Origin of the sequence: Hymenobacter jeollabukensis, assembly GCF_005771675.1 — a bacterium.
GTDB lineage: Bacteria > Bacteroidota > Bacteroidia > Cytophagales > Hymenobacteraceae > Solirubrum > Solirubrum jeollabukense.
In genome coordinates, this window is sequence record NZ_VAJM01000005.1 from 57,672 (window position 1) to 172,067 (window position 114,396).

The 114,396-nt window shown below is 64.7% G+C and carries 93 protein-coding genes and 1 tRNA gene (2 of these 94 running past the window's edge); 46 read left to right on the forward strand and 48 right to left on the reverse strand.

The genetic code is table 11. From position 1 onward, the window contains the following. The 3 genes from FDY95_RS12430 to FDY95_RS12440 all read left to right on the forward strand — a co-directional run. On the forward strand, positions 1–3,181 hold the end of the coding sequence (locus FDY95_RS12430; RefSeq protein ID WP_138078098.1) for an alpha-2-macroglobulin family protein. The gene continues 3,224 nt to the left of window position 1, outside the view; only the last 3,181 of its 6,405 coding nucleotides appear in the window; the start codon falls outside the window, past its left edge; the stop codon is at positions 3,179–3,181. A gap of 108 nt (positions 3,182–3,289) precedes the next feature. Further along, entirely contained in the window at positions 3,290–3,766 is a 477-nt protein-coding gene (locus FDY95_RS12435) for a hypothetical protein (protein ID WP_138078099.1), read from the forward strand. A gap of 245 nt (positions 3,767–4,011) precedes the next feature. Continuing rightward, positions 4,012–4,482: a hypothetical protein gene (locus FDY95_RS12440; RefSeq protein ID WP_138078100.1), complete on the forward strand. Its 471-nt coding sequence runs from the start codon at positions 4,012–4,014 to the stop codon at positions 4,480–4,482. A 181-nt stretch (positions 4,483–4,663) separates the two neighbouring features. Here FDY95_RS12440 and FDY95_RS12445 read toward each other — a convergent pair whose 3' ends face one another. The 3 genes from FDY95_RS12445 to FDY95_RS12455 all read right to left on the reverse strand — a co-directional run bounded on the left by FDY95_RS12445 (position 4,664) and on the right by FDY95_RS12455 (position 7,446). Continuing rightward, positions 4,664–4,990 carry a 2Fe-2S iron-sulfur cluster-binding protein gene (locus FDY95_RS12445; RefSeq protein ID WP_111478403.1) on the reverse strand — a complete coding sequence of 109 codons (327 nt, stop codon included), beginning with the start codon at positions 4,988–4,990 and terminating at the stop codon, positions 4,664–4,666. Positions 4,991–5,080: 90 nt separating this feature from the next. Then, positions 5,081–6,097, reverse strand: coding sequence for an NAD(P)/FAD-dependent oxidoreductase (locus FDY95_RS12450; RefSeq protein ID WP_138078101.1), 1,017 nt, complete (start codon positions 6,095–6,097; stop codon positions 5,081–5,083). Positions 6,098–6,459: 362 nt separating this feature from the next. Further along, a complete protein-coding gene (locus FDY95_RS12455; RefSeq protein ID WP_138078102.1) occupies positions 6,460–7,446 on the reverse strand; it encodes a hypothetical protein in 987 nt (328 codons plus the stop codon). Positions 7,447–7,634: 188 nt separating this feature from the next. Between FDY95_RS12455 and FDY95_RS12460 the strand changes: the two genes are divergently transcribed. Continuing rightward, positions 7,635–7,907 carry a hypothetical protein gene (locus tag FDY95_RS12460; protein ID WP_138078103.1) on the forward strand — a complete coding sequence of 91 codons (273 nt, stop codon included), beginning with the start codon at positions 7,635–7,637 and terminating at the stop codon, positions 7,905–7,907. A 98-nt stretch (positions 7,908–8,005) separates the two neighbouring features. Here FDY95_RS12460 and FDY95_RS12465 read toward each other — a convergent pair whose 3' ends face one another. Continuing rightward, the gene (locus FDY95_RS12465; RefSeq protein ID WP_138078104.1) at positions 8,006–8,689 is read right to left on the reverse strand and encodes a response regulator transcription factor; all 684 of its coding nucleotides are present in this window, start codon (positions 8,687–8,689) and stop codon (positions 8,006–8,008) included. Between the two features lie 277 nt (positions 8,690–8,966). Between FDY95_RS12465 and dinB the strand changes: the two genes are divergently transcribed. Next, positions 8,967–10,061: a DNA polymerase IV gene (gene dinB, locus FDY95_RS12470; RefSeq protein WP_138078105.1), complete on the forward strand. Its 1,095-nt coding sequence runs from the start codon at positions 8,967–8,969 to the stop codon at positions 10,059–10,061. Positions 10,062–10,103: 42 nt separating this feature from the next. Here the strand turns inward: dinB and FDY95_RS12475 are convergent, their stop codons facing one another. Next, on the reverse strand, positions 10,104–10,760 hold the full coding sequence (locus FDY95_RS12475; protein ID WP_138078106.1) for a sce7726 family protein: 657 nt from the start codon (positions 10,758–10,760) through the stop codon (positions 10,104–10,106). 104 nt (positions 10,761–10,864) lie between these two features. Beyond that, positions 10,865–11,407: a GNAT family N-acetyltransferase gene (locus FDY95_RS12480; RefSeq protein WP_138078107.1), complete on the reverse strand. Its 543-nt coding sequence runs from the start codon at positions 11,405–11,407 to the stop codon at positions 10,865–10,867. 228 nt (positions 11,408–11,635) lie between these two features. On the opposite strand from FDY95_RS12480, the gene FDY95_RS12485 reads away from it, so the two are divergent. Continuing rightward, positions 11,636–12,664: a LacI family DNA-binding transcriptional regulator gene (locus FDY95_RS12485; protein WP_138078108.1), complete on the forward strand. Its 1,029-nt coding sequence runs from the start codon at positions 11,636–11,638 to the stop codon at positions 12,662–12,664. A gap of 157 nt (positions 12,665–12,821) precedes the next feature. Here the strand turns inward: FDY95_RS12485 and FDY95_RS12490 are convergent, their stop codons facing one another. The 6 genes from FDY95_RS12490 to FDY95_RS26780 form a co-directional block, all read right to left on the reverse strand. After that, a complete protein-coding gene (locus tag FDY95_RS12490; protein ID WP_138078109.1) occupies positions 12,822–14,519 on the reverse strand; it encodes a sodium/sugar symporter in 1,698 nt (565 codons plus the stop codon). A 113-nt stretch (positions 14,520–14,632) separates the two neighbouring features. After that, entirely contained in the window at positions 14,633–15,961 is a 1,329-nt protein-coding gene (xylA, locus tag FDY95_RS12495) for a xylose isomerase (protein WP_138078110.1), read from the reverse strand. A 190-nt stretch (positions 15,962–16,151) separates the two neighbouring features. Beyond that, positions 16,152–17,660 (reverse strand): xylulokinase, encoded by a 1,509-nt coding sequence (locus FDY95_RS12500; protein ID WP_138078111.1) that lies wholly within the window; start codon positions 17,658–17,660, stop codon positions 16,152–16,154. Between the two features lie 92 nt (positions 17,661–17,752). Then, a complete protein-coding gene (locus FDY95_RS12505) occupies positions 17,753–19,396 on the reverse strand; it encodes a glycoside hydrolase family 43 protein (RefSeq protein WP_246074017.1) in 1,644 nt (547 codons plus the stop codon). A 432-nt stretch (positions 19,397–19,828) separates the two neighbouring features. Further along, positions 19,829–20,227, reverse strand: a complete 399-nt coding sequence (locus tag FDY95_RS12510) for a group III truncated hemoglobin (RefSeq protein ID WP_138078113.1) — start codon at positions 20,225–20,227, stop codon at positions 19,829–19,831. 34 nt (positions 20,228–20,261) lie between these two features. Then, positions 20,262–20,753, reverse strand: coding sequence for a hypothetical protein (locus FDY95_RS26780; protein ID WP_246074018.1), 492 nt, complete (start codon positions 20,751–20,753; stop codon positions 20,262–20,264). A 201-nt stretch (positions 20,754–20,954) separates the two neighbouring features. Between FDY95_RS26780 and FDY95_RS12520 the strand changes: the two genes are divergently transcribed. The 10 genes from FDY95_RS12520 (at position 20,955) to FDY95_RS12565 (ending at position 32,401) form a co-directional block, all read left to right on the forward strand. Next, on the forward strand, positions 20,955–23,477 hold the full coding sequence (locus tag FDY95_RS12520) for a heavy metal translocating P-type ATPase (protein WP_138078114.1): 2,523 nt from the start codon (positions 20,955–20,957) through the stop codon (positions 23,475–23,477). A 6-nt stretch (positions 23,478–23,483) separates the two neighbouring features. Further along, positions 23,484–23,645, forward strand: a complete 162-nt coding sequence (ccoS, locus tag FDY95_RS12525) for a cbb3-type cytochrome oxidase assembly protein CcoS (RefSeq protein ID WP_111478417.1) — start codon at positions 23,484–23,486, stop codon at positions 23,643–23,645. A 131-nt stretch (positions 23,646–23,776) separates the two neighbouring features. Further along, the gene (locus tag FDY95_RS12530) at positions 23,777–24,211 is read left to right on the forward strand and encodes a DoxX family protein (protein ID WP_138078115.1); all 435 of its coding nucleotides are present in this window, start codon (positions 23,777–23,779) and stop codon (positions 24,209–24,211) included. Between the two features lie 326 nt (positions 24,212–24,537). Further along, on the forward strand, positions 24,538–26,730 hold the full coding sequence (gene ccoN, locus FDY95_RS12535; RefSeq protein ID WP_138078116.1) for a cytochrome-c oxidase, cbb3-type subunit I: 2,193 nt from the start codon (positions 24,538–24,540) through the stop codon (positions 26,728–26,730). Positions 26,731–26,832: 102 nt separating this feature from the next. Next, entirely contained in the window at positions 26,833–27,036 is a 204-nt protein-coding gene (locus tag FDY95_RS12540) for a hypothetical protein (protein WP_138078117.1), read from the forward strand. Continuing rightward, positions 27,030–27,944: a cbb3-type cytochrome c oxidase N-terminal domain-containing protein gene (locus FDY95_RS12545; protein WP_246074019.1), complete on the forward strand. Its 915-nt coding sequence runs from the start codon at positions 27,030–27,032 to the stop codon at positions 27,942–27,944. The genes FDY95_RS12540 and FDY95_RS12545 overlap by 7 nt, the downstream gene beginning before the upstream one ends. A 392-nt stretch (positions 27,945–28,336) precedes the next feature. Next, on the forward strand, positions 28,337–29,752 hold the full coding sequence (ccoG, locus tag FDY95_RS12550; protein ID WP_138078118.1) for a cytochrome c oxidase accessory protein CcoG: 1,416 nt from the start codon (positions 28,337–28,339) through the stop codon (positions 29,750–29,752). A gap of 292 nt (positions 29,753–30,044) precedes the next feature. Then, positions 30,045–30,533: a FixH family protein gene (locus tag FDY95_RS12555; protein ID WP_138078119.1), complete on the forward strand. Its 489-nt coding sequence runs from the start codon at positions 30,045–30,047 to the stop codon at positions 30,531–30,533. A 139-nt stretch (positions 30,534–30,672) separates the two neighbouring features. After that, on the forward strand, positions 30,673–31,401 hold the full coding sequence (locus FDY95_RS12560; RefSeq protein ID WP_138078120.1) for a sulfite exporter TauE/SafE family protein: 729 nt from the start codon (positions 30,673–30,675) through the stop codon (positions 31,399–31,401). Between the two features lie 121 nt (positions 31,402–31,522). Beyond that, positions 31,523–32,401, forward strand: coding sequence for a universal stress protein (locus tag FDY95_RS12565; RefSeq protein WP_138078121.1), 879 nt, complete (start codon positions 31,523–31,525; stop codon positions 32,399–32,401). 429 nt (positions 32,402–32,830) lie between these two features. On the opposite strand, the gene FDY95_RS12570 is transcribed toward FDY95_RS12565, so the two are convergent. Together FDY95_RS12570 and FDY95_RS12575 are read right to left on the reverse strand one after the other, a co-directional pair. Then, positions 32,831–33,880: a response regulator gene (locus tag FDY95_RS12570; protein WP_138078122.1), complete on the reverse strand. Its 1,050-nt coding sequence runs from the start codon at positions 33,878–33,880 to the stop codon at positions 32,831–32,833. Beyond that, positions 33,858–35,474, reverse strand: coding sequence for a sensor histidine kinase (locus FDY95_RS12575; protein WP_138078123.1), 1,617 nt, complete (start codon positions 35,472–35,474; stop codon positions 33,858–33,860). Before FDY95_RS12575 ends, FDY95_RS12570 begins: the two co-directional genes overlap by 23 nt. Before the next feature lie 158 nt (positions 35,475–35,632). On the opposite strand from FDY95_RS12575, the gene FDY95_RS12580 reads away from it, so the two are divergent. Further along, complete coding sequence (locus FDY95_RS12580) at positions 35,633–35,968, forward strand: thioredoxin (RefSeq protein ID WP_138078124.1); 336 nt, start codon at positions 35,633–35,635, stop codon at positions 35,966–35,968. Between the two features lie 176 nt (positions 35,969–36,144). Here the strand turns inward: FDY95_RS12580 and FDY95_RS12585 are convergent, their stop codons facing one another. Continuing rightward, positions 36,145–37,002: an AraC family transcriptional regulator gene (locus FDY95_RS12585; RefSeq protein WP_138078125.1), complete on the reverse strand. Its 858-nt coding sequence runs from the start codon at positions 37,000–37,002 to the stop codon at positions 36,145–36,147. A gap of 217 nt (positions 37,003–37,219) precedes the next feature. On the opposite strand from FDY95_RS12585, the gene FDY95_RS12590 reads away from it, so the two are divergent. Together FDY95_RS12590 and FDY95_RS12595 are read left to right on the forward strand one after the other, a co-directional pair. After that, complete coding sequence (locus FDY95_RS12590; RefSeq protein WP_138078126.1) at positions 37,220–37,594, forward strand: SemiSWEET family sugar transporter; 375 nt, start codon at positions 37,220–37,222, stop codon at positions 37,592–37,594. 55 nt (positions 37,595–37,649) lie between these two features. Continuing rightward, positions 37,650–38,360: an HAD family hydrolase gene (locus FDY95_RS12595; protein ID WP_138078127.1), complete on the forward strand. Its 711-nt coding sequence runs from the start codon at positions 37,650–37,652 to the stop codon at positions 38,358–38,360. 233 nt (positions 38,361–38,593) lie between these two features. Here FDY95_RS12595 and FDY95_RS12600 read toward each other — a convergent pair whose 3' ends face one another. From FDY95_RS12600 to FDY95_RS12630, 7 genes are all read right to left on the reverse strand, one after another. Beyond that, the gene (locus tag FDY95_RS12600) at positions 38,594–40,234 is read right to left on the reverse strand and encodes a glycoside hydrolase family 32 protein (protein ID WP_138078128.1); all 1,641 of its coding nucleotides are present in this window, start codon (positions 40,232–40,234) and stop codon (positions 38,594–38,596) included. Between the two features lie 222 nt (positions 40,235–40,456). Then, positions 40,457–41,989: a glycoside hydrolase family 32 protein gene (locus FDY95_RS12605; RefSeq protein WP_138078129.1), complete on the reverse strand. Its 1,533-nt coding sequence runs from the start codon at positions 41,987–41,989 to the stop codon at positions 40,457–40,459. Positions 41,990–42,152: 163 nt separating this feature from the next. Beyond that, entirely contained in the window at positions 42,153–43,064 is a 912-nt protein-coding gene (locus FDY95_RS12610) for a carbohydrate kinase family protein (protein ID WP_171025663.1), read from the reverse strand. Between the two features lie 147 nt (positions 43,065–43,211). Further along, positions 43,212–44,546 (reverse strand): sugar porter family MFS transporter, encoded by a 1,335-nt coding sequence (locus tag FDY95_RS12615; RefSeq protein ID WP_138078130.1) that lies wholly within the window; start codon positions 44,544–44,546, stop codon positions 43,212–43,214. A 356-nt stretch (positions 44,547–44,902) separates the two neighbouring features. Continuing rightward, positions 44,903–46,630 carry a RagB/SusD family nutrient uptake outer membrane protein gene (locus FDY95_RS12620; RefSeq protein ID WP_138078131.1) on the reverse strand — a complete coding sequence of 576 codons (1,728 nt, stop codon included), beginning with the start codon at positions 46,628–46,630 and terminating at the stop codon, positions 44,903–44,905. A 256-nt stretch (positions 46,631–46,886) separates the two neighbouring features. Continuing rightward, positions 46,887–50,057, reverse strand: a complete 3,171-nt coding sequence (locus tag FDY95_RS12625) for a SusC/RagA family TonB-linked outer membrane protein (RefSeq protein WP_138078132.1) — start codon at positions 50,055–50,057, stop codon at positions 46,887–46,889. Positions 50,058–50,783: 726 nt separating this feature from the next. Further along, entirely contained in the window at positions 50,784–53,597 is a 2,814-nt protein-coding gene (locus FDY95_RS12630) for a substrate-binding domain-containing protein (RefSeq protein WP_171025664.1), read from the reverse strand. Between the two features lie 298 nt (positions 53,598–53,895). Here FDY95_RS12630 and FDY95_RS12635 point away from each other — a divergent pair, with 298 nt between their 5' ends. Further along, positions 53,896–54,192, forward strand: coding sequence for a hypothetical protein (locus FDY95_RS12635; RefSeq protein ID WP_138078134.1), 297 nt, complete (start codon positions 53,896–53,898; stop codon positions 54,190–54,192). A 20-nt stretch (positions 54,193–54,212) separates the two neighbouring features. Here the strand turns inward: FDY95_RS12635 and FDY95_RS12640 are convergent, their stop codons facing one another. Genes FDY95_RS12640 through FDY95_RS12650 form a run of 3 tightly spaced genes read right to left on the reverse strand, consistent with a single transcriptional unit; the run spans position 54,213 to position 55,285 of the window. Then, positions 54,213–54,608 (reverse strand): cupin domain-containing protein, encoded by a 396-nt coding sequence (locus tag FDY95_RS12640; RefSeq protein ID WP_138078135.1) that lies wholly within the window; start codon positions 54,606–54,608, stop codon positions 54,213–54,215. Positions 54,609–54,654: 46 nt separating this feature from the next. Continuing rightward, positions 54,655–55,053, reverse strand: coding sequence for a GNAT family N-acetyltransferase (locus tag FDY95_RS12645; protein WP_138078136.1), 399 nt, complete (start codon positions 55,051–55,053; stop codon positions 54,655–54,657). A 43-nt stretch (positions 55,054–55,096) separates the two neighbouring features. Next, the gene (locus tag FDY95_RS12650) at positions 55,097–55,285 is read right to left on the reverse strand and encodes a hypothetical protein (protein ID WP_138078137.1); all 189 of its coding nucleotides are present in this window, start codon (positions 55,283–55,285) and stop codon (positions 55,097–55,099) included. Between the two features lie 252 nt (positions 55,286–55,537). On the opposite strand from FDY95_RS12650, the gene pdxR reads away from it, so the two are divergent. Beyond that, the gene (gene pdxR, locus FDY95_RS12655) at positions 55,538–57,013 is read left to right on the forward strand and encodes a MocR-like pyridoxine biosynthesis transcription factor PdxR (protein WP_171025665.1); all 1,476 of its coding nucleotides are present in this window, start codon (positions 55,538–55,540) and stop codon (positions 57,011–57,013) included. 156 nt (positions 57,014–57,169) lie between these two features. On the opposite strand, the gene FDY95_RS12660 is transcribed toward pdxR, so the two are convergent. Together FDY95_RS12660 and FDY95_RS12665 are read right to left on the reverse strand one after the other, a co-directional pair. Beyond that, positions 57,170–57,243, reverse strand: a tRNA-Arg gene (locus FDY95_RS12660). A 124-nt stretch (positions 57,244–57,367) separates the two neighbouring features. Next, positions 57,368–58,066, reverse strand: coding sequence for a TVP38/TMEM64 family protein (locus FDY95_RS12665; RefSeq protein WP_138078139.1), 699 nt, complete (start codon positions 58,064–58,066; stop codon positions 57,368–57,370). 235 nt (positions 58,067–58,301) lie between these two features. Between FDY95_RS12665 and FDY95_RS12670 the strand changes: the two genes are divergently transcribed. The 4 genes from FDY95_RS12670 (at position 58,302) to FDY95_RS12685 (ending at position 62,849) form a co-directional block, all read left to right on the forward strand. Continuing rightward, positions 58,302–59,441: a cystathionine gamma-synthase gene (locus FDY95_RS12670; RefSeq protein ID WP_138078140.1), complete on the forward strand. Its 1,140-nt coding sequence runs from the start codon at positions 58,302–58,304 to the stop codon at positions 59,439–59,441. A gap of 78 nt (positions 59,442–59,519) precedes the next feature. Beyond that, positions 59,520–60,254 (forward strand): SIMPL domain-containing protein, encoded by a 735-nt coding sequence (locus FDY95_RS12675; protein ID WP_138078141.1) that lies wholly within the window; start codon positions 59,520–59,522, stop codon positions 60,252–60,254. Between the two features lie 6 nt (positions 60,255–60,260). Further along, positions 60,261–61,550 carry a glycosyltransferase 87 family protein gene (locus FDY95_RS12680; RefSeq protein ID WP_138078142.1) on the forward strand — a complete coding sequence of 430 codons (1,290 nt, stop codon included), beginning with the start codon at positions 60,261–60,263 and terminating at the stop codon, positions 61,548–61,550. A 9-nt stretch (positions 61,551–61,559) separates the two neighbouring features. Then, entirely contained in the window at positions 61,560–62,849 is a 1,290-nt protein-coding gene (locus tag FDY95_RS12685) for a hypothetical protein (protein WP_138078143.1), read from the forward strand. A 23-nt stretch (positions 62,850–62,872) separates the two neighbouring features. On the opposite strand, the gene FDY95_RS12690 is transcribed toward FDY95_RS12685, so the two are convergent. Next, positions 62,873–64,414 (reverse strand): T9SS type A sorting domain-containing protein, encoded by a 1,542-nt coding sequence (locus FDY95_RS12690; RefSeq protein WP_138078144.1) that lies wholly within the window; start codon positions 64,412–64,414, stop codon positions 62,873–62,875. A gap of 58 nt (positions 64,415–64,472) precedes the next feature. Next, positions 64,473–65,483, reverse strand: a complete 1,011-nt coding sequence (locus FDY95_RS12695; RefSeq protein WP_246074020.1) for an OmpA/MotB family protein — start codon at positions 65,481–65,483, stop codon at positions 64,473–64,475. 219 nt (positions 65,484–65,702) lie between these two features. Here FDY95_RS12695 and FDY95_RS12700 point away from each other — a divergent pair, with 219 nt between their 5' ends. The 9 genes from FDY95_RS12700 to FDY95_RS26590 all read left to right on the forward strand — a co-directional run bounded on the left by FDY95_RS12700 (position 65,703) and on the right by FDY95_RS26590 (position 74,084). Further along, positions 65,703–66,752 (forward strand): class I fructose-bisphosphate aldolase, encoded by a 1,050-nt coding sequence (locus tag FDY95_RS12700; protein ID WP_138078145.1) that lies wholly within the window; start codon positions 65,703–65,705, stop codon positions 66,750–66,752. A gap of 321 nt (positions 66,753–67,073) precedes the next feature. Then, positions 67,074–67,949: an acetyl-CoA carboxylase, carboxyltransferase subunit beta gene (accD, locus tag FDY95_RS12705; protein WP_138078146.1), complete on the forward strand. Its 876-nt coding sequence runs from the start codon at positions 67,074–67,076 to the stop codon at positions 67,947–67,949. A 202-nt stretch (positions 67,950–68,151) separates the two neighbouring features. After that, positions 68,152–68,892 (forward strand): OmpA family protein, encoded by a 741-nt coding sequence (locus FDY95_RS12710; RefSeq protein WP_212744897.1) that lies wholly within the window; start codon positions 68,152–68,154, stop codon positions 68,890–68,892. Positions 68,893–69,076: 184 nt separating this feature from the next. Beyond that, positions 69,077–69,364 (forward strand): YMGG-like glycine zipper-containing protein, encoded by a 288-nt coding sequence (locus tag FDY95_RS12715; RefSeq protein WP_138078147.1) that lies wholly within the window; start codon positions 69,077–69,079, stop codon positions 69,362–69,364. 403 nt (positions 69,365–69,767) lie between these two features. Next, positions 69,768–70,481 (forward strand): OmpA family protein, encoded by a 714-nt coding sequence (locus FDY95_RS12720; RefSeq protein WP_138078148.1) that lies wholly within the window; start codon positions 69,768–69,770, stop codon positions 70,479–70,481. 142 nt (positions 70,482–70,623) lie between these two features. Further along, a complete protein-coding gene (locus FDY95_RS12725; RefSeq protein ID WP_138078149.1) occupies positions 70,624–71,388 on the forward strand; it encodes an endonuclease III domain-containing protein in 765 nt (254 codons plus the stop codon). Between the two features lie 280 nt (positions 71,389–71,668). After that, entirely contained in the window at positions 71,669–72,652 is a 984-nt protein-coding gene (locus FDY95_RS12730) for a radical SAM protein (protein ID WP_138078150.1), read from the forward strand. Positions 72,653–72,833: 181 nt separating this feature from the next. After that, entirely contained in the window at positions 72,834–73,358 is a 525-nt protein-coding gene (locus FDY95_RS12735) for a gamma carbonic anhydrase family protein (RefSeq protein WP_138078151.1), read from the forward strand. 69 nt (positions 73,359–73,427) lie between these two features. After that, positions 73,428–74,084 carry a TM2 domain-containing protein gene (locus FDY95_RS26590; RefSeq protein ID WP_212744898.1) on the forward strand — a complete coding sequence of 219 codons (657 nt, stop codon included), beginning with the start codon at positions 73,428–73,430 and terminating at the stop codon, positions 74,082–74,084. Between the two features lie 72 nt (positions 74,085–74,156). Here the strand turns inward: FDY95_RS26590 and FDY95_RS12745 are convergent, their stop codons facing one another. Continuing rightward, the gene (locus FDY95_RS12745; protein ID WP_246074021.1) at positions 74,157–75,464 is read right to left on the reverse strand and encodes a hemolysin family protein; all 1,308 of its coding nucleotides are present in this window, start codon (positions 75,462–75,464) and stop codon (positions 74,157–74,159) included. 174 nt (positions 75,465–75,638) lie between these two features. Here FDY95_RS12745 and FDY95_RS12750 point away from each other — a divergent pair, with 174 nt between their 5' ends. The 6 genes from FDY95_RS12750 (at position 75,639) to FDY95_RS12775 (ending at position 84,395) form a co-directional block, all read left to right on the forward strand. Continuing rightward, positions 75,639–77,855: a protein-disulfide reductase DsbD family protein gene (locus FDY95_RS12750; RefSeq protein WP_138078153.1), complete on the forward strand. Its 2,217-nt coding sequence runs from the start codon at positions 75,639–75,641 to the stop codon at positions 77,853–77,855. 93 nt (positions 77,856–77,948) lie between these two features. Then, positions 77,949–79,049, forward strand: a complete 1,101-nt coding sequence (locus FDY95_RS12755) for an isoaspartyl peptidase/L-asparaginase family protein (protein WP_138078154.1) — start codon at positions 77,949–77,951, stop codon at positions 79,047–79,049. A gap of 128 nt (positions 79,050–79,177) precedes the next feature. After that, a complete protein-coding gene (locus tag FDY95_RS12760; RefSeq protein WP_138078155.1) occupies positions 79,178–79,474 on the forward strand; it encodes a hypothetical protein in 297 nt (98 codons plus the stop codon). Positions 79,475–79,648: 174 nt separating this feature from the next. Continuing rightward, a complete protein-coding gene (locus FDY95_RS12765) occupies positions 79,649–80,113 on the forward strand; it encodes an Lrp/AsnC ligand binding domain-containing protein (protein WP_111478459.1) in 465 nt (154 codons plus the stop codon). A 252-nt stretch (positions 80,114–80,365) separates the two neighbouring features. Next, positions 80,366–83,326, forward strand: a complete 2,961-nt coding sequence (locus tag FDY95_RS12770; RefSeq protein WP_138078156.1) for a T9SS type A sorting domain-containing protein — start codon at positions 80,366–80,368, stop codon at positions 83,324–83,326. A gap of 127 nt (positions 83,327–83,453) precedes the next feature. Continuing rightward, the gene (locus FDY95_RS12775) at positions 83,454–84,395 is read left to right on the forward strand and encodes an energy transducer TonB (RefSeq protein ID WP_138078157.1); all 942 of its coding nucleotides are present in this window, start codon (positions 83,454–83,456) and stop codon (positions 84,393–84,395) included. A gap of 74 nt (positions 84,396–84,469) precedes the next feature. Here the strand turns inward: FDY95_RS12775 and trxA are convergent, their stop codons facing one another. The 3 genes from trxA to dnaE all read right to left on the reverse strand — a co-directional run bounded on the left by trxA (position 84,470) and on the right by dnaE (position 89,215). Continuing rightward, the gene (trxA, locus tag FDY95_RS12780) at positions 84,470–84,799 is read right to left on the reverse strand and encodes a thioredoxin (RefSeq protein ID WP_111478462.1); all 330 of its coding nucleotides are present in this window, start codon (positions 84,797–84,799) and stop codon (positions 84,470–84,472) included. Between the two features lie 192 nt (positions 84,800–84,991). After that, positions 84,992–85,402, reverse strand: coding sequence for a hypothetical protein (locus FDY95_RS12785; protein WP_138078158.1), 411 nt, complete (start codon positions 85,400–85,402; stop codon positions 84,992–84,994). Positions 85,403–85,498: 96 nt separating this feature from the next. After that, entirely contained in the window at positions 85,499–89,215 is a 3,717-nt protein-coding gene (gene dnaE / locus FDY95_RS12790; protein ID WP_138078159.1) for a DNA polymerase III subunit alpha, read from the reverse strand. Between the two features lie 303 nt (positions 89,216–89,518). On the opposite strand from dnaE, the gene FDY95_RS12795 reads away from it, so the two are divergent. After that, complete coding sequence (locus FDY95_RS12795) at positions 89,519–90,268, forward strand: DUF6683 family protein (protein WP_138078160.1); 750 nt, start codon at positions 89,519–89,521, stop codon at positions 90,266–90,268. A 13-nt stretch (positions 90,269–90,281) separates the two neighbouring features. On the opposite strand, the gene FDY95_RS12800 is transcribed toward FDY95_RS12795, so the two are convergent. Continuing rightward, positions 90,282–90,704 (reverse strand): hypothetical protein, encoded by a 423-nt coding sequence (locus FDY95_RS12800; RefSeq protein ID WP_138078161.1) that lies wholly within the window; start codon positions 90,702–90,704, stop codon positions 90,282–90,284. Positions 90,705–90,992: 288 nt separating this feature from the next. On the opposite strand from FDY95_RS12800, the gene FDY95_RS12805 reads away from it, so the two are divergent. Continuing rightward, entirely contained in the window at positions 90,993–92,060 is a 1,068-nt protein-coding gene (locus tag FDY95_RS12805; RefSeq protein ID WP_138078162.1) for a fatty acid desaturase family protein, read from the forward strand. Positions 92,061–92,143: 83 nt separating this feature from the next. Here the strand turns inward: FDY95_RS12805 and FDY95_RS12810 are convergent, their stop codons facing one another. Together FDY95_RS12810 and FDY95_RS26960 are read right to left on the reverse strand one after the other, a co-directional pair. Continuing rightward, positions 92,144–93,361, reverse strand: a complete 1,218-nt coding sequence (locus tag FDY95_RS12810; RefSeq protein WP_138078163.1) for an NAD(P)/FAD-dependent oxidoreductase — start codon at positions 93,359–93,361, stop codon at positions 92,144–92,146. Between the two features lie 145 nt (positions 93,362–93,506). Further along, entirely contained in the window at positions 93,507–95,882 is a 2,376-nt protein-coding gene (locus FDY95_RS26960; protein WP_138078164.1) for a LysM peptidoglycan-binding domain-containing protein, read from the reverse strand. Positions 95,883–96,202: 320 nt separating this feature from the next. On the opposite strand from FDY95_RS26960, the gene FDY95_RS12820 reads away from it, so the two are divergent. Beyond that, on the forward strand, positions 96,203–97,375 hold the full coding sequence (locus FDY95_RS12820) for an MFS transporter (protein WP_246074022.1): 1,173 nt from the start codon (positions 96,203–96,205) through the stop codon (positions 97,373–97,375). 207 nt (positions 97,376–97,582) lie between these two features. On the opposite strand, the gene FDY95_RS12825 is transcribed toward FDY95_RS12820, so the two are convergent. The 7 genes from FDY95_RS12825 to FDY95_RS12855 all read right to left on the reverse strand — a co-directional run bounded on the left by FDY95_RS12825 (position 97,583) and on the right by FDY95_RS12855 (position 105,812). Continuing rightward, positions 97,583–100,609: a TonB-dependent receptor gene (locus tag FDY95_RS12825; protein WP_138078165.1), complete on the reverse strand. Its 3,027-nt coding sequence runs from the start codon at positions 100,607–100,609 to the stop codon at positions 97,583–97,585. 115 nt (positions 100,610–100,724) lie between these two features. Next, complete coding sequence (locus FDY95_RS12830; protein WP_138078166.1) at positions 100,725–101,375, reverse strand: O-methyltransferase; 651 nt, start codon at positions 101,373–101,375, stop codon at positions 100,725–100,727. 154 nt (positions 101,376–101,529) lie between these two features. Next, the gene (locus tag FDY95_RS12835; protein WP_138078167.1) at positions 101,530–101,994 is read right to left on the reverse strand and encodes a YDG/SRA domain-containing protein; all 465 of its coding nucleotides are present in this window, start codon (positions 101,992–101,994) and stop codon (positions 101,530–101,532) included. 5 nt (positions 101,995–101,999) lie between these two features. Further along, complete coding sequence (locus FDY95_RS12840; RefSeq protein WP_138078168.1) at positions 102,000–103,247, reverse strand: M16 family metallopeptidase; 1,248 nt, start codon at positions 103,245–103,247, stop codon at positions 102,000–102,002. A gap of 474 nt (positions 103,248–103,721) precedes the next feature. After that, positions 103,722–104,774, reverse strand: a complete 1,053-nt coding sequence (locus FDY95_RS12845; protein ID WP_138078169.1) for a glycosyltransferase family 9 protein — start codon at positions 104,772–104,774, stop codon at positions 103,722–103,724. Between the two features lie 70 nt (positions 104,775–104,844). After that, the gene (locus FDY95_RS12850; RefSeq protein WP_138078170.1) at positions 104,845–105,246 is read right to left on the reverse strand and encodes a hypothetical protein; all 402 of its coding nucleotides are present in this window, start codon (positions 105,244–105,246) and stop codon (positions 104,845–104,847) included. 122 nt (positions 105,247–105,368) lie between these two features. Beyond that, positions 105,369–105,812 (reverse strand): hypothetical protein, encoded by a 444-nt coding sequence (locus tag FDY95_RS12855; protein WP_138078171.1) that lies wholly within the window; start codon positions 105,810–105,812, stop codon positions 105,369–105,371. Positions 105,813–105,945: 133 nt separating this feature from the next. Here FDY95_RS12855 and FDY95_RS12860 point away from each other — a divergent pair, with 133 nt between their 5' ends. Together FDY95_RS12860 and FDY95_RS27080 are read left to right on the forward strand one after the other, a co-directional pair. Next, positions 105,946–107,238 carry an aminopeptidase P N-terminal domain-containing protein gene (locus FDY95_RS12860; RefSeq protein ID WP_138078172.1) on the forward strand — a complete coding sequence of 431 codons (1,293 nt, stop codon included), beginning with the start codon at positions 105,946–105,948 and terminating at the stop codon, positions 107,236–107,238. Positions 107,239–107,499: 261 nt separating this feature from the next. After that, positions 107,500–108,969, forward strand: a complete 1,470-nt coding sequence (locus tag FDY95_RS27080; RefSeq protein ID WP_138078173.1) for an OmpA family protein — start codon at positions 107,500–107,502, stop codon at positions 108,967–108,969. A 374-nt stretch (positions 108,970–109,343) separates the two neighbouring features. Here FDY95_RS27080 and FDY95_RS12870 read toward each other — a convergent pair whose 3' ends face one another. The 5 genes from FDY95_RS12870 to FDY95_RS12890 all read right to left on the reverse strand — a co-directional run bounded on the left by FDY95_RS12870 (position 109,344) and on the right by FDY95_RS12890 (position 113,453). Then, the gene (locus FDY95_RS12870; protein ID WP_138078174.1) at positions 109,344–109,904 is read right to left on the reverse strand and encodes a DUF4252 domain-containing protein; all 561 of its coding nucleotides are present in this window, start codon (positions 109,902–109,904) and stop codon (positions 109,344–109,346) included. A 68-nt stretch (positions 109,905–109,972) separates the two neighbouring features. Further along, positions 109,973–111,499 carry a hypothetical protein gene (locus FDY95_RS12875; RefSeq protein WP_138078175.1) on the reverse strand — a complete coding sequence of 509 codons (1,527 nt, stop codon included), beginning with the start codon at positions 111,497–111,499 and terminating at the stop codon, positions 109,973–109,975. A 255-nt stretch (positions 111,500–111,754) separates the two neighbouring features. Next, positions 111,755–112,162 (reverse strand): EVE domain-containing protein, encoded by a 408-nt coding sequence (locus FDY95_RS12880; RefSeq protein WP_138078176.1) that lies wholly within the window; start codon positions 112,160–112,162, stop codon positions 111,755–111,757. A 138-nt stretch (positions 112,163–112,300) separates the two neighbouring features. After that, positions 112,301–112,735, reverse strand: coding sequence for a hypothetical protein (locus FDY95_RS12885; protein ID WP_138078177.1), 435 nt, complete (start codon positions 112,733–112,735; stop codon positions 112,301–112,303). A gap of 331 nt (positions 112,736–113,066) precedes the next feature. After that, the gene (locus FDY95_RS12890) at positions 113,067–113,453 is read right to left on the reverse strand and encodes a hypothetical protein (protein ID WP_246074023.1); all 387 of its coding nucleotides are present in this window, start codon (positions 113,451–113,453) and stop codon (positions 113,067–113,069) included. Between the two features lie 126 nt (positions 113,454–113,579). On the opposite strand from FDY95_RS12890, the gene polX reads away from it, so the two are divergent. Beyond that, a protein-coding gene (gene polX, locus FDY95_RS12895) for a DNA polymerase/3'-5' exonuclease PolX (protein ID WP_138078179.1) crosses the window boundary here: on the forward strand, positions 113,580–114,396 show its 5' end (the start). 953 nt of this gene lie beyond the right edge of the window; the window shows 817 of its 1,770 coding nt (coding positions 1–817); it begins with the start codon at positions 113,580–113,582; its stop codon lies beyond the right edge, outside the window.

A 114,396-nucleotide genomic window follows, 5' to 3' on the forward strand; every position in this document is an offset into this window, starting at 1 on the left:
CCTGCCCACCTTGGCCGGCCAGACGGGCCCGCTGTACGTGCGCCTGATGCTGGTGCACGACGGCCGCTTCTACCAGCAAGAAGCCACCATCCAGGTGGCCGAGCCGCCCCGCCCGCTGGCTCTCGACATCAGCACCTTCCGCGACAAGCTGCAGCCCGGCGAAAAGGAAACCTGGCGCGTGACCATCCGCAACAGCCAGGGCAAGCCCGCCGAGGCCGAGCTGCTGGCCACGCTCTACGACCAGTCGCTGGACTACTTCCGCCCGCACGCCTTCCAGCGGCCCGAGCTGACGCCGCCCTACTTCGGGGAGCGGTTCGGCTGGAGCGGCCGCTTCGGCGCGGCGCAGTGGGAAACGCTGTTTGCGGAGTTTGCGGGTAAGCCCGTTGGCGCGGACTCTTATACCTACCCCGAGCTGCGGTTGGATTACTGGGAATGGCGGGAGTTGGAGAAAAACATCCGACGTCTGCCAACAAAAGTTGTAGCGGACGAAAAAGCAGTTGTAGGATACGGCCGTGCCAACACCGTTTTACGAGGCCGCGCTGCCGGCGTCCAAATGGAAATGGCCGCTGCACCCGCACCAATGATGGCGAAGTCCATGTCCGCCAACCAGAAGGCCGCGGGGCTGATGGATGTGACCAATGCTGCCCTGAACGAGGTCGTCACCGTCGGCTACGGCACGCCCAAGCCGGCGGCCGACCTCAGCGCCGTGCCCGTTCGCTCCGACTTCCGCGAAACGGCTTTCTGGCAGCCCGCCGTGCGCACCAATGCCCAGGGCGAAGTGGTGCTGGAATTCCAGATGCCCGAAGCCGTGACGCGCTGGCAGCTGCTGGCCCTGGCCCACACGCCCGACCTGCAAACCGGCCTGCTGGCCCGGCAGCTCGTCACCCAGAAGCAGCTGATGGTGACGCCCAACGCCCCGCGCTTCTTCCGCGAGGGTGACCAGCTGCGCCTGACCGCCAAAATCAGCAGCCTCGCCGCCCAGGCCCTCAGCGGCACCGCCCAGCTGCAGCTCCTCGACGCGCGCACCAACCAGCCCCTCGATGCGCAGCTGCTGAAAAGCCCCGCGCAGGTAACCTTTAGCGTGGCCGCCAGCCAGAGCACCACCGTGGGCTGGGACGTGGCCATTCCGGCCGACCAGGCCGTGCCGCTCGAAGCCGTGACCTACCGCGTGGTGGCTTCGGCTCAGGTGCCGGTTGACGGTAAGGAGTTGTCAGGCAAGGAGAAAAAGGCCCGTCGCAAGGCTAAAAAGTCGACAACTGCCAACCGGCAACTGACAACTCTTTCCGACGGCGAGGAAAACACGCTGCCGGTGCTGCCCAACCGCCTGCTCGTCACCGAAGCCCTGCCGCTGACGGTGCGCGGGGCCGGCACCCGCACCTTTGAGCTGAAGAAGCTCACCAGCACGACCTCGGCCACCCGCCGCAACCAGAGCCTGACGCTGGAGCTGACCAGCAACCCCGCCTGGTACGCCGTGCAGGCCCTGCCCTACCTGATGGAGTACCCCTACGAGTGCTCGGAGCAGACCTTCTCGCGCCTCTACGCCAACCTGCTGGCCGCCCGCATCCTGCAGGCAAACCCGCTGATTCGCCCGGTGCTGGCGGAGTGGAAAAAGGCCGCCGCCTCGGGCGACAAAACGGCCTTCCGCTCCAAGCTGGAGCAGAACCAGGAGCTGAAAAACCTGCTGCTGCAGGAAACGCCCTGGGTGCGCGACGGGCAAACCGATACCGAGCGCATGCGCCGCCTCGCCGACCTCTTCGACGACGCCCGCCTGCAGGCCGAAACCCAGCGCGCCGTGCAGAAGCTGCTGGAAATGCAAAGCCCCAGCGGCGCCTTCCCGTGGTTCAAGCAGATGCCCGACAACCGCTACATCACCCAGCTCATCGTGGCCGGCTTCGGCAAGCTGCGCCAGCTCGGCGCCTTCGATGCCACGCAGGACGAGCGCACCCGCGACCTGCTGCAGCGCGCCACCGCCTACCTCGACCGGGAGCTGCAGCAGGACTACGACCGGCTGCGCAAAACCAAGGGCGTGAAGCTCACCGACGACCACCTCGGCGACGACGCGCTGCACGCCCTCTACGCCCGCACTTACTGGCTGAATGAGCTGCCGGTGGCCAAGGCGGCCCAAGCGGCCCACGCCTACTACCGCGGCCAGGCCGCGCAGTACTGGCCCAAGCGCAGCCGCTACCTGCAGGGCATGGCTGCCCTGACGCTGCACCGCTTCCAGGGCGGGCAGTCCGACAAAAACGTGCCCGCGCTCATCATCGAAGCCCTGCGCCAGAACGCGGTGCGCTCCGAGGAGCTGGGCCTGTACTGGAAGGACGTGCGCGCCGGCTACTACTGGCAACAGGCGCCCGTCGAAACCCAGAGCCTGCTCATCGAAGCCTTCCACGAAGTCGTGGGCGATGAGCAGTCGGTGGAGGAAATGAAGCTGTGGCTGCTGAGCCACAAGCGCACCCACAACTGGGAAAGCACCCGCGCCACCGCCGACGCCTGCTACGCCCTGCTGCTGCAAGGCTCCCGCAACTGGCTGGAACCGGCCAAGCCGCTGCAAGTCAGCCTGGGCTCGACGAAAATTAACACCACCGAGGGCGCCGAAGCCGGTTCGGGCTACGTGAAGCGCAGCTTCCCCGCCGCCGAGGTACGCGCCGACATGGGCCAGGTGACGGTGCAGAAAACCGACGCCGGCGTAGCCTGGGGCGGGCTGTACTGGCAGTACTTCGAGCAGCTCGACAAGATTACCGCCGCCGACAACGCTCCGCTCACCCTCACCCGCCAGCTTTTCCGCGAAACGCCCGGCGCCAGCGGCCCCGTCCTCACGCCCCTCACGGCCGGCGCGCCGCTGCGGGTCGGGGAGGTGCTGGTGGTGCGCCTCACGCTCAAGACCGACCGGGAGCTGGAGTACGTGCACCTAAAGGATGCCCGCGCCGCCGGCCTGGAGCTCATCGGCCAGACCTCGGGCTACCGCTACCAGCAGGGCCTGGGCTACTACGAAAGCCCCCGCGACGCGGCCACCAACTTCTTCCTCGACCAACTGCCCCGCGGCAGCCACGTGTTCGAGTACCGCCTGCGCGCTTCCCTGGCCGGCGACTATAGCTCCGGCATCAGCCAGGTGCAGTGCATGTACGCCCCCGAATTCACTAGCCACTCCGCCGGGCAGCGCCTGCGCATCGGGGCGCAATAACCCAAACGGTCGTGGCGGGCGGAGCGAAACCTCGGGGCTGGTCCGTTGCTCCGGGTGTCTCGCTCCGCCCGACATGATAAACCGGGTGCCCATCCATCTTCGTTTTCCATGACCATCCACTATCTGCACCAGATGGCCGCGCACCCGAAGCTGCGCCGCTGGACCAACGAGGGGCTGACGCTGCCCGCCATTGAGGCTCTGGAGGTCGAGTACAACCAGGGCCGGCCATTTCCGCAGGCTTACTGCGAGTTTCTGTACCTGGGCGGCGGCCACTGCAACCTCGAAGACCTTGACATAGGCCTGGGCTACGCGTGGCTGCAGACTAGGGCCCGGGCCCGCCTGCGGGAATACGGGCAGCAAATCGAGCGGCCGTTCTGGGTGACGGACCAGCTGGACGGCTGCGAGCAGTTCGGCTTCATTTACCTCGACGAAGACCAGCCCGACCCGACGCCTTACTACTGCATGCCCGCCTACGTGGCCGAGGGCGAGCCGCTGATTCAACCCTTGCCCCAGCAGCCCTTCAGCCGCTTCATCGACGAGTGCGTGGCGCGCTCCGTCATTACCGACGAGCACCTGCGCCGCTGAACGCGGCCGGGGAAGGCGCCGTTGGCCGGGCAAGGGCTTAGCCGGGTGAGGACCGCGTTTCGGTGACTCCTCGCGCCATGATGAAACTCCGCAAACAAAAAAACAGGAAGCGGCTGAGGGCTATTTAGTTGGCTGAGGCCCGCTGAACCCATGTTGGGACAGGTATTGCATGATTCCGGGGTTGAATTTCCCGGCCGGGGCTGGTACTTTCGCAGTTCGGTTGATTATTCCCTGGAGGATTGCTGATGTTACGAACCGCTTTTTGCACGGCCGCGCTGGCCGTAATTGCGCTAACTGCCCAGGCTCAAAAGGGCCTTAAATCCACCGTTCAGGCCGGTAAGGCCGTGGACACTTCCGGTAAAGCCGTCATTCCGGTAGGCCCCGTGCTGGCCGGCGAAGAAAAGCTGAGCGCCCAGGAGCGCGCCGAGCGCACCTTCCTGATGCCGCCGCGCAAGAAAATGCCCTCAGTGCAGCCCGCCCCGCCGCACCCCGACCCCACGAGCGGCGCCGTCGCCATCGGCCCGCCCACGGTGGCGGAAATGGCCGCCGAAGAAGCCGCCAAAGCCGAGGCTGCCAAGCCGGCCACTACCACGCACCGCTCGTCGGCACGGCGCCACCGCTCCTCGGCCTCGCACCGCAGCAGCCGGAAGAAAACGGTGACCAAGAAAAAGACCTCCAGCTCGAAAAAGAAGTCTTCGGCGCGCCGCCGCCGCTAAGCTTCAGCGCCAGCTGCCATATAAAAAAGCGACGTCCCGGCCCGGGGCGTCGCTTTTTTATAGTGGATACTGACAGGCGGCCCGCTCACTACTGCAGGGCCATGCCATAAAAAAAGCGCAGCCCCGGAAGGAGCTGCGCCGCAAAGCAACAGGAGTAAAGCCCAGGCCGGCAGGAAGCGCGCTACGCGTTCTGCGGCATCAGGCGCACCACCAGCCCGTCGAGGCGCTCGGTGATGCGGATCTGGCAGGAGAGACGGCTGCCCTGCGACATGATGGGCAGGGATTCCAGCATGGCCATTTCGTCGTCGGAGGGCTCGGGCAGCTCGGGGCCGGCCAGCACCTCCACGTGGCAGGTGCCGCACAGGGCCATGCCCCCGCAGGTGGCCTGGATGTCGTAGCCCGAGGCCTTCATCACTTCCATCAGGCTCAGGCCCATATCGGTGGGGGCGACCAGCTCGGTGCGCTGGCCCGGCGCGTCCTCCACGTACACGCGTACTTCGTCGGTCATAGTTGTTGAGTTGTCGGTTGTCCGTTGCGAGTTGTCAGGCTAGGCATCAGCACAAACGGACAACTGACAACCCGCAACGGACAACTCAAATTACAGCGTCGGTACTCCGTTGACGGTGGTGTACTTCAGCACGTATTTTTTGTCGGGGTAGATGTGCTTGTAGGCGCCCTGGGCCATCAGCGCAGCCTCGTGGAAGCCGCAGAGGATGAGCTTGAGCTTGCCCGGGTAGGTGTTGATGTCGCCGATGGCGTACACGCCGGGCACCGAGGTCGAGTAGTCCAGCGTATTCACCTTCACCGCGTCGTCTTCCAACTCCAGGCCCCACTCGCCGATGGGCCCCAGCTTGGGCGTGAGGCCGAACAGCGGAATGAACGACTCCACGGCCAGGGTGCGGGCGGTGCTGTCGTTGGCGGTGATGGTCACGGCTTCCAGCGCGTCGGGGCCGTGCACGTGGGTCACGTTCGAGCTGAGCACCAGGTTTACCTTGCCCGCGTCGTGCAGGGTTTTCACCTTCTCGGCCGAGTCGGCGGCGCCGCGGAAAGTGGTGCCGCGGTGCACCAGCGTCACCTCCTTGGCCACGTTGGCTAGGAAGATGGTCCAGTCCAGGGCCGAGTCGCCGCCGCCGGCAATGACGATGCGCTGGTCGCGGAAGGTTTCCGGGTCTCGCACCATGTAGTACACGCCCTTGCCGCCCTCGTAGTTTTCCAGGCTTTCGATGGCGGGCTTGCGCGGCTCAAACGAGCCCAGGCCGCCGGCAATGCAAATGGCCTTGCAGTGAATCACGGTGCCGTCCACGGTGGTCAGGTGGAAGGTGCCGTCCTCCAGCTTCTCGAACTTCTCCACCCGCTCGCCCAGCGTGAAGGTGGGGTGGAAGGGCTCGATCTGGCGCATCAGGTTCTGAATCAGGTCGCCGGCCAGCACCTCGGGGTAGCCCGGAATGTCGTAGATGGGCTTCTTCGGGTAGATTTCGGAGAGCTGGCCGCCCACCTGGGGCAGCGCGTCGACGACGTGGCAGCGGAGCTTGAGCAGGCCGGCTTCGAACACGGCAAACAGCCCCACGGGGCCGGCGCCGATGATGCAGATGTCAGTGGAAATGGTAGGGTGCATTACGGGGGTAAAACGGTCAGCGGAGCGCGGCTGCGGGAAAGCGGCGCCGTCAGAATCAGGCTGATAACCACCGCCGGGGGCAAGAGGTTGCCGACAGCCTGCAAACGGTGGGCAAAGGTACGCCAGCCGGCCCAAACGCACACGAAGCGGCCTGCTGAAAGGCTAACGCTGGTTTCTGCAAGCAATCAGACTTTCTATATTGCGCCTCAGAAGAATACGAAAAGCAGATGAAATATTGTAAACACGTTTATCTTGTTCAATGTAAACTTGTTTACGAAAGAATTGAGACTGAAATTCAACAGACACCAAAAAGCCGGCGCGGGAAACTCCCGCGCCGGCTTTTCAATTAACGAGCCTGGCTGCTAGTAGCGGCCGCGGCGGTCATTGTCGCGGCGGCTGCGGTCGTTGTGGTCGTCTTCGTCGTTCCAGCCGCGGCCGTATTGGCTGCTGCGGTCTGAGTTGGTGCGGTTGCCGTAGCCCCGGTCCATGTCGGTGTCGTAGTCGCTGTGGCGGCCGTAGGTCGCCGAATCGTAGGAGCCGTAGGACGAGCCGTACGAGGAATTATCGCGGCCCGACATACCCGAATTCATGCCCGACATGCCGCGGCTGCCGCGGTCCGTGTCCATGTCGTCGTTGCGGCCGCGGCGGCCCGAGCCGCGGCCCTGGTAGTCGTCGGTGTTGTCGTAGCTGTTGCGGCCGTAGGAGTTCGATGAGCCGTAGGACGAGCTGCCCCGGCCGTACGAGGCCGAACGGTCGTCGCGCTCGGAGGAGTCACTGCCGTAGCCGTTGCCCATGCCGCCGCGCCGCGACGAGGAGTAGTTCGTGCTGCCGTAGCCGTCGTAGTCCATGTCGGCGTTGCTGCGGCTCATGCCCGCGTTCATGCCGCGCGACGAATCCCGGTCGTACGACGAGGAGCCGCCGCGGTACTCGTCGCGGTCCATGCCCGACGACATCGAGCTGCCGCGGCCCGAGGAGCCGTAGCCGTAATCCGTCGAATAGCTGCCGCGCCGGTCGTTATCCATGCCGCTGCGGCCGTAGTCGGAGCGGCCCATGTTGTTTTGCATGCCCCGGCCGCTGCGGTAGTCCTCGCGGTCCAGGCCCGAGTTCATGCCCGACATGCCCATGCCGGACATGCCCGAGCCCGTACGGCGGCCGGCCGAATAGTCGCGGTCCGCGTAGTCGTCATAAGATGCCGACATGCCCGAGCGGGAGCCTCGGTCCTGGGCGTCGTAAGGCGCCGAATTCCGACCGGCGCGGTCCTCGTCGCCCGAGCGGTTGCTCCAGTTCTGCTGATTGCGGCCGCGGTTGTCGTAGCGGTCCTCGTCGCGGTGCTGATTGTAATTTGCCATGGATGGGAATGGGTTTTGGTTTGGGCAATTATGTACTAGCCGGATTTTCGAAAAGTTATTGTCGAGCTGAAGAATCGGGCCGGGGCGGCTGGCGCGGGCGAAGTCCTATTGAGGCCGGGAAAGTCACCATAACATCCACGGAGTAATTTTGCGTATAAGAAGCTTGTCCGTCAACTGATTCACAGTCAATGTCCAGTAAATATTTTCACGACATTCCTGCGGACCTGCCCGAAGCGGAGCAGGCCGCCCGGCACAAACGGCAGAACCACGCCGAGTGGGGTATTGCCGTGGCTGCCCTGGGCGGCACCCGACCAAGTGCCGCCATCCTCACCGAACTCCAGCGCTACATCGACGGCGAATTGACTATCGAAGAACTGGCCGGCCTGGGCCACCCGCCCCGGCCCGAAACCAAGGCCTTCGAAGCCGTGGTGCAGCGCGAACGACTAAGCCGAGCCGCCTGACCAGCCGGCTTCGCCCTCACATACAAAAAAGCCCGCCGAAGCTTCGGCGGGCTTTTTTATGGTTTGAAGCCTCGACAGGCACAGCCGGCGGCGCGGGGCTACAACCGGATGAGCTTGTGCTTGAGCGCGTACTGAATCAGGCCGATGATGGACTTGCTCTTGGTCTTGGTGAAGATGTTGCGGCGGTGCGTTTCCACGGTCCGCTCGCTGATGAACAGTTTTTCGGCAATGGCGGCGTTGGAATACTCGCCCGCAATGAGCTGCAGGATTTCCCGCTCGCGGGCGGTAAGCGAAGCCGGCTGCTCGGCCGCGTCGCGGGCGGCGGGCACGTCCAGGTTTTCGAGCAGGGTGGCGCCCACTTCGGCGTTGAAGTAGGTGCGCCCGGCGGCCACCCGGCGCACGGCGTCCGTCAGCTCGTGGGCGGTGGTGTTCTTGAGCAGGTAGCCCGCGCCGCCGGCGGCCAGCACTTCCTGCACCGAGGTGTGGTCGTGAAACATGCTGAGCACGATGATGCGCACGGCCGGGTGGGCCGCCCGGATGGCCTGCGTGAGCTGCACGCCCGACATCTGCGGCATGTTCAGGTCGACCACGGCCACGCGTACTTCGGGGTGGGCCGCCAGCTGCCGCAGGGCCTCCACGCCCGAGCTGGCCGTGGCCGCAATGCGCAGATCGGGCTCGTTCTGCAGCAGCACCCGCACGCCTTCAAGCACCAGCTGGTGGTCGTCGACGAGCAACACCGGGATGGTGTCGGGGGGAGGAGAGGTGGCGGGGGCGGAGGACATGGGGCGCGGCGGAGAAAGAGGTTGGCTATACTAATAAACGGCATCCGCATTCGTTCGGCAAAATAAAATCTGGATATACCACTATTTTAATCAATCGAGGGCGTCGATTTGCGGGCCGCCGGTATAATTCAGCACGGCTTGCTGAACGGCTTTAGATTGATTGATAGCGGCTTGCTGGACATCGGGGCCCGGCGCCTACCGTACCTGCCAGCCGCGGCATCGGAAGCTGCTAACGTGGCAAGGTGGCGGGCCTTATCTTTGCCAAGCGAATTAGCAAATGGAGCCGGAAGTGGAGCCACAGGTACCTCAGCGCAAGATCATTCACCTGGATATGGACGCGTTCTACGCCTCGGTGGAGCAGCGCGACCAGCCGGAGCTGCGCGGCCGGCCCGTGGCGGTGGGCGGGGCGCGGCAGCGCGGGGTGGTGGCGGCAGCCAGCTACGAGGCCCGACAGTTCGGGGTGCGCTCGGCCATGCCTTCGGTCACGGCCCAGCGCCTGTGCCCGGAGCTGGTGTTCGTGAAGCCGCGCTTCGAAGTATACAAGGCCGTGTCGCGGCAGATCCGGGCCATTTTCGCCGAGTACACCCCGCTCATCGAGCCGCTGTCGTTGGACGAGGCCTACCTCGACGTGACCGAGAACCTGCCGGGCATCCAGTCGGCCACGCAGATAGCGCGGGAAATCCGGGCCAAAATCTGGGAGCAGACGCAGCTGACGGCCTCGGCGGGCATCAGCTACAATAAGTTTCTGGCCAAGCTCGCCTCCGACTTCCGCAAGCCCAACGGGCAGTTCGTCATCCGGCCCGAGCAGGGCCCGGATTTCGTGGCCGGGCTGGAAGTGGGGCAGTTTCACGGCATCGGGCCGGCCACCGCACGGCGGCTCAACGACCTGGGCATCTTCACCGGGCTGGATTTGCGCAACCAAGAGGAGGCATTTCTGCGGCAGCACTTCGGCAAGGCCGGCGGCTACTACTACGCCATTGCGCGGGCCAAAGACCACCGCCCCGTGGTGCCCGACCGGGTGCGCAAGTCGGTGGGCTCCGAAACCACGTTCGCGCAGGACATGACCACCATCGAAGAGCTTATCGACGGCCTGCAGCCCTGCCTGGACGAGGTGTGGGAGTACTGCCAGCGGGCCGAAATCCTGGGCCGCACGGTGACGGTGAAGGTGAAGTACGCGGACTTTCAGCTCATCACGCGCAGCCGCACGGTGCTCACGCCGATTGCCTCGGCCGCCATGCTCACGCAGCTCGGCCACGAGCTGCTGCGCGGGCTGCTGCCGCTGCCCAAGGGCGTGCGCCTGCTCGGCGCCTCGCTCTCGACGCTGGAGCCGGCGGGCGAGGTAGTAGGGCGGCAGCTCTCGTTCGGGTTCTGAGAACCGCTGCTGGCAGTGCGGTTAACCGGCCGCAACTCCCGCTCAGGCCGCCCGCTTTTTCGGCGCGGGCACGTGCACCGGCTTGCCTTTGGCCCCGCCGGTGGGCTTGCGGCCCCGGGCCTTGAGGCGCTTTTTGGTGGACCGCTCGGCCTTGCGCACTTCGCGGTTTTCGAGGCGCTGGGGCATGCGCGCTATCAGCCGCTCGCGCACGAATTGGCAGAGGTGGGAGAGCAGGATGACCTGGGTGCCGTTAAGCAACTTGATAACGTCGCGGCGGCGCAGCAGGCTCACGTGGTGCAGGCCGTGGTCCATCAGGTACTGCTTCACCTCCGAGAGGCGCAGCAGGCCAGCCACCGCGCCGCGCTCCACGGTGGCGTTGTAGCGGGCGGCTCGGTGCTCGCGCAGTCCCTCGGCCGAGGCCACCAGCACCCCCACCCACTCCGGCACCGCGTCGAGCAGCTTGGTCAGGTGCTTTTCGGTGACGACGAAGGTTACGAAGTCGTAGGCGCGGGCGTAGCAGGGTAGCTGGGCTTTCACCCGTAGCAGCGTGTCACCGTCGCTTTTCAGCTCGTAGCCGTGCATGAACTGCGCGGTGATGTGCACCACGTCGGCGCGGGTGGTGCCGGTGGGCAGCTCATCGACGTACACGCCGCCCTGGAGCAGCGGGTAGAGCAGGGCGCGGATTTCCGGGTCGTTCATGGAATCCCGAAGATAACCACGGCCAGTGGCTGATGCACCATCCCCGGAGCTGAATTTGCGCGGCGCGACGGCTTGGCATGAGCGGTAACGGCTGCCGGAAGGCGCTATTCGGCGTCGAAAACCGACTTTTCCAGCACCAGCAACGTCAGCGGCTGCTGGGCCTGGCCGTGGCGGCCTTCGGCGGGCAGCTGCTCGGTGCGGCCGGTGGGCCGGTAGCCGCGGCGGGCGTACCAGGCCAGCAGCTCGGGGCGGGCTTCGAGCACCGTCATGCGCACCACCGGGCGGCGGTGCTGGCGGGCGTAGGCTTCGGCGGCCGAGAGCAGCAGCTGGCCGAGGCCCGTGCCCTGCCGGTCGGGCGCGACGGTGAGCAGGCCCAGGTACAGGGCCTCGGGCTGGGGGTGGAGGAACACGCAGCCGATGAGCTGGCCCGTGGCGGCGTGGGCGAGGAGCAGGGCGGCGTGGTCGGTGGCGTGCTGGCTGAGCAGCTCGCGCAGGGCAGCCTCGTCGGTGCGGGGGCCGCCGAGCAGGTGGCCCTCGGCCGTCCAGCCCACCGGGCCGCCTTCGCCGCGGTAGGCCCAGTTGGCCAGGGCGGCCACCGCGGGTAGATCGGCCGGGGTAGCGGGGCGCAGGTGCAAATCAGGAATCATGCGGCAAAAGTACCGGGCCTGGGGCGTAAAAAGTGGTCTGGCGGCGCGAAAAGCGGCTTGCGGGCCTAGGCGGGCGGGGCAAAGTTGAGTAGCTTGCAGCAAGGGGCGGAGCCACCCGCCGCGCACGGCGGCCCGCCTCTGAATACCTGCCGATTCGGCCACCCGGGGCCCGCTGCGGCCCCGCCCTCTATCCGCATTCCGCCGCCGAGCTTACCTCGCACTTCTGGCATGGCCAAAGCCAACAAACGCCTTTCCATTGCCGACCTGGCCGCCGAGCTGGGACTGTCGATTTCGACCATTTCGCGGGCCTTCAACAACGCCCCGGACGTGAGCGAGGCGACCAAGGCGCAGGTGTGGGCCCTGGCCGACAAGCTCGGCTACCGCCCCAACAGCCTCGCCGCCGCCCTGCGCCGTGGCCGCAGCAACATGCTGGGCGTTATCGTGCCGCACATCAACGGGGCGTTTTTTCCGGCCGTGGTGCACGGCATCGAGGAAGTGGCCAGTCAGGCCGGCTTCAACGTGCTCATCTGCCAGTCGAACGAGGACGAGGCCCAGGAGCGCAAGCACGTGGAGGCCCTGCTCAAGGCCCAGGTCGACGGGGTGCTGGTGTCGATGTCGAACACGACCAGCCACTTCGAGCACTTCGAGAAGGTGCGGAATCAGGCCACGCCGCTGGTGTTTTTCGACCGGATGCCCACCGGGCTGCCCAACGCCTGCGGCGTGGTGGTCGACGACTACCGCGGGGCCTACCAAGTGGTGGAGCACCTGATCCGACAGGGCTGCCAGCGCATTGCGCACTTCGCCGGGCCGAGCACCGTGAATACCACCGCCGACCGCCACCGCGCCTACCGCGACGCCCTGCAGGCCCACGGCCTGCGCTACGACGAGCGGCTGGTGGTGCGCCTGCGCAACTCCACCACCGAAGCCGGCGCCGAAGCCATGCAGCAGCTGCTCGACGGCCCGGTGCGCCCCGACGCGGTGTTTTCGGCCTACGACTTTCCGGCCGGCGGGGCCTTGCAGCTGCTGGAGGCGCGGGGCCTGCGCGTGCCCCAGGACGTGGCCCTGGCCGGCTTCAGCAACGAGCCCTTCACCACGATGGTGAAGCCCCAACTGACCTCCGTAGACCAGCGCGGCGAGCTGATGGGCAAGGCCGCCGTGCAGCTGTTCCTGCAGATTCTCAAGCGCACGGAGTTTTTCACCGGCCAGCGCATCGTGCTCAAGCCCCAGCTCATCGTGCGGGATTCGTCGCTGCGGTAGGGCTCCTCACCCCCCCGACCCCCTCTCCGAAGAGGAGAGGGGGAGCCGGACGATTTTCGCCGGAACGGCCTTTTTAGGCACAAAAAACGGCGCCGGCCCGCTCCGTTTAGGAGACGAACCGGCGCCGTAAGCTTTGGCGCCGAAATGGCCTGATGGCCTACCAGTACACCGTGTAGAGCACCGTCAGCAGGGCAATGACTACGGCCGAGCCGATGGCGAAGCTGCGGTGGGGGCGGAACATCGAGGAGTCGACTTCCAGGCCCTTGGGCTGCACGCCGCGGCTGGTTTCGATGAGGCTGATGATGACCATGGCCAGCACGCAGAACACGAACACGATGCCCATGCGGTCGAGGAAGGGAATCACGTACATGCCGTTTTCCTTGGGGTCGGTGCTGGGGGCCGCGAAGCCGATGGGCGCCAGGAAGGAGAGGTCCAGGAAGCGGGGCAGGAACTTCAGGAACACCGAGCCGGCGAAGCCGCCGATGGTGGCGAACAGGGCCGCCGAGGAGGTCGTTTTCTTCCAGAAGAAGCCCAGGATGAACATGGCGAAGATGCCCGGCGACACGAAGCCGGTGTACTCCTGAATGAACTGGAAGCCGCCCTTCTTGTCGATGCCCAGGAACGGGGCGATGAGCACGCCCAGCACCATGGCCACCACCACCGCAATTTTGCCCACCGACACGAGCTTCTTCTCCGAGGCTTCGGTGTTGATGACCTTCTTGTAGATGTCAAGGGTGAAGATGGTGGCAATGGAGTTGGCCTTGCCGGCCAGCGAGGCTACCACGGCGGCCGTGAGGGCGGCAAAGCTCAGACCTTTCAGACCCACCGGCAGAATGTTGAGCAGTACCGGGTAGGCGCGGTCGGGGTTCAGCTCGCCGTCCTGCATGAACTCGGCCGGGCCGAACACGCCTTCCTTGTAGAGCACGTAGGCGGCAATGCCGGGCAGCACCACGATGACGGGCATCAACAGCTTCAGGAAGGCGGCGAACAGGATGCCGTTGCGGGCCGTGGGCAGGTCGGCGCCCAGGGCGCGCTGGGTGATGTACTGGTTGCAGCCCCAGTAGTTCAGGTTCACAATCCACATGCCGCCGAGCAGCACCGTCAGGCCGGGCAGGTCGAGGTAGTGCGCGTCGTCGCGCTTCAGGATCATGTGGAAGTGGTCGTTGGCCAGCTTGGTCATTTGCGAAAAGCCCGCCAGCACGCCCGACTGCCCGTAGTGCTCGGCCACCATGTTCATGGCCAGGTAGGTAGTGGCCAGGCCGCCCAGAATCAGGAAGAACACCTGAATCACGTCGGTGAAGCCGATAACCTTCATGCCGCCCAGGGTGATGATGACCGCGAAAACGGCCAGGGCAATCATGCACAGCTGCAGGTTCAGGCCCGAGATGCTGCTCACGGCAATGGCGCCGAGGTAGAGAATCGAGGTCAGGTTCACCACCACGTACAGCGCCAGCCAGAAAATGGCCATGATCATGGCCACGGTGCCGTTGTAGCGCTGGCTCAAAAACTGCGGCATCGTGAAGATGTGGTTCTTCAAATACACCGGGATGAAGAACGTGGCCACGATGACCAGCGTGAGGGCCGCCATCCACTCGTAGGTGGAAATGGCCAGGCCGATGCCGAAGCCCGAGCCCGACATGCCCACAAACTGCTCGGCCGAGATGTTGGAGGCAATCAGCGAGGAGCCGATGGCCCACCACGTGAGCGAGCCTTCCGCCAGAAAGTAGTCCTTGGAGTCGCCTTCGGCGGTGCCGTCGTGGCCGGTCTTGCGGCGGTACACCCAGATGCCGTACCCGGCGACAATCAGGAAGTAGATGAAGAAAACGACGTAGTCGAGGGTGGAAAGTTGGTGCACTGGCAGAAGATTGGAAGTAGGCAATGGCGGTAAAAATGAGCAATGAAGCCGAGAGTACCATCCTGTAAGCGGGGGTATTCTCGGCTCCGGCGCCAATTATTTCCGGGCGTTTCCTAGATGTAGCGGTTGATCAGGTTCTCCAGGTATTCCTGCCGGCCGCTGATGATTTGCGGCTCGCCGTGTTCGGCGGCGTAGTCGCGCAGCTGCTCCAGGGTCAGCTGCCCGTCGCGGAAGGCCTTGCCGGCGCCCGCGTCGAAGGAGGCGTAGCGCTGCTGGCGGATTTGCCGGTAGTCCGATTTCTGCAGGATGTTGTCGGCCGTGATGAGGGCGCGGGCGAAGATGTCCATGCCGCCGATGTGGGCGTGGAACAAATCCTGCACGTCAGTCGAGTTGCGGCGAATTTTGGCGTCGAAGTTGATGCCGCCGCCCTGCAGCCCGCCGGCTTCCAGAATGACCAGCATGGCTTCGGTCAGCTCGTAGATGTCGTTGGGGAACTGGTCGGTGTCCCAGCCGTTCTGGTAGTCGCCGCGGTTGGCGTCGATGCTGCCGAGCAGGCCCGCGTCGGCGGCCACCTGCAGCTCGTGCTGGAAGGTGTGCCCGGCCAGGGTGGCGTGGTTGACTTCCAGGTTCAGCTTGAAGTCGTCGAGCAAGTCGTACTGGCGCAGGAAGCCGATGACGGTGGCCGCGTCGTAGTCGTACTGGTGCTTGGTGGGCTCCATCGGCTTGGGCTCGATGAAGAACGAGCCCGTGAAGCCGTTGCGGCGGGCGTAGTCCTTGCAGGTATGCAGGAAGCGGGCGAAGTTTTCCTGCTCGCGCTGCATGTTGGTGTTCAGCAGGGTCATGTAGCCTTCGCGGCCGCCCCAGAACACGTAGTTCTCACCGCCCAGCGCGATGGTCGCGTCGATGGCCGCTTTCACCTGGGCCGCGCCGTGGGCCAGCACGTGGAAGTCGGGGTTGGTGGCGGCGCCGTTCATGTAGCGGCGGTGCGAGAACAGGTTCGCGGTGCCCCAGAGCAGCTTCAAGCCGGTTTCCTGCTGCTTCTGCCGGGCGTATTCCACCATGGTCTGCAGGCGCCGCTCGTTGTCGGCCACGTCGTTGGTGTAGTCCACCACGTCCACGTCGTGGAAGCAGTAGTAGGGCAGGCCCAGCTTGGTCAGAAACTCAAAGGCGGCGTCCATCTTAGCCTTGGCCCGGCCGATGGCGTCGCCCTCCTGGTCCCAGGGAAACAGGTGGGTCGGTTCGCCGAAGGGGTCGGCGCCGGAGCCGTTGAAAGAGTGCCAGTAGGCGCCGGCGAAGCGCAGCCACTCTTTCATGGGCTTGCCCGCCACCACGCGGCTTTCGTCGTACCAGCGGAAGGCCAGCGGGTTGTCGGATTCCAGGCCTTCGTACTGAATGGTCGGGATGGTGCTGAATAGCGTCTTTTGGTCGAGGACCGTGCTCATATGCGTAGGAAGTGAGTTGAAGTTTTGTGGTCGTGGGGAAGGCTTTGGTGCCGTCAGGTTGTCATGTCGAGCGAAGTCGAGACATCTCGCCGGATAGTAATTCCCCTTTATCAGGTTAATTACTAGTAGCCATCAGCACGCGAGATGTCTCGACAAGCTCGACATGACGTTCCGGAGCTTCGTCCGGCCCTTAGCTTTTCGTCAGGGCCGCTTCGGGTTGGGGCAGGCGGGCCAGCAGCTCGGCTTTCCAGCGCTGGTAGGTCTGCTCGTACACCGCCGCCTCGTCGTTGGGCTCGATAAGCTGCAGGCGCTGGACTTGGCTGAACGCCTCGTCGGGCGTGGCGAAGGTGCCCGCGCCGATGCCCGCGCCCAGGGCCGCGCCCACGGCGCCGTCGGTGGGGTACAGCTCCACCGCGAGGCCGGTGGCGTTGACGAAGGCCTGGGCGAAGACCTCGCTGAGGAACATATTGGTCTTGCCGGCCTTGACGACGGTGGGGTGCAAGCCGTTTTCGCGCATCAGGTCGAGGCCGTAGCGGAAGGCAAAGGCCACGCCTTCCTGGGCAGCGCGCAGCAGGTGGCTGCTGGTGTGCACGTTCAGGTCGAGGTGCAGGAAGTGGGCGCCCACCGGCTCGTTGGCCAGCATCCGCTCCACGCCGTTGCCGAAGGGCAGACACAGCAGCCCTTCCGAGCCGGCCGGCACCTGGGCGGCGCGCTGGTTGACTTCGGGGTAGCTCAGCTCCCGGCCCACCGCCTGCTTCACCCAGCGGTTCATGCTGCCCGCCCCGTTGATGCACAGCAGCACGCCCAGGCGCATCTCGTCGGCCGAGTGGTTGACATGAGCGAAGGGATTGACGCGGGAGAGGTGGTCGACGAACAGCTGGTCCGTGACGGCGTAAATCACGCCCGAAGTACCGGCCGTGGCCGCCACTTCACCGGGCCGCAGCACGTTCAGCGAAAGGGCGTTGTTGGGCTGGTCGCCGGCTTTGTAAGTGACGGGGATGCCCGCCGGCAAGTCCAGCTCCTCGGCCACCGATTCGCGCAGGCGGCCGTGCTCGGCAAACACCGGCTGCACCGGCGGAATCAGCGCCTCGTCGAAGCCGAAGAAGCGGAACACGTCCTCGGAAAGCTGGTGCGCGGCGAAGTCCCAGAAAATGCCCTCCGACAGGGCCGAAATGCTGGTGGTGGCTTCGCCGGTGAGCTGCAGGGCCAGAAAGTCACCGGGCAGCATCACCTTGGCTATGCGCTGGTACACCTCGGGCTCGTGCTCCTTCACCCAGGCGAGCTTGGCGGCGGTGAAGTTGCCGGGCGAGTTCAGCAGGTGAGTGCGGCAGCGCTCCGGCCCGATGGCCTCGAAGGCCGCCTCGCCGTAGGGCACGGCCCGCGAGTCGCACCAGATGATGGCGTCGCGCAGCACGTGGTGGTGCTCGTCCACCAGCACCAGGCCGTGCATCTGGTAGGCAATGCCGATGGCGCCGATGTCCTGCGGATTGTAGCGCTGCGTGGCGTGGGCCAGCAGAATGGCCTGCTTGGCGTCCTGCCACCACTGCAGGGGCTGCTGCTCGGCCCAGCCCGGCTGCCGGGTCAGGATTTCGCGCTCCGTGTCGGGGTAGCTCACCGCGGCCAGGCACTGCTGGGTGTCGGCGTCCACCACCGCCACTTTCACCGACGAGGTGCCAATGTCAATTCCTAGGAGAAGCATGGGAATGAGAGAGTTGTCAGTTGCGGGTTGTTAGTTGTCAGTGCGTGCTGACAGCTGCCCCTGACAACTGACAACCCGCAACTGACAACTCATTACTCGATTCTAAACCAGTCGATGTCGGCGTTGCCGCTGTCGTTGAACTTGCCGGGGCGGGTGCAGAACAGGCCGACTTTGGCCCCGATCCACTTGCCTTCCCGGGCCTGAAACTCCGACCCGAGCGGCTGGAACGCCTGCCCGTCGAAGCTGTAGCTGAACTGGCATTTTGCGCCCGCCTTCACCGTCACGCGCAAGTACACCGGCTGCTGGGCCTGGGCCACGGGCACGGCGGGAGTGGTAGTCTCGGCCGGGCCCTTGTCGGCGTCTTTGCACGTGCTCTGGCTGAGCTGCAGCTTGCCGCCTTGGTTGGTCAGGCTGATATAGCCGTAATCCAGCCCCATCATTACCAAACCCACCTTTTCGCCCTCCAGGCGGGAGTCGAAGCGCAGCTTGGTGGTGACGGTGAAGACGTCGGCGGGCAGCTTCTGCAGGAGCAGGTTGGGCTGCTGCCAGAGGTTCTTGTAGCCCTCGGCCAGGGGCATGGCGTAGAGGCGCAGGTAGCCCTGCGGCCCGTTCAGGTAGACCCAGTAATCCTGCGGGTTGGCGTGCCACTGCCACTGCCGGCCTAGTTGGTTTGCGCTGAAATCGTCGGAGGTCGGCGGGGTAGCCAGCGGCTGCGGCTTGCCCTTGATGTTGGGCTTGTGGTAGGTCAGCACGGGCTGGCCTTTGCCGTCCCCGTCGGGGTCTTCGCCGATGACGGGCCAGTCGTTTTTCCACTGCATGGGCTGCAAATGCACGACCCGGCCGTACGGGCCCTGGTCCTGGAAGTGCAGAAACCAGTCCTCGCCCGCGTCGGTATCCACCCAGGCACCCTGGTGCGGACCGTTAATTGGCGTCTTGCCCTGGTCCATCACGATGCGCTCCTCGTAGGGGCCGTACACATTCTTCGAGCGCAGCACCAGCTGCCAGCCCGTGGGCACGCCGCCGGCCGGGGCGAAGATGTAGTAGTAGTCGTTGCGCTTGTAGAACTTGGGTCCTTCCAGCGTGGGGTGGCCCTGGTGCCCGTCGAACACCAGCGCGTCGGGGCCGGTCAGGCTCAGCCCGTCCGGGGCCATCGGCGACACGGCCAGGATGGTTTTGATGCCCGCCCGCGAGCCGGCAAACCCGTGCACGAGGTAGGCCCGGCCGTCCGCGTCCCAGAGCGGGCAGGGGTCAATCCAGCCCTTCGCTTCCTTGATGCACACCGGCGCCGACCACGGTCCGGCCGGGTTTTTCGCCTTGGTCACGAAAATCCCCAGGTCGGGGTCGGGGTAGTAGATGTAGAATTCCTTGTTGTGGTAGCGCAGGGCCGGGGCCCACACGCCGTTGCCGTGCTGCGGCACCGCGTAGCGCGCCAGCGGCGGCTGCTCGTTGAATACTGCCCCAATCAACGACCAGTTGACCAGGTCCTTGGAATGCAGAATTTGCAGGCCCGGCACGCAGTTGAAGCTCGACGAAGTCAGGTAAAAGTCGCTGCCCACGCGAATGGCGTCGGGGTCGGAGTAGTCGGCGTAGAGCACCGGGTTCTTGTAGCGCCCGTCGCCCAAATCGGGCACCCACACCTTCGACACCGGGCTTTGCGCCTGCGCGGCGCAGGGCAGCGCGCCGATGATGGTCGTCAGCAGCGCCAGCCAGCAGAAACTGGCTAGCAAGGCTGGCACCGGGCAGAAAGCACGAAGCCGGGAAGCAAAGCACATGGGGTGGGAACGGGTAGGCGGTAACTGAGCAGCGAAGCTCCGGAAAGGTAAGAGGAAATTCTGAATTAGTGCTATTCGGAAACGATACCGAAAACGAGGATGTAGCATGAGCTTGATGGTTTCTTTTTGCTGTTTTTGGGCTTTTTACTGGTTTTTAGCCTCTGTTAATAGTGTGGGAAATAGTACCGGTATCGTTTCCGTAAATCGGAAAATAAAAAGAGAAATCAGGCGTGATAGTTCTATGGATGGGCTATAATTCATGGGTGAGTATGGTTGAATGCACGGCTGAAAGGTAGGTGTCGGACGCCGACTGGGGCCACAAAACAGAGCCGCCGGGCCCGTTCCAGCGCAGTGGCTGGTTCGGACCCGGCGGCTTAGGCCGGCAGGCGGTATTCCTCAGAGAATCGACAGCGAAGATTTGGGCCGCATGCGGTACTCAAACATGGTGGTAATGTTCAGCGCCTTCACCCTGGCTTCTTCGGCCTTGGGCCCGGCAAAATTTTCCTGCACGGTCTGGTAAAAGAGCTCCAGCCAGCGCTGAAAATGCGGTTTCTCAATCGGCAGCACCAGGTGTTTGGGGAAGGGGCGGCCCTTGTAGCGGGCGGTGCCCAGCAGGATGCTGCTCCAGAAATCGTACATGGTGGGCAGGTGGGCGGGCCAGTGCACGGCGGCTACCTCGTTGAACACGGGGCCGAGCAGCGCGTCCTGGTTGACCTTGTCGTAGAACCGGTCGACCAGGGCCTGAATGTCGGTTTCGGTGCTGATATCGGGCAAGGTGGGGGAGGGAGTAGGCATGGGAAGCGGGGAAATCAAGTGGGCAAACAGCGGCTCAGGCGCTTTGGTGCCGCTGCCCGTAGCGGTGCGACTCGCGGCGCCGGGCCATGCGCAGGGACCAGCGGAACGTCAGCACCCCGGCGGTGAGCAGCGTGGCAAATTTCGTGATTTCCAGCACGATGTAGGTCACGTGCTGGGAGTTGGGCGGCTGGGGCTGACCAGCCAGCAAGGCTTCGGCGCGCACGTCGAGGGCGGGCAGCAGCCAGAGCGTCTGGGCCAGCAGCACCAGCACCGCCACCAGCAGCACCTGCCAGATGCGCGCCGGCACGCCCAGCAGCCCGGCGCAGAGCAGGGCTGCCACGCTCAGGGCCAGCTCCACCTTGTTGAGGGCGTGAAACACGATGCGCCCGATGCCCACGCCCAGCGGCACGGTGATGTGCGGGGCGGTGAACTTCAGCGGGGCTTCGAGAAAGGAAATGCCGGCCATCAGTCCCGCCCAAAGGAACAGGACCAGCACCAGCAGCAGGGAAAGGGAAGAGGAACGCATAACGGCAGCGAAACTAACGGGCCCGACCGGGAGCAGCGCCGGCCGGGCCCCGGAACAACGGCCCAAAGGTGGGGCCGGGTTCAGGGCACCGCCGCTGACGAGGATCAGCCCGGGCGGCTGACGTTCGTCAGCTTTTGCCGGGGCCGGGGCGGGGAACTTTGCCGGACTACCAGCGTCGACCCTGGCAGTCAACTCCTTCGCGTGAACACCACCGCCGCACCCACCCGTACCGCCACCGCCTGCGCCCACTGCGGCGACGACTGCCCCGACGAGCCCATCCGGCTATCGGCCAAGCCCGGGCTGAGCTTCTGCTGCCAGGGCTGCAAGGCCGTGTACGAGCTGCTCGACGCCAACAACCTCTGCCAGTACTACGCCTTCGGAGAGGAGCGCCCCGGCCAGAAAATCAAGCCCGTGGAGCTGCCTGGCCGCTTCGATTACCTCGACGCCGACTCGGTGCAGGCCCAGCTGCTGAGCTTCCGCTCCCCGGAGCTGGCCCGCCTCACCCTGCACCTGCCGCAGATGCACTGCGCCTCGTGCATCTACCTGCTGGAGCACCTCTACCAGCTCGACGCGGGCGTGACGGAGGCGCGGGTGAACTTCCTGCGCAAGGAAATCAGCCTGGGCTACCGGCCCGCCGAAACCTCGCTCAAGGCCGTGGTGACGCTGCTGGCCAGCCTCGGCTACGAGCCGCAGATTACGCTGGCCGAGCTGGGTGCCCAGCCCCACCGCGGCAGCCGCCGCCTCTACTACCAGCTGGGGCTGGCGGGCTTCTGCTTCGGCAACGTGATGCTGCTGGCCTTTCCCGACTACCTGAGCTTCACCGACGAGCTGGCCCACGAGTTCGGGCGTTTTTTCGGCTATCTGAGCCTGCTACTGGCCCTGCCGGTGCTGCTCTACGCCGCCCAGGGTTTCTACCGCTCGGCCTGGGCCGGGCTGCGCCAGCGCTACATCAACCTCGATTTTCCCATCAGCCTGGGCCTGACCTCGCTGTTCGCCGTGAGCAGCTACGAGGTGCTCACGCAGCACGGCCCCGGCTACTTCGACTCGTTTACCGGGCTGGTGTTTTTCATGCTCATCGGCCAGTGGGTGCAGCAGCGCACCTACGACGCTCTGCGCTTCGACCGGGACTTCACCTCCTACTTCCCGGTGGCCGTGACCTTGCTGACCGCGGACGGCGAGAAGTCGGTGTCGGTGAAGGAGCTGCGGGTGGGCCAGCGCATCCGGGTGCGCAACCAGGAAGTCATTCCGGCCGACGCCATGCTCATGCGCGGCAGCGGGCAGATCGACTATTCCTTCGTGACCGGCGAATCGGTGCCGGTGGCCAAGGTGGCGGGCGAGGTGGTGTACGCCGGCGGCCGGCAGGTGGGGGAGGCGGTGGAGCTGGAGGTGGTGCGTGAGGTGTCGCAGGGCTACCTCACCCAGCTCTGGAACAACCCCGCCTTCCACAAAGCCGAGAAGCAGACCCTGGAAACCTACGCCAACAAAGTAGGCCGCTATTTCGTGGCCGCCACCCTGCTGATTGCGGCCGGCGCCATCCTGTACTGGTACCCGCGCGATGAGCAGATGATGTGGCGGGCCTTCACCTCGGTGCTCGTCATTGCCTGCCCCTGCGCCCTCTCGCTGGCCACGCCCTTCGCCCTGGGCAGCGCCCTCACGGTGTTTGGCCGGCACCGCTTCTTCCTGAAAAACGCCGCCGTAGCCGAAACCCTGGGCCGCGCCACCACCATCGTGTTCGATAAAACCGGCACCCTCACCGACGTGCGGCGCTCGGCCGTGGAATACTGCGGCCCGGTGCTCACTGAACGGGAGCAGCAGGCCGTGGCCGCCGTGGTGGCCCAAAGCACGCACCCGCTCAGCCTACGACTACTGCAGGAGCTGCCCGCCAGCACGCTATCCGTCACCGATTTCGTGGAAGTGCCCGGTCAGGGCCTGCGCGGCGTGGTCGGCGGCGTACTGGTGAAGGTCGGCTCGGCGGCTTTCGTGGGGGCAGATGCAGATTTAGTTACTGCTGAAACGTCAGCCGCACCAGCTCAGGGGCTAAACCTCGGGCAATCGATAGAGCAATCAGCAGGCGAACCGGAAACCAATGCCACTGCCGCCGACACCACCGACAATCTGCAGTCGCGCGTGTACCTGAGTCTGGCGGGCGACCTGCACGGCTGCTACTTCTTCCGCAACGTGTACCGCCAGGAGCTGGGCCCGGTGCTGGCCGACCTTGGCCGCCGCTACCGCCTGGCCGTGCTCAGCGGCGACAACGACTCCGAACAGGACCGCCTGCGCGAGCTGTTCGGCCCCGAGGCCGAGCTGCGCTTCCGCCAGACGCCCCAGCAGAAGCTCGACTACGTGGCCGCCCTCAAAGCCCGGGGCGAAACCGTGGTGATGGTCGGCGACGGGCTCAACGACGCGGGTGCCCTGCAGCAGGCCGACGCCGGCATTGCCCTCACCGACACGCTCACCAACTTCTCGCCCGCCTGCGACGCCATTCTCGACGCCGGCAGCTTCGGGCGGCTTGGCAGCTTCCTGCGCTTCACCCAGGACTGCCTGCAGGTGGTACTGGCCACCTTCGTGCTGTCCTTCGTCTACAACGGCCTCGGCCTGGGCCTGGCGGTGCAGGGCCGGTTTACGCCCATCGTGTCAGCCATTCTGATGCCCATCAGCTCCCTGAGCGTGATGGTATTTGCCACCCTGCTGGTGCGCTACGCGGCTTACCGGCGCCAACTCTAACTCCGCATGGAAATCATCTTCGCCCTCATTACCATCTCGCTCTGCGTGGCGGTGCTTTTCCTGTTGGCCTTCGTGTGGGCCGTGCGCAGCAACCAGTACGACGACACCTACACGCCCGCCGTACGCATGCTCTTCGACGACCCGCAGGAGGAAAAACCCGCGCCGTAGCGGGCGTGTAGGCGTTGCCGTTATCTATAGCCCAGGGTTTAAACCCTGGACCAGATAGGATCCGGCGTCACCCTTTTGCCGGGCTGGTCGTACGCAAAGGGCAGCGGGGCCAATGCCCGCGCCCGACCCTTATGCAACACCAGACCAAAACCACCATGCTGCAGAACCTGGCCCGCCTTACGCTGGGCACCTTTATGATAACGGCCGGCACGGGCCACCTCACCTTCGCCCGGCGCGAGTTTCAGGCCCAGGTACCCGACTTCGTGCCGCTCGACAAGGATACCACCGTGCTGCTCTCGGGCGTGGCCGAAATCGGGCTGGGCCTGGCGCTGCTGCTCTGGAAGCGGGAGCGGGCCCTGCTGGGCCTGGGGCTGGGCGCGTTCTACGTGGCCGTCTTTCCCGGCAATGTGCACCAGTACACTCACCGCATCGACGCTTTCGGCCTCGATTCGGATGAAAAGCGCCTGGCGCGGCTGTTTTTCCAGCCGGTGCTGGTGGCCTGGGCCTTGTGGAGCACCGGGGCGCTGAAGGCGCTGTGGCAGAGCCGGAAGCAGAAGGTGAATTAGAACGTCATCCTGAGCGCAGCGAAGGACCTTCCTCGCACCCTGCACCAACTAATAAGCGCAGCCATCAACGCCCAATTGTCCGGGCTGAGGTGGCTGCGCTTTTATCGTTCTAGTTAAATGGCGTTGGCACTTCGTAGGTGCCGACGGTGCGGGGCTCGAGGAAGGTCCTTCGCTGCGCTCAGGATGACGTTGTTTTTCGACGCTAGCTAACCGTTTCACCAGCCCCGCGCCTGACATCAATCAGTCCGGCGGCCTGACGTTCGTCATCTTTTGCCGGCGGCCCGATTCGGAGTTTTGTCCTACTTCAAAACAACCCGTTTCGCGCTATGGCTGTGCTGGCTCCAGCGAAATTGCCCGGGGAGGAAAAACCTCTGTCCAGGGCCGTTCTCGCATCGTTTTACGACAACAAAATCGTCCGGGACTTCGGCGTTGCCACCGTGTTCTGGGGCATTGCTGGCATGCTCATCGGCGTTATTGCCGCGTTTCAGCTGGCCCGGCCCGAGCTGAACATGGGCACGCCCTACACCACCTTCGGCCGCATCCGCCCGCTGCACACCAACGCCGTCATCTTCGCCTTCGTCGGCAACGGCATCTTCACCGGGGTGTACTACTCCCTGCAGCGCCTGTGCAAGACGCGCATGTTTTCGGACGTGCTCAGTAAAATCCACTTCTGGGGCTGGCAGCTCATCATCGTGTCGGCCGTGGCCACCCTGCCGCTGGGCTTCACTACCTCTAAGGAGTACGCCGAGCTGGAATGGCCCATCGACATTGCCATTACGCTGATCTGGGTGGTGTTCGGCTGGAACATGTTCGGCACCATTGCCCGCCGCAAGGAAAAGCACCTGTACGTGGGCATCTGGTTCTACATTGCCACCTTTCTGACGGTGGCGGTGCTGCACATCGTCAACTCGATGGAAATTCCGGTGTCGTTCCTCAAGAGCTACTCCGTGTACGCCGGGGTGCAGGACGCGCTGGTGCAGTGGTGGTACGGCCACAACGCGGTGGCCTTCTTCCTCACCACGCCCTACCTGGGTTTGATGTACTACTTCCTGCCCAAGGCGGCGGAACGGCCGGTATACTCCTACCGGCTGAGTATCATCCACTTCTGGTCCCTGATTTTCATCTACATCTGGGCCGGGCCGCACCACTTGCTCTACACCGCCCTGCCCGACTGGGCGCAGAGCCTCGGTGTAGTCTTCTCCGTGATGCTGATTGCCCCGAGCTGGGGCGGCATGATCAACGGCCTACTGACCCTGCGCGGCGCCTGGGACAAGGTGCGCCAGGAGCCCATCCTGAAGTTTATGGTGGTGGCAATTACGGCCTACGGCATGGCCACCTTCGAGGGGCCTATGCTGAGTTTGAAGAACGTCAACGCCATTGCCCACTTCACCGACTGGATTGTGGCCCACGTGCACGTCGGCGCCCTGGGCTGGAACGGCTTCCTGACCTTCGCCGTGCTCTACTGGCTGTGGCCGCGCCTCTACCAGACCCCGATTCACTCGCGCAAGCTGATGAACGTGCACTTCTGGCTAGGCACCCTGGGCATCCTGTTCTACGCCCTGCCCATGTACTGGGCCGGCTTCACGCAGGGCCTGATGTGGAAGCAGTTCAACGAGGAGGGCATGCTGCAGTACGCCAACTTCCTCGAGACGGTGATGCAGATTGTGCCGATGTACTACCTGCGCGGCATCGGCGGGGTGCTCTACCTCAGCGGGGTGTTCCTGATGGTGTACAACCTCTACCAGACCGCCAAAGCCGGCACGCTGCTGGCCAACGAGAAATTCCACGCCCCGGTGGTCATCGACCACGAGCACAGCCACGAGGGCGGGCACTGGCACCGCTGGATTGAGCGCCGCCCCGTGCAGCTGAGCATCGGCGCCACCATTGCCATCCTCATCGGCGGCGCGGTCGAGATGATTCCGACCTTTATGATCAAGTCGAACGTGCCCACCATTGCCTCGGTGAAGCCCTACACCTCGCTGGAGCTGGAAGGCCGCGACCTGTACATCCGCGAGGGCTGCGTGAACTGCCACACCCAGATGGTGCGCCCCTTCCGCTCTGAGACGGAACGCTACGGCGAGTACTCCAAAGCCGGCGAGTTCGTGTACGACCGGCCCTTCCTCTGGGGCTCCAAGCGCACCGGCCCGGACCTGCACCGCGTGGGCCAGAAATACCCGCACTCCTGGCACTACAACCACATGATGGACCCCACGAGCATGTCGCCCGGCTCCATCATGCCGCCTTACCCCTGGCTGTTCGAAAACGACCTCGACTACGCCGATACGCCCGCCAAAATCAGCGCCCTGCGCAAGCTCGGCACGCCTTACCCGGCCGGCTTTGAGCAAGTAGCCGTGCAGGAAGCCCGCAAGCAGGCCGCCGGCATCGCGGCCGACCTCGCGAAAGAGGACATCCAGGTGAAGTCGGACAAGGAAATCGTGGCCCTGATTGCCTACCTGCAGCGCCTCGGCACCGACATCAAAGTGAAGGACGAGCAGGCCGCCGCCGTAGCCGCCGAGTAACGCGCCGCTCGCCAAAGCCGCCGACTTACCCATCAGCAACCCTTAACAAATCCTTCGTCAGGCTCCCCTCGCTTTCGGAGCGGGGGCCGGGGGGTGAGGCGTATGTACAAGAACGTTCTGGAGAGCATTGCGGGCATCGAAATCTACCCGCTCATCTCCTTCGTCATTTTCTTTCTCTTCTTCCTGGCCCTGCTGGTGTACGTGTGCATCGTCAGCCGCCAGCACATCCAGGCCATGAAGCAACTGCCGCTGCAGGGCGACGAGCACGCCGCCCCGGCCCAAACGGAAGGAGGTGCGCTGTGCTAACGCGTAAGCTACCCTACGCCGCGCTGCTAGCCCTGAGCGCCCTGCTGAGCGGCACCGCCGCCCGGGCCCAGGACGCGGACCCCGCCGCCGCCCCGGCCGCTGATGCCGCCCAAAAAGCCGCCGAAGCCGGCGCCGACCTCACGGCCATGCTCTGGCTGATGGGTGGGCTCACCGGGCTCATCATCTTCGTGCTGCTGATGCTCTTCGCCCTGCTCTGGCAGATGCGGCCGCTGCTGCGCGAGGTCTACGCCCTGCCCACCATCCGCGAATCGTGGTACGGCCGGGCCCTGGGCCTGTTCCTGGGCGACCCGGTGGGCCTGACCGGCAAGTACAAGGAGGACGTCATGGCCGGCCACGACTACGACGGCATCACCGAGTACGACAACGACCTGCCGCCGTGGTGGAAGTACGGCTTCTACCTCACCATCGTGTTCGGCGTGGCCTATTTCATTCACTTCCACGTGACCCGGGACGGGGAGCTGAGCGCGGCCGAGTACCAGCACGAAATGGCCGAAGCGGCCCTGCTCTCGGCTCAGCTCGGCGCCAACGACGACCCCAACAAGCCCACCGACTACCAGTCCCTGACCGCCGCCGCGGATATCGACGCGGGCAAAACCATCTTCGCCCAGAACTGCGCCGCCTGCCACGGCCAGAGCGCCGAGGGCAAAGTGGGCCCGAACCTGACCGACGAATACTGGCTGCACGGCGGCGAAGTCAACAAAGTGTACCACACGGTGAAATACGGCGTGCAGGGCAAGGGCATGGTGGCCTGGAAGGGCAAGCTGTCCTCGAAGCAGATGCTGCAGGTGGCTTCCTACATCCTCACCCTGCAGGGCTCGAAGCCGGCCAACGCCAAGGCGCCGCAGGGCGAGAAGGAAGCCGTCGGCAAGCCCGTAGCACGGCTGTAAACCACTAATGCCAGCACGTCATGTCGAGCTTGTCGAGACATCTCGCGTGCTTCGTTGAACTGCTCACTAGCCCAGGGTTTAAACCCTGGGCAATCGAGCGGGCGGCCTAAGGGCTGCTTCCAACGAGCGGTAGAGATGCTTCGGCGGGGCTCAGCATGACAAACCAAGACATAGCCCGCGGCGGGGCTTCCTCCTTTCCCGCCGTGCGCCCGAACGCTGCTATCAGCACAGCCCACGTTCGGGCGAGCCGCCGGCCCACCTGCCGGCGGCGGGCTCTTTGGGCTTTTTGGGGTGGCAGCCGCGCCGCCCGCCAGAAGCCTAGTGCAGTAGACACCCCCTAACGTCCCCATCATCCGGCGCCCTTTCCGAGAAAGGCGGCCTGGGGAGCCCTCATGAACAGCGTCGCCAACCAACCCGCCCCCGCCGAGTCCTTCCGCGACTCTATCGCCACGATAGACAGCAAGGGCAAGCGCGTGTGGCTGTACCCGAAGAAGCCCAAGGGTCCGCTGTACAGGGCCCGCAAGTGGGTGAGCTACGCGCTGCTCACGCTGCTGTTTGCCGGTCCCTGGCTGCGCATCCACGAGCTGCCGGTGCTGATGCTCAACGTGGTGGAGCGGAAATTCATCATCTTCGGGCAGATCTTCTGGCCCCAGGACTTCTTCATCCTGCTGCTGGGCACGCTGGCCTTCGTGCTCTTCATCATTCTCTTTACGGTGGTCTACGGGCGGATTTTCTGCGGCTGGGTGTGCCCGCAGACCATCTTCCTGGAAATGGTGTTCCGCCGCGTGGAGTACCTGTTCGAAGGCGACGCCCCGCAGCAGAAAGCTCTCGACAAAGCCGCCTGGACCTGGAACAAAATCGGCCGCAAGACGGGCAAGCACGCGGTGTTTGTCGTCATCTCGTTTCTGATTGCCAACACCTTCCTGGCCTACATCATCGGCTCCGATGCGCTGACGCGCATCGTGACGGACCCGCTCCGGCAGCACCTGGGCGGCCTGACGGCCATGGTGCTGTTCACCGGCGTGTTCTACGCCGTGTTTGCCCGCTTCCGCGAGCAGGTGTGCATCATTGCCTGCCCTTACGGCCGCCTGCAGGGCGTGATGCTCGACAAGAACACCATCACCGTAGCCTACGACTACGGCCGCGGGGAGCCGCGTCAGAAGCTGCGCAAAAACCAGGAGCGCACCGCTGGCGACTGTATCGACTGCCGCCAGTGCGTGCAGGTATGCCCCACCGGCATCGACATCCGCAACGGCGCCCAGCAGATGGAATGCATCAACTGCACCGCCTGCATCGACGTGTGCAACTCCATCATGGACCTGATCAACAAGCCCCAGGGCCTGATCCGCTACGACTCGGAGGCGCACATCGAAGCCGGCACCCGCTTCCGCGTCACCGGGCGCGTGAAGGCTTATTCGGCGGTGCTGCTGGTGCTGCTCGGCGTCATGGTGAGCCTGCTGGTGACGCGGGCCAACGTGGAAGCCACGGTGCTGCGCACACCCGGGCAGCTCTACCAGAAAACCGCCTGCGGCACAGTCACCAACCTCTACAACGTGTCCGTCATCAACAAAACCAACCGGGCCATGCCCCTGGAGCTGCGGGTGCTGGAGCCGGCCGGCGGCACGGTGCAGCTGGTGGGCCAGGCGGGCCTACGGCTGCCTGCCCAGGGCATCGTGGAGGGCGTGTTCTTCGCCGAGCTGCCCCGCGCTGCCCTGCCGAAAACGAGCAACAAGATTCGGGTAGGCGTGTACAGCGGCGGCCGGCTGATAACGGAAGCCAACACCAAGTTCCTGGCCCCGCCGCAGTAGGAGAGGAGCAGCCCGGCCAGCGCCGAACAGCAAACCAGACCGTCATCTTGAGCCTTAGCGAACCGCAGGTCGACGGAGTCAAGGACCTTCCTCGAACCCTGTACCGCCGCCACCTACAAAGTGCAGACGCTTTTCCTGCATAAGCGCAGCCACCGGCGCCTTTGCCAAAACGTCAGCCACCAGGACTTAACCGCTGGTGCAGGGCTAGAGGAATGTCCTTGACTCCGTCGACCTGCGGTTCGCTAAGGCTCAAGATGACCGTTCTGATAGCGCGCACAGACAACAATTCCCCATGACCACCCTCGCCGTGAATACCCCCGCCCAACCCCGCCGCAGCCTCTGGCCCTACGCCATCATGGCGGCCTTCGTGCTCTTCGCCGGCTTTATCGGCTACATGGTGCGGCAGGCCATGCGCAGCAGCGTCGACCTGGTGAGCAAGGACTACTACGAGCAGGAACTGCGCCACCAACAGCGCATGAACGCCGTGGCCCGCACCGCCGCCCTGGCCGAGCAGGTGACGGTGCGCTACCAGCCCGCCGCCCGCACCCTGGCGCTGCAGCTGCCCGCCGCCCTGACCAGCCAGGGTGCCACCGGCCAGGTGCAGTTCTTCCGACCCGCCGATCAGACTCTGGACTTCACCGTGCCCCTGCAGCCCGATGCCGCCGGCCGCCAGCAGCTGAGCACGGCCCGGCTGCGGCCCGGCTACTGGCGCGTGCGCCTCGATTTCGAGGCCGGCGGGCAGCCGTATTTCGTGGAGCAGAGCATCGTGGTCAGCAACTGATTTTCGTCATAGCATCCGGCGGCGGCGCCGACGAAATTGCCCTTCGTCGGCGCCGCCGCCGCGTTTCAACCGGTGTCAGCGGCCCTAGCCAAACATTGGCACATCAGCACATTCCACCACATTAACACATTCAAGACCAATGCTCTGGGCCGGGTTTCTCTTCGGACTGCTGGGCAGCTTCCACTGCGTGGGCATGTGCGGCGCCATTGCGCTGGCCCTGCCGGGCGCGGGGGCACGCCGCTGGCAGTTCGTGGCGGGCCGCACGCTCTACAACCTGGGCCGGGTGACGACCTACACCGCCCTGGGCGCCGGGGCCGGGCTGTTGGGCCAGTCATTGCGGCTGGCCGGGCTGCAGCAGGGTCTGTCGGTGGCCTCGGGCGTGCTGATTCTGCTGCTGGTGGCGGTGCCGGAGCGCCACACCGGCCGCGCCGCCGCCGGGCTGGGCCTCGACCGGGTGCTGGCCCGGCTGAAGCAGGCGCTGGCGTATTGGTTTCAACAGTCCTCGCTAAAGGCGCTGTACCTGAGCGGGGTGCTGAACGGTCTGCTGCCCTGTGGGCTGGTGTACCTGGCATTGGCGGGGGCGTTGAGTGCGCCGGGCGGCCTGGGTGGCGCCGCGGCGTACATGGCCCTGTTTGGGTTGGGTACCCTTCCGCTGATGCTGGCCCTGTCGCTCACGGGGCAGCTCGTGCCGCTGCACTGGCGCGCCCGGCTGCGGCAGGCCGTGCCGGTGGCAGCCACGGCGCTGGCCGTGCTCTTCATCGTGCGCGGCCTGGGCCTGGGCATTCCCTACCTGAGTCCGCAGCTCAGCAAGGCTGCCCCGGCCGCCAGCAGCCGCCACCGCCCCGCCGCCATTACCATGTGCCACTGACGTTTCCGCGCCGGCCGCGTGGCGGGTGCTGCAGTTGCTTTCATCTCTCACTCCTAACCCACATACCCTCGTCAGGCTCGCCCGCTCCCCTTGGAGAGGGGGCCGGGGGGTGAGGCTCCTCATGAAGACCATCCTCGTTCCCCTCGACCTGACGGCCGCCGCCGAGCCCACCGTGGTCTACGCCAACAAACTGGCCGTGCGCCTCGGGGCCGAAGTCGTGCTGCTGTACTGCCACCACGGCGCCCTCAGCCACGAAGACACGGCCGCCTACCAGCAGCGCCTGCTGGTGCTGGCCGAGCGTCTGCGCTACGTGCAGCTCGTGCGCCAGGACGGCCGCCGCATCCGCTACCGCGTGGCCGTGCGCGCCGGCTGTCTGCACGACCACGTGCAGAACGTTATCGACGAGTACGGGGCCGGGCTGCTGGTCATGGGCCTGGAGCACGTCGACTGCGGGGAGGCGGCCATCGGCGGCAACCACGCGGCCCGCATTGCGGGGTTGGCCCGCTGCCCGGTGCTGGTGGTGCCGCCCGGCGCCCGCACCCTGCCGCAGCGCGCCGCCTTCCTGGCTGATTTCGGTCACCTCGACGCCGCCACCCTGGCCCCGCTCGCCCCGCTGCTGCGGGAGCTGAAGCCCCAGCTGCAGCTGGTCCACTTCTACCAGCAGCTCGATCTGTCCGAGCTCATCCGCGTCAAGCGCGGCATGCAGCTGATTCAGCGCGCGCTGACGGACATTCCGCTGCGCACCCGCCTCGTGCTCGACGACGACCCGCTGGAGGGCATCGGCGAGTTCTGCGAGGCCATGCACGCGCAGCTGCTCATCTTCGCGCCCACCGACGCGGTGCTGCTCGACCGGTTTTTCGACGTGTGCTACACCAAGACCCAGGCCTACCACACCCGCATTCCGCTGCTGGTGCTGCCCCAGCCCGCCCCCGCCGGGGGCGTGTGCTGTGAGCACTGCGCGCAGCAGCTGACGGCTACGCCCGCCCAAGCGGTAGTGTAAGAAGCTGTTTTAAGGGGCAGAACGTCTGTGCCTGATCAACCGGCCAACAGCCCGCGCGAGTACTCACGACGGTCTTCCGCATCTGCCAAAAGCCGTCGTGAGTACTCATGAGGCATTGCGCCAGATACGTGCGCCCATCCCGCCTACTCACGGAGCATATCGGCAAGCGTTGAAGCCCTTCGTGAGTAAACGCGAGGCATTCCGGCAACTGACAAAGCCCCTCATGAGTACTCGTGAGGCGTTACTGCATAGTAACAAAGGCCTTCGCGAGTACTCGCGAAGGCCTTTGTCGTCTGGCGGTTAGCGACCTGAGCCGGAGGGGGTGGCGGTCCGGCATAGGCAGGCCTCCTTGCAGAAAAAGGCCGTCATGCTTCATCTGGCGTCCGCCTGTCGAAGCATGACGTTCTAAACCTCCCAGCCAGGGGCCGCCTACCAGTGCGCCCGGCGCAGCTTCTCGGGCTGCAGCACGCGGATATCCTTGCCGGCCAGCTCGATCAGGCCGTCCTGCTTGAACTCGCTCAGGGTGCGAATCAGCGACTCGGGGGCGGTGCCGACGAGGGCGGCCATGTCGTCGCGGGAGAGCTGGAAGGCCGAGGCGTCGGCGGCGTGCTGCTCGTGCAGGCGCAGCAGCGTGTCGGCCACGCGGCGGCGGATGGAATTGTAGGCCATGCCCACCAGCTGCTGCTCCCGCTCGCTCACCCGGCCCGCCAGCAGGCGGATGAACTGCTGGCTGACCTCGGGGTTGCGCAGCACCAGCTGGGTGAAGTCGTCCTTCGGGATGTAAACCAGCTCCGAGTCGTCGACGGCCACGGCCGAGTCGCCGTGCCGGGTGTGCTCCAGCAGGGCCATGTAGCCGAAAAACTCGCCCGGGCCGTAGAGGCCCGTTATCAGCTCTTTGCCGGCGGCGGTGGTCTTGATGGTTTTCACCCGGCCCGATTGCACGAAGTAGAGCCGCGTGGGCTCGTCGCCTTCGCGGTAGATGTTCTGCTTTTTGGGCACCGCGTGCAGCTTGCGGTCCACCGTGAGGCCTTCCAGATTGCCCACGGCGCGGGCGTCGGCCAGGAACTCCTGCAGGCCGCCGCGCTGCAGGTCGTAGTCGGCGCGCAGCTGGCGGAAGCGGTTCAGCCGCCCGCTGATGGCGCTCAGCAGCTCGCTTTCCTCGAAGGGCTTGGTCAGGTAGTCGTCGGCGCCCAGCTCCATGCCCCGGCGCATGTCCACACGCTCGGTTTTGGCGGTGAGGAAGATGAACGGAATGCCGGCCAGGTCCGCATCCTGGCTGAAAATCTGCAGCACGCCGTAGCCATCGAGCACCGGCATCATGATGTCGCAGATGACCAGGTCGGGGCGGATGCTGCGGGCCTGCTCCACGCCCACTTTGCCGTTTTCGGCGGTGAGCACACGGTAGCCGGCCAGCTCCAGAATTTCGGCCGTCGACTCGCGGATCAGCTCGTTGTCCTCAATCAGCAGAATGGTTTTCATAGGGAATGGTGACGGTGACGGTGGTGCCGCGGTTCAGTTCGCTGTGCAGGCTGATGCGCCCGCCCATCAGCTCCAGGTAGCGCCCCACGATGTAGAGCCCCAGCCCGGTGCCGGGAATGTTGGTGACGTTGCGGGCGCGGAAAAACCGCTCGAACAGGTGCTCCTGGTCCTCGGCCGAAATGCCCACGCCCTGGTCCAGCACCGCCAGCGTGAGCAGCCCCTGGGCGCAGCTGGCGCGCAGCGTCACTTCGGAGTGTTCGGCCGAGTACTTGATGGCGTTGCTGAGCAGGTTGACGAGGATTTTGCGCAGCAGCGAAGGGTCGAGCACTACCGGCGCGGGGCAGTCCACGTGCTGGCTGATGCGCTGCCCGGCTTTGAGCAGGCCCTGCACGTCGGTTACCACCTCGCTGAGCAGGGCGGGCAGGGCCAGCTCCACCGGCCGCGCCTCCACCTTGCCCTCCTCGATGCGGCCCACGGACAGGAATTCCTCCAGGATGTCGTTCAGGTGCTTCACCGAGCTGCGGATGCGCTGCAGGTGCTTCACGCGCTTGTCCTGCTGCTCGCTCTCGGGGTACTTTTCGATGAGCGTGGCCGAGTTCATCACCGCCGTGAGCGGGGTACGAAACTCGTGCGAGGCCATGCTCACGAAGCGCGACTTCAGCTCGCCCAACTCCTGCTCGGCCGCCAGGGCCTTGGCCAGCTCCTCGGTGCGCTGCTCCAGCTGCTCCAGGGTGCTGAGCAGGGCGTGGGTGCGGTCGGCCACCTTCTGCTCCAGCTCGGCGTTGAGCTTTTCCACGCGCTGGCGCTGGGCAATCAGCTCCCGCTCGGCTTCCTTCTTGTAAGTGATGTCGAGGATGTAGGAAACCACGTACAGCTCCTCGTCGAGGTGGAAGTAGCTCAGGCTGACCTCCACCGGAAACACCGAGCCGTCCTTGCGCTGGCCCTGCAGGTCGCCGCGGTGGGCGCCCATGGCCCGCACCGAGGGCGCGGCGTTGAATGACTCGCGCAGCTGCTCGTGGTGGCGGCCCACCGCCCGGGGCACCAGCACCTCGATGCGCTGGCCTAGCAGCTCGGCCGGCCGGTAGCCGAACAGCTGCTCGGAAAGGTGGTTGGCCGACACAATCTGCCCGTGCCGGTCGCACATGATGATGCCGATGGTGGCATTGGCCACCACCGCCTCGAAGCGGCTCACGCTCTGGGCCAGCTCCCGCTCGGCCAGCAGCAGGCGGTCGGGGCCGCTCAGGCGCACCAGGTACAGGGTGCGGCCCTCGTGGCCGAAGGGCGTCAGCTCGATGCTGACGCGGGTGGCGTCGCCGCTGGCGCGGGTCGCGTCGGCGGCCACCAGGGCGTGGCCGCTCTGCCGGGCCGAGTGCAGGGCGGCGGCCCAGCTGTGGCCGGGCGCGGGCTGCACCGGCAGGGCGTCGTCGGCCACCTGGGCCTGCAGGAAGGCGGCCTCGGAAGGGTAGCCCAGCAGCTGCGCGCCCATGGGATTGACGCGGATGAAGCGGTGGGCATCCTCGTCGTACACGCCGATGAATTCCTGGGCCTGCGTGAACAGCAGCGAAGCGAGGGCGTGGGCGTAAGTGGAAGGCATGAGCGGAGCGGCGCCAGGGCGGGATGAAGCGGGCCCGGCGGCCAAATTTGGGCATAATCGGGCGAGGATGATAGATGTTAAGCCCCGAAGCTGACGAATATCATGGAATACGGCGGCGCCAGCGCCCAATTTTACCCGGCAATTCAACCGAACTCCGTATGAGCGCCTTGTCCTCCACTTCCTTGCCGCCCGCCGCCGATGCCGCCGTGCTGCTGGTGCTGCTGCCGGTGAGCCGCCCCGACGGAGCCGTGCCGCCTTTTTCCACCGCGGCCCTGGAGCGGCTGCAGCGCCGCCTGGGCCCGGCCATCCGGGTGCTGCGCATCGACGAGGCCAGCCACCCCACGGTGGTGCGCAGCTTTCACGCCCAGCAGCTGCCGGCCTGCGTGCTGGTGCGCCAGGGCGTGGAGCTGTGGCGCCAGCCCGGCCTGCCCGACGACGAAGCCGGCGCCACCGAGCTGCTGGGCCGGCTGACGGCCCCGGCCGGCGTGAGTTAGGTAAGGTAGCGCGACTAAGAAACTCGGCAGTTTAAAAAGCTATTTTGACGATACATTGAACGTCCTGCTGAGCCCCGCGAAGCATCTCTCCCGCTTCGTTGTTCGGTAGAGATGCTTCGCGGGGCTCAGCAGGACGTTCTTGTTGCTCCACAGAATCCGGTTGAAACCATCAGGCCTCACTCGGCCAGGGCGGCCTGCTGCTGGCGGTATGCGGAGGGGCTCAGGCCGGTGAGCTTGCGGAAGGTTTTGTTGAAGTGCGAGAGGTTGTTGAAGCCGCTGGCGAAGCTAACCTCGGTGATGGGCCGGTCTTCCAGCAGCAGCAAGCAGGCGTGGTTGACGCGGTATTCCTGCACGAAGTCGGTGAGGGTAAGCCCCGTCATGCGCTTGAAGTAGCGGCAGAAGGCGGGCACCGTCAGGTGGGTCAGCTCGGCCAGGGCCGCTACCTCTACCGGCTGCCGGAAATGCTCCTGCAGGTAGCCGTACACCCGGCTCAGCCGCTCCGATTCCTGCCGCGGGGCCTGGCCGCGGCCCGCGTCGGCGTGCAGGCTGGTGGCGTCGGGAGTGGCGGCCAGCGTGTGCAGCACCTGCAGCAGCGTAAGTAGCCGCTCGAAGGGCGGCTGGGTGAGCATCTGCGCCAGCTGCGGGCCCACCTGCCGCCGCACCGCCGCCCCGAAGGTGAGGCCCTGCCGGGCGCGGGCGAAGAGTTGCTGCACCGCCCGCAGCTCGGGGCGCTGCAGGAAGTCGGCGCCCAGAAAATCGGGCCGTAGCTGCACCACAATCTGCTCGAAGTCGGTCTGGCGGCCGTAGCTGAAGCTCAGGTGCGGCAGATCGGGGCCGATGAACACCAGCTCGCCGCCCGCGTAGCGCGAGAGGTGCCGCCCGATGTGGCGCCGGCCCCGGCCGCGCGGCAGGTACACCAGCTCGTACTCGGGGTGGTAGTGCCAGCGCACGTCGATGGCGGCCGGATCGGTGTGGTGCAGCAGGGTGAAGGAGCTGTCGGACGACGGCTGGATGGGCTCGAACTGCAGTTTCATGGGCGGTGCTAACGCTGGGTTGGCTGCTTATACGCGCTAAAGGGGCTGCTAGGGTTAATGCAGCACCAGTATTGGCCAACGCGGTGGTAGTGAGCCGCCGGGGGCGCCGGTACCTTTGCGCTGACCAATCGTTGCCGCGCAAGGCCCCGCGCCGTGGTGGCAACCCGGGCCCGGGCTTCGGTGCCCGCCCGGCCATCCGTTCACGAAACCCCACTGCATGATTACGTCCATCGAAGCCCTGGGCCTGGTGGCCGCCACGCTGTCGGCCATCATGTTCCTGCCGCAAGTCCTCAAAACCTGGCGCAGCCGCTCGGCCACCGGCCTGGCCGCGGGCACGCTCATCACCTCCACCACCTGCGTCACGCTGTGGCTGGTGTACGGCGCCTGCGTGCAGGACGTGCCGCTTATTATCGGCAACGCCGTCAACCTGGCCTGCACGCTCACGCTGGTCGTCTTCAAGATTCGGTTTGCCGAGCCCCGGCCCAAGTCTGAGCCCGTGGCCGCTCCGCCCCGCGGGCGGATAATGTCGCGCCGGACGCTGGTAGCCGTGCGCACGGCCCCGCTGGGGGCGCCGTTCTGGTACGAAGCCTGAGCCGGCGGCCACTTCGCGTCCTTCTTTATTCATTCGACATCAACCTGACACCACTATGCTACACGACCTGCCCAACCCGCTGGAAAACCTGCCGCTCAAGGCGCTGATTTTCGACATGGATGGCACCCTGATTCACAACATGCACTTCCACCGCCGCGCCTGGGTCGACTTTCTGGGCCAGCACGGCATCCGGCTGACGGAGGAAGAATTTGAGCACTACAACCACGGTACGGGCCTGGAAATCATCCGACGCCTGTTCGGGGCCGAGCTGCCCGCCGCCGACGTGCAGCGCCTGGTGCAGGAAAAAGAGGCGCTGTACCGCCAGCAGTACGGCCCGCACCTGCGCGCCCTGCCCGGCCTGCGCGAGTTCCTGACGGTGGCCCGCGCCCAGGGCCTGCGCCTGGCCCTGGCCACCGCCGGCGACGCGCCCAACATCGATTTCGTGCTCGACGGCCTGCAGCTGCGCCCCTACTTCGACGCCATCATCGGGGCCGAGCAGGTGCAGCGCGGCAAGCCCGACCCGGAAGTATTTCTGCTGGCCGCCGCCGCGCTGGGCGTGGCCCCGGCGGAGTGCCTGGTGTTCGAGGATTCGATGACCGGCATCGAAGCCGCCCGGCGCGCCGGCATGGCCGCCGTGGGCCTGGCCACCACCCACCCGGCCGCGGAGCTGCAGGGCCTGGGCCTGGCGCAGATTGCCGCCGACTACACCCACCTGCACCTGCCCGAACGCCGCGCCGAGGTGCTGCGCTGGCTGCAGCCGCAGTAGCTACGAAAGCCACGAAGTAGCCCGTCATGTCGAATGAAGTCGAGACATCTCGCGTGCTGACGCCTGAACGATAACCCCAGACCGTCATTCTGAGCAACGCGAAGAATCTCGCGTGCTGATGTCCGGGTAGTAACTCTCAATAAAGAATTACTACCCGGACATCAGCACGCGAGATGTCTCGACTGCGCTCGACATGACGTTCTTTTTACTTACCCTTTAGCCGCTGGGCCGCGTCAGGGCTGGGTCACGGTGATATTCTTGAACGTGGCCGTGCTGTTGTCGACGAAGATGCCCCAGCTGGTGCCGGGGGCGCGGTAGATGCGCGAGGTGAGGGCTGCCACGTTGTTGAGGTACACCACGACCACCGAGTTTTCAAACACGATGGTCACGTCGTACTCCACGCCGGGGCTGAGGGCGAAGGGCACGTCGTTGGTAGCCACGGTGGTGCTGGTGAGCAGGCTGCGCCGGGTGCGGTCGAAGCTGAAGCGCTGCTGGCCGGGCACGAAGCGCAGGCTATACACGTCGTCGTACCCGTCGCAGGCGCCGATGAGGAAGCCGAAGTCCTTGGCCGCGCTGCTGTACGACACGGTGCAGTGCAGCTTGTAGCGCGCGGGGCTGATAGGCTGGTAGAGCACGTTGGCTACGTCCTTGTCGGCCGGGCTGCTGAGGGTGTACGACTCGGTGCCGGGCGTGATGTTGGCGACGTTGCCCCACTGGCTGTCCTTGCGCAGCGGCACCGGGCTGGTTTCGGCCTGGGCCTTGAGCGTGTGCGGGATGGTCACGGCCAGATCCTGGTTGGGCAGCTGGTAGAGCTTGTGCGTCACCAGGTTGCCGCCCCATTGCCAGGCGCCGGCGTCGGTGCTGCCGGCCAGGCGGTTGGTCCAGCCGAAAATGTACCGGTCGCCGTACTGGTCTACGATGGTTTTGGCCGCGTACATGCCCTGGCCCTCGAAGCGGGCGGCGCCGCTGGGTGCGCTCCACGGGCCGGTCAACGCGGCGCTTTTGCGGTAGTAGAGGTTTTTGGAGTTGATGTCGGAGAAGAGCAGGTAGTAGGTCGAGCCCTGCTTGAACAGCTCCGGCGTTTCGAGCATGAAAAAGTTGTCGGGCCCGCCGTCGTAGAGTACGCCCTGGTAGGTCCAGGTCAGCAGGTTCGACGACGTATACCGGGCAATGACGCCGCGCCAGGTGCCGCTCACGTTTTTGCGGGCCGCCACAATCATATGGTATGTATTGGCGGCCGAGTCGAAGTACACGAACGGGTCGCGGAAGTTGTCGTTGTCGTCGAAGCCCTGCCCGGCGGGGGCGTAGATGGTGGCGAAGCCGGTGTTCTTGGTGAAGCTCTGGTTCAGCCCCGAGGCCGTGGCCAGCATGATGCCTTCCTTGCGCGTCACGCAGCCGGAGGGGTAATTGGGGTTGTGGCCGGTGTAGAAGGCGTAGTAAGTACTGCCCTTCTGCACGATGTGGCCGGTGCCTAGGGCGAAGTCCTGCTTGCAGCCGTCGGTGTTGCAGGCCAGTATCTGCCCGCCCGAGAGGCCGGTGTAAGTGGCGAAGTCGTCGGTCTGCAGGCCGTACCAGGGGTGGCGCTGGTTGGTGGCGTCGTTCCACACGTCCTTGAGGTAGAAGATTTTGTACTTGCCGGTGGTGGCCGTGGCGTCGTAGTAGGGCATCACGTCGCCTACCGGGGCCAGGCCGTTGCCGAGCGGATAGAAGCGGTAGTCGGTGCTTTCGGGGCGGGGCGTGCAGGTCAGCGCGTTGCTGCCGCTGGTGGTGCCGGGGGCCGTGGTGGTTGGCACGGCTTCTTTCTGGCAGCTGCCCAGGCACAGGGCTGCCGCTACGCTGCCGATGAGCGGCAGCGCGGAGTACAAACGGTTCATAAGGAGTTGGTTGGGAATGGCAAAGCCCCACCGCCGCGCTTCCGGCTCAGGAAGCGGAAATCAGCAGCCGTGGGGCTTCGGGGGTAAGCAGGGGAAGGGCCAGCCGGCGAGACGCCTAATTGCGTCTTGCCATCCGCGCCGTGCAGGCGTCAATCGTTAGCTGCGCTGACCTACGGTTCAACGACAAGCCGCAAGGGTGAGGCTCTACATCGTCGGCCGCAGCTAGTTCGCGTCGGGGGCCAGCTTGGCGTAGTCGAACTCGCTGATAACGAGGCCGGCGGTGGAGCGGAGCTTGAGCGTGGTGTAGGGCGCCGAGGGAAAGAACAACTCGGTCATGGTGGTCAGGCCGCCGTCGGCAAACAGCTCCACGGAAGTAGCATCGAACAGGAGCGTGAGGTCGGCAGCGGCGGCGGTGGCGCGGCGCGGCGCGGGGTGGCGGCCGGCGAAGTCCTTGCTGAAGCCGCTGGGGCCGGCTTTCGAGCGGTCCACGAAGTACTGGTTGGCTTTCTTATCGTAGCCGATGACCAGCTCTTCGCCCTGCTGGTTGCCGAGCACCAGGGTGAAATCGGTGAGCTGGGTGGTGCTCAGCTCCAGGCGCATTTTGTCGCTGAGCGGCTGGGGCAGGCGCGTGGTCAGGTCCAGCTCGGTCTTGACGGGCAGGCCGGTGAGGTGCACGGCGCCGGGCTGCATCAGCTGGCCCACTTCCAGCGCCGGCTGAGAGGTGAGGTAGATGTCGTTGCCGACGCGTTTCAGCGCCAGCTCACGGGGCACCGTCATGGCGTTGCGCCAGGGCGAGGTGGGCACCTGGTTGGCGTACTGCCAGTTGCTCATCCAGCCCAGGAAGAGGCGCCGGCCGTTGGGGGCGTTGTTCCAGGTCACGCCGGCGTAGTTGTCCTTGCCGTAGTCCACCCACTTGGTGGGCGGGGTGGCCTGGTCGGGCGTGAATTTCTTGCCGTCGAACTGCCCAAGGAAGTACTGCGTAGCCGAGCCGCCGTTGGGCCCGCCGGGGTTGATGCTCACCAGCAGCACCCACTTGGTTTTGCCGTCTACGGTCAGCGGAAATAAATCGGGGCACTCCCACACGCCGCCGTGGGCGCCCAGCTTGGCCCCGAACTCGCTTTCCTTGGTCCACTTCTTCAGGTTGGGCGAGGAAAAGAACGTGATGCGGTCCTTGGTGGCCAGGGTCATGATCCACTTCTTGGCCGCGGCATTCCAGCTCACTTTCGGGTCGCGGAAGTCCTGAATGCCGGGGTTGGGCAGCACCGGGTTGCCGGCGTACTTGGTCCAGGTCTGGCCGCCGTCGAGGCTGTAGGCCAGGCTCTGGTACTGGTGCTTGTTGGTTTTTTTCTTTTCCTCCGGGTCGTTGTGGTGGGTGAAGATGGCCACCAGGGCATTCTTGCCGAAGCCCGCGGTGTTGTCCTTGTCCACCACGGCCGAGCCGGAGAAAATCCAGCCCAGCTTATCCGGATACAGGGCAATGGGCTGATCCTGCCAATGCACGAGGTCGGTGCTGGTGGCGTGGCCCCAGTGCATCGGCCCCCACACCATGGCGTCGGGGTAGTGCTGGAAAAACAGGTGGTAGGTGCCATTCACGTACACCATGCCGTTGGGGTCGTTCATCCACATCTTGGCCGGCGAGAAGTGGTAGCTCGGCCGGTACTGCGGCGTGGCGGGCGGAATGGGGGCAGCCGGGGTCTGGGCCTGGCTGGTAGCGGCGGCCGTCAGCAGGGAAAGGGCCAGCAGAAGTCGTTTCATGGGGTGGGAAAGAATCGAAGGAAACAGGAGCGGAAGAGGCCGTCATGTCGAGCGAAGTCGAGACATCTCGCGTGCTGATGCCGGATAGTAACCTTTGTTCAACGAGGAAATTACTACACGAGCGAGATGTCTCGACTTCGCTCGACATGACGTACCAGAAGGATTAAAGAATAGCCTGTTCGGCCAGCAGCTCGCGCACCTCGGCCTCCGTGAAAGCCGGCGTGGCGCCGTAGTGGGTGGCCACCAGCGCGCCGGTGGCGCAGGCAAAGCGCAGACACTCGCCCGGCTCCTGCCCGGCCAGCCAGCCTTTCAGCAGCGCGGCCAGAAAGGAGTCGCCGCTGCCGATGGTGTCCTTCACCTCCACGCGCACGCCGGGGGCGCGGTAGAGGCGGCCCCGGGTCCAGAGCAGGGCCCCGTCGGCGCCGCAGGTGACGCACACGGCCTGCAGGTCGAAGCGCGTGGCCAGCCACTGCATGGCGGCGGGGCGGTCGGCCGCGGCGCCGGATTCCTGCCCGAACCAGCCCATGATTTCGGCCAGCTCGTGGTGGTTCATCTTCACCAGGTCGGCCTTCTGCAGCAGGTACTTCACCACTTCCTTGGTGTAGTGCGGCGGGCGCATATTGACGTCGAACACGTTGAAGCGCGCGTGCTCGATGAGCCGGTACAGCGTTTCGCGGGTGGCGGCGCTGCGGGCCGAGAGGCTGCCGAACACGAACATATCGGCCTGCTCCACCAGCGCGTCGAGCCGGGCTTCGTGCTGAATGTAGTCCCAGGCCACCGGCTGCACGATTTTGTAGGTCACTTCCTGCGCGTCGTCCACGTTGGCCTTCACCACGCCGGTGAGGTGGGTGCGGCCGAGCTGCACGTAATCGGTGCTCAGCCCTTTCGAGGCCACAAAATCGAGCAGCTCGGTGCCCAGGTCGTCGTCGCCGACGCGGCTGATAAGCTGGGTGGGCACGCCGAGCTGGTGCAGGTGCACGGCCACGTTGAAGGGCGCGCCGCCGGGCTGCTTGCCCGAGGGCAGCACGTCCCAGAGAATTTCGCCGAAGCAGACAACTTGGGTGGGATTAATCATGGGATGTTGATTTAGAACGTCATGTCGAGCTTGTCGAGACATCTCGCGTGCTGATGCCGGATAGTAACATCATCGTTCAACGAGAAAATTACTATCGAGCGAGATGTCTCGGCTTCGCTCGACATGACGTTCTTTTTACGTTCTGGACTAGTGCAACACCAGCGTCTTTTCCAGCTGTTCCAGCGAGGTGCCCTTGGTTTCGGGCATCAGGCGCCACACGAAGAGCAGCTGCAGCACCATCATGGCGCAGAAAAAGGCGAAGGTATTACCGCCGCCGAGCCGCTCGGCCAGGGGCGGGAAAGCAAAGGCAATGACGGCCGCCATGACCCAGTGGGTGCTCGAGCCCAGGGCCTGGCCTTTGGCGCGCACCCCGTTGGGGAAGATTTCGGAGATGAACACCCAGATGACGGCGCCCTGCGAGAAGGCGAAGAAAGCAATGTAGACGAACAACAGCCCCGGCACCAGCATGCCGCCGAAAGCCGTGAAGTTTTCTGAGTAGAACGCCCAGGCCACCAGCGCCAGCGTGGCAATCAGCCCGAACGAGCCGATGAGCATGAGCTTGCGGCGGCCAAACTGGTCGATAACCTGGCGGGCCAGCAGGGTGAAGACGAAGTTGACCAGCCCCAGCCCGGCCGAGGAGAGCAGGGCCGAGCTTTTGCCCAGGCCAGTCATTTCGAAGATGCGCGGGGCGTAGTAGATGATGGCGTTGATGCCCGAAACCTGGTTGAACAGGGCGAAAAGCACCGCCAGCATCACCGGCGTGCGGTACTGCGCGGCCAGCAAGGAGGCGCCGCCGGCCGCAGCGTCCGCGGCGTTGGTGGTCAGAATATCGGTGGTGAGCTGGTCGGCGGTGCTGGCATCCACGCGGCGTAGCACGGCGCGGCCTTCCTCCACCCGGCCCTGCCCGATCAGCCAGCGCGGGCTTTCGGGCACGCGGAACAGCAAGAGGAAAAACGCCAGCGCCGGCGCGGCCTGCACGCCCAGCATCCAGCGCCAGTCGTTTTCGCCCAGGCCGGTGAGTAGGTAATTGCTCAGGTACGCGGCCAGGATGCCGAACACAATGTTGAACTGGAACATGGCGACCATCTGCCCGCGCTTGGCGGCCGGGGCCACCTCCGAAATGTAGAGCGGGGCCGTCACCGACGAGGCGCCCACGCCCAGCCCGCCCAGGAAGCGGAACAGCATGAAAGCGTACCAGTTCGAGGTCAGCGCCGCGCCCAGGGCCGACACGAGGTAGAGCACCGCAATCCAGACCAGCGTCTGCCGCCGCCCCAGCCGGTCCGACGGGATGCCGCCGAAGATGGCCCCGAACACCGTGCCGATCAGCGCCACGGCAATGGTGAAGCCGTGCTCGACGGAGCTAAGCCCCCAGAGCTGCTGAATGGCCTTTTCGGCCCCGGAAATGACGGCCGTATCGAAGCCGAACAGGAAGCCCCCAAGCGCCACGACCAGGGACCAGAAAAAAACGTTGCTGTTGTTCACGGCGGAAAGGGTTGTAGAAGCGCCCGCGGGGAAAAGCAGCGGCTTCCGGATGGGTGGTTATGGATTGTATTCGAGGGCGTTATCGAAAAGAAAATGGCCGTGCCAGGCGCGCCGGGGCATCCATGTGCCGCCGCCGTCAAGCCCGTTCACTCATCAGGCTCCCTATCCCCAGGAGCGGCGGCGGATGCTGGCTCGCGCCATTCCCACAACCCGGCGCCCCCGGCACGGCTTTTTCTCAGGTGGTGAGATGGTGAGGTGGTGAGATTGTGAGTTTTGAGGTTCTAGCCGCGCAGGTCTGCGCATTTCGCACCGCACGCACATCAACTCACCATCTCACTATTTCACCATCTCGCCGCTTACCAACCCGGGTTCTGCTGGTAGAGGCCTTTGCTGAAGTTGATTTGGTTGAGCGGGATGGGCAGGTACTCGTCGCGGCCGCGGGTGAAATTGGCGTTCTGCAGGTACGAGCGGCGGGTTTTCTCCACCCGGAAGTACTCGTTCAGGTAGTCGGCGGCAATGCCCCAGCGCACCAAATCGAAGAAGCGCGAGCCTTCCATGGCAAACTCCAGGCGCCGCTCCCAGCGCAGGGCTTCGCGGGCGTACTGCTGCGTCCAGACGCCGGCCGGGTACTGGCCGATGCGGTAGTTCGAGGTGGCCTGGCCGTTGCTCTGCTTGAGCAGGCTGGTGCTGCTTTGGGCCCGCTGCCGGATCTGGTTGATGATGGGCAGGGCCTCGGCCGGGCGGCCCAGCTCGATGAGGGCCTCAGCCTTCCACAGCAGCACGTCGGCGTAGCGGATGACGGCCCAGTTCTTAGTGCTGCTCATGAAGGGCGGCAGCTTCTGGAAGGCAGGGTCGTTGGGCCCCACCAGCTCTTTCTGCGACATAAACTGCCCGTACACGTCGGGCACGCGCACCCAGGCCCGTTGGAACACGAACGAGGGGTCGTACTTCCAGGGGTGGGTCGGAATGGCCACGGTGTGGTCGAGGCGCGGGTCCACGGTGTTGGTCTGGAAGTCGGCCGGGGCCGTCAGGCTGCTGGTGTTGAAGGTGGTGAACAGCGGCAGACCCTGCGCGTCGGTCTTGAAGGCGTTGACCAGGTTTTGGCTGGGCTGGTGGAAGCTGCAGCAGCCGAATTCCGAGTTCATCGGGTAGTTCAGCTTGTTGCCCTGGTTGATGCGCCCGCGCGGCGTGCCGTCGTCCTTGCTGAACTGGATGGCAAACACCGACTCCGAGCCGTTGTCGAAGGCCGACATGAAGTTGTTGCCGAAATCGGTGTACAAGGAGTGCTTGCCCGCGCCGATGATTTCGTTGGTGAGGCGCAGCACCTCCTGCAGCTTAGCCTGGTCGACGCTGGTTACCTGGTGGTTGGTTTCGTTCTGCACGTAGGCCTGAAACAGCCGCACCTTGGCCAGGTAGGCCTTGGCCGCCACCTGGCTGGCCCGGCCCACCTCGCCCTGCGTCGCCGGCAGGTTCGCGGCCCCGAACTGGAAGTCGTCGGCAATCTTGTCCCACAGCGCCTGGCTGGTCAGCGCCACGTTCGACACCTGGTCGTACTGGTCCACCGGCACGTTCTCGTCGAGGTAGGGCACGCGGTCGAACAGCTCCTTGAGGATGAAGTAGAAGTGCCCGCGCAGGAAGCGCGCCTCGGCAATGCGCACGTTGCGGTTGGGCATCTGCGCGTCGGTCACGGCCCCCAGGCGGCGCAGCGCGTCGTTGGCCCGGCCGATGCCCACGTAGAGGCGGAACCACACCTCGTCGGTGTTGCCCACGTCGGTGCGGTTGTAGGTGAAGGTTTCGTAGAAGTGGAAGCCTTCGATGTCGCCGATGCCGCCGCCGCCCTTGTAGGCGTCGCCGGAGCGCAGGTTGCCGTAGGGCCACAGCGAGGTGTAGGGAACGGTGAAGCCGTCGTTGGCCAGGGCCGAGTACGCAGCAATAACCTGCTTGTCGGCGTTTTCGGGGGTGTTCAGCTGCTCGTCGCTGAGCGCGCCGCGCGGCGGCACGTCCAGAAAGTCCTTGTCATTGCAGCCGGTGGTGCCGAAAGCCAGCAGGGCCGCGGCGAAGGTGAGTACGTGTATGGATTTCATCGTGGGAAGCAGGGTTGGGGAGAGTGAGGGTTGGGCGTCCAATCGTCAGGCCGTCATGCTGAGCGCAGTCGAAGCATCTCTACCGCTTCGTTGGCTCGGTTCAGGCCGTCATGTCGAGCGTAGTCGAGACATCTCGCTGGATAGTATCTTTCTCGTTGAGGTTACTATCAGCCATCAGCACGCGAGATTCCTCGACTTCGCTCGGAATGACGTTCTGGTGTGTTCGTCCTTTTCCGGTCGTTCTTTTTTTGCCGTTCTAGAACGTCACGTTCAAACCAGTCGAAAACGCCGGCGCGATGGGGAAGCCCAGCAACTGCACTTCCGGGTCGGGGCTGGTGTAGGCGTTGGCACCCTTGCGGTCCTTGAAGGTGACTATGTTGGTGCCCTGCACGTAGAGGCGCAGCTGCTGCAGGCGCAGGGTGCTGGTCAAGGCTTTCGGGAAGGTGTAGCCCAGCTGCACGTTGCGCAGCTTCAGGTAGGAGCCGTTTTCCACGAAGTAGGTGGAGGGCCGCCACTCGTTGTTCTGGTTCAAAAGCGACACCGCCGGAATGGTCGAGCCGGTGTTCGTGGGCGTCCAGGCGTCGAGCACGCGGGTGCCCCAGTTTTCCTGGTTGGCGAAGGTGAAGTCGGTGCGGAACTTGGTGTCGTTGAACACCTTCAGACCCTGCACGCCCTGCCAGAACAGCTGCAAATCCAGCCCCTTCCACGAGCCGCCCATGGTCAGGCCGTAGATGAAATCGGGCGTGTTGTTGGTAATCCAGGTCTGGTCGATATTGTCGATTTTACCGTCCCCGTTCAGGTCCTGGTAGCGGATGCGGCCCGGCGCGGCGCCCACCTGCGTGGCGTGGGCGTCCACCTCGCTCTGGCTCTGAAACAGCCCGTCGGCCACGTAGCCGTAGCGCGAGCCGAAGGCCTGCCCGATGATGGTCACGTCCTGCCCGTTGCCGCCGTAGGCGTTAATCACCTCGCGCGGCAGCTTGGTCACCTCGTTGCGGTAGCGGCTCAGGTTGGCCGTCACGTTGTAGGCAAAGCCGGTGCTCGGCAGCTCGTCCTGGTAGCTCAGCAGCACTTCCCAGCCCTTGTTTTCGATGGAGGCGCCGTTCACCCAGCGCGAGCCGCCTTCGCCCACCGCCGCGATGTAGGGCGGCAGCACCAGGATGTCGCGGGTGTTCTTCACGAAGTAGTCCACCGAGCCGGTCAGCTTGTTTTGCAGCAGCCCGAAGTCCACGCCGAAGTTGCTCTGGGTGGTGGTTTCCCACTTCAGCTGGTCGTTGCCCTGCTGAAAGCGGCGGTAGCCCGAGGGCAGCGCCCCGGTCTTGATGCCGGCAATGTCGTAGGCCGTGCCCGGGTCCGGGTCCCAGGTCGGGTCGGAGCCGTAGAGCGGGCGGTAGAGCGAGTAGGCCGCGTCGTTGGCAATGTCCTGGTTGCCGGTCTGGCCCCAGCCGGCGCGCAGCTTCAGGTCCGAAATCAGCGCCGCGTTGTTTTTGATGAAGCCTTCCTCGCTCAGGCGCCAGCCCACCGAGGCGGCCGGGAACCAGCCAAACTGGTTTTCCTTGCCGAAGCGCGACGACCCGTCGCGGCGCACCGTCACCGAGGCTAGGTACCGCTCGTCGAACGAGTAGTTGACCTTCCCGAAGTACGAAGCCAGCCGGTAGGCCGACGAGAAGCCGGTGTTGAGCTGCGCGCCCGAGCCCGCGTCGAGCACCGCGTAGTTGATGTCCTCGCTGGCGAAGCCCGAGCGGTTGGCCGTCACCTCGTTGAAGTTGTAGCTGATGCGCTCGGCCCCGAGCAGGAAGTCCACCTGGTTTTTGCCCGCGCCGAGGTGGTAGTTCAGGGTGTTCTGCCACACCCAGTTGCCGAAGTTGCGGTTCACCACCAGCAGCCGGTTCACGTTGTCCGACAGGTAGCCCGACTTGTACTTCTTCTGCAGGCTTTTCTGGTCGAACAGGCTGTAGTCGATGCCGAAGGAGCTGCGCAGGTGCAGGCCCTTAATGACTTCCAGATCGGCAAACACGTTGCCGAAGGCCCGCGAGGTGACGCCGAAGTTCTGCTTGTTGTCTTCCAGCAGGCGCACCGGGTTCTGCCGGTCCGAAATGCCGTTCACCGGCCCGCCCCAGCCCACGCCGTCCACCGTGTGCACCGGCACGATGGTCGGCAGCACCGTGGCGTAGTTGATGGCGTCGCGGTCGGCGCCGAAGCGGGTGCGGTTGCGCGAGAGCAGCAGGTTTTCCCCGATTTTCAGCTTGCCGTCGAAAAAGGAGTAGTCCGAGTTCATGCGCGCCGTCATGCGCTTGTAGTTCGAGTACCGGACGACCCCGTCGTTGTCGTAGTAGTTCAGCGAGAACAGCGCGTTGCCCCGCTCCCCGCCGTTGGCCAAACTCAGGTTGTAGCTCTGAATCAGCGAGGTCTGCTGAATCTCGTCGAACCAGTCCGTATTGGCCGCCCGCTGGGTTTTGTCCGCGTCGATAAACTCCGGCACGATGACCTCGTCGAGCACCGGCTGGCCGTTTTCGGTGTGCTGGCGGTAGGTATACAGCGGCGAGGTGGGCGTGAGGTTGCCCGAGTTGACGGCCGCCTGCCAGTACACCCGCCCGTACTCCTGGGTGTTCAGCATGGAGGTGATGCGCCGCGGCTTTTGCACCGTGGCGAAGGTGCTGAACTCCACCCGGTTGTACCCCTTCTTGGCTTTTTTGGTGGTGATGATAATCACCCCGTTGCCGGCCCGCGAGCCGTAGATGCTGGCCGCCGAAGCGTCCTTGAGCACCTGAATCGACTCGATGTCGTTCTGGTTGAGCTGGTTGATGCCGTCCTTCGTGGGGATGCCGTCAATGACGTAGAGCGGGTCGTTGTTGCCCAGCGTGCCCAGCCCGCGGATGCGCACCGACACCGAGCCGTCGGGCGCCCCGTCGGTGTTGATGCTCACGCCCGGCACGCGGCCCTGCAGGTTGCGCATCACGTTGCCCGAGGGCAGGTCCTTCACCTCGTCCACCTTCACCACGGCCACGGCCCCCGTCAGGTCGGCCTTGCGCTGCACCTGGTAGCCGGTCACCACCACCTCGTCCAGGGCCTTGGTGTCGGGCGCGAGCTGCACGTTCAGCTCGGTGCGGCCGCTCACCGGCAGCTCCTGCGTAGCGTAGCCCACGAAGGAGAGCAGCAGCGTGGCGTTGTCGGCGGCGGTGAGCGTGAAGCGGCCGTCGGCGTCGGTCTGGGTGCCGTTGGTGGTGCCTTTCACCACCACGGTCACGCCCGGCAGGCCGTTGCCTTTGTCGTCGGTCACGCGGCCCTTCACGGTGATGTCGGCCAGCAGGTCGGCGGCGGGGCCAGCCGCCGTAGGAGTGCCCGCCAGCGCCGGCGCGGCGGCCAGCGGCAGGGCGGTAAGCAGCGTCGCGGCCACGGCCCGGCGCAGGTGGGGTACGGTGTGTTTCATGGGAATGGCTGAGGTGAGAGAACAGAGGAATTTGAATCGACCGAAAAGGCAGTTACCGGCTGCCGGCTCCGGCGGAAGCCCGCCCGCCTTGCCCTTACCGGAGCGCGGCGGGCCCGGCCGGCACAGTGGGTTTCGCCGCCGGGCTTCGATTCAAAATTGGGCTGCAAACGTTTGCGGACTGTTCCTCTATTCGTTCAAAGTCTTGCAGTTTTGATTCAGTAATGAAAAATATGTTAAGTATTTGATTTGCAGGTATTTTGTGTAAATGATTAATGCTGTTTTTAAAGCCGCACTTTCGATTTTGATACCCGGTCTTTAGAAATGATACCCGCTGTAATGGCGACTTATAGATAATGGACTGCTTGCAGCAAGGCTATGCCAAGCGACTGGGTCAGCTACCGGGAATTCAGTTGACTTACCGGTGGACCGGCAGCGCAGCCAGAGTCATCGACTCCAGGGTTGGAACGGAGTCAAGGCTGGCCCCGCAGCCGTGGAGCGGAGTCATATCGGTAGCCATGTTCACGGGCGCAAACAACCGAGCTGCCGCGCAGCGGTACGGCATAGAATGGAGCGTGTGAACGTCAGCCATGCCATGCCGCTGCGCAGCAGCTCGGTTGTGCTCTTCGGCGGTGGTTTGCTATCCACATGGCGCCGCGCTGCGGCTGCATGACCCCAAGCACGACCCGAACCGTGCGACGCGCCACAGCTCCGGCATCAGCGGCCGCCTCAGCCCGCCGTGGTGTGCAGGGCCCGGAACTCCGAGGGCGACACCTGGTAGCGGGCCTTGAAGGAGGTGGAAAAGTAGGAGGGCGAGGAAAAGCCCAGCTGGTAGGCCACCTCGGCAATGGTCAGCTCCTCGTCGAGCAGCAGCTGCCGGGCCTTGGTCAGGCGGATGCCCTGGATGAAGTCCGTCACGCCGGTGCCGAGCACGGCCTTCACCTTGCGGTACAGCTGCACCCGCGAGATGCCCAGGCTGCGCGCCACGTCCTCCACCGACAGCTCGGCGCGCGACAGGTTGGCCTCCACGATGGCCGTCAGGTCGGCCAGAAACTTCTGATCCACCCGCTGCGGGGCCACCGTAGCCGTGTCCACCGACAGCTCGCGGCGGAAATGCTCGCGCTGCCGGTCGCGGTTGGCCAGCAGGGTGCGCAGGCTTTCGAGCAGGAAGGTGGGGTTGAAGGGCTTGGTGAGGTAGAGGTCGGCGCCCTGCTGTACGCCCTCCACCTGCTGCTCGGGCGCGTTGCGGGCCGTGAGCATCACCACCGGAATGTGGGAGGTGCGCCAGTCCTGCTTGAGCTGGCGCACCACCTCCAGCCCGCTGATGCCGGGCAGCATCACGTCGCACACGATGAGGTCGGGAATGGCTTCGGCGGCCAGGCGCAGGCCGTTTTCGCCGTCCAGGGCGGCGCTGACCTGGAAGTGGGGCCGCAGCTTCTGCTGCAGAAAGGCGCTGACGTCCGGGTTGTCCTCAATCACCAGCACCAGCGACTCGCTGCTGGTCATGGCCGGCGCGGGCGCAGCTTCCTCCACCAGCAGCGCCGGCCGCGGCGCGCCCAGGTCCTCGTCCAGCGCGAAGGCCGGGGGCGTCGGGGCGGCGGGGGCGGTGGTGGTAAGGGCGGCGGGCAGCTCTTCGGGCAAGGTCACCACGAAGGTGCTGCCCTGGCCCGGCTGACTGCTGAACGTGAGCTGGCCCTGGTGCAGGCGCGTCAGGCCCTGGGCCAGCGCCAGGCCCATGCCCGAGCCCTTGGCCGACTGGTGCCCCTGGTAAAACCACTCGAAAATGTGCGCCTGGTCCTGCTCGGCAATGCCCGGGCCGGTATCTTCCACGCTCACGCGCACGGTTTTATCGGCCGGCACGCGCTGAATGCTCACGGTAATCTGCCCGCGGTCGGGCGTGAACTTGAAGGCGTTGCTGAGCAGGTTGAAGAACACCTTGTCGACGATGTTCACGTCGAACCACACGCTGATGACGGGCTCGGCCGGCAAGAAGCGCAGCGAGATGCCGCGCTGCCGGGCCGGGCGCTCAAACACGTCCATGATGTCGCGCACGAAGGCCACCAGGTTGCCCTGCGCGGCCCGCACTGGCATCTTGCCCACGTCGATTTTGCGAAAATCCATGAGCTGATTCACCAGCTGCAGCAGGCGGTGGGTGTTGCGGCGCACCAGGGTCAGGTCGTGGCGCTGGGCCGCGCTCAGGTCCTGGCCGTTGGTGAGCAGCTCCTCCACCGGGCCCAGGATGAGGGTGAGCGGGGTGCGCAGCTCGTGCGAGAAGTTGGTGAAGAAGCGCAGCTTGGCTTCGGTGGCTACCCGGGCCTGCTCGGCCAGGTCCATAATCTGGTTGCGCTGGGCCAGGATTTCCTGGTTTTGCCCCTCCAGCTGCCGGTTGATGCGCCGGTTCACCCGAAACGCCCGCCAGGCCAGCGCCCCGAGCACCGCTGCCCCAAGCAGGGCCGCGGCCAGCACGTAGAGCACGTTTTGCTGGCTGGAGAAGGTGGCCCGCTGCGCCCGCAGCAGCTCCTGCTGGCGCTGAATGTCCTGCTGCTGGGCGCCGAGCTGCTCGGTCTGCAGCTTCATCGTCAGCGCGTTGGTCGAGTCGATGACCATGGTGCTCAGGATGTTTTCCTTGGCGTAGGGCTGGCGGCGCAAAATCTTCATGGCCGTGCGCACCGCCTCCTCGCCGCCCGGCGAGTAGAGCAGCGTAGCCGTGATGACGCCGTCCTGCACTAGCTGAATGCCCCCGCGCACGCCCGGCAGCCCGTCGACGCCGATAATCTTGACGCGCCGCTCCCGGCCCAGCTGTTTGCACACCTGATAAGCGCCGAGGGCCAGCCGGTCGTTGTGGGCGAAAATCAGGTCGACGTCGGGGTGCTGGCGCAGCACCTGCGGCAGGCGCTCCAGCACCGAGGGCCGCTCCCAGTTGCTGTTGACCTCGGCCACCAGCCGCAGGCCCGGGTAGGCCGCCAGCGCCTGGGCAAAGCCCCGGTGCCGGTCGACGGCGGGGGAGGAGCCGGGGGCGCCGCGCACTTCCAGCACCCGCCCGCGCTGCCGCAGCAGGCCGGCGGCGTAGTGCCCGGCCTGCTGGCCCACCTCCACGTTGTTGCCGCCCACGTAGGCCGTGTAGAGCTTGGAAGTGGTGCGCCGGTCGAGGATGACCACCGGAATGCCGCGGTTGTAGACTTCCTCCACGATGGGCGTCACCGGTTCGGCTTCGTTGGCCGACACAATCAGCAAGTCGATGCCCTCGCGCAGAAACTCCTTGATCTGCTGCTCCTGCCGGGCGCTGCTGTACTGCGCGTCCTTGATGCGGAAGCTGACCTCGGGGTAGAAGCTCAGCTCCTTGTTCATGCCCGCCAGCATGGCCTGCCGCCAGGCGTCGCCGTTGGTGCACTGCGAAAACCCGATGCGGTAGCGCGGCGGCGGGGCCGAGGGGGTGCAGCCCGCCAGCCCGGCCAGCAGCGTCAGTACCCATGACACGGCCAGCCAACGGCCTAGCAAGAGCCGCCGCGACGGATAAAATCGGGCAAAAAACGGGGCTGACATGAACGGGCGGCAGGGGGAATTCTCCAAAGCTAAAAAAGCCCGGCCAGCTTTGTTGCCTGCGCGGTGCCCCGCCTCTCTGATTTTGTTGCTCTGCCTGCTCGCGGCCATCCTCTTGCCGCCGGAGCAGACGATAAAGGGGCTCGGGGCCGCATCGGTTTTTGCCGCGTTTCAGAATAAAGACGCAGCCCTGAGGCCCTTGTCTACGTAAGACCCTCCGCCACTGGGCCAGCCGTGCAGCCTTTGCGGCGCAAGTTGTAGCCCGGGTTTTCCACATTTTTTCCACTGACTCTCGCTAGGTATGATGGCATCTCCCCGCGTTCGAGCCCTGGTCGAAACCAGCAAATCCGTAGCGGAAATCCGCTTGCTGGTGCAGCTCGCGCCCGACGTCGTCGTGCCCTGGCGCTGGGATTTGCCCTACCTGCTCTGGGCCGCCTGGGGCACCGAGCGCACCGCCCGCTGGCTGGCCGATCAGTTTCACCAGCACGACGGCGAACTGTCGCGCCTGGCGGGGGGCGAGGCCGTGTGCCAGGCGCTGCGCCGCGCCCTGGAGGTGCATCACCGCTTCTTCCGCGTGGCGTGGCTGGCCAGCCTGTAGCCGCGCATCGTTAAGGCCTGCTACTCGTTGCTGAGTGCGCTGTTGGCGGCCACCAGCACCCGGTCGCCGTGGGCCTTGGGCTGGGAGGTGACGGTGAAATGCAGCTCGTCGCTCGTCAGGTTGAGGATGCGGTGCGGGGTGCCGGGCGGTACGTGCAGGCCCGCGCCGGCCACCACATTCAGTCGCCGGCCGTCCACGTCGAACGTGGCCTCGCCGCGGAGCACATAGAAAAACTGCTGGGCCCGCTCGTGGTAGTGGTACTGCTCGGCCGTGCCCGGCGGCATCCGCTCCTGAATCACGCTCAGCGCGAGTGTATCGACGAGGTGCCACCCGTCGCACTGCGCGACCCAGTGGTAGTGCTCGGCCGAGGCCACCGACCGCAGCTGCGCCGGAAAATCAGCGGGAAGAGTATTCATCGAAAGCCGTGTTTTTCAATCCAGACCCAAAAGCGGCCAGCGCAAATTACCGCTTGCGGTGCAGAATAAACCCGTTGTCGACCGCCGCCATGCCGACGTGCGGGTAGTACCGCAGGGCGGTGTCCACGGAAAGCAACAGCACCATGCACTCGTCGCCTACGCGTTGTTTAGTGGCTTCGATCAGCTGGCGGCCGATGCCCTGGCGCTGGTACCCGGCGTACACGGCCAGGTCCGAGAGGTAGCAGCACCAGCGGAAATCGGTGAGGCTACGGGCCACGCCCACCAGCTGCTCGTCGTCCCAGGCCGTGGCCCAGAGGTTGGCGTGCTGCACCAGGGCCGCCATGCGGTCCGGGTCGTCCACCGGGCGGCGCAGGCCCGCGCTGCGGTACAGGGCTGTGAGGGCTTTCGGCGTCGGTGTGCGGTCGAGGTGGTAGGTAATGGGCATGGATGAAGGTGTTGAAGCAAATAATCGGGTGGGTGACTGGTGCCTAGCGGCCGGACGATTCGCCCAAGCCCCAGGGCTTGTGGCTGGCCGACGGCAACGAGGTGGGGGCCGTGCCGCCAGCGTAGCCATTGCCACGATGCACGAGCAGCAGCGCGTCGGCGCGCACCGAGCGAAAGGCGGCCGGAAAATCCAGGCTGACGGCGGTTTTGTGGGAAAATCCAGATGATTCCATAGCGGGGTAGGAGTGGGGCTGAACCCGGCCGGGCGACGTTGCCGGGCCGACGGGGCAAAAGTGAGCCGGGCGCGGCGGCCTGCTTCAGGCCGGTTGGCAGATTTCGACCAGTCCGGCTGCTGGCCCAGCCCGCTGGGCAACGGCTTGCGGCAGCCGCGCCCAACCCGGTACCTTGCGCCCGCCAATCGGCCGGCTCCGGGCACCATGCCGCCGCCCGATCCGTCCCTATCCCCGCCGTTTGCTTTTCCACCTATGCTTCCGTACCAGACCTTAATTGCGCTGGATCGGCACGCCACCATTCCGCTGACCCAGCAGATTACGGCGGCGTTTATTGCCCTGATCAACCAAGGTGTGCTGCCGGCCCGGGCCAAACTGCCCGGCTCGCGCCACCTGGCCGCCCAGCTGGCCGTGAGCCGGCAAACGGTGGTGGTGGCCTTCGAGGACCTAGTGGCCCAGGGCTGGATTGAGCAACTGCCCAGCAAGGCGGCCACCGTGGGCGCGCAGCCGCCCATTCCCGTGCCCGAGCCGCTGCTGGAGGGCCCGGCCAGCCAACTGGCCCCGCGGGCCGGGTTTACGTTTGCGCCGCGGCCCGCCGTGGGCCCCGGGGTGCGTCCCACGGCGCCCAGTCTGCTGCTCGGCGGCGGCTCGCCCGATGCCCGGCTGGTGCCTTTGGAGGCCCTGGCGCGCAATTACCGCGCCGCCAGCCGCCGGGCCCTGCGCCAGCCCCAACTGCTCGGCTATTCGGCCCCCGAGGGCGTGCTGCGCCTGCGTCAGCAGCTGGCCCGCTACCTGCACGACACCCGCGGCGTGCCCGCCGGCCCCGACGACATCTTCGTCACGCGCGGCAGCACCATGGCCATTCACCTGCTCACCCAGCTGCTGGTGCAGCCCGGCGAGGTGGTGGCCGTGGCCGCCCGCAGCTACGGCGAGGCCGACGCCATCTTCCGGCACCACGGCGCCCAGCTCCTGCGCGTGCCCCTCGATGCCCACGGCCTTGACACCGACGCCCTGGCCCAGCTGTGCCAGCAGCAGCGCGTGCGCCTGGTCTACGTCACGCCTCACCACCATTACCCCACCACGGTGGCGCTGTCGGCCGCGCGGCGGGTACACCTGCTGCAGCTGGCGGCCCAGCACGACTTCGTGGTGCTGGAAGACGACTATGACTTCGACTACCACTACGACGGCGCGCCCATTCTGCCCCTGGCCAGCGCCGACCGCAGCGGGCGGGTGCTCTACGTAGGCTCGTTGAGCAAGGTGCTGGCCCCGGCCTACCGCATCGGCTACATCGTGGCGCCGTCCGACGTGCTGGCGGCCCTGGCGCCCATCCGCGTGCTGCTCGACCAGCTGGGCGACCCGCTGCTGGAACTTGCCGTGGCCGAACTCTTCGCTGACGGCGGCATGCAGCACCACTTGCAGCGCTCCTGCAAAACCTACCACGAGCGGCGTGACGTCTTCTGCGAAGCCCTGCACCAGCACCTGGCGCCGTGGTTTTCGTTCACGCCACCCGCCGGCGGCTTGGCCCTGTGGGGTGTCTTCGCCGCCGGCATCGATCTGCCAATGCTGGCAGCCGCCTGTGCCCGGCAGGGCCTGTCTATCGGCGAAGGGCAGCCCTACCGCTTACCTACCGACCAGCAGGCACACCTTCGCCTGGGATTCGCCGCGCACACCGCCGACGAGCTGCGGCGCAGCGTGCATATCCTGGAAATGTGCCTGCGGCAGCTATGGTGAAGCCGCTGGTTGGCTTAGCGGGATTTCAGGCAATATATTGACCGTTGATGCAGCAGTAGCGCTTGGTCATGGCCGGTAGGAAGAATACACGGCGTCACACACCAAAAACACAAAACCTCGATTCTGAGTCAGAATCGGGGTTTTGTGTTTTTGGTGTGGTCACGTAGGGAGTCGAACCCCAAACCTCCTGGTTCGTAGCCAGGTGCTCTATCCAGTTGAGCTACGTGACCGTTTTTCCGTTTTGGTGGTGCAAAGATAGGCGGCCCTTTTCGTGGTTTGCAAACCACAGCTTAGAATTTCTGTAGAAAAGCCTGTTGGTTTGCCTCAACCAACTGAAATCCAGCTGATTTTTTTTCATCCTTTTTTTAGGGCACGCTGCAGGGCGCGGTTGAAGAGCCAGTACAATCCCAGGGCCGAGCCGGCCAGCAGGCCAATCACCAGCAGCTTGCCGGCCGTGCCGGTGTCGGGGTTGCTCAGCAGGGCGAATACGTCGTTGGCTTTGGTGCCCAGCCAATAGAAAAACAGGGTGCGCGGCAGCATACCCAGCACCGAAGCGGCCAGAAATTGCTGGCGCGGCACGTTCACCACTGCCAGAATAAAGGTAATCATGGCGAAGGGCAGCACTGGGGAAATGCGCGTGAGCAGCACCAGCTGCCAGCTTTGCTTGCGCAGCTCCTCCATCACGGCCTCGGCCTTGGGAAAGCGCTGCAGGAAGCTGAGCATTTTGCCGTGGTCGAGGGAGGTGGCGATGAGGTAGCCGACCATAGCGGCCAGGATGTAGCTGAGCACGAGGCCACCGAAGCCGGGCCAGCCGAAGTAGAAGCCGGTGATGAGCGTGACGACGGTGGTGTGCGTCAGCGAAAATGCCATGGCCACCGCTACCACGGCGAAATAAATCAGCATGTGGACCGCGCCGGGCTGGTGCAGCCAGTGGCTGTGGGTGTGCAGCACCCAAGTCAGCACGCTGTCGCCGACGAGCGGGAGGCCGGCCAGCAGCAGGAGCGAGAAGAAAGTGGACGCGTTGTGCTGAAATAATTCGCGGAGGAAGCGCATGGCGGGCGGCAAAGGGGAGGGCGTACCCCGGAGACGGGGAGGCTTGTCCGTTTCAAACGTAGAATCGGGCGCCGAAGCTACGCCGAACGCCTAGGATTGGGCCGGCCGGGGGCGCGGGCCGGCGCAGACCACTGCCCCGGGGCGGAAGAAAATCAGGCTGCTACCTTTGGGGCCGTACCCGCCGCGGGTGCGGCATTCCCCGATTTTCCAGACCCTCGTTCCCCAGCCTTCTGCCATGAAATTCGGCACCAAAGCCATCCATGCCGGCGTGCACCCGGACCCCGCCACCGGGGCCATCATGACGCCCATCTACCAGACCTCGACCTACGTGCAACGCTCCCCGGGCGACCATAAAGGCTACGAGTACTCGCGCACCCACAACCCGACCCGTACCCAGCTGCAGGACGCACTGGCCGCCCTCGAAAACGGCAAGCACGGCCTGTGCTTCGCCTCGGGCATGGCCGCCATCGACTGCGTGGTGAAGCTGCTGGAGCCCGGCGACGAAGTGGTGGCCACCAACGACCTGTACGGCGGCTCTTACCGCATCTTCACCAAGGTCTTCGCCAAGTACGGCATCAAGTTCAACTTCGTGCCCATGCACGACGTGGAGGCCGTGCGCGCGGCCATGACCGAGCGCACCAAGCTGGTGTGGGCCGAAACGCCCACCAACCCGCTGCTGCACATCATCGACATCAAGGCCGTGGCCGAGGTGGCCCACGCCGGCGGCGCCCTGCTGGTGGTCGACAATACCTTCGCCACGCCCTACCTGCAAAGCCCGCTCGACCTCGGGGCCGACGTGGTGATGCACTCCCTCACGAAGTACATGGCCGGCCACTCCGATACGGTGATGGGCGCCCTCATCGTGCAGGACGACGAGCTGCAGCAGCGCCTGGCCTTTATCCAGAACGCCTGCGGCGGCACGCCCGGGCCCCAGGACTGCTTCCTGGTGCTGCGCGGCATCAAGACGCTGCACATCCGCATGCAGCGCCACTGCGAAAACGGCCGCGCCGTGGCCGAGTACCTGCGCCAGCACCCGCGCGTGGACAAGGTGTACTGGCCCGGCCTGGAAACCCACCCCAACCACCAGGTGGCCCGCCAGCAGATGCGCGACTTCGGCGGCATGCTCTCCTTCGTGCTGAAGGGCGACAAGGTGGAGGACGCGGTGGCCGTGCTGGAGAAATTCCAGCTGTTCACCCTGGCTGAAAGCCTCGGCGGCGTGGAAAGCCTCTCGGGCCACCCCGCCACCATGACGCACGCCAGCATCCCGGCCGAGGAGCGCCGCAAAGCCGGCCTGTCAGACTCGCTGATCCGCCTGTCGGTGGGCATCGAGGACGCCGAAGACCTCATCGAGGACCTGGCGCAGGCCCTGGGCTAAGCCCACGGGTGCACGAAAAAGCCGTCATTCTGCGTTTCGCCGCGGAATGACGGCTTTTCTGTATCAATTTACCGCCTGATGACCACGCGTATGTTCTTCCGCTTCCGCCTGCTGCTATTGGCCGCGCCGCTGAGCGCCGCTTGCCTCAATGTTTCAGCCCAAACGGCTCCGGGCGCCCCGCCCCGGCCGCACACCGTGGCGGTGCGCGGCACGGCGTTTCAGGAAGTGGAGCCCGAGTGGGTGGAGCTGCTGGTGACCTACCGCGTGTCGGACAACGTGAAGGACTCCGACAAGGCCAAGGAGCAGGAAAAGGCGCTGCGGAACGTGTTGCCGAGCTTCAACATCGCCCCCGAGAAGCTGATGCTCGACAACCTGACGGCCTACGGCTACGGCGGCTTTTCCAAGATGGGCAACTCCACCGTGGCGCTGACGCGGGTGTACCGCCTGCGGCTCGACAAGCCGGCCGTACTCAACGAGCTGATTCCGCGGCTGGTGCAAACTGGCGCCGACAACGTGCAGGTGGCCCGGCTGGAAAACGCCCAGCTCGAAGCCCGCCGGCAGGAGGTACTTGGCAAAGCCCTCGACAACGCCCGCCAGAAAGCCGCCCTGCTGGCCCGGCAGCTCGGGCAGCAGCTCGGCGCCCCGCTGGCCGTGACGGAGGTAACGCCCTTTGCCGGCTACCGTCTGGAGGAAACCGGCTACAAGCGCAAGGAGGGCTACCAGCGCGAAATCGACGCGGCCGACGCGCCCGTTCCGAACCTGCGCACCATCCGCGTGACGAGCACCGTCGACGCCGAATTCGAGCTGAAATAGCCCCGCGTGAGCAAGCCGCCCAACCGTCGCCCGTGGTGGCAGCGCTGGCCGCTGGGGCCATACGCGGGCCCCTACCTGCTGCTGCTGAGTTTGCTGGCGGCGCTGCTGCCCGCCGCGGGCTTCAAGGACGACTTCTGGCTGTGGGTGCGCTGGGCCGAGTACAGCCGGGCGCACGGCCTGGGCAACGCCTACGCGGTGCCCGGCAATAACTACAATCCGCTCTACCACTACATATTGTGGCTGTTCGGTCGGCTGGCCGGCAGCGCCGAAGCCATTGAGGCGCAGCGCTACTCCCTGAAGCTGCTCACCCTGCCCTTCGACGTGGGCGGGGCGCTGCTGGCCGCCTCGTTGGCGGGACCGGCGCGGCGGCGCTTCGTCGGCTCGCTGTGGCTGCTGCTCAACTTCGGCTACCTCTACAACACGCTCATCTGGGGGCAGGTCGACGCCATTTACACGGGTCTGAGCTTCGGGGCGGTGGTGCTGGCGCTGCGCGACCGGGGCACCTGGAGCGCGGTGTGCTTCGCCTTGGCGCTGGCCGCCAAGCTGCAGGCGCTGATTTTTCTGCCACCCCTGCTGCTGCTTTGGGCGCCGCGGTGGTGGCAGCGGCCCCGGCTTTTGCCGGCGGCCCTGCTGGCCGGGCTGGTCACGCTAGGGCTGGTGCTGCTACCCTTCGTAGTGGGCGGGGAGCGAGGCTACCTGACCGACATCTGGCGCATCAACCGGCAGGCCGTGGGCTACTACTCGGTGCTGTCGATGAACGCCTACAACTGGTGGCACCTGACGGCCGGCGGCCTCCTGCTCACCCGTCCCGATACCGACCTCTGGCACGGCCTGAGCTACCGGCACTGGGGCATGCTGCTGTTTGCGGTGGCCGCCACGGCGGTGCTGCTGCCCCTGCTGCTGCACGCGCTGGCCCGGCTGCGCCGGCCCCGCCCCGCCGACCGGCCGCTGGTGCTGCTCACGTTTGCGCTGGTGCCGTTGGTGTTCTGCTTTTTCAATACCCAGATGCACGAGCGGTACTGGCACGCGGCGTTACTGTTTGCCGGGGCCTACGCCTTTGTGAGACGGCGCTACGCCCTGCTGATGCTGGTGAGTGGGGCGTATTTGCTCAATCTGGAAGCGGTGTTCGGCTATCTGCAGCTGCGCGCCCTGCTGCCCGGGCTGTTGCACCCGCAGTTGGTGGCGCTGCTGTTTGCCGGAGCTATAGCCCTGGGCTTGCTGGAGCTGTACCGCCATGCGCCGCTGGGCCCGGCTATTCGGGCGTTACTGAAGCAAGGCGCCCCGTCCCATGCGTAGCTTTGACGGATGAAAAGCGTCGGGCCAAGGCAGCTTGCGGGTAAATGGCGGCAAAGCCCGTGGCGCTACGCCGGGCTATATGCGCTGCTGTTCGGGCTGCTGCTGGCGCTGGGCGGCTCCACCGCCCACGAGGGCGACCGGGCCGCCTGGCTGGCCTGGGCCACCCACATCTTCCGCCACGGCCTGGGCAATGCCTACGCCCTGCCCTCGCTCGACTACAACCCGCTCTACCACTACATCCTCTGGCTGTTCGGCCGGCTGGCGGGTAGCGCCGAGGCCATTGGGGCCTACTCGCACGGGCTGAAGGCTTTTACGCTGCTGTTCGATTTTGCCGGTGCGCTGCTGGCGGCCTCGTGGCTGCGGGGCGGCTGGCAGCGCTTCTTGGGCTCGTTGTGGCTGCTGCTGAACGTGGGCTACCTCTACAACACGCTCGTCTGGCAGCAGGTCGACGCCATCTTTACCACGCTCAGCTTCGCCGCCGTGGTGCTGGCCCTGCGGCAGCGCCCAGGGCTCAGCCTGGTGCTCTACGTGCTGGCGCTGAATGCCAAGCTGCAGGCCATCGTATTTCTGCCCCTGCTCGGGCTGCTGTGGCTGCCGCTAGGGCGCCTCGCGCCGCGGCAGCTGCTACTGGGCCTCGGCACGGCGGCGGCGGTGCAGCTGGCGCTGCTGGCGCCGTTCATCTGGGGCGGGGCGCAAAACTACCTGCCGCGCATTCTGGCCATCAACTTCACCGCCGTCAGCCTCTATCCCTACACCACCGTCAACGCCTTCAACGTGTGGACCCTGCTCATGCCCGATGCGCTGTTCTGGGTGCCCGATACCCTGCGCAAGTTCGGCCTGAGCTACCGGCAGTGGGGGCTGCTGGCCTTTGGCGCCGGCTCGGCCCTGGCCCTGGTACCGGTGGCGCTGCTGGCCTGGCAGCGGCTGCGGCGGCGCAGCGCGCTCGGCCCGGCCGAGGCCCCGCTGGTGCTGCTGGTAGGCGGGCTGCTACCGCTGGTGTTCTGTTTTTTCAACACTGAAATGCACGAGCGGTACTGGCACCCTGCCGTGCTGTTTCTGGGCGCGTATGCCCTGCTGAGCCGCCGCTGGTGGCCCTACGCGCTGGTATCGGTGGGCCACTGGCTGAACCTGCGCACCATGTTCCGCCACTACCACCACCAGCCCACCTGGCTGGTGCAGCACCCGCAGCTGGTGGCCGGCCTGTTTGCCTTGGGCCTGCTGACTGGGTTTTACTGCCTGTACCAGGAATTCCGCCGACGGGCTTCGCTGCCGATGACCAGGGGTGAGGTAGCTCAATGACCCTTGCTGACCACTGGCGCGGCTTATTCGGCTTTGACCAGCCGTACCACCTGCTGCCCGTCGAGGGTGCGGGCCACGTACATACCGGCCGGTAAGCCCAGCGGCTGCCACTCCACCTGCCCGTCGGCCCGACTGCGCAACGCGGCTACCATCCGGCCCAGCGCATCGGTTACCACCACTGCTTGGGCTTGCGGTTCAGCCAGCCGAAACGCGACAATGTGGGTAAATGGCGTGGGAAAGGCCATCAGGTCACTGCGGCGGGCTGCCACGGCGGTGGCCAGCGCGCTGGTAGCTACGCGCAGGGTAAAACCGCGCACCTCCGTGCCATTGATCGGACAGGCGTTGTCGGCCGCTTCTACGGTGAAGGAGTAGTAGCCCGGGGCGGTAGCGGCCGGCACCAGCCAGTCGAGCTGGGCGGGCGTGGTGGCCGTGCCGGGCTGAAAGGTGGCGCCGGGTAGGTAGCTGGCCGCGTCGCTGCGGATGCGCAGTGGCTGGCCGGCGTCGGCATCGGTGGCGGCGAAGCGCAGGGTCAGGTGCTGGCCGGGCTGCACGTCCACGGGCGCGTCGGGCGGCAGGGGCGCGCCGTTGCGCAGCAGCGTCAGCGTCGGGTTGGTGTTGAGCGTGGGCGCCACCGTGTACAGCACCTCGCGCATCACGCTGCCGATGCGCGTCGGCTGCCCGCCGACGCGCCGGTATTCATCAACCTGCAAGGCCACCGAGTACGTTCCCTGCCGGGCTGGGGCCAGGTAGTAGTTGCCGTTGGCCGTTGTCAGCTCCGCCCACTTGCTTACCGTCCCGTTCAGCACCCGAAACGAGGGCAGCGGCATCCCGACCGTGTAAGCGCCGTCGGCAAACGTGGCCGCTTGGCCGGTAAACGGCTCGGTGAACTGCCCGCCGAGGTAGCTGCGGTAGCTGATCAGGCTGGGGCAGGGGTAGATGGGCAGCGTGATGCCGCTCAGCATGCGGTTGTTCAGCGGCGCCACGGCCCGGTACACCAGGGAGTCGCCGTCGGCATCGAAGGCGGCGAAGCTGTAGCGGTGCGGCTGGCCCAGGGCGCAGTAGGGCAGGGGCAGGGCCGTAAACTGCGGGGCCTGATCGGTGCCGGCTCGGTTATCTAAGTACGCCTGTAGCTCCAGGTGCGTCGTTTCGGCACTGAGAATGTTGGCGGCCAGCGCGCTGCGGGCTTCTACGTTAACGGCCAGCGTCCACTGGCCCGGCGGCAGCGTTACCGTAGTGGCGTAGTCGATGGCCTGGTAGGGTGCCGGGGCGCTTTGGCATAGCGGCAGATCCAGTGCCCGGGTCGCCGTCCGGGGAAGCTGGGCTACAAAGCTGCCCGCGCCCGTCAGCGTGCAGCCGTTGGCCTTGGCCGCCAGGGTCAGCGTCTGAGCGTTGCCGGTGCCGCCCAGCGCATCCGCATAGGTAGTTACCAGCACGCGGTACTGATTGCCGCTGAGGTGGGCAAAGCCGATTTCGCCGCCCACCAGATGCGTGGCCTGGGCGACGCCTGCCAACAGCCACCAAAATAGCAGGCCCAGGCCGGTCTGAAAGCGCGTAGAGAAAATCATAGCCGGGAAGCATTATATTCATTATTGATATATGAATATAATGCTTCCCGGCTATTCGCTATTTACCGGTTTCCGAATTTGTACCCAGGATCTGAAACAGCTCGTCGAGCTTGGGCGTCAGAATGATTTCGGTGCGGCGGTTCAGGGACTTGTTCTGGGGCGAGTCGTTTTGCGCGACGGGTACGTACTGCGAGCGGCCCGAGGCCGTCACGCGCTCGGGCTGCACCCCGCCGGTGGTAAGCAGGCGGGCAATTTCGGTGGCGCGCAGGGCCGACAGGTCCCAGTTGTCCTGCATGCCAGCCGTGCCCTTCAGAATGGGCACGTTGTCGGTGTGGCCTTCCACCACCACGTTCACGTCGGGCTGCTCCTTGAGCACGGTAGCCAGCTTGCCCAGTGCCTCCTGGCCCTTAGGGTCCACCTTGGTCGAGCCCGACTTAAAGAGCAGCTGCTCCGACAGAGACACGTACACCTTGCCGTCCTTCACCTTCACCTGCAGCTCGTTGGACTTGAAGGCCAGCAGGGCGTTGCTGACTTTCGAGCGCAGCGCGTTTACGGCCGCGTCCTTCTCGGCCAGGGCCTTTTCCAGCTCGGCCAGGCGCTGTTCGCGCGTCTTCACGTCGGCCGAGAGCTTGTCGATTTCGGTGCGGCTCTTGTTCAGGTTGGCCGACAGCTCGCCCAGCTCGGCTTCGCGGCGGGCCAGGTCCTGGGCCACTTTCTGGTAGTCGGCCGATTTGTTGGCCAGCACCTTCTCGTTGTTCTTGATGAGCTTTTCGTAGGTGTCGCTCAGCTCGCGGTACAGCGTCTGGGTGCGGCGCAGCACGTTGCCGGTCTGCGTCGAGTCATTCACGAGGCGCTTGTTTTCCAGGCGCAGCTCACCCAGCTGGCTGGTGGCCTTCTGCAGCTCGGCCACGGCTTCGCGGGCCTGCCGCTCGGCGGTGGTTTTGGCCTGCTCGGTGGCGGCCTGGCGGGCCCGCAGGTCGTCGTATTTCTTGGCGGTGACGCAGCCCGGCAGGCTGAAGCTGCCGGCGGCCAAGGCGGCCAGCAGGAGAGAGGAGGTGTACTTCTTCACAGGCAAACAAAAAGGTCGGGCGCCCGGCCCGGCGCGCGGGCGTACGACCCTGGCAAGGTAGCCCCGCCGGGCCACACTTTCCAACCAGCGCTGCGCCGAAGCGGGCCCAACGGCGTATAGCCCAAGGCTCCGGTTAGCTCGTAAAGATTGTGTCGGGCGGGCGGCGGGTTATATTCGCTCAGCTCTTTTCCTGGCTCTCACCCTCTTATTCCAGCCCCCATGGCCACGTCTCTCCAGCTCACCGCCGAGCACGAAGCGCTGCTGCAGCACGAGTGCAAAACCATTCCGAAAGCGCAGCTGCACCAGCCCGGTGCCGATTTCCTGGACCGCTGCTTCGTACCCGGCTCCCGCTCGGCGCAGGTGATTCGCAGCCTCGGCCAGCTCTACAACCACGGCCGCCTCGGCGGCACCGGCTACCTGAGCATCCTGCCCGTCGACCAGGGCATCGAGCACACGGCCGGCTCGTCGTTCGGCCCAAACCCGATGTATTTCGACCCCGAAAACATCATCAAGCTGGCCCTGGAAGGCGGCTGCAACGCGGTGGCCACCACCTTCGGTACCTTCGGCACGGTGGCGCGCCGCTACGCCCACCGGATTCCCTTCCTGGTCAAAATCAACCACAACGAGCTGCTGACTTACCCCAATAAGTTCGACCAGATCATGTTCGGCTCGGTGGAAGAGGCCTGGAACCTGGGTGCCGCCGCCGTGGGGGCCACCATCTACTTCGGCTCCGAGGAATCGGGGCGGCAGTTGCAGGAAGTATCGGCCGCCTTCGAGCGGGCCCACGAGCTGGGCATGGCCACGGTGCTCTGGTGCTACACCCGCAACAACGCCTTCAAAACCGCCGACAAGGACTACCACGTGGCCGCCGACCTCACCGGCCAGGCCAACCACCTGGGCGTCACCATCGGGGCCGACATCATCAAGCAGAAGCTGCCCGAAAACAACGGCGGCTTCACGGCCCTGAAGTTCGGCAAAACCTACCCGGCCATGTACGAGACGCTCAGCTCCGACAACCCCATCGACCTGACGCGCTACCAAGTGGCCAACTGCTACATGGGCCGCATCGGCCTCATCAACTCTGGCGGCGAGAGCAAAGGCGCCACCGACCGCGACGAGGCCATCCGCACGGCCATCATCAACAAGCGCGCCGGCGGCCAGGGCCTGATTTCGGGCCGCAAAGCCTTCCAGCGCCCCTTCGCCGAGGGCGTCGACCTGCTCCACGCCATTCAGGACGTGTATTTGGACGAGAAAATCACGCTGGCGTAAGAACGATGCCGATAGGCCGTCATGTCGAGCATGTTGCGCATCAAGCAAGGATCGAGACATCTCGCGTGCTGACTTCCGAGAGTAATCTGCTTGTTCAACGAGAAGAATACTATGGAGTGAGATGTCTCGGCGGCGCTCGACATGACGTTCTGATTCAATCTTTCCCCAGCCGCCCCAGCTTTGCCGGCGCCGGATGCGGGAAGTAGCCGGCCGCTACTTTACTTTTGTGTCGCCGAACGGCCCCTCCCGGCTGCGGCTACGTAACTTAGCTTCGGCGCCGCCGGGCGGTTCTCCCATCATCTGACTCAGTTCCCGAACATAATGGCTTGGTTTAAACGGCAGGAAAAAGGCATCATCACCCCCACGGAGGAGAAAAAAGAAACCCCCGACGGGCTGTGGTACAAGTGTCCCGAGTGCGGCACCGTGGCCGACATGGGGGAGCACCGGCGTATGCTCTACACCTGCGCCAAGTGCAACTACCACGACCGCATCGACTCGGCCGAGTACTTCGAAATCCTCTTCGATAACAACCAGTTTACCGAACTCGACGCCGACCTGAGCTCCGGCGACCCGCTGCACTTCGTCGACACCAAGGCCTACCCGCAGCGCATTGCCGCTACGCAGCGCAGCACCGGCCTCAAGGACGCCGTGCGCACCGCCCACGGTCCCATGAACGGGCAGGAGCTGGTGGTAGCCTGCATGGATTTCCGCTTTATCGGCGGCTCTATGGGCTCGGTGGTGGGCGAGAAGATTGCCCGCGCCATCGACTACGCCCGCCAGCACCGCGTGCCCTTCCTGATGATCAGCAAATCGGGTGGCGCGCGCATGATGGAAGCCGGCTACTCGCTGATGCAGATGGCCAAAACCTCGGCCAAGCTGGCCCTGCTGGCCGAAGCGGGTATCCCGTACATCTCGCTGCTTACCGACCCCACCACCGGCGGCGTGACGGCCTCCTACGCCATGCTCGGCGACTTCAACATCTCCGAGCCGGGTGCGCTCATCGGCTTCGCCGGCCCGCGCGTCATCAAGGAAACCATCGGCAAAGACCTGCCCAAGGGCTTCCAGAGCGCCGAGTTCGTGCTGGAGCACGGCTTTCTCGACTTCATCGTCGACCGGAAGCAGCTGAAGCAGCAGCTTTCGGACCTGCTGCACATGCTGCGCCCGGCCACCGTGCCGGTCGAGCCGGCGGGCCGCTAGGGCCGTTCGGCACACTTGTTGGATAACCCCGCCCGGCTGCTCATCTGGCAGCCGGGCGGGGTTTGTCGTTTCCGGCCCGGGGCTGGGCGAAAAAAAGCCGACTGAGTATTAGCGGCTTTATATGTTTGCCCAACCTTTTCGACCCGAACCGGGTAAAGCCCAACTGAATTCTCTCTCCAACCTCCCACTTTTCACTGACACCATGAAATCATTCAATTCATTGCTTGCCTTGCTCCTGATGTTTACGCTGGCCTTCAGCTCCTGCAAATCGTCGCAGACGGCGGGCGGGGGCAGTCTGCCCGGCTCCAACGGCACGGGCGAGCGGAAAGACGGCATGAGCAAAACGGCCAAGGGCGGCATCCTGGGTGCCGGCGGCGGTGCAGTGGTCGGCGGCGTAGTCGGCGGCCTGCTCGGCGGCAAGAAGGGTACGGCCATCGGGGCCATTACGGGCGCGGCCGTAGGCGGCGCCACCGGGGCCGTTATCGGCCGCAAAATGGACAAGCAGGCCGAAGAGCTGCAGCGCGACATGAAGAACGCCCGCGTGGAGCGCGTAGGTGAAGGCATCAAAATCACCTTCGACTCGGGCATCCTGTTCGACACCAACAAGTCGGACCTGCGCCAGGCCTCGATGACGGAAATCCAGAACATGGCCCTGGTGCTGAAGAAGTACCCCGACACCAACGTGCTGGTGGAAGGCCACACCGACAACACCGGCTCGGACGCCATCAACCAGCCGCTGTCGGAGCGCCGGGCCCAGGCCGTGGCCAACTACACCATTCAGCAGGGCGTGGAGTCGACGCGCGTGACGACCAACGGCTACGGCTCCTCGCAGCCGGTGGCCGATAACGCCACGGTAGAAGGTCGCCAGGCCAACCGCCGCGTGGAAATTGCCATCTACGCCAACGAGAAGATGAAAAAAGCGGCTGAGAAAGGCCAGCTGTAAGCCGCAGGAACACCCTCCCGGTTTGAAAAGAGCCGCCCCGTCGGGGCGGCTCTTTTGTTGTGCCATTACTTAAGGAGAGCAAAATAGCCAGGCCAGTGTAACCCTGTCCCCCGGGATTTGCGTTTTAAATCCTAGCTGCCCGCTATTTCCCCATTTCGCGGCGGGCCTTAACTCTCGAAACGCCATGAACTTACATAAAGGAATCGTTGCTGCCGTGCTGTCGGTAGCCCTGCTGGGCGGTGCTGCCTCGTCGGCCCAGGCCCAATCGAAAGTAACCAAGCCCGGCACCTGGAGCGGTAAAGCCAAAGGGGCTGCCATTGGTGCCGGTGCCGGTGCCGCTACCGGGGCCGTCGTAGGCGGTGGCAAAGGGGCCCTGATCGGGGCCGCTGCCGGCACCGTTGGCGGGGCCGTCATCGGCCGCAAGCGCGACAAGAAAAAAGACCCGGTGCGTTATCAGGCGTACAAAAAATAACCCGCCGGCAACTGCCGGCGGCTCAAATCAGCGCTGGATGCATGATAATAGGATGCATTTCAGTTAGTTACTTGGAAAAAGGCCGTTCTGCTCCCAGAACGGCCTTTTTACTTTCGATGAAATGGTACAACATTTAGTAGCAGCTCGCGTTGAAGGGCACGCCCGGTCAGCCGATGATGGAGTCATATCCGTTGTTATATTTGGCCGGCTGAGCCTCGGTGAAACGCGCTGAGGTAGTCAAAAACAGAAAATTATTTGCCAGATAATCAGTATGATGCGTACTATCTGGCGCAACGGTGGGCGCTTTGGCAAGGTGGTTGCAAAATCCCGGTCAGAGAGAGACGCTCCACACTCCATCTTCCACTGGCTTCTCTCAACTCACCAACCAGAAAACCACAGTACAATGAACAAGCTTCGTTCCTCACTCGCCTTCCTGCTGGCCCTCGTGCTGCTGATGACCTCGGCAGTATCGGAAGCCCAGACGACCACCACCACCCAGAAGAAGGGTATGAGCAAAACCGCTAAGGGCGGTATCATCGGGGGCCTGGGCGGGGCTGCTGGCGGCGCCGTGCTGGGCCGTGTAATCGGTGGCAAGAAAGGCACGGCCGTGGGCGCCGTAATCGGGGCTGCCGTGGGTGGTGGCGCCGGTGCCCTCATCGGCCGCCGCATGGATAAGCAAGCCGAAGAGCTGCGCCGCGACATGGCTGGCGCCAAAGTAGAGCGCGTAGGTGAAGGCATCAAAATCACCTTCGCTTCGGGCATCCTGTTCGCCAAGAACTCCTCGGAGCTGACTGCAGCCGCGCAGGAAAACATCGGGACGCTGGCCGCTACGCTGAAGAAGTACGGTGACACCAACGTGCTCATCGAAGGCCACACCGACAACACCGGCACCGACGCCATCAACGACCCGCTGTCGGTGCGCCGCGCGCAGGCCGTGGCCAACTACGCCATGAACCAGGGCGTGGAGTCGTCGCGCTTCGAAGTGAAAGGCTACGGCTCGAAGCAGCCCATTGCCGACAACACGACCGAAGCCGGCCGCTCGCAGAACCGCCGCGTAGAAGTAGCCATCTACGCCAACGAAAAGCTGAAGAAAGCTGCCGAGAAAGGCACGATCTAAGCCGGGCCGGCCAACGCCGCTGTCCCGTCGCTCATCCGGCGGCTCCCCAATTGGTGGAGCCGCCGGATTTTTTTTATCCCGTACCAAGACTGCCCACCGGCGCTGGCGTAACCCCGGCCCGGCCGCCGCGGTACACCGGTATATGCCCCTTCCTGCCCTCACCACCGCTTACGACCTCGCGCCCGCGGCCAAAACCCTCGAAGACCACCGCATCCTGCACGCCTTCTACGGGCCGGTGCCCGCCGGGCAGCGCCGCACGCCCATGCGCGAGCTGATCAGCACCGTCCTCTCGCACCGCACCACGCACCGCGACGAGGAGCTGGCCTACGACCGGATGCTGGAAGCCTTCGGCGACTGGCAGGGCGTGGTGGACGCGCCCACCGCCGAGCTGGCCCACGCCATCCGCACCACGCGCTGGCCCGACACCCAGGCGCCGCGCATTCAGGAAATCCTGCGGCGGATCAAGGCCGAGTTTGGCGAGTATTCCCTCGACGCGCTGGCGGATTGGCCGATGGAGCGCGGCCTGGCGTGGCTGACCGGCATGCCCGGTATCGGGCTGAAAACGGCGTCGCTGGTGCTGCTCTTCAACTTCCAAAAACCCGTGCTGCCCGTCGATACGCACGTGCACCGCGTGGCCCAGCGCCTGGGCCTGATCGGGCCGAAGGTGTCGGTGGAAAAGGCGCACGAGGTGCTGCTGGCCCAGCTGCCGCCCGATGCCGAGGTGCTGCTGAACTTTCACAAGCACAACTACTGGCTGGGGCAGCACATCTGCTTCTTCAGCAAGCCCAACTGCCCGGCCTGCCCGCTCAAGGGCCTCTGCAACTACTACCTGGAGCACTACGGCCCCGCCACGGCAGCCGATCTGGCCGCCGTGGCGCCGGAGTGGACGGGGGAGAAGCTGCACTGATCGAACGGTTCACCCTGTAGTCATTGCGAGCGAAGCGCGGCAATCGTTCCTCTCGTGGCAGAAACGGTACAACACGCACCAACTGAAAACAGCCCCGCCCGAAACCAGTATCTGTAGTTTCGGGCGGGGCTATTTTGGGCTTCTGCCAGTGGGCTCGTCGTGCCCCGAGAAGAACGATTGCCGCGCTTCGCTCGCAATGCCTACTGGTGCTACCGTCGCCACGAACAATCCGGGCTGGAAAAGCTTGTAGCTTGCAAGTCCTGAAGCTGCCAATCAACCCATGCGCCTCGTTCACCATCCGGTTCTGTGCAATTACTACGTCACCTACCGGTGCAATGCGAAGTGCTCGTTCTGCGACATCTGGGAGAAACCCTCGCCCTACATTCAGCTGGCCGACGTGGAGCAGAACCTGCGCGACCTGAAGAAGCTGGGCGTCTCGGTTATCGATTTTACGGGTGGTGAGCCGCTGCTGCACCGGCAGCTGCCGGAGTTTCTGGCCCTGGCCCACGAGCTGGGCTTTATCACCACCGTCACCACCAACGGGCTGCTGTACCCCAAGTTCGCCGAGCGGCTGCGGGGGAAGGTGGACATGCTGCACTTCTCGCTCGATTCATCGGAGAAGGAGCAGCACGACCGGGGCCGGGGCGTGGCCTGCTACGACTTCGTGCTCGAAAGCATTCGGGTGGCCAAAGAATTGGGCGAGCGGCCCGATATCCTGTTCACCGTGTTCCGCCAGAACCTCGACCAGCTGGAGGCCGTGTACCGCGACATCACCCGGCCCAACGGGCTGATGCTCATTATCAATCCGGCTTTTGAGTACAACGGCGTGGAAACCGGCGAGCAGCTGACCGAGCAGGAGCTGGACTACCTCTCGGCCTTCGGCAAGCGGCCGGGCGTGTATCTGAACGAGGCCTTCATCCAGCTGCGCCGCGACGGGGGCAACCACGTGGCCGCGCCCGTGTGCCGGGCCGCCAGCACCACGCTGGTCATTTCGCCCAACAACGAGCTGGTGCTGCCCTGCTACCACCTCGGCACCAAAACCTTTCCCATAGAGGGCCGGCTGCACGAGCTGTACCGCTCGGAGCCGGTGCAGCAGCTGGCCGCGCTGGAAGGCCGCCTGCCCCAGTGCGAGGGCTGCACCATCAACTGCTACATGCAGCCCAGCTTCGCCGTCGAAACCAGCAAGTACTTCTGGCAGGCCCTGCCGAGCACGCTCAAGTACAACTGGTACAAGGGCACATGGAAGCGGATGCTGGCCCGCTAAGGCAGGCGTTGCAGTAGCCCGAATCCGGCTGTTTGTCGGCTGCCCGGGGCAGAACCCCAACAACGGAGCCTAATTGACTTACCTGCGGGTGGCGCAACTGCCGACGCGGGTAGCGGGCTGGGGCAATAACCATATAGGTAGCCCCTGCTACCTTCGCGCCAATTCCTTTTCGCTGTTCGCCATGCCTCCGCTTATCCTGCCCGTGCTGGGCAAAACGCCCGCCATCGACCCCAGCTGCTACGTGGCCGACAACGCCACCATCATCGGCGACGTGGTGCTGGGCCCCGACTGCACCGTGTGGTTCACCGCCGTAGTGCGCGGCGACGTCAATAGCATCCGGATAGGGGAGAAGACCAACATTCAGGACGGGGCCGTGATTCACTGCACCTACGAACGGGCCGCCACCAGTATCGGCAGCCGCGTGAGCATCGGGCACCGGGCCATCGTGCACGGCTGCACCGTGGAAGACGACGTGCTCATCGGCATGGGCGCCATCGTGATGGACCGCGCCGTGGTGGGCCGCGGCTGCATCATCGCGGCCGGGGCCATCGTGCTCGAAAACACCCAGTGCGAGCCGGGCTACCTCTACGCCGGCGTGCCCGCCAAAAAGATCAAGCCCGTGACCGAAGCCCAGCGGCAGACCATCGGCCGCACCGCCGACAACTACGTAATGTACGCCGGCTGGCTGCGCGAAAATCCGGCGTAGGGTCGGCCGTCCGGCAGAATGTCGGCCAAGTGCAACCAACCTTTCCGCCGGGCGGCGGCTCTCTCGGGCATGAACCACTTCTTCGCCCGTACGGCCGCGGTGCTCCTGGCCGTAGCCTCCTTCGCCTCCTGCAGCCGTTCGCAGTACGCCTTCACGCCTGCCCCCTCGGCTTACCACGCCGTGGCTGCCGCTGGCACGCCCGTTGCACCCGCCGCGGAACCGGTTGCCGCCACCGCCCCGTCCACTGCCCCGCCGGCCGACCTGACGGCCTCGACCGTGCCCGTAGCCCCCGCTGCTCCGCGCCAGACCGCCACCCCGCTCAGCCGGCCGGTAGCGCCGGTAACGGCCGCTCCGGCCGTTGTCAAGGCCGTGACGCCCGCCGCCCGTAAGGCCCTGCGCCGCGAGGTGCGCCAGGCTGTGAAGCAGGCACACCGCCAAGCCGCTGCCGCCCCCGCGGCCGAGGGCAAAAGCCAGCTCACGGCCCTGCTGCTGGAGCTGTTCCTGGGATTTTTGGGCGTGCACCGCTTCTACCTGGGCTACACCGGCCGCGGCATTCTCTACATTGCGCTGCTACTGACCAGCTGGCTCATCATTCCCTTCTTCGTGCTGGCCGTGCTGACCACCATCGATTTGGTGATGATCATCACCGGTGACCTGAAGCCCAAGAATGGCGAATACGCCAAAACCTTCGAGGACATGGGCAAAAACAAAAAAGACAAGGAGTAAGGTCTGCCTGTCAAGCAAAACGCCCCCTCCATCCGTGGATGAAGGGGGCGTTTTCGTTTCAAGCCTGGTGGATTATTCCTCCAGGTCGGGCAGCTCGCCGGCGGCTTCGCGCTCGGCGGGCTCCAGCACCCGCAGCTGCACCAGCTCCACGGCCCGGCGCGAGCGGTTCAGGATGCGAAACTCGTAGTTGTCGAGCACGGCCAGGTCGCCGATTTCGGGAATGGTGCCGTAGATGACGTTGACCAGCCCGCCCACAGTTTCGTAATCGTCGCCCTCGGGCAGGGGGAAGGGCAGGAACTCGTTGGCGTCGTTGATGGCCGTGGAGGCGGCCACGCGGTACTCCAGTTCCGACACCTTTTCCACCACCGGCACCTCGTTGTCGTACTCGTCCTGGATTTCGCCCACCAGCTCCTCCATGATGTCCTCGATGGTGACGATGCCCGACACGCCGCCGAATTCGTCGGACACGATGGCCATGTGCAGGTGCTTGCGCTGGAACTGACGCAGCAGGCGGTTGATTTTCTTGGTTTCGGGCACGAAGAAGGCCGGCCGCATGATCTGCGGCAGGTTGATGTCCTCGCCCCGGCGAATCAGGGCAAACATGTCCTTCACGTAGAGGATGCCCACGATGTTGTCGATGTTGTCCTCGTAGACCGGAATGCGCGAGAAGCCCTCGTTGAAGGCTGCTTCCACGATTTCCTCCTGCGAGCAGCTCACGTCGATGGCCGAAATCCGGGTGCGCGGCACCATGATCTGCTTCACCATCCGGTCGTTGAACTGAAACACGTTCTCGATCAGCTCGTGCTGCGACTCCTGAATCTCGCCGCTCTGCTTGCTCTGGTCGATGAGCAGGCGCAGCTCCTCGGCCGTGTGCACCTCGTGCTCGTGCACCGAGCCCACGCCGAATACGCGCAGCACCAGATTGGAGAGCTTGTCGAGCAGCCAGATGAAGGGGAAGGTGAGGAACGCGAAGGCCCGCAGTGGAATGGCAATGGCAATGCTCACGTTTTCGGGCTTGCGAATGGCCAGCACCTTGGGCGCCTGCTCGCCGAGCACGATGTGGAGCACGGTGATGAGCGAGAAGGACGTGGCCAGCGCAATCTGGTGCACGGCTACTTCCGAGAGCTTGATGCTGAAGCTGTCGATGACAGCCAGCACCACGTCGGCCACCACGCTTTCACCGATCCAGCCCAGGGCCAGCGAAGCCAGCGTAATGCCGAGCTGCGTGGCCGAGAGGTAATAGTTCAGGTCCTGCAACATGCTCAGAACCAGCTTGGCCAGGCGGTTGCCGCTCTGCGCTTTTATCTCGATTTGCGACAGGCGCACCTTGACGAAGGCAAACTCCGCCGCCACAAAAAACCCGTTTGCTACTACTAACAAAAGGGTGAGGAATATTTTTAAGCCCATAAGGTCAGCGGCGGCCGGCACCCGCGGGTCCGTCGCTGTATGTCACAAAAGTACGAGAATCCGCCTAAGCGGTTCGGTTGGCCGGGCCGGGCGCGTGCAACTAGGTTCGCGTACCTTTGTTTCTTCTGCGGAAACACCCAATTCCCTATGCTTTTGCGAATCATTTTGTGGCTGAGCCTGGCCCTGCCGCTGCTGGTCGCCCGGCCGGCCGGCGCCCAGGTGCTCACGCCCACCAAGCTCGGCACCACCGTCAGCCCCGCTACCGCCAAGGTCGGCGACGAGGTGGAGCTCATCGTCAATGCCCGCATCGACCCGACCTGGCACCTCTACGCCACCGACTTCGACCCCGATCTGGGCCCCACGGTCTTCGCCTTCACCTTCGCCAAGAGCCCGGCTTACGAGCTGGTTGGCAAACCCAAGTCCATCGGTACGAAGAAAAAGTATGACGACGTCTTCAAGGGCGACGTGACCTACTTCGAAACCACCGGGCAGATCCGCCAGCGCATCAAAGTGCTGCAGCCCGGCCCGCTGACCATCAAGGCCGGCGTAGAATACCAGACCTGCACCGACGTCGACGGCCGCTGCATTCCCGGCGAAGAAGCCCTGAGCTTCGGCCCGATTACGGTGACCGGCACTGCGGCCGCGCCGGCCAAATCGGCCCCCGCCGCGACGACGCCTGCGGTTTCTCCCGCGGCTGCCGCCCCTACGGCTCCTACGCCCGTAGCCGCGCCGACGATTCTGCAGCCCGAAACCACGGCCGTAGCGCTGGCCACGCCCCCCGCTGCCATTGTTACTACCGATTCGGCAGCCACGGTTACTGCAGCCCCGGCAGCCGTAGCGGCGCAGCCGACGACGCCCTCGGCAGCGGCCACCGTGCCAGCCAGCGGGGGCAGCCTGCTGGGTTTCGCGCTGCTGGCCTTTCTGTCGGGCCTGGGTGCGCTGCTCACGCCCTGCGTGTTCCCGCTGATTCCGATGACGGTGTCCATCTTCACCAAGGGCTCGGCCAGCCGGCAGCAGGGCATTATGAAGGCGCTTTTCTACGGCTTCTCCATCATTTTCATCTACGTGGTCGTGGGCCTGCTCACCACCGTGCTGCTCGGTGCCGATGGGCTGAACCTGATCAGCACGCACTGGCTGCCCAACCTGATTTTCTTCGTGGTATTCGTGGTGTTCGGGCTGTCCTTCCTGGGGCTGTTCGAAATAACGCTGCCCAGCGGCATGGTCAACAAAATCGACGCGCAGGCCGACCGCGGTGGCTGGGGCGGCGTGTTCTTCATGGCCCTCACGCTGGTAGTGGTTTCGTTCAGCTGCACCGGGCCCATCGTGGCGTCCATCCTCACGATGGCGGCGCAGGGCGAGCGGATCCAGCCGGTCGTCGGCATGTTCGGCTTCTCCCTGGCCTTCGCGCTGCCGTTCATGCTGTTTGCGCTGTTCCCGACGTGGCTGAAGGGCCTGCCCAGCTCGGGCGGCTGGCTGAACACGGTGAAAGTGGTGCTGGGCTTCGTGGAGCTGATGCTGGCCCTGAAGTTCCTGAGCATGGCCGACCTGGCCTACCATTGGCACCTGCTCCCACGCGACCTGTACCTGGTGCTTTGGATTGCCCTGTCGGGCCTGCTGGGGCTGTACCTGCTGGGCGTGTTCAAGCTCTCCCACGATTCCGACCTCGCGCACCTGAGCGTAGGGCGCCTGCTGATGGCGGTGCTGGCGTTCGGCTTCATGACCTACCTGGTGCCCGGCCTGTTTGGCGCCCCGCTGCCGCTGCTGGCCGGCTACCTGCCCCCCCAAACGCGCCAGGACTTCACCCTGGCCGCGCCCGCCGCGCCGGTAACGACCACGGTGGCCCAGCCCACCGCCTGCGAGCCGGCCCGCTACGCCGATTTCCTGGAACTGCCCCACGGCCTGCCCGGCTACTTCGACCTGGCCCAGGCCCAGCGCTGCGCCCAGGCCCAGAACAAGCCCCTGTTCATCGATTTCACCGGCCATGCCTGCGTGAACTGCCGCAAGATGGAAGCCAGCGTGTGGAGCGACCCGCAGGTGCTCCAGCGCCTGCGCGACGACTTCGTGGTGGTGGCCCTCTACGTCGACGACAAGGCCGAGCTGCCCCGCAACGAGTGGTACACCTCCAAGTACGATAACAAGGAAAAAACCACGCTGGGCAAGAAAAACGCCGACCTGCAGCTGACCGGCTTCAACGTCAACGCCCAGCCCTATTACGTGCTGCTCGACCCCAGCGCCCCCGCCGACCTGGCCCACACCCTGACCCCGCCCGTGGCCTACGAGCCCGACGTGAACAGCTTCGTGAAGTTCCTCGATGCCGGCCTGGCCAACTACCGGCGGCAGCACCAGCCGGTGGCGAAGCAATAAAATCCGTTCGGCTCTCTACGGCTTACTTGTTATCTTTTGCCCGCCCCGCCCCGGTTTTGTCCGGTCGGCGGGGCGGTCCTTTTTCATTTCGCCATGCTCCATAAGCTGCTGCTGGGCGCTGCCCTGCTCGTTACCGCCCAGTCGCCCGCTGCCGCCCAAACGGCCCAGACCTCTGACCCGACGCGCATCACCCTGGTGATTCACGGCGGCGCGGGTACCATCACGCGCCAGAACATGACGCCCGAAAAGGAAAACGCCTACACCGAAGCCCTGAACCAGGCGCTGCAGACCGGCTACGCCGTGCTGAAGCGCGGCGGCACCTCGCTCGATGCCGTGGAGGCCACCGTGCGCTTTATGGAAGATTCGGCGCTGTTCAACGCGGGTAAAGGCGCCGTCTTCACCCACGACGGCCGCAACGAGCTGGACGCCGCCATCATGGACGGCCAGACGCTGAAGGCGGGCTCGGTAGCGGGCGTGACGGTGGTGCGCAACCCCATCAGCGCGGCCCGGGCCGTAATGGAAAAATCGGAGCACGTAATGCTGGTGGGCCCCGGGGCCGAGCAGTTTGCCCGCGAGAAGGGGCTGGATATTGTCGCGCCCAGCTACTTCTACACCGAAGCCCGCTACCAGCAGCTGCAAAAGGCCCTGGCAACTGAAAAAGGCGCCGTGCCCGATCAGTTGAACACGCCTACCAGGGAAACGTCGCCGGGCAAGAGCAAAGTGAAGCTGAAATCCGGCAAGCCCGGCAGCTACGCCGAGCCGCCCATTTTCACTGAAGGCCGCAAGTACGGCACCGTGGGCGCCGTGGCCCTCGATCAGTACGGCAACCTGGCCGCCGCCACCAGCACCGGCGGCATGACCAACAAGCGCTACGGCCGCGTGGGCGATGCGCCCATCATCGGCGCGGGCACCTACGCCGACAACCAGAGCTGCGCCGTATCGTGTACCGGCTGGGGCGAATATTTTATTCGCAGCACCGTGGCCCGCGACATTGCGGCCCGCATGGAGTACGCACGTCTACCTCTAGACGCCGCTGCTCAGGCCAGCCTCGATAAGGTAGCCCGGCTCGGTGGCGACGGTGGCCTGATCGGCCTGGACCGGCAGGGTAACATCGCCATGCCCTTCAACAGCGAAGGCATGTACCGGGGCTACATCAAAGCCAATGGCCAAACGCAGGTGCTGATCTATAAATAAGGACCCTTTCGGACTCGAAACGACGCTAATTGAGCAGCCGGACCGCGGGTGCTCAATTTTTTTATTCACGTCAGTAGGAGGGAGTTGCTGCGGAATTTATACCCTTATCGGTATTCTTATAGCAAACTATGCAACGCCAGGCCGCCTTTGGCGTCATTGACGAAATGCCGCTGTTGCTGTCCCATTGTGATTTTTGGTTGCAGGCGTCCTTAAAATTGCCAACTTGCTGGCAAAAGGACACAAAAAAGGCGGCACCCACCCAGATGCCGCCTCTATTGAAGGACGCACCCACCCAGATACGTCCCGGTTTTTCCCTCCTCACACTATCCACCCAAGTTGTAGATGAAGGAGTTGAACCTTCCCAACCACTGGCTTCCGGGAAATTCTTTCCGGAGGCTGGCTGGTTGCCGAACCCGAACCGTTAGCAATGCTTCAGGGTGCTCTACTACAAGATTCGCAACACCGACTGTGTTGCATTGAGACAAATGTAATAGCTTTATTTAAACGATAAAATATTTTCAGTGAAAATATGAGCTAATTACATTCTTTCTTTAAATAGAGACTCCCTTTTGCAACTTTTCCAAGCAACGACTTCTAAAATGTCCCGGAATTACGAACTTGACGACACCGACCGGAAAATTCTGGCATTGCTGCTCGACGACGCCAAGATGCCTTACACCGAAATAGCTCGACGGGTGCACGTATCGGGCGGCACGGTGCACGTGCGCATGGCCCGGTTGGAGGAACTAGGTATCGTAAAAGGCGCGACCCTGAAAATTGACTACGCCAAGCTCGGCTACGGTGTCAATGCGTTTCTGGGTATCTACCTGTTGAAAAGCTCGGTGTACGGTAGCGTGGCCGAGCAGCTGCGCGACATACCCGAGGTTGTCAGCATCCACTTCACTACCGGGGCCTACGGGGTTTTTGCCCGGCTCGTGTGCCGCGACACCCAGCACCTGCGTGACGTGTTGCACGACCGGATTCAGCTGATCGAAGGCATTGAGCGCACCGAAACGCTCATTTCGCTGGAAGAAACGCTGAACCGTCCGATTCAGCTGATGTAAACGCGCCGCGCCGCTGCGCTTGCGTGCAACGCTCTACTCCTTCGGGGTAGAGCGTTTTTTTGTGTTTAGCGCAGATGATTGGATGTATGAAAATTATATGATATAATTTTACTTTATCTATTTGAAGCCTAGATTAATGGTATTATAATTACATGAAATTGTTCTTTTGGGCAGCGCCACCGCCCTCAATTTCTACCGGCACCACCTCCGACCTACCGGCTGCCGGGTATCCACCACCATTTTCCCAAGGTCATGAATGCATCCATTACTCTCTTCAGCCACCGGCTGTTAAGCTGGTGTGTGTGGACCTGCCTGCTCGCGACGGGTCTACTAAGTCACAACGGCCAGGCCCAGGCCATCGGCGACTATCGGTCGACGGCGGGAGGAACGGCCAATTTCAACAACCGCAACAGCTGGGACCGATGGAATGGAACCAGTTGGGTGGCCAACTCTACGGCGTTGGATTTCTCTAAAACCTTCAACGTGCTGCACAGTAAGAATATTCCTATTGCCGGCGTCGGGGCTACCGTGGGCCGCATCGTGCTGGCAGCCGATAACGCGGCCGGGACGGTGGGAGTATTGAATATCAACGGTCCGTTGACCTGTAACAACATAGATGTAAGCGGCGTGGGGGCGGAGATGGTAGTGAAAGCTGATAACGTGCTGATCTATAACACCACCATTCGTAATAAAGGCCTGGTGACGCTGCTCAGCGACGCCAGTCTGCGCACCGTTAGCGTCGATAGCAGTGCCACCCTGGAACTGATAACCGGGGTGAGTGCCGCAACGGTGGTGGGTCCGGTAACCGTCAGCAACGGCAGCGTGGTGAGCGTGACGGGCAACGGCTCCACCATCAAGGAATTAACCGTGAAATCGACGGGGCAGGCTCTGATCAATGCCGTGGCCAAGCTCATTAAGTGCCGCGTGGAACCGGGTGGCACGCTGGTGCAGCAGGCCAGCGGCGAGATTCAAGTGGTGCACGACGCCTCGGCCAGCGGGCCGGACTTGCTGATGCTCGGGCAGCTGCGCAATGAAAGCAACAGCGTTGGGTTGACGATGACCGGCGGGGCACAGATGCAGGTGCAGGCCGGGGCGGTGTATACCCATACCGCCAACGGGGGGGTGTTGCCCACCGGCACCTGGGATGTGGCCTCGACCCTCGAAATCAAAGGCGTGGTCGACGCCTCCGGCTTTACCAACGACGGCCAGACGTTTGGCAACGTGGTGTGGGACACACCCGACTACGGCACCTCCGGTACTGGTAGCAACGTGTTTTACTTCAACGGCAGCGGCAACATGCAGATAGCCGGCAAGCTGACCGTGCGCAACACCGGCCTGGGCCGGCTGCAGCTCACGCCTGCTACCAGCGGCGGCAGCACCGTGGTAACCCAGCTGGGCTCCTACGAGCAGCAGGGGGGCCAGGTCTGCGTGGCCCGCTTCGGCTCGGGGCTGACGCGCATGCTGAACGTGACCGGCGACTTCACCCTGGGCAGCGGCCGTTTCGAGCTGAGCAATTCCTCCTCGTCGGGACCGGGCGTGCTCAAGGTAAACGGCGCGCTGCGGCTCAACGGCGGTACGCTGCTGCTGAGCGGGGGCGCGGCCAGCGGCACGGCCAACCTGAGCGGTGACTTGGTGATGGGTACCGGCAGCGACCTGCGGCGCGAAGTCACGGGCGGCATCGGTGCGGTCAACTTCGTCGGGACGCAGCCGCAGTACTTCAGCCGGGCCAGCGGCACGACCATCACCGGGCTGGTGGATTTTCAGGTGCTGAGCGGGGCTACGCTCGATGTGGGCAGCTCCGTTATCGACGGTGACGGTGACTTCACGCTGAATGCCGGTGCGGCCCTGCGCATCGGCCACAGCCAAGGACTGGCGGCGAAAACGCCGGCGGGCACGGCCTATACCGGCAACGTGCAGGTCACGGGCACCCGCACCTTCAGCACCGGCGCCGCGTACATCTATAACGGCACCACCACCCAGATAACCGGCTCGGGTCTGCCGGCCTCGCTGGCAGCCAGCGGCGAGCTGGTAATCGATAACACGGCCAATCTGGTGACACTCAGCCGGGCCACCTCTATTTCCGGCACGCTGCGGCTGCGCCGTGGCCGCCTGCTCACTTCGTCGTTCCTGCTCACGATGCTGCCCACGGCCTCTTGGTCCGACGCCAGCGACGCCAGCTACGTCGACGGGCCGCTGGCGCGGCAGACCAACAGCACGGCCCAGGTGTACACCTTCCCGGTAGGGGCCAATGGGCGCCTGAAGGTAGGTGGCGTGCGGCCCAACGCCACCAGCAGCGCCACGTACCGGATGCTGGCCTACACCAACATTGCCCCCAGCGCCACCACGCTGGCGCCCGGTTCAAACCTTTTCACCGTAAGCCGCCGCGAGTATTGGGAAGTCAGCCGAACGGCCGGCACGGCCGATGCCACCGTGCGCCTCTACTACACCTTGCCCTACAGCGACATCCAGGAAACCACGGCCGGGCAACAAGCCCTGCGCATTGCCGCGCTGGTAGGCGGGCAGTGGGCGAACTACGGCCAAGCCGCTCTGCCCAACACCGTTGCCCGCTACCTCGATGCCGGCCAGGTGCTGGCCCTGACCAATGGCAACAGTACCTACGTGACCTTCGGGACCACCTCGCCCATCAACCCGCTGCCGGTGTCGCTGGTGGATTTCCGGGCCCGGCTGATCGGGAAGGACGTGCAGGTAACCTGGCGCACGGCCCAGGAGCTGAACAACGCCGGCTTTGAGGTGCAGGCCTCTGACAACGGACTGGACTATCTGGTATTGGATTATTACAATGGGCAGGGCACGGTGTCCGTCCCCACCAGTTACGCCCACCTTGACGTCAACGCCTTCCACGGCAAGGCTACTGTACGCTACTACCGCCTCCGGCAGATTGACTTCGATGGCAAATTCACCCTCTCGCCGGTGGTAGCCGTAGCGGCCCCGACAACCAAAGACGAACCCCTGCTGGTATGGCCCGTGCCCGCTACCGATTGGGTAAACATCAAGCTGACTGCCAATCAGCAAAGCGACGTAACCGTGCGGGTGCTCGATGCCCGGGGGCGGTTGTGTCGAACGCAGCAGTATAGTGCCACGGAAGTGCCGGACGTCGTCCGATTACCCGTGGATCAATTGCACCGCGGCCTCTACTTCGTGCAGGTGGAGACGAAGCAGAGTCGCGTGCAGGTGCGCTTCCTAAAAGAGTGAGGCGCCCGACGCCGGCCGTGGGTGGCGCCACGGCCGGCGTTAATTTTTGTAAAAAACCGGGGAAGTTGACTTTCCTTTTTTTTAGTAGAAGCGTATATTTCGGAACGGTTGTTACTCTCCGGCGCTCATGAAGGCTTGGCTGGCGGCATTTATGGTATTTGGCGGCGCACCGGCAGCGGTGGCCCAGAGCTTGCCAGCCGTATACCTCAACGAGCAGAACCAGGCCACCGTGCCCGACAGCGCCACGCATTACCGCGTGGTGGAGCAGCACCCCGACGGCAGCCTGTACCCCATGCGCGAGTTTGCCATGAACGGCACGCTGCTGCTGCGCGGCTTCCTGACCAGCATCGACCCGCCGCTGCGCAGCGGCACCTTCATCGGGTTTCACCCCAACGGCGCCAAAGCCAGCCAGGTCCATTTTCAGGACGACCAGCCCGAGGGCGTCTACGTGGCGTGGTACGAAGACGGCAAAGTGCAGGAGCGCGGCGAGTACCACCACGGCGAGCGAACCGGCCGCTGGCTGAGCGTGCACCGCAACGGGCAGCGCCGCTCCACCGGCAACTACGTTTCCGACCGACCCACCGGCGAATGGCGCTACTACTACAGCAGCGGACAACCCGCCGCCGTAGAAGTGAGCCGGCCCAGTCAGCCTAATGCCCTCACGCTCTACAACGAGGACGGCAGCCGCTTCGACGGGCTGCCGCAGCGACGCCAGGCACCGGAGTTTCCGGGGGGCGAGGTGGCCCTGCTGGAGTATTTGGCCCGGCACACCAACTACCCGCGGGAAGCCCGGCGCAAAGGCATTACCGGCAAGGTGTACGTGAGCTACACTGTGGGCGAAGACGGCCGGGTGGGTCAGGTGCGCGTGCTGCGCGGCCTCTCGCCCGACACCGACATCGAAGCCAAGCGCGTGGTGGCCAGCCTGCCACGCTTCCGGCCCGGCCGCGAGTACAACGTGCCGACGAGCTTCACCTACACCGTCCCGATTTACTTCGCGCCGCAGTTTAGCCTGTTCGGCGGGCCCAAGCCGCCGCCCTCACCGCCGGTAGAAGCCCGCGCCAACTGGTAAGTCCCTCGAAACGCAATCGGCCCCGCTGTCGTCGTGACAGCGGGGCCGATTGCGTTTGCGGCAGGTGGGGCGCGTTAGGCCGTTACCTGGGCGTCGAGCTTCTGGGCCAGTACGTGCTTGGGCACGGCACCAACCTGCTTGTCGACCACCTGGCCGTTCTTGAACACCAGCAGCGTGGGAATGCTGCGGATGCCGAACTTCATGGAGGTCTGCGGGTTAGCGTCCACGTCGACCTTGCCGATAACGGCTTTGCCTTCATATTCGCCGGCCAGCTCTTCTACCACCGGGCCGACCATGCGGCACGGACCGCACCATTCGGCCCAAAAGTCCACCAGCACGGGCTTATCCGAGTTGATGATTTCGTCGAAGTTGGCGTCGGTGATTTCAATGGCTTTATGTCCCATTGTCGTATTCAGTTTAGAAAAAGTGGGTGTCAGTGTTGAGTAACCTGCTTACGCGGATTGGGCGCGCAAGGTAGCAGATTGGTTGTCAAACATACGGCCCGGCGGAAAGTTCAAATATCTGATTTATGCTATAAGAAGCCTGCGAAACGAAGAGGCCGTAGCGGCTGGTCGGCGGTTAACCTGCTCATCAGCTCAGTCACTGAATACACGGCGGTCAAGAGCAAGGGAATCGGCAGTGTTCAGCCTCACAAATTCTCCATAACCGTCCAGAGTAAACTTATCATGCGAGCGTTTATCTGCTTTGTAAAAACGTAGTCTGAAAACGTTTACAGGTGCGCCCCGATAGAAGATAATCGTGTCCCTAGCGTTACTGAAGTGGACGATAGAATAGCCCAACGTGGGACTGGCCACTACCATCTTTGTATTCGGAGCGGACTTCACAATGATGATGGATTTTGACTCGTTTGTGATGGTTGGCCAGCGAAACGAGACAAAACCCCACGCGCCCACCATATCTTGATCGGTTGGCTTGTGTTCTTTGCCCTGGCAATCAGCAAAGAGCACGGAACTCAGCATGATTAGCGGGATAGTGCTGTAGGTCATGGCGAATCCAGAAACGAGGGGGCGGTTAGCGGCAATTCAATGGTATGGTTTACGCTGCCTGATACGAGGCGCTATTCGCCACCACACCACATCACGTCATATCAACTGGCAGGCGTCGATTTCCATCTCGCGCATCTTGAAGATGAAGGCCTTCGGCTCGATGCGGTACTTGCGCGAGTAAGTGTCTACCGTCAGGTGCTCGTGCGGCTCGGCAAACTTGATTTCCAGCTTCTTGGAGCCGGCGCATTCTTCCACGGCGGCCATGAAGCGGTCCATGAAGGGCTCGGTGATGGTGCGCAAATCCAGCTGCACGCGCACGCCGCCGGCCAGCTTCTCGGCCACGTTGATGAGCGGCTCCATGGTCATGATCTTGAACTCGAACTGGTCGGAGTCGCGGAAGCGGGGGGCGTACTTGCCGCGGATGAACATGGGCGGCACCTGCTCCTTGTCGTAGTTGCGCGGGTTGATGAGGTTGGAAAACTTCGTGTAATCGTCGCGGAACAAGGCCAGGTTCAGCGACGACTCGTAGTCTTCGATGTTGAACGAGACGAAAGGCTGGCCGGTCTTGGTGGTCTTGAACATCACGTTGGAAATCAGCCCGGCCACGTTGATGTCGCGGTTTTTGTAGGTCTCAATCTTATCGAGGCCGCAGGTGCAGTACGAGTCGATTTCCAGCTTGAAGTCGTCCAAGGGGTGGCCGGAGAGGTAGAAGCCCACCACGTCCTTTTCGCGGCGCAGCTGCTCGGTAGCCGGCCAGGGCTCCATGTCGGGCACTTTGGGCAGGGGCATGGCCACGGCCCCGAACGCGCCGCCGCCGAACAGGCTCTGCTGGGCCGAGTCCTTGTCGGCCTGGTGCTGCTGGCCCAGCTTCACGGCCTTGTCGATGAGGTTCTGGTCGCCCGCGGGGGCTTCCACGAACTGCCGGCGGTGGTAGCGCTCAAACGAGTCGAAGGCGCCGGAGAGGGCCAGGCTTTCGAAGGTTTTTTTGTTGACGGCCCGCAGGTTTACGCGCTTGGCGAAGTCGAAAATATCGGCGTAGGGGCCCTTTTTCTCCCGCTCGGCCACGATGTTTTCGATGGCCGCCTCGCCGGCGCCCTTCACGGCGGCCATGCCGAAGCGGATCTGGCCCTTCTCGTTCACGTTGAACTTCAGCACCGATTCGTTCACGTCGGGGCCGAGCACCGGCACGTTCTGGCGGCGGGCCTCCTCGATGAAGAAGGTCACCTTCTTGATGTCCGACATGTTGTTGGTCAGCACGGCGGCCATGTACTCGGCGGGGTAGTTGGCCTTAAGGTAGCCCGTCTGGTAGGCTACCACCGAGTAGGCGGCGGAGTGGGAGCGGTTGAAGCCGTAGGCCGCAAACTTCTCCATCACGTCGAATACCTCGTTGGCCTTTTTTTGCTTGATGCCGTGCAGCTTCTCGGCTCCCTCGCAGAATTTCTCCCGCTCCTGGGCCATCTTCTTCATGTCCTTCTTACCCATAGCGCGGCGCAGCAGGTCGGCGCCGCCGAGCGAGTAGCCGGCCAGAATCTGCGCGGCCTGCATGATCTGCTCCTGGTACACCATGATGCCCTGGGAGTAGTTCAGGATGGGCTCCAGCAAATCGTGCGGGTACTCAATCTGCTCGCGCCCGTGCTTGCGGTTGATGAAGTTCGGAATGAACTGCATCGGGCCGGGGCGGTAGAGGGCGTTCATGGCAATCAGGTCCTCGATGTTGGTCGGCTTGAGGTCCTTGAGGTACATGCGCATGCCCTCGGATTCGAACTGGAACGTGCCGATGGTGTCGCCGCGCTGGTACAGCTCGTAGGTTTTGGGGTCGTCGAGCGGAATGTCGTCGATGTTGATGTCGACGCCGTGGTTTTTCTTGATGAGCGTGAGGGCGTCCACGATAATCGTGAGCGTCTTCAGCCCCAGAAAGTCCATTTTCAGCATCCCCGCCGACTCGATGACCTTGCCGTCGAACTGCGTGACGAGCAGGTCCGAATCCTTCGAAGTCGAGACCGGGATGTACTTGGTGATGTCGTCGGGGGCGATGATGACGCCGGCGGCGTGGATGCCGGTGTTGCGCACCGAGCCTTCCAGCTTGTGGGCCAGGCGCAGAATCTGCCCGCGCAGGTTGTCGGGGGCCTCGTCGCGCAGGATGTAGTCCAGCTCCGGGTTTTCGGCGAAGGCGTCGTTGAGGGTGGTGCCGGGCTTTTCGGGCACCATCTTGGTCAGCTCGTTGGTGGCGGGCAGGGGTAGCTCCATGGCCCGCGCTACGTCCTTGATGCTGCTTTTGGCCGCCATCGTACCGAAGGTGATAATCTGGGCCACCTGGGTCTTGCCGTACTTGTCCACCACGTAGTCGATGACGCGCTGGCGGTTCACGTCGTCGAAGTCGATGTCGATATCGGGCATCGACACGCGCTCGGGGTTCAGGAAACGCTCGAACAGCAGGGAGTACTTGATCGGGTCGATGTTGGTGATACCCACGCAGTAGGCCACCGCCGAGCCGGCGGCCGAGCCCCGGCCCGGGCCCACGGCCACGCCCATTTCCCGGCCCTTGTTGATAAAGTCCTGGGTGATGAGGAAGTAGCCAGCGAAGCCCATCGTCTCGATGATGCGCAGCTCGTAGTTCAGGCGCTCCTCGATTTCGGGCGTCCGCTCCGAGTATCGGGGCGGCTTGGTCATCGTCACGATACCCTTGCCCGCGCTCGGCCCGAAGGCGCCCACGAAAGTCAGCTCCCGCAGAAACTCGTCGGCGTTGGCGAAGGGCGCGGGGATGGGGAAGTTGGGCAGCAGAATGTCCCGCTGCAGCTTAGGCGGCGTGATTTTGTCGACGATTTCGTTGGTGTTGTCCAGCGACTCGGGCACGTCGGCGAACAGGTTCGCCATTTCCGCCTGGGTTTTGAAGTAGAACTGGTCGTTGGGGAAGCCGAAGCGCGACTTGGGCTTGGGCATCTGCATTTCCTCGTCGATGCGCATGAGCTGCCGGCGCACGGCGTCGTCGCGGCCGGCCAGGGGGCGCAGGTTGTCGAGGTGGTCGTAGAGCACCTTGTTTTCGCCCGACACGAGGCGGAAATACTTGGTCTGGAAGTCGCCGACGGGGATGCTGTGCTCCTCGCCGGTATTCACGCACAAGAGCAAGTCGTGCGGGGCGAAGTCGGTCTGGTCGACGTAGTGCGAGTCGTTGGTGGCAATGACCTTGACGTTGTACTTCTGGGCCCAGCGTAGTAGAATCTGGTTGAGGTCCTCCTGGCTTTTGCCCGTATTATCGATGTTTTCGATGCCGTGGCGCTGGATTTCGATGTAGTAATCCTCACCGAACACGTCCAGCCACCACTTCAGCTTTTCCTCCGCCTCGGCCTCCGTTTTCCACAGCAAGGCCTGCGGAATTTCCGCGCCGATGCAACACGAGGTGGCAATCAGCCCCTCATGGTACTTGAGCAGTAGCTCCTTGTCGATGCGCGGGTACTTGCTGTAGGTGCCCTCGATGAAGCTCATGGAGCAGAGCTTGGCCAGGTTCTGGTAGCCGGCCTGGTCCTTGGCCAGCAGCAGCTGGTGGTGGCGCACGTCCCGCTCACCCTTTTCCCGGCTAAAGGCCTTCTTGTGCCGGTCCTCCACCAGGTAAAACTCGCAGCCGACGATGGGCTTCACGTTGTACTTGTTGGCCTCGGCCACGAAGTTGAACGCCCCGAACATGTTGCCGTGGTCCGTCAGCGCCACGGCGGGCATGCCGTCCTTCTGCGCCTTTTTCATCAGCGCCGAAATGCTGGCCTGGCCGTCGAGCAGGGAGTATTGGGTGTGGCAGTGCAGGTGCGAGAACGTGGGCATGACGCGGGGCGAATTCTGAATTAAGAATTCTGAATTAGGAATTGGAAGGCCGATAATTCAGCATTCAGAATTCTTAATTCAGAATTTTGTAGGGTAAAGTTACCGCCGGGGCGGGGGAAAGGAAACGTTGCGGCGGCCAGAGTTTTTGCGTATCGAAAGGAGGAGGCCGGATCGGCACGGGTAGCAAACCGGGTTTGGCAAACCGGCCGCGGGTGGTAGCCGTCAGGTACTTGGGTAGTGGCTCGTGCCAACCGGCTCCGAGCTGAAGCGTACAGCCAGCAGGACTATTATTGCCGCTTCCCGATGAAAACCTCTGTAAAAGCCTGCTGGGTACCCTTGCTGAGCTTCGGCCTGCTGCTGGGCGCTCAACCCGCCGTCCACGCGCAGCAATCGGTCGACCTGATTATGGACAACTTCACCAGCAGCGTGCTGAGCCAGACCACCACCCTGCTTGCCAACAACGCCATTGAGGCGTCCGTGCGCAACGCAAACCGGAGTAAAGGCGCCAGTGGCCGCACCAGCACGGCGACGAAAGCCACCAGCACCACCTACAGCCCCAGCGCCACGGCCCGCCAGCAGGCCCTGGCCGCGCAAAACGAAGGCAAGCCGGCCGCCGCGGCCCAGCAGTTCACGGCCGCGTTCGGGCCGGGCGGCACCACCGACTACACTACTCTCTACCGCCAGCTACTGAGCGGCTCGGGCCTGCGCGAAAACGACGTGGCCGATGCGTACGCCGCTTACCTGGTGGCTACCTACCAGGTGGCCCACGGCGCGGTGCCTGGCGAGGCGCTGCTGCCGGCCGGCAAGTCGGGGGCCGTGCGGACGCAGCTGGCCCCGGCCGTGCGCCGCTCCCTGGCCGGCAAACCCGCCACCACGGCCGCCGCCCTGGGCGAATACATGAAGCTGCAAACCGCTCTGCTCTACGTCGGCTCGCAGGGCGCCCCCAATACGCAGCCGGCTTTCCGGCGCAACGTGGCCAGCACCTTGCAGCGGCGGTTCGGACTCGATGTAAATGCCCTCACGCTCACCAACCAAGGCTTCGCCCGGAAATAAGGGGCTGATCCGGTCAGCGGCTTTCGGCCGGGGTCAGCTTATCCAGCCCGGCATCCACGAAACGCTGGTAGGCCGTTTCCAGTGCCGGGTTGCGCCGGCAGCGGTCGGCGAACTTAGCGGCCTGGGGCGTTTTGAGCAGCTCGGCCAGCTCCGGGGCCCAGGTCGGGGGCGGCGCTACGGTGGCCGTGCCCGCGGCCTTGAGCTCAGCCCGCAGGCCCCGACGCCGGGCACTTAGCTCTTCGGTGGCGGTGCTCAGCAGCGCCGTGGCCCGCGGGTCGCCGGTGGCGAAGTACACTTCGCGCAGCCGGGCCAGGTAATCCTGGTAGTACTGCGTGACGCGGCCCGCCGTGGTGAGCGGCGTGGTGGGCAGCGGGGTTTTCGACTGAGCCGCCAGGGGTGTGGCGGCCAGGAGCAGCAGAGCAAGCAGGTAACGCATAAGCCAGGCGGAAGAGAAGTAGGAAAGGTACGGCCCCGGCGTGGGGCCCGGCCGCGAACGGCCGGGGAGCTTCGCCCGGCGGTTCGTAGCAAAACCCGTACCTTGGGCGTAGGTTCCCCGACCTATACCCGCCCCTCTGCACCCGGCTTTCTGGCCGGCTCCTTACGTCGCACACTCACCTGCTTACGCTTCGTCGTCCCTTTTCATTACAGGCTGCGAATCCGATGCATTTCCCCATCAGCCCTTTCGCCACTGATGCCGGCCGCCCAGCGCGTCGGATTGCTGCCCATGAAATCATTAACTGCCCTCACGGACCCGACGTATCGGGAGCCGGCCCAACGCTCTGCCACTAATCAGTGGCTGGTGAGCCTGATCAACGATAAGCGCGACCTGCCGTTCGTGTACCTCACGCTGCAGATTACGGCCACGCTGTTGCCGCTGGCGGCGCTGCTGTTCGTGCCGGGCCTGCCCGGCTGGGCGTGGTGGCCGGCGGCCGTGGCCTACCTGTTCCTGAACAACATCACCTTCAAGGGCCCGTTCGGGCTGATGCTGCACTGCACCAGCCACCGTGCCTTTTTCAAGAAGGAATACGGGTTTCTAAACCACTACCTGCCCTGGGTTATCGGCCCGTTTTTCGGGCAGACGCCGGAAACCTACTATGCCCACCACCTGGGCATGCACCACGCCGAGAACAATCTGGAAGAGGACAAAAGCTCGACCATGTATTATCAGCGCGACTCCCTGCGGGGCTTTGCGCACTACCTGGGCACGTTTATCACGGTCGGTATTTTTCACTTGGCGCACTACTTCATCAAGAAGCGCAAGATGAAGCTGTTGTTTCGCTCCATGCGCGGCGAGATTCTGTACGCCCTGCTGTGCGTGGGCCTGTGGCTGGTCAACTGGCAGGCGACCCTGGTAGTGTTCGTGCTGCCCTTCCTGATTTCGCGCGTCATCATGATGCTCGGCAACTGGACCCAGCACGCCTTTATCGACGGCAACGACCCCGGCAACGACTACACCAACAGCATCACCTGCATCAACACCAAGTACAACCACAAGTGCTGGAACGACGGCTACCACGCCAGCCACCACATCCGGCCGGCCCGCCACTGGACCGAGCACCCGGCGGCCTTCCAGAAAGATCTGCCTAAGTACATCCAGAACGACGCCATTGTCTTCGACGGCATCCACTTCCTGCACGTGTTTGCCTGGCTGATGCTGAAGCGCTACGATTTGATGGCCAAGCACTTCGTGAACCTGGGCGAGCGGTACCAGTCGGAGACCGAGGTCATTGAGTTGCTCAAGAGCCGCACCCGCCGCATCGAGAAACGACAGCCGGAGCTGGTGGCCGCCTAGGCGTAAAGTCCTGTTGCGCCTGGTCAGGCCACGGCGAAGAATAAAAAAGGCAGCCCCAGCGGGCTGCCTTTTTTGTGTTGGCTTCAACCGCCCACCCGGTCGAAGCCGAAGGTGTCGTGGTAACGGTGGCGGCCGCCGGTGAGGGCGTCGCGGATGATTTCGGCGGCCAGCAGGCTATAGGTGGTGCCGTTGCCGCCGTAGCCGAGGGCGAAGTAGGTGCGCGGGAAGTCCTTGTGCGGGCCAATGTAGGGCAGCCCGTCGTCGGTTTCGCCGTAGACGCCGGCCCACACGAAGTCGCGGGTGAAGGTCGGGGGCTCATCGAAGAGGCCCTGGAATTGCTTTTCGAGCTTGTCCACCTTGTGCTCCAGCACTGTATTCTGGAAGGTGGCATTTTTCACCACTTCGTCGCGCCCACCCACCATAATGCGGCCGTCGGCGGTGGTGCGGGTGTAGAGGTAGGGGCGGGCCGTTTCCCAGATCTGAGCGTTGCCGGTGGGCAGCGCGGCCATTTCGCCGGGCTGGCTGATGACCACGTAGGTGGAGTGCAGGTTCACCAAATCCCGCGGCACCAGGTTTTCGGCCTCGTAGCCGGTACAGACCACCACGTGCCGGGCCCGCACGCGCCGCTCCCCGGCGTGCACGGTCACCGACTGCCCGTCGGTTTCGGTGGCGCAGTGCTGCACCGGGGTGCGCTCAAATACCTGCAGACCCTGCTTCATGGCCGCCGCCAGCAGCGTATGGGTCAGGCGGTACGGGTCGACCTGGGCCGTGTCGCCGGAGAGCAGGGCGGCGGGGGCCTGCAGGTGGTAGCGGCGCAGCAGCTCGTCCTGCGGCAAAAATTCCACGTCGATGCCGATACCGCGGCGGGCTTCGCCTTCGTCGGCCAAATGAGACACGTCCCGCTCGCGGCTGGCCAGGTAGAAGCTGCGGCAGTCCTCAAAGCGGCAGCTGTCGGGCAGCTCCTCGCGGCAGAGGCGGCCCAGCTCGTGCACGGCGTACACGTTAGCCAGGTAGGCGTCGTTGGCGCGCTGCGTACCGAGCTTGTCGCGCAGGTCGATTAGGTCTTCGTCCAGCTCGTACTGGCACATGGCGGTGCTGGCCGAGGTGCTGCCGCCGCCCACGTAGCGGCCTTCGAGCACCACGGCGCGCAGCCCGGCGCGGGTGAGGTAGTACCCCAGAAATGCCCCGGTGATGCCGCCGCCGATAATGGCCACGTCGCAGCTCAGGTCATCAGCCAGGGTGGGGTAACGGACAAGGCCTTGCTCGGTAAGCCAGAACGGCTGGCCGGTAGTCAGAATCATGCGGATGGATGAGTAAAGGGCAGTTTTGGCACCGCCGCTCGGCTTTTCCTACGGCGAAGCCGGCCCCGCCGTTGACTAGCACTCCAGCGGACCCAAACAAAAAAGGCCACCCCGGAGGGTGGCCTTTGGCATCGGAAGCAAGGAATTACTTAGCCGCCGGCTGCACGGTCAGGACCTCGCCCAGGCGCACGGCCGGAGCGGTTTTACCGTTCCACTGCATGATCTGCTCGGGCTTCACGTTGTACTTGCGCGAGATGCTGTACATCGTTTCGCCCGCCACCACGGTGTGCTTGACGGTGCCCGCTACCGGAGCAGCCGGTTTCGCAGCGGCGGTAGCTGGCTTGGCCGCGGGTACAGCGGGTTTGGCGGTGGACGTTGCTGGTTTGGCGGCCGTAGCCGCGGCTGCGCCGGCCGGGGGTGTCAGGCGCAGCACTTGGCCCAGCTGCAGCGCGGGGTTGGGCGGCAGCGCGTTCCACTGAATCAGGTCGGCCGGGCGCAGGTTGTAGCGGCGGGCCACGGCGTAGAGCGTTTCCTTGGGCTGCACCGTGTGCAGGCCGTCGGCCGGCACGGGCCAGCCGGTGCCGGGCGTCATCGTCGGTTCGGCAGAAGTCGGGCGCGGAGCCGCCGGTTTCGGAGCGGGAACCGGTGCTGGCGTGGTGGCGGCGGGTTTGGCTGCTGCGGGCGTTGCTGCAGGTGCCGGAGCTGCGGCTACCGGCTGTGGCGCGGGCTTGACCGGAGCTTTAACGGCCGGCTTGGGCGCGACCGGAACAGGTTCCTCATCGGAAGCAGTGCCGGCGGGCTCGTCGGCCAGCGGGGCGGAGGTCGGCAGCTTGGTTTGCGCATCGGCCGCGCCGCCGTACAGGGTGCGGCTGGGTTTGGCCGGCGGAGCAGGCACCGCCGCGGGAGCGGCTTCGGGGGTGGCCGCGGCTACTTCGTTAATGGTTTCCACGGCCGCGTCGGCGGTGGTGTCGGTGGGCTCGTCGGCCACGGCGTCGGAGCGGCGCTTCAGCTTGCCGAGCAGGCCGCCCACCCGCGAGCTGTCCTGGCCGGCTTCCGGGGCGTCGTCGATGACGCGCTGGGCGGCGGCGGTGCGGCCGGTGTAGACTTCCGCGTCGGCGGGCTTACGCTTGGCGGCCGGCGCGGGGGCCGGAGTCGGGGCGGGGGCGGGCGTGCCGGTGGGGCGCTCCATGGCGGCGGCCACGGCGCCGGTTTTATCCTGCACGTACTCCACGGCCACGGCGCGCGGGCGGGTGTGCTGCAGCCAGAGCACGCGGCCGGGCTGCAGGGGCTCGTTGCCGGCCATGCGGTTTTTGCTCCGGATGGCTTTGGCGCGCAGCCCGTACTTCTGCGACACCGTCACCACCGATTCGCCGGGCTGGGTCACGTGGTACTCCACGTCGGCCTTGTCGCGCTTCTTCTGGGTGAAGTAGGGCTGCCCGGCCACCACGTTGTCGAACGGCATCAGGTCGTTGAACTGCATGAACTTGCGCAGCTTCACCCCGGCGCGGCGGGCCAGGTCTTCCTTGGTTTCGCCGGGCAGGGCCACCACGGCGCGCAGCCCGTTCACCGTCACGTAGGCGGCGTTGCGGGCGTCGGTCTGGGGCGCGGTGACGAGCTTGGTGGCCACCTGCCGCTGCTGCACCGACATGGCCAGCAGCTGCAAGGAGTCCGTCACCGGGACCAGCGCGGTGTAGGTTTTACCGGTGGCGGGCACGGCCGCGCCCAGCAGCCAGCGGTTGTACTTGGCCAGCTCAGCGGGCGAGGTCTGAATGGCCTGGGCTAGCACCGCCAAGGGCTGCCCGGTAATGGCCGGGTACTCGCGCAGCCGCATGGCCGGGCGTGGGTTCGTGCCGATGGCCGGCTCGTAGGCCAGCTTGTGGGCCAGGAAGGTCAGCACGTAGGGGTGCGTCTGCTCCGTAATCTGCATTTCCGTCGCGTTGGCGTCGGTGGGCAGGGTGTAGGGCTTCACGCCGGTTAGGCCCAGGTTGTAGCTCAGCAGCGTGTGCAGCCAGTTCTGGTACATGCGCTGGCTGCGCAGCAGGTATTTGGCCGCGCCGTGGGTAGCGGCCACCAGGTGCTTCCGCTCGTCCACGTCGTCGCTGACTTCCAGGCCGAAGTCGGTGGCGGCTTCGCGCTTGAACTGCCAGTAGCCGATGGCGTCGTGGATGCTCTGCGCGTCGCCCTGCAGGCCGCTTTCCTGGATGCAGAGGAAGCGGAAATCCAGCGGCACGCCTTCTTCCTGAAACACGCGCTCGATGATGGGGAAGGCCGCGTCGGCGGCAGCCACACGCTGCTGGTAGGAGCCGGGGTGGCGGCGCAGCGCGTCGACTTTCTGCTGCACGGCGGCGCGGCCCCCGTCGGAGAGGCGCAGGCGCAGGCCGGCAAACTGAACTTCGGCGGGAACGGGCAGGGCCGGCAGCGTGGCCGGGGCGGCGGCGGCAACGGGCTTCGTGGCGGGCTGGCGCTGGGCGGGAGCCACGAGCGGCAAAGCCACGAGCAAAACGGGCAGCAGTCGTTTCATAAGCAGTCGAAAACGGGCGGGACCAGCCCGGCACTGCGCCGCCGCCGACCCCTCAGCTTACAAAGTAGGCGAAAAATTCGCGCCGCCGGGCCCTGATTCGGCTGAAAGTCAAGCCAGCGGCCCGGAAAAGGGTGAATCGGCGAAACAGGGGGCCATCGGCTGGAACGCCGGATGTATCTTGGTGCCCTGACCGCCGCGGCGCCCCGCCAGCTGCCATTTTTTGCCCGCCGCGGCAAAGTATTTCGCCCCCGGCCGCGTCAGCAACCCTACCGCCCTGCGCCCGTGGCCCGCTCCGGCCCGGCTGCCCCAACCCGAGCTATATGGAAGAAACCACGTCCGCTGCCCCCGGCTTCAGCGGCTACCAGAAATTTCTGGTGGCCATCCTGGCCCTGCTCCAGTTCACCATCATCCTGGATTTCATGGTCCTCTCGCCGCTCGGCGACGCGCTGATGAAAGCCCTGACCATCCGGCCCTCGCAGTTCAGCTTCGTCGTGTCGGCCTACGCGTTCAGCGCCGGCGCCTCCGGGCTGCTCACCGCCGGCTTTGCCGACCGGTTCGACCGCAAAAAGCTGCTGCTGTTCTTCTACGCCGGCTTCATCTTGGGCACCCTGGGCTGCGGCCTGGCTACCACTTACCCGCTGCTGCTGGCCGCGCGGGTGGTGGCAGGGTTGTTCGGCGGCGTCATCGGCTCGATTTCGCTGGCCATCATTGCCGACGAGTTTGCCCTGCACCAGCGCGGCCGGGTGATGGGCGTGGTGCAGATGGCCTTTGCCGGCAGCCAGGTGCTGGGCATTCCGCTGGCGCTGTACCTGGCCAACCACTGGGACTGGCACGCGCCCTTCCTGCTCATCGTGGGGCTGGCCCTGCTCATCGGGGCGGCGGTGTGGCTGCGCATGCGCCCGGTGGATGCCCACCTGCGCCTGCAAACCGGTCGGCCCGACGCCTTCGGCCACCTGTGGCGCACCGTCAGCAACCCTACCTACCAGACGGGCTTCGCGGCCACGGCGTTTCTGGCCATCGGCGGCTTCATGCTCATGCCCTTCGGCAGCGCTTTTCTCATCAACAACGTGGGCATCAGCCCCGCGCAGCTGCCCCTGCTCTACCTGCTCACTGGCTGCTCCTCGCTGGTGGTGATGCCGCTGGTGGGCCGCCTCAGCGACCGGGTGAGCAAGTTCTGGCTGTTTGCGGGCGGCTCGGGGCTGGCCATGGTGGTTATCTTGATTTACACCAGCCTCGGGCCCGCGCCGTTCTGGGAAGTGGTGCTGCTGAACGTGGTCATGTTCATGGGCATCACCAGCCGCATGGTGCCGGCCACGGCCCTCAACACCAGCATCCCCGAGCTGAAAGACCGCGGCGCCTACATGAGCATCACGGCCTCCCTGCAGCAGGTGGCGGACTGGCGGCCGTGGCGGCGGGCTTCATCGTGCAGCAGCCCGACAAAACCAGCCCGCTGCAGCACTACGACGTGCTGGGCTACGTGGTGGCCGGGGTGATACTGGTGTGCGTGATCTTGATTTACCGCGTGAGCTTGGTGGTGACGCGGAAGCTAGCCTTGGCGGCGCCTACTTCGGTTCCGCAGCCGGTGCCCGTCACGGAGCTGGAGTAACCCTCGATTCACCAATTACCCGCTGAGTAAGGCACTACCGCACCAGCTATAAAAAACCGGCCCGGCTGAGTAGCCGGGCCGGTTTTTTATGATGCTAGTAAGGGCCGCCGGGAGGGCCGCCCGGGCCGGGGCCGCCGCCCGGAAAGCCGCCAGGCTGGCCGCCACCGGGGTAGCCACCCGGCCGGCCGCCGGGGAAGTTGCCGCGGCGCTCGGGCTGGGGCTGGTCCAGGTCGGGCGTGCCGCCCTTGTTGCCGGGGAAGTTGCGGATGTTGTAGGTGAACATCAGCATCACGTAGCGCGTCAGAATGTTGGTGCGCACGTCCTCCACGTAGGCCGCCGTCGAGTTGGTCTGAATGCTGTTGTTCTGCTTCAGGATGTCGAAGGCGAAGAGTTTGATTTCGCCTTGCTGACGGGCAAACAGCTTCTTGCCCACCGAGGCGTTCCACAGCACGTAGCTCTGGTTGTAGCCCGCCGAGAGGCCGGTGTAGGCCACGTGCGCCACGTCCGACTGCACCGTCAGGCCCTTCACCACAATCCAGCTAAAGCGCAGGTTGGTGTTCTGGCGGAAGTACTCCCGATCGGCCGTGGTCTGGGCCGTGTTGCGCACGTAGGTCTGGCTGGAGTTCGACGAGAGCGTGAAGTCCAGGTTGGGGCTGATGTTGGAGCTGAGCACCGCCCCGAAGCCGAAGCTGGGCGTGCGGCTGTAGTTGAGCTGCTGGCCCGCGTCGCGGTTGATGGAAACCAGGCCCGGCGTCTGCGCGAAGTTCGCGTTGGCGTTCAGGTTCAGGTTCGACTTCATGAAGGTCAGCGGCAGGGTGTAGTTGCCGAAGGTGCGCAGCGAGTACTGCCCGTTGAGGTTCACCGGCTCGGTCACCTGCCCGCCGGCCGGCACGATGACGCCGCGGTAGGGCGTGGGCGAGCTGAAGATGCGAGTGCTGTTGGTGATGTTGTTGCTGGTGTACGAGCCGCCGATCAGCGCGAAAAACGAGGTCGACTTTTCCACGTTGGCCGAGGAGTAGCGCACGAACAGGTTGTGCGTGTTTTCCTGGCGCAGGTTGGGGTTGCCAGTCGTAATCTGCAGCGGGTTGGAGTTGTTCACCACCTCCTGCAGCTGGCTGATGCTCGGCGCCTGCGTGCGCATCTGGTAGTTCAGGCGCAGGTTCTGCTGGCGCGAGAAGTTGTAGCGGGCCTGCGCGTTGGGCAGCACCGTGAGGAAGCTGCGGCGCGTGCTCGTCGAAAGCGGAAACTCCTGGTCGTTGCGCAGCTGCGCGTGCTGCACCTGCGCGCCCACCGACCACTGCAGCTCCTTGTCGTTGTAGCGGTAGCTGATGCCGCCCGCGTTGGTCAGGTAGCGGCTGGTAAACACGTTGCTCAAGGCCGGGTTGAAGACGGTGTACTCCCCGGTCGGGCCGTTGAGGTTATAAGTCTTCTTGTCCGAGTCGTTGGGCGTGTAGTTAGCGTTGTAGCTCAGCTGCAACTGGCTTTTCAGGCTTAGCGGCTCGGTGTAGTTGGCGTTGGCGCTCCACTGCCAGCCCGCCTGCGTCAGGTCGGAGTACTGGTCGGTGCGCGAGGTATTGGGCACGCCGCCGGTGCCCGAGCGGGTGTAGTCGTCGTTGACGGAGTTGAGGAAGTTTTCCGCGTCGCGGGTGTTGTAGCCCATGTTCAGCCCCAGCGAGAAGGTGCGCCCGCGCGTGTGGAAGCGGTGGCGGTAAAGCAGGTTCTGGCCGAAGTTGATGCCGTCGTTCTTGGATTTGTAGTCGCTCAGGTTGCTGCTGCGCAGCACCCCGATGGTTTCCGAATTGGGCTGCCCGCGGTAGGTAGCCCCGTCGAGGTGGTTGGTGCTGTTGTTGCTCTGCATCGAGAGGCGCGGCTGCCAGAGCACCGAGTTCAGCGAGTCGAACTTGTGCTCCAGGCGCAGGTTCACCCGGTTGTTGAGGTTGGTGCTGCGCGTGAGCGAGCCTTCCTGGTAGCGCAGGGCCTGGCCCAGCGAATCCTGCGCCGTGAAGCGCCGGTTGGTGCTGCTGTTGAGGGTGTTGGTGCTGCGGTTGAAGAAGTAGCTGGCCTGCACGTCGGTTTTCTTGCCCCAGCTGTCGGAGTAGTTCAGGCCCACCGCGTTGGTGTTGGAAATACCGCCGCTCTGACCCACCAGGAAGTTGCCCGAGGCGTTGTTGCCGCCCCCGCCACCCGGGTTGCCCCCGCCGCCGTTGCGGCCGCCGCCCCCGCCGCGCGCCGAGCTGCCCACCACGCCCAGCAGGTCGTCGGTGCCGAAGTTCTGCTCGTTCACGTTGTTGGTCTGCGCGATGATGGAGAAGCGCTGCTTGCCGCGGAAGGAGTTCAGGTTACCCGAGGCGCGGTAGCGCGTCTGGTTGTCGCCGCCCTGGCCCACGCCGGCCAGCACCCGCCCAAACTGCCCGTTGCGGTACTGCGGCCGCGTGACGATGTTGATGGTTTTCTGCTGGTTGCCGTCATCGAAGCCGGTAAACTGCGACTGGTCCGAGGCCCGGTCGTACACCTGAATCTTGTCGATGGCCTCGGCCGGCAGGTTTTTGAGCACCGCGTCGGGGTCGTTGCCGAAAAACTCCTTGCCGTCGACCAGCACGCGCTGCACCTGCTCGCCCTGGGCCTGCACCTTGCCGGTGGCCGGGTCCACCGTCACGCCCGGCATCTTGGTGATGAGGTCCTGGGCGTTGGCGTCGGGGTTGGTTTTGAAGGCCCGCGCGTCATACTGGGCCGTGTCGCCCTTCTGAATGGCCGCCGCGGCCCGGCCGGTTACTTCCACGCCCTTCAGGGTCACGCCGCCGGCCGTCAGGGCCAGGGTGCCCAGGTCCAGGGGCTGCCCGCTTACGGTTACGGCCCGCTTGATGGTCTGGTAGCCCAGGAACGACACCGTGAGGCGGTAGCGTCCCGGCTCCACGGCCGGCACGTTGAAGGCCCCGGTCGGCTCTACGGCCGCGCCGGTGCGGGCCGAGTCGGCCGCCAGGCGCGTGAGCAGCACGTTGGCCCCGATCAGCGGCGCCTGGTCCTTGGCATCGAGCACCCGGCCCGACACCGGGACCGTCTGCGCCAGGGCCGGAGCCGTGACAACCACCAGCGGAAAAAGTAACCCTAAAGCGTGTTTCATATCAACAAAGCGAAGCCCTCAGCGGGGCCATTGACCGGCCAACGACGCCGGTGTTTAACCGGGAGTCGTATACGCAGGGTGATTTTTTTAAGCCGGGTTCGATCAGGCGGCTAGTTTAGCCGCGCTTGCGCACCAGCAAGAGCCCGTCGCGCAGGGGCAGAAATACGTTTTCCACCCGCGCGTCCTGCTGCACGAAGTCGTTGAAGGCGCGCACGGCGTGGGCGTCCTTGTCGGCGGGCTTCAGCGGGTAGTCGGGCAGGGCCTTGCCGCTCCACAGCACGTTGTCGATGAGTACGAAGCCGCCGGGGCGCACTTGCGGCAGCACCAGCTCGTAGTACACCTGGTTGCGGATTTTGTCGGCGTCGATGAACACCAAGTCCCAGGTTTCCCCGAGCGTCGGAATGATCTGCTCCGCGTCGCCGATGTGCAGATGCACGCGGCCCTGCAGGCCGGCCTGCTGCACGTAGCGCTCCACCCGACTGCGCAACTCGGGGTTTTGCTCCACGGTGTGCAGCTCGCCATCATCGGCCAGCCCCTCGGCCATGCACAGGGCCGAGTAGCCGGTGAAGGTGCCCAGCTCCAGCACCCGCCGGGGCCGGATCATGTGGCTGAGCATGCTCAGCAGCCGGCCCTGAAAGTGGCCCGAGAGCATGCGCGGCATCAGCGTCTGCAGGTGGGTTTCGCGCACGAGCTGGCCCAGCAGCGCGGGCTCGGGCGAGGTATGGGCGTCGGCGTACTGCTGAATCTGGGATTCAGACGGATTCATAGGTTTCCGCAGATTGGGTGAACGAATGGAGGGCGTGGGGAAGGCAGAACGGCGGCAGGCCCGTTGCGTCATCCAGGACTAGCGGCAGCCTAAAGATGGATTGCTGCGTGGGGCTTTGCTCTCCTGTGCTCTTCTGGTTGGCCCTTACGGCGCATCACGCTGGGCGGCCGTTTGGGGCCGGTCGCAGCCGAAATTTCCACACCTCGAAGCCCGATTTGCCGGTTTCAAACGCGTGCCCGACCACGCGGTACAGCCCCTCGTAGCGGAACACCAATTCCCCGCTTTCTTCGTCGTGAACTTTGCGGAGCACGCGCACCGGCAAGCCGGTTTCCTGGCTTTTGCACAAGGCTAGGTTCCGGTCGTTGAGCGTCTGGTCGGTGGTCTGGCGGCCGGTTTTCGGGTCGCGCCCGCCCTGGCCGGTGTAGATGATTTCGTCCTCCGTGAACACGTCGTCCTCGTACACCTGCGACAACACGATGCTTTCGGCGCCGGTGTGCTGCGAGCCGGCAATGCCGGCCCGCACCGGGCGGTGCATCCCGCTCAGGCGCAGCTCCAGCCGTGAGCGAAACGCGTCGCCCGGCAGGTACGAGCCGACGTGGCCGAAGACGGGCGCGGCCACGACAGCTAGCGGCGCTTACCCGATTCGGGCACGTACTGCAGGGTGCTCAGGTTGTCCTCGGCGAAGACCTCGTTGGCCAGCTCCTGCAGCTGCGGCGCCGTCACGGCCCGGATCTGCTCGAAGATTTCGTTCAACGACTCTACCCGGCCCAGGTCGAGGGTGCTCTTGCCCAGCAGCTGCATCATGCCGCCGTTGCTTTCCTCGGCCATGGCCAGCTGGCCCATCAGCTGCTCCTTGGCAATGTGCAGCTGCGAGGTCGTGAGGGCTTTTTCGCGCAGCAGGCGCAGCTCCTTGAGCACCAGCTGAGTGGTGCGCTCCAGCCGGGCCTTTTCGGTGGCGAAGTAAATGCCGAACAGCCCCGTGTCGGTGTAGGGCGCATAGTTGGCGTCGATGCTGTAGACGAAGCCGTACTTCTCGCGCACGGCCAGGTTCAGGCGCGAGTTCATGCCCGGCCCGCCCAGGATGTTGGTGAGCATGAAGAAGGGCAGGCGGCGCGCATCCGTCAGCGCGTAGGCCGGGCAGCCGATCAGGCTGTGGGCCTGGGTGATGGGCCGCGCTTCCGTCTGCTGCCGGGCCTCATAGGCGCCGAAGGGCTGGCGCGAGCGGGCCCCGAGCTGGGCCGGCAGCGGCGCCAGGTACTTATCGGCCAGGCGCTTCACTTGGGCGAAAGGCAGGTTGCTCACGGAGCTGAACACCAGCTGGTCGGTGCGCAGGTTTTCCTTGAGGAACTGAAAGAAATCGGCCTGCCCGAAGCCCGACACGCTTTCCCGGGTGCCCAGGATGTTGTGCCCCAGGGCGTGCTCCCCGAACACCACCGCGTCGAAGTCGTCGATGATAGCGTCCTCGGGCGCGTCGACGTACATGGCCATTTCCTCCAGAATCACCCCGCGCTCCTTCTCGATTTCCTTGGTCGGGAAGGTGGAGTGGAAGGTCAGGTCGGTCAGCAGCTCGAAGGCCCGCTCGAAGTGGGTGCTCAGCAAGGAGGCGTAGAAGCAGATTTTCTCCTTGGTAGTGTAGGCGTTCAGCTCGCCGCCCACGGTTTCGAGGCGGTTCAGGATGTGGATGGAGCGGCGCTTTTCGGTGCCCTTGAAGGCCATGTGCTCCCAGAAGTGGGCCAAGCCGTACTGCTCCGGCCGCTCGTCGCGCGAGCCGATGTCGAGCAGGAAGCCGCAGTGGGCCACTTTGGTGTGGGGCACCTGCTTGTGCAGCAGCCGGATGCCGTTGGGGTATTCGTGAAAATCGTAGTCGAGCATACTAGGGGCAACAACGCGGGGCGCCCGGGCGGGCCGCCAACGCGTTCGAAGTCAGCAAAAGAAGGGAAACGCGGCGGCCGTCCGGGCCCGCCGCATAATAGGGCGCAAAGATAACCCGTAAGCCCCATCAACGGTTTGGCCGCACGGAAGTTGAACCCCGGTTCACTGACCGTCATTGCGAGCGAACCGAAGGTCGACGTAGTCAAGCGCGGCAACCGCAGGAAGGCGTAGCCAATCGTTCCTCTCGTGGCACGACGGTCCAACTGGCCGCACCCGAAAACCCGGCAGCCCGAAATCTTGCGTCTGCGGTTTCGAGCGGGGCCGCTTGCGGGCAGTAGGAATTGTCTCGGCGGTGCTACTGGAGGAAGGATTGGCTACGCCTTCCTGCGGTTGCTTCGGCTACGCCTCGCAATGACGGCCGGTGTTACCCTTTGCTTGCGCTGCTGACTGTCACTCAAGCCGACGGCTTCAGTGCTAGCGCCCGGTTGTCTGCACGGCCCACTTTTCGGCCTCGGCCAGAGCCACCAGCAGCTGGCTGGTGCGGATGCCGTGGGCGCAGTGGAAGTGGCCGAGCGGGCATTTGCGGTAGCCGTGCAGCCCGCAGGGGCGGCATTCCAGCTCCTCGGGCAACTCCACGATGCGGGCAAACGAGCTGAGCGGGCCGAAGCCGAAGTAGGGTACCGTGGAGCAGAACACGGCGCAGGTGGGAGCATCCACCGCCGAAGCCAGGTGCATGGGTGCCGAGTCGTTGACGAAGTTGAGCACCGCCCCGCGCATCAGGGCTGCCGAGGCCAGCAGGGAGAGTTTGCCGCTGAGGTTGACCACGCCCGGCCGCGCGGCTTCCCGCAGCAGCGCCTCGCACTCGGCCGTGTCGGGCGGGCCGCCGAGCAGAAATACGGTGTAGTGCGTCGGCAGGGCATGCAGCAGCTTCACCCACTGCTCGCGCGGAAACTGCTTGGTAAACCACACCGACGTGGGCGCGATGCAGACGTAGGGTCCGCCCGCGGCGTGGCTGGCGGCCTGCTCGGCCACGGCTTCGTCGGCGGGGGTGGGGTAGAGGCGGGGGCGGGTAAGCGGGCCTTCGGGCTGGGGCTCTAGTAGGGCCAGGTTGCGCCCCACCTCGTGCAGGCCCGGCGCGAAGCCGTGCAGCACCCGGCGCGTAAAGGCCCAGCTCAGCGGGTTCTTGTCGAAGCCCACGCGCTCGGGGGCGCCGGAAAAGGCGGTGAGCAGGCCCGTGGAGGCGAAGCGCTGCAGGTTGTACACGCGGCCGTAGCCGGTGGCGCGGATTTGCTGCAGCAGGCGCCAGAGGCCGCGGTACTTGCCCGCTTTCTTGTCCCAGACGAGCACCCGGCGCACGTGCGGATGGCCCCGCAGCAGCCCCTCGTTGCCGCGCCGCACCAGCACGTCCACGGGCGTCTGGGGTTCAGTCTGGTGCAGGCGCTCCAGCAAAGCCGTGGCCAGGATAACGTCGCCGATAAAGGCGGTCTGAATCAGCAGGATGGGCGCGGCGGCGTCGGATGAGGGCATAGGCGGGCAGAGCGGGGGGCAAAGATACTGGCGGCGCCGACGTTCGGGCCGCCCCGAAAATGCGGGTCAGCTACCGCCGCAGCCAGCGCACCACCAGGAAGCCCAGGCCCAGGCAGCCCACGAGGCCCCCGGCCAGCAGCGCCGTGGTGGTGGGCGTTTCGGTGCCCAGGTAGTGCAATACCCCGCCCGCCCCAATTAGCAGCACCGCTTCGGTAATAAAGAGAAACAGCCCCAGCCACAGCAGCCAGCGCCCGCGCCAGAGCCGGTTCAGGCTGATGCCCAGCCCGCCAACGGCCAGCGAGGCCAGCAGCAGGGCCACGGTGTACTGGTTGGTTTCGGTGGCAAGGTCGGCGGTGGTGGAAAGCTGGGCGGAACTCAGCCAGTGGCTGCACCACAGCACCAGCGCCAGGCAGCCCAGCAGCCCCAGCGCCGCCCAGCCCCGGCCCCGGCGCGGGGAAGCTGGTGGTTCCATAGGCGGCTGGTCGGCGGCTTCGATTATGGGGCCTTCCGGCTGGTGCATTTGGGGTGGGGCTGGGTGGTCGGAAGCAGGTACAGACAGATGAGCTGCAAAGGTATCCGGGCGGCCGACAGTGGCTAGGTGTGCGTCTCGCGCATCCACCGCTGTATTACCCGGATGGGCACTACACATAAGCCGCTAATCACAACTAGCATTGGTAGCAACACCGGTAAGCTAGAAAGGTCAATCGGGGGCGAGTATATGACCAGCCGCAGCATAAACACAACCGATAGAAAACAGCCCGCCGCACTGAACCCAAAAAAGAGCTGAGTGAGCCGCAGCCAGAATCGGAACCGCAGCACGACGCCAATGCCTAGGCCTACGAAGCCTAACCCGACTGGCAGCATCAAATAGGCTACAATTTTATAGTTACGGTCATCATTCAGCCAGTACAGGCACCAGCCCAGCAACGCCAGACCCACCAGCACGCACAGCAAACCAAGCAGTAGGTTGCGTCCGGACAGGTGCAGCACGCGGTGGCGCGGCAGCCAGGAGGTCAGCAGAGATTCATCGGTGCGCATCGGGCCGGAGAGAAGAAGGCAGCAGGGGAAAGATACGGGAGCCGCCGCGCAACCAAAGCCACTTTCCCCAATCCGCCTAACTTGCAGCCGACGGCCCCGGCGGCCGTCCTTCCCGTATCTTTCCCCGATTTCCATGCGCTACGGCTCCATCTCGCCCGACCTCTTCACCCACAACCGCCGCAACTTCGAGCGGCAGCTGCTGCCCGGCTCCCTGGCCATCTTCCACTCGAACGACGTGATGCCGACCAACGCCGACGGCACCATGGCCTTTCGCCAGAACAACGACCTGTTCTACCTCTCAGGGGTCGACCAGGAGGAAAGCATCCTCGTCATCTTCCCCGACGCGAAGCTGCCCCAGTACCGCGAAATCCTGTTTTTGAAGGAAACCAGCGAGCATATTCTCATCTGGGAAGGCTACAAGCTCACCAAGCCGCAGGCCCGCGAGCAGTCCGGCATCCAGACCATCATGTGGCTCGACAGCTTCAAATCGGTGCTGCCCGCGCTGATGAACGAGGCCGAGCACGTGTACCTGAACGCCAACGAGCACATCCGCGCCGTGGTGGAGGTGCAGACCCGCGACGCCCGCTTCCTCCAGGAAATCCGCCAGCAGTATCCGCTGCACGACTACAAGCGCGCCGCGCCCATCATGCACCACCTGCGTGCCATCAAGCACCCGGAGGAAATCCGGCTGATGCGCAAGGCCTGCGAAATCACCGGCAATGCCTTCCGCCGCCTGCTGGGCTTCGTGAAGCCGGGCGTGATGGAATATGAAATCGAGGCCGAAATCGTGCACGAGTTCATCCGCAGCGGCTCGCGCGGTCCGGCCTACGGCAGCATCATCGCCTCGGGCGAAAACGCCAACGTGCTGCACTACGTGAGCAACGACCGGGAGTGCAAGGACGGCGACGTCATCCTGCTCGACTTCGGCGCCGAGTACGCCAACTACGCCGCCGACCTCTCGCGCAGCATTCCCGTCAACGGCAAGTTCACCAAGCGCCAGCGCGAGGTGTACGACGCGGTGCTGCGCGTGATGCAGTACGCCAAGTCGCAGCTGGTGGCCGGCAACAACATCGAGGAATACCACGCCGGCGTGGGCCGCTTCATGGAAGAGCAGCTCATCGGCCTCGGGCTGCTGAGCCAGGGCGACGTGAACAACCAGGACCCCGCCGCCCCGCTCTACAAGAAGTACTTCATGCACGGCACCTCGCACTACCTCGGCCTCGACGTGCACGACGTGGGCGCCAAGTACCGCACCTTCGAGCCGGGCATGGTCTACACCGTCGAGCCGGGCATCTACATCCGCGAGGAAGGCCTGGGCATCCGCCTGGAAAATGATGTGGTCATCACCCGCTCGCAGTGCGAGGACCTGATGGCCGACATTCCGCTGGAAGCCGACGACATCGAGCGGCTGATGGCCCGCGGCTAAGCGCCGCTCGGGTGTCTGCTGCCAAGCCGGGCTGCTTTCCTCGCGGGGAAGGCGGCCCGGCTTTTTTGGTTTTGCTGGACAATGCTGAGTTGGTTGCGTTATGGGTTGACGATCTGTGATTTATCTGTAAGGCGCCGATTGAAACTTGCGTTTTAATACAACTTGAAGGCCGTAGCGAGGGTATAGGCAGGCATTAATGCGTGGTGCCGGGCGGCTTGCCGGCCGCACCATTCTGCTCTGTTCAACCTAACCGTTTCCTCTATGAAACACCTCGTAACCCCTGTTGTCCTGGGTCTGGCGCTGTTGGCGGCCACCCCACGCGGACACGCGCAAACCGCCGACAAAAAATGGGGTATTGGCCTGAATGGCAGCGCTTTTCAGTACAAGGGCAACCTCGGCTCCAATTACTGGCAGCTCAAGGACAGCCAGTACGGTCCGGGCATTTCCATTAACCGCTACCTCTCCTCCGGCCTCGACCTGGGGCTGCACGCCAACTACGTGGAGTTGAAGGGCAGCCGCTTCACCACGGTAATGGCTCCAACGGCTTTTAACACCAATGTGGTGAACGTGAACCTGGGCCTCAAGCTCAAGCTCAACAACGGCTGGGCCCTGAAGGAAGACGCCGTGGTGCAGCCCTACCTGCTGGCCGCCCCGGGCTGGACCTATACCAGCCGCGAAGGCACGTTCAACGGCACGCGCACCGACGAGGACAAGAGCTACTTCGACCTGTTCGGGGCGGCGGGCATCAACTTCCGCCTCGGCGAGACGGTGGGCCTCTTCATCCAGACCGGGCAGCACATTCCGCTCAACGCCAACCTCGACGGCGACCCGACCCGCGACGACAACAAGTGGGACGACCGGTTTCTGCAGCACACCGTGGGCCTGAACATCAGCCTCGGCAAAGCCAAGGACACCGACGGCGACGGGGTGCCCGACCGCAAAGACAAGTGCCCGAACACGCCCGCCGGCGTGGCCGTGGACGCCAACGGCTGCCCGCTCGACGGCGACAAGGACGGCGTGGCCGACTACCAGGACAAGTGCCCCACCGAAGCCGGCAAGCCGGAGCTGCAGGGCTGCCCCGACCGTGACAACGACGGCGTGGCCGACGGCGAAGACGACTGCCCCGACCAGCCTGGCACCGCCGCCCTGCGCGGCTGCCCCGATGCCGACGGTGACGGCGTAGCCGACAAAAACGACAAATGCCCGGACACCCCGCGCGGCACCCAGGTGGATGCCAACGGCTGCCCGCTCGACTCGGACGGTGACGGCGTGCCCGATGCCCAGGACCGCTGCCCCAACACCCCGGCCGGTGCCAAGGTCAACGCCCTCGGCTGCCCGGAAATCCCGGCCGAAATCCGCAAGCTGGAGCAGCCCGTACGCTTCCGCACCAACAGCACCCAGATCCTGCCCTCTTCGTACCCGGCCCTCGACAAGATGGTGCAGGCCCTGCAGCAGCACCCCGAGTACGGTCTGCGCATCGTCGGCCACGCCGACTCGCGCGGCACCGAGGAGTACAACCAGGGCCTATCGGAGCGCCGCGCCGCCTCGGCCAAGCAGTACTTCACCGGCAAGGGCATCGACGCGGCTCGCATCCCGACCCTGGGCATGGGCGAATCGGCCCCGGCCGCGCCCAACTCCAACGCGGCCAACATGGCCAAGAACCGCCGCGTCGAGTTCCGCTTCGAGTTCTACATCCCCGGCCAGGAAGGCGGCACCACGCCGCAGCCCTAGCCCGGCCCCCTGCGCCTAGCGTGATAAAGCGGCGTCCCGAGCTTCGGGGCGCCGCTTTTTGTTGTCTTTGCAAACGCAACGGCCTCATATCCGAACGTCATCCTGAGCAGAGCGAAGGACCTTCCTCGAACCCTGCACAAACGCCGAGACGCAGCCACCAACGCCCGATTGTGCGGGCATAGTGGCTGCGTCTCGGCGTTGCTGGAAAAGCGTTGGCACTTCGTCGGCAGCGGCGGTGCAGGGTGCGAGGAAGGTCCTTCGCTCTGCTCAGGATGACGTTCGGATTTGCAGGCTATTAACGAGGCCTTGCCAAAACAAAAAAGCCCCGGCTGCCGAATAAGCAGCCGGGGCTTCACGCACGAAATGCCGGAATGCTACTTCGTGATTTCGCCCGAGAGGCCGGGCAGAATCTTCTGCAGCTGCTCCAGCTGGCTCTGGGTAAAGTCGCCGCTGATGGCCAGCATGATGAACGAGTCGGGCGCGTCGGTCTGGCGGCCGGTAGCCACCACTTCCTTGATTTTGTCGCCGGAGCGGCGCACGGCGTAGCGGTAGGCGGCGTTGCCGGCGCTGGCGTCCTTGGTCGGGATGGGTTCGTATCGCTCGTTGCGCAGCAGCCCGTCCACCTCGTTGAGCAGGCCGCGCTCCGTCAGGTCACGCGAGCTGGCCGAAGTGGGCGCAAAGGTGAGGGCCCGGATGCTGCGCACGTTGGTGAGGGCCTGCACGGCGCTGGCATCGGTCAGGTTACCGAGGCGGCCCAGCAGGATGCGGGTGAGGAAATCGGGCTGGAAGGTGGTGGCCCGGAAGCCGGAGCGGCCTTCGTACTTGCTGAAAAACTCGGCCACGGTGCGGGCGGGCTTTTCGGGGCCGGCGGCGCGGCAAGCGCCCAGCCACACCAGCACCAGCAAGGGCCAGAAACGGAGGAGTCGGAGGTTCATAAGCAGGAAATGGTAGGTTTGGAAGCCCTGCTTACGCGCGTCCGGCGGCCGGGGATGTGCCCGCCGCCTCAGTCGAAGGCCACCACGTTCAGGAAGAACACCTGCCGCGCACTGCCGTGCTCGGGCCGCACGCGCTGGTAGCCGTAGGTGAGGAAGCGGCTGCCGTACCAGGGCAGCACGCCCTGCTGCTCGGTGTCCAGTGTCTTCTCGTGCTTGCCCTCGGCGTTGGTCTGGATGGGCGCCTCCAGGTCGTTGGGCGAGGTCGTGGTGCCGTCCACGATTTTGTAGCGGAGCTTGTCTTTGTCGAGGTAGGCCAGCACCAGGCGTTGGCCGTCGGCCAGGGGGCGCAGGCGCACGGTTTCGGTCAGCGTGTTCTGCTCCACGTTCTTGAGCACGAAGGTATTGTCCCAGAGCAGGGTGCCGTAGCGGTCGAAGCCGCACACCACGGCGTGGGTGGAGCGGTAGCCATCCAGGTTGCGCTGCGTCAGGTTGGATCGGTAGCTGTCGTAGTAGCGCGGGGCCATGCCCGACCAGCCGTAGTAGGAGTTGCCGGTGCGATACTGCGGGTAATACACCTCGCCCACCAGCACGTACCCGTCCCGGAAGGGAATCATGCGGTGGGTGAGGATGCGGTAGCGCAGGCGCAGTTCGCGGCCGGCGGCGCGCAGCTCGGCGCTGCGGGCACGCAGGCGGGCGGCGCGGCGCGGCTTCATGAAGTCGAAAAAGTGCTTGAGCACCGCGAAGTCGTAGAAGCGCAGCGGGGGGCGCAGGGCCGGGTCGCCGGGCAGATTGGAGGCAAACAGGCCCTGCGAGTAGCGCGGGTCGCGCAGGGTGTAGGTGCCCGCCACCAGGCGCTGCGTACTGTCGCCGGGGCTGAGCTGGGCCGTGATGAGCCCACGCCCGCTTTCGGCCTGAATGAAGCGCGAGGCCAGCAGCTGGCCCTGGGCCGAGAGCTGCTTGATCTGCAGCCGCGACAAAAAGCCGTTCGACTGGCTGACCACGTAGCCCGCGCGCTGGGTAGCCGAATCGGGCAGGAAGGTGACTTCCGTTGGAATTGACTCGTACACGGCCGGCAGCAGGCGGAATTCCTCCTGGTCTACGTCGATGTGGAGCACCGTGAGGTGGCGCTGCACCTGCACCGTGGCGAAGAGCTTGCCGTCGAGCACCTCCAGGTCGTAGAGGTCCTCCACGGTTTTGGTGTCGAATAAGAATCCCTCCACCTCGCCCGTACGCAGATCCAGCCGAAACACCTGAAACTTAGAAGCTACATATTCCGACTCGAACAGGGCAAACGCGTAGGGCGCGGCGGCCGTGGCCTGCACCAGCCGGTACTCGCGGTCCACCTTCACCGGCAGGTTGCGCAGCGGGCGCAGGTCGCGGTCGAAGTGCTGAAAGCTGTATTCGGGGCGAAACGAGCTGCCGGCGGTGCTCTCGACGAAGACGGCCACGGTGGTATCAGCCAGCGGCAATACGCGCACGTCGCTGGTGCCCGGGTCGAGGGGCAGCTCCAGGCGGCGGGGCTGGGTAGGCGTGAGCTGGGCCCGCAACGCCAACGGACTCAGCAGGAGCAGCAGGAGCGTGGAAAGGCGGAGCATGACGGTGGGAAAACGACGCGGGAGGCAGATAGCTAAAATACGGCAAAACGGACCAAAAGCCGCACCGCCGCAACGGGAAGTACCTGCTGGATGCGCCAAGCGGCCAGACTCCATACGTGGCCCCGTTATTTCGAACGGCAGGAGCGGCCAGCAAGCCTGCACAACCATGTGTCAACGCGCCAGCGGGCTCCAAAACCAAACGACCGGCCCGCAGTGCTGCAAGCCGGCCGTCGAAAACATGTGAGCCGATTTTTTTTAGTGCCCGAGTGCCAGCACCACGTCGAATTCCTCCGGGGTGAGCGACATCACCGACAGCCGCGACTGACGCAGGAGTCCGATTTGCTGCAGGCGCGCATCGGCCTTGATGGCGGCCAACGGGACCGGGCGGGGCAGGCGCTGGTGCGGGGCCAGATCCACGGCTACCCAGGGGGAGCCGGCTTCGGCAGTACGGTCGGGAGCGGGGGCGCCCACCACCTGGGCCACGCCCACCACTTCTTTATCGGTCACGCTGTGGTACACCAGCACCAGGTCGCCGGGCTGCATGCGGGCTAGGCAGGCGCGGGCCTGGTGGTTGCGCACGCCGGTCCAGTCGGTGCGGCCGTCGCGCTCCAAATCGGCAAATGAGTAAGTGGAGGGTTCGGATTTAACGAGCCAAAAATTCATGCCGCAAGCTAGGCAGGGAATCAGCGTGATGCTACCGGCCGTGGGCTGGGCGATAGAGCCGCCAAGTGCCTCTTCGGCAAACGCGGCAGTCGAAACCTGGCCGCCGCGTTTGCCGAAAAGGCGCCTAGGCTGCGGCTACTAGTTGTTTTTCAATAAGATGTATACGCCTTTATCATTCACGCACAGCAGCGGCGCGTTGACATCAGCCTGCCGGGTTTCGCCGCCAGGCAGGCGGAACATGTTGCCCGTGATGGAAAAAGACGTGGAGCTGTGCACACAGTTGTTGATCTGCACATCTACCGACCAGTCGCGGTTGAAATGGTAACGGAACAAGTCGTTCGGGTAATCGGATACAAACGTGTTCTGTCCGTTGACCTCGCGGATGGTGGTGTGCTCCGGGGCTAGCATGAGGGTATCACCGTGGCGGATCTGTACCCAACTGCCGTGACCGGTCAATTTGGTGAAAGCGTCGTGGTCAAGTTGCGTATGGAGTAGGCTGGGCTCCACGTTTTCCTGCTTGCTACAGCCTGCCAGCAATGCAACTGCGGCTACGCATGTAATGATCCGATTCATAATCCAAAAATTTGGTGAAAGATGAATGAGGTCTTCTCATAGGTAAGATTCAATTTTCTTATGAGAAGTTGTACCAGTATAAAAAATATCTTTCCGCTACGAGGTCGGTGTAATGGCCGGCAATGGAGCAGAGCAAGCCTTTCCCCGTTCGGCACGGCAAGAATATACCGCAGAAGCTCATTGAGGTTGGGCTATATTGCCACGGAACCCTAAGTGGAGAAAGACAAAGCCAGCAACGGCCGGGCAAGGGTAGAGGCAGAAGAATTAAGTCAGTAAATTAATACTTGCTTGCACGTCTGAGAACTGAGAAATTGATGAGCTGCCTTTATTTCTATTTCCGGCGCACCTTCAGCAGGTTGTTGTCCAGTGAGACGATTTCCAGCAGGTAGGCCGGGTCCTGCTTGTCGTCGAGGGTGATGCGCAGGGTGTGCTCGTCCATCACCATCCACTGGCCCTTGCGGCCCTGCACGCCGTCGGTGGGGGCAATGTCGTACTGCGTGAACAGGCCGTTCTGGTCGAAGGCCATGCCGGTGCGGCCGCGCGAGGGCGGAAAGTTGTAGGTGTTGGGGCGGTATACCAGCACGTCGCCCTGGTCTTCTTCGTGGGCGTGCAGCCAGGTGCGGGTGAGCAGGTTCAGCTGCTGTTGCTGCACGCTGGTGGCGGTGTCGGGGCGGCAGGTGCTGGCGAGCAGCAGGACGCTGCAGACGGCGAAAAGCAAGGCGGGGAGTCGCATGGGCCCTAACATACGCAAGCGGCGCGGCTTCGGGCGGAAGTTGCCGCCCGGCGCCGGCGCCCGCGCCGCGTTTTGCGTAGTAGCTTTACCGCCCCAAACCCCCGATTTGCCTTGGACAACCGCGCCCTGATTCGTGCCTTCCGGCTGATGGCCCAGCTGCTGGAACTGCACGACGAAAACCCCTTCAAAGTGCGCGCCTACGAGGGCGCCGCCGCCGCCGTCGACCGCCTCGACTTCCCCCTGGCCGACCTCGCCCCGGCCGAATTCACCACCAAGGGCGGCCTCGGCAAAAGCGCCGCCCAGGCCGCGCAGGCGCTGCTGAGTACCGGCACCTTCCCCGAGCTGGCCCGCCTGCAGGAAGCCACTCCGCCCGGCGTGGTCGAAATGCTCGACATCAAGGGCATCGGCCCGAAGAAAATCCGGGCTTTGTGGCGGGAGCTGGGCCTGGAGTCGGTGGACGCGCTGCGTGAGGCGGCCGAGCAAAACCGCATCAGCGGGCTGAAGGGCTTCGGGGCCAAAACCCAGGACGCCATCTTGGCCGCGCTGGAATTCACCGCCCAGAGCAGGGGCAAGGTGCTTATCAACCAGGGCCAGGCGCTGGGCCGCCAGCTGGTAGAGCTGCTGCAAAACGGGCTGCGCATCGAGCAAGTGGCCGTGGCCGGCGAAGTGCGCCGCGGGTTGCCCGTGGTCGAAACCGTGCGCGTGGTGGTGGGCACCAATCAACCCTGGCAGGCCCACGAAATCCTGAACGGCATTGAGGGCCTCGCGGCCGACGACCTGACCTCGGGCCCGTTTGCCTGGCGCGGCACGGCCGCCCAGTCGGGCGCGCGCATCGACGTGCAGCTGAGCAAGCCGGAGGATTTTGCCGGCTGCCTGTTTCTGCAGACTGGATCCGAAGCCCACCTCACGGCCCCGCTGCCGGCCAAGG

What these genes read in the sequence shown, in the direction of transcription:
- FDY95_RS12810 (WP_138078163.1), bottom strand. Translation starts at nt 93,361, where the DNA reads ATGATTCTGACTACCGGCCAGCCGTTCTGGCTTACCGAGCAAGGCCTT.
- FDY95_RS12630 (WP_171025664.1), bottom strand. Translation starts at nt 53,597, where the DNA reads ATGTCAGCCCCGTTTTTTGCCCGATTTTATCCGTCGCGGCGGCTCTTG.
- FDY95_RS12465 (WP_138078104.1), bottom strand. Translation starts at nt 8,689, where the DNA reads ATGTCCTCCGCCCCCGCCACCTCTCCTCCCCCCGACACCATCCCGGTG.
- FDY95_RS26780 (WP_246074018.1), bottom strand. Translation starts at nt 20,753, where the DNA reads ATGCGTTCCTCTTCCCTTTCCCTGCTGCTGGTGCTGGTCCTGTTCCTT.
- FDY95_RS27080 (WP_138078173.1), top strand. Translation starts at nt 107,500, where the DNA reads ATGAAACACCTCGTAACCCCTGTTGTCCTGGGTCTGGCGCTGTTGGCG.
- FDY95_RS12880 (WP_138078176.1), bottom strand. Translation starts at nt 112,162, where the DNA reads ATGAATTTTTGGCTCGTTAAATCCGAACCCTCCACTTACTCATTTGCC.
- FDY95_RS12805 (WP_138078162.1), top strand. Translation starts at nt 90,993, where the DNA reads ATGAAATCATTAACTGCCCTCACGGACCCGACGTATCGGGAGCCGGCC.
- FDY95_RS12585 (WP_138078125.1), bottom strand. Translation starts at nt 37,002, where the DNA reads ATGAAACTGCAGTTCGAGCCCATCCAGCCGTCGTCCGACAGCTCCTTC.
- FDY95_RS12555 (WP_138078119.1), top strand. Translation starts at nt 30,045, where the DNA reads ATGACCACCCTCGCCGTGAATACCCCCGCCCAACCCCGCCGCAGCCTC.
- FDY95_RS12445 (WP_111478403.1), bottom strand. Translation starts at nt 4,990, where the DNA reads ATGACCGACGAAGTACGCGTGTACGTGGAGGACGCGCCGGGCCAGCGC.
- FDY95_RS12565 (WP_138078121.1), top strand. Translation starts at nt 31,523, where the DNA reads ATGAAGACCATCCTCGTTCCCCTCGACCTGACGGCCGCCGCCGAGCCC.
- FDY95_RS12795 (WP_138078160.1), top strand. Translation starts at nt 89,519, where the DNA reads ATGAAAACCTCTGTAAAAGCCTGCTGGGTACCCTTGCTGAGCTTCGGC.
- FDY95_RS12720 (WP_138078148.1), top strand. Translation starts at nt 69,768, where the DNA reads ATGAACAAGCTTCGTTCCTCACTCGCCTTCCTGCTGGCCCTCGTGCTG.
- FDY95_RS12715 (WP_138078147.1), top strand. Translation starts at nt 69,077, where the DNA reads ATGAACTTACATAAAGGAATCGTTGCTGCCGTGCTGTCGGTAGCCCTG.
- FDY95_RS12885 (WP_138078177.1), bottom strand. Translation starts at nt 112,735, where the DNA reads ATGAATCGGATCATTACATGCGTAGCCGCAGTTGCATTGCTGGCAGGC.
- FDY95_RS12820 (WP_246074022.1), top strand. Translation starts at nt 96,203, where the DNA reads ATGGAAGAAACCACGTCCGCTGCCCCCGGCTTCAGCGGCTACCAGAAA.
- FDY95_RS26960 (WP_138078164.1), bottom strand. Translation starts at nt 95,882, where the DNA reads ATGAAACGACTGCTGCCCGTTTTGCTCGTGGCTTTGCCGCTCGTGGCT.
- FDY95_RS12760 (WP_138078155.1), top strand. Translation starts at nt 79,178, where the DNA reads ATGCAACGCCAGGCCGCCTTTGGCGTCATTGACGAAATGCCGCTGTTG.
- FDY95_RS12650 (WP_138078137.1), bottom strand. Translation starts at nt 55,285, where the DNA reads ATGGAATCATCTGGATTTTCCCACAAAACCGCCGTCAGCCTGGATTTT.
- FDY95_RS12580 (WP_138078124.1), top strand. Translation starts at nt 35,633, where the DNA reads ATGAGCGCCTTGTCCTCCACTTCCTTGCCGCCCGCCGCCGATGCCGCC.
- ccoS (WP_111478417.1), top strand. Translation starts at nt 23,484, where the DNA reads ATGGAAATCATCTTCGCCCTCATTACCATCTCGCTCTGCGTGGCGGTG.
- FDY95_RS12610 (WP_171025663.1), bottom strand. Translation starts at nt 43,064, where the DNA reads ATGATTAATCCCACCCAAGTTGTCTGCTTCGGCGAAATTCTCTGGGAC.
- pdxR (WP_171025665.1), top strand. Translation starts at nt 55,538, where the DNA reads ATGCTTCCGTACCAGACCTTAATTGCGCTGGATCGGCACGCCACCATT.
- trxA (WP_111478462.1), bottom strand. Translation starts at nt 84,799, where the DNA reads ATGGGACATAAAGCCATTGAAATCACCGACGCCAACTTCGACGAAATC.
- FDY95_RS12825 (WP_138078165.1), bottom strand. Translation starts at nt 100,609, where the DNA reads ATGAAACACGCTTTAGGGTTACTTTTTCCGCTGGTGGTTGTCACGGCT.
- FDY95_RS12840 (WP_138078168.1), bottom strand. Translation starts at nt 103,247, where the DNA reads ATGCTCGACTACGATTTTCACGAATACCCCAACGGCATCCGGCTGCTG.
- FDY95_RS12435 (WP_138078099.1), top strand. Translation starts at nt 3,290, where the DNA reads ATGACCATCCACTATCTGCACCAGATGGCCGCGCACCCGAAGCTGCGC.
- FDY95_RS12855 (WP_138078171.1), bottom strand. Translation starts at nt 105,812, where the DNA reads ATGCGCACCGATGAATCTCTGCTGACCTCCTGGCTGCCGCGCCACCGC.
- FDY95_RS12450 (WP_138078101.1), bottom strand. Translation starts at nt 6,097, where the DNA reads ATGCACCCTACCATTTCCACTGACATCTGCATCATCGGCGCCGGCCCC.
- FDY95_RS12640 (WP_138078135.1), bottom strand. Translation starts at nt 54,608, where the DNA reads ATGAATACTCTTCCCGCTGATTTTCCGGCGCAGCTGCGGTCGGTGGCC.
- dnaE (WP_138078159.1), bottom strand. Translation starts at nt 89,215, where the DNA reads ATGCCCACGTTCTCGCACCTGCACTGCCACACCCAATACTCCCTGCTC.
- FDY95_RS12765 (WP_111478459.1), top strand. Translation starts at nt 79,649, where the DNA reads ATGTCCCGGAATTACGAACTTGACGACACCGACCGGAAAATTCTGGCA.
- FDY95_RS12595 (WP_138078127.1), top strand. Translation starts at nt 37,650, where the DNA reads ATGCTACACGACCTGCCCAACCCGCTGGAAAACCTGCCGCTCAAGGCG.
- FDY95_RS12830 (WP_138078166.1), bottom strand. Translation starts at nt 101,375, where the DNA reads ATGAATCCGTCTGAATCCCAGATTCAGCAGTACGCCGACGCCCATACC.
- FDY95_RS12485 (WP_138078108.1), top strand. Translation starts at nt 11,636, where the DNA reads ATGGCCAAAGCCAACAAACGCCTTTCCATTGCCGACCTGGCCGCCGAG.
- FDY95_RS12625 (WP_138078132.1), bottom strand. Translation starts at nt 50,057, where the DNA reads ATGAAACACACCGTACCCCACCTGCGCCGGGCCGTGGCCGCGACGCTG.
- FDY95_RS26590 (WP_212744898.1), top strand. Translation starts at nt 73,428, where the DNA reads ATGAACCACTTCTTCGCCCGTACGGCCGCGGTGCTCCTGGCCGTAGCC.
- FDY95_RS12685 (WP_138078143.1), top strand. Translation starts at nt 61,560, where the DNA reads ATGAAAAGCGTCGGGCCAAGGCAGCTTGCGGGTAAATGGCGGCAAAGC.
- ccoN (WP_138078116.1), top strand. Translation starts at nt 24,538, where the DNA reads ATGGCTGTGCTGGCTCCAGCGAAATTGCCCGGGGAGGAAAAACCTCTG.
- FDY95_RS12775 (WP_138078157.1), top strand. Translation starts at nt 83,454, where the DNA reads ATGAAGGCTTGGCTGGCGGCATTTATGGTATTTGGCGGCGCACCGGCA.
- FDY95_RS12455 (WP_138078102.1), bottom strand. Translation starts at nt 7,446, where the DNA reads ATGGCAAATTACAATCAGCACCGCGACGAGGACCGCTACGACAACCGC.
- FDY95_RS12620 (WP_138078131.1), bottom strand. Translation starts at nt 46,630, where the DNA reads ATGAAATCCATACACGTACTCACCTTCGCCGCGGCCCTGCTGGCTTTC.
- FDY95_RS12710 (WP_212744897.1), top strand. Translation starts at nt 68,152, where the DNA reads ATGAAATCATTCAATTCATTGCTTGCCTTGCTCCTGATGTTTACGCTG.
- FDY95_RS12875 (WP_138078175.1), bottom strand. Translation starts at nt 111,499, where the DNA reads ATGCTCCGCCTTTCCACGCTCCTGCTGCTCCTGCTGAGTCCGTTGGCG.
- FDY95_RS12475 (WP_138078106.1), bottom strand. Translation starts at nt 10,760, where the DNA reads ATGAACGACCCGGAAATCCGCGCCCTGCTCTACCCGCTGCTCCAGGGC.
- FDY95_RS12500 (WP_138078111.1), bottom strand. Translation starts at nt 17,660, where the DNA reads ATGCTTCTCCTAGGAATTGACATTGGCACCTCGTCGGTGAAAGTGGCG.
- dinB (WP_138078105.1), top strand. Translation starts at nt 8,967, where the DNA reads ATGGAGCCGGAAGTGGAGCCACAGGTACCTCAGCGCAAGATCATTCAC.
- FDY95_RS12540 (WP_138078117.1), top strand. Translation starts at nt 26,833, where the DNA reads ATGTACAAGAACGTTCTGGAGAGCATTGCGGGCATCGAAATCTACCCG.
- accD (WP_138078146.1), top strand. Translation starts at nt 67,074, where the DNA reads ATGGCTTGGTTTAAACGGCAGGAAAAAGGCATCATCACCCCCACGGAG.
- FDY95_RS12730 (WP_138078150.1), top strand. Translation starts at nt 71,669, where the DNA reads ATGCGCCTCGTTCACCATCCGGTTCTGTGCAATTACTACGTCACCTAC.
- FDY95_RS12560 (WP_138078120.1), top strand. Translation starts at nt 30,673, where the DNA reads ATGCTCTGGGCCGGGTTTCTCTTCGGACTGCTGGGCAGCTTCCACTGC.
- FDY95_RS12700 (WP_138078145.1), top strand. Translation starts at nt 65,703, where the DNA reads ATGGCCACGTCTCTCCAGCTCACCGCCGAGCACGAAGCGCTGCTGCAG.
- FDY95_RS12605 (WP_138078129.1), bottom strand. Translation starts at nt 41,989, where the DNA reads ATGAAACGACTTCTGCTGGCCCTTTCCCTGCTGACGGCCGCCGCTACC.
- FDY95_RS12675 (WP_138078141.1), top strand. Translation starts at nt 59,520, where the DNA reads ATGACCACGCGTATGTTCTTCCGCTTCCGCCTGCTGCTATTGGCCGCG.
- FDY95_RS12755 (WP_138078154.1), top strand. Translation starts at nt 77,949, where the DNA reads ATGCTCCATAAGCTGCTGCTGGGCGCTGCCCTGCTCGTTACCGCCCAG.
- FDY95_RS12750 (WP_138078153.1), top strand. Translation starts at nt 75,639, where the DNA reads ATGCTTTTGCGAATCATTTTGTGGCTGAGCCTGGCCCTGCCGCTGCTG.
- FDY95_RS12665 (WP_138078139.1), bottom strand. Translation starts at nt 58,066, where the DNA reads ATGCGCTTCCTCCGCGAATTATTTCAGCACAACGCGTCCACTTTCTTC.
- FDY95_RS12785 (WP_138078158.1), bottom strand. Translation starts at nt 85,402, where the DNA reads ATGACCTACAGCACTATCCCGCTAATCATGCTGAGTTCCGTGCTCTTT.
- FDY95_RS12850 (WP_138078170.1), bottom strand. Translation starts at nt 105,246, where the DNA reads ATGGAACCACCAGCTTCCCCGCGCCGGGGCCGGGGCTGGGCGGCGCTG.
- FDY95_RS12635 (WP_138078134.1), top strand. Translation starts at nt 53,896, where the DNA reads ATGATGGCATCTCCCCGCGTTCGAGCCCTGGTCGAAACCAGCAAATCC.
- FDY95_RS12575 (WP_138078123.1), bottom strand. Translation starts at nt 35,474, where the DNA reads ATGCCTTCCACTTACGCCCACGCCCTCGCTTCGCTGCTGTTCACGCAG.
- FDY95_RS12860 (WP_138078172.1), top strand. Translation starts at nt 105,946, where the DNA reads ATGCGCTACGGCTCCATCTCGCCCGACCTCTTCACCCACAACCGCCGC.
- FDY95_RS12530 (WP_138078115.1), top strand. Translation starts at nt 23,777, where the DNA reads ATGCAACACCAGACCAAAACCACCATGCTGCAGAACCTGGCCCGCCTT.
- FDY95_RS12670 (WP_138078140.1), top strand. Translation starts at nt 58,302, where the DNA reads ATGAAATTCGGCACCAAAGCCATCCATGCCGGCGTGCACCCGGACCCC.
- FDY95_RS12845 (WP_138078169.1), bottom strand. Translation starts at nt 104,774, where the DNA reads ATGCCCTCATCCGACGCCGCCGCGCCCATCCTGCTGATTCAGACCGCC.
- FDY95_RS12460 (WP_138078103.1), top strand. Translation starts at nt 7,635, where the DNA reads ATGTCCAGTAAATATTTTCACGACATTCCTGCGGACCTGCCCGAAGCG.
- xylA (WP_138078110.1), bottom strand. Translation starts at nt 15,961, where the DNA reads ATGAGCACGGTCCTCGACCAAAAGACGCTATTCAGCACCATCCCGACC.
- FDY95_RS12480 (WP_138078107.1), bottom strand. Translation starts at nt 11,407, where the DNA reads ATGATTCCTGATTTGCACCTGCGCCCCGCTACCCCGGCCGATCTACCC.
- FDY95_RS12570 (WP_138078122.1), bottom strand. Translation starts at nt 33,880, where the DNA reads ATGAAAACCATTCTGCTGATTGAGGACAACGAGCTGATCCGCGAGTCG.
- FDY95_RS12600 (WP_138078128.1), bottom strand. Translation starts at nt 40,234, where the DNA reads ATGAACCGTTTGTACTCCGCGCTGCCGCTCATCGGCAGCGTAGCGGCA.
- FDY95_RS12725 (WP_138078149.1), top strand. Translation starts at nt 70,624, where the DNA reads ATGCCCCTTCCTGCCCTCACCACCGCTTACGACCTCGCGCCCGCGGCC.
- FDY95_RS12800 (WP_138078161.1), bottom strand. Translation starts at nt 90,704, where the DNA reads ATGCGTTACCTGCTTGCTCTGCTGCTCCTGGCCGCCACACCCCTGGCG.
- FDY95_RS12735 (WP_138078151.1), top strand. Translation starts at nt 72,834, where the DNA reads ATGCCTCCGCTTATCCTGCCCGTGCTGGGCAAAACGCCCGCCATCGAC.
- FDY95_RS12645 (WP_138078136.1), bottom strand. Translation starts at nt 55,053, where the DNA reads ATGCCCATTACCTACCACCTCGACCGCACACCGACGCCGAAAGCCCTC.
- FDY95_RS12590 (WP_138078126.1), top strand. Translation starts at nt 37,220, where the DNA reads ATGATTACGTCCATCGAAGCCCTGGGCCTGGTGGCCGCCACGCTGTCG.
- FDY95_RS12510 (WP_138078113.1), bottom strand. Translation starts at nt 20,227, where the DNA reads ATGCCTACTCCCTCCCCCACCTTGCCCGATATCAGCACCGAAACCGAC.
- FDY95_RS12770 (WP_138078156.1), top strand. Translation starts at nt 80,366, where the DNA reads ATGAATGCATCCATTACTCTCTTCAGCCACCGGCTGTTAAGCTGGTGT.
- ccoG (WP_138078118.1), top strand. Translation starts at nt 28,337, where the DNA reads ATGAACAGCGTCGCCAACCAACCCGCCCCCGCCGAGTCCTTCCGCGAC.
- FDY95_RS12440 (WP_138078100.1), top strand. Translation starts at nt 4,012, where the DNA reads ATGTTACGAACCGCTTTTTGCACGGCCGCGCTGGCCGTAATTGCGCTA.
- FDY95_RS12690 (WP_138078144.1), bottom strand. Translation starts at nt 64,414, where the DNA reads ATGATTTTCTCTACGCGCTTTCAGACCGGCCTGGGCCTGCTATTTTGG.
- FDY95_RS12870 (WP_138078174.1), bottom strand. Translation starts at nt 109,904, where the DNA reads ATGAACCTCCGACTCCTCCGTTTCTGGCCCTTGCTGGTGCTGGTGTGG.